General features: G+C 71.8%; 98 protein-coding genes and 2 pseudogenes. 54 read left to right on the top strand and 46 right to left on the bottom strand.

The window, feature by feature from the left end; all coding sequences use genetic code 11:
• Positions 1–144 precede the first annotated feature (144 nt).
• Positions 145–831 carry a polysaccharide deacetylase family protein gene (locus tag ABZW30_RS02340; RefSeq protein ID WP_355669145.1) on the top strand — a complete coding sequence of 229 codons (687 nt, stop codon included), beginning with the start codon at positions 145–147 and terminating at the stop codon, positions 829–831.
• Positions 832–895: 64 nt separating this feature from the next.
• On the opposite strand, the gene ABZW30_RS02335 is transcribed toward ABZW30_RS02340, so the two are convergent.
• Positions 896–1,279 carry a barstar family protein gene (locus tag ABZW30_RS02335; RefSeq protein ID WP_355669144.1) on the bottom strand — a complete coding sequence of 128 codons (384 nt, stop codon included), beginning with the start codon at positions 1,277–1,279 and terminating at the stop codon, positions 896–898.
• A gap of 61 nt (positions 1,280–1,340) precedes the next feature.
• Positions 1,341–1,994: a 4'-phosphopantetheinyl transferase superfamily protein gene (locus ABZW30_RS02330; protein ID WP_355669143.1), complete on the bottom strand. Its 654-nt coding sequence runs from the start codon at positions 1,992–1,994 to the stop codon at positions 1,341–1,343.
• 415 nt (positions 1,995–2,409) lie between these two features.
• On the opposite strand from ABZW30_RS02330, the gene ABZW30_RS02325 reads away from it, so the two are divergent.
• A complete protein-coding gene (locus ABZW30_RS02325; protein WP_355669142.1) occupies positions 2,410–2,895 on the top strand; it encodes a cysteine/serine endopeptidase inhibitor in 486 nt (161 codons plus the stop codon).
• A 102-nt stretch (positions 2,896–2,997) separates the two neighbouring features.
• Here ABZW30_RS02325 and ABZW30_RS02320 read toward each other — a convergent pair whose 3' ends face one another.
• Positions 2,998–3,903, bottom strand: a complete 906-nt coding sequence (locus tag ABZW30_RS02320) for a LysR substrate-binding domain-containing protein (protein WP_355669141.1) — start codon at positions 3,901–3,903, stop codon at positions 2,998–3,000.
• Positions 3,904–4,050: 147 nt separating this feature from the next.
• On the opposite strand from ABZW30_RS02320, the gene ABZW30_RS02315 reads away from it, so the two are divergent.
• The 7 genes from ABZW30_RS02315 to ABZW30_RS02285 all read left to right on the top strand — a co-directional run bounded on the left by ABZW30_RS02315 (position 4,051) and on the right by ABZW30_RS02285 (position 10,332).
• Positions 4,051–5,013 carry an FAD-dependent oxidoreductase gene (locus tag ABZW30_RS02315; RefSeq protein ID WP_355669140.1) on the top strand — a complete coding sequence of 321 codons (963 nt, stop codon included), beginning with the start codon at positions 4,051–4,053 and terminating at the stop codon, positions 5,011–5,013.
• Between the two features lie 197 nt (positions 5,014–5,210).
• A complete protein-coding gene (locus ABZW30_RS02310) occupies positions 5,211–6,698 on the top strand; it encodes a hypothetical protein (protein ID WP_355669139.1) in 1,488 nt (495 codons plus the stop codon).
• Positions 6,699–6,816: 118 nt separating this feature from the next.
• Positions 6,817–7,314, top strand: a complete 498-nt coding sequence (locus ABZW30_RS02305) for a flavoprotein (protein ID WP_355669138.1) — start codon at positions 6,817–6,819, stop codon at positions 7,312–7,314.
• 224 nt (positions 7,315–7,538) lie between these two features.
• Positions 7,539–8,501, top strand: a complete 963-nt coding sequence (locus tag ABZW30_RS02300; RefSeq protein ID WP_355669137.1) for a DUF6528 family protein — start codon at positions 7,539–7,541, stop codon at positions 8,499–8,501.
• A gap of 265 nt (positions 8,502–8,766) precedes the next feature.
• Positions 8,767–9,087 carry a hypothetical protein gene (locus ABZW30_RS02295; protein ID WP_355669136.1) on the top strand — a complete coding sequence of 107 codons (321 nt, stop codon included), beginning with the start codon at positions 8,767–8,769 and terminating at the stop codon, positions 9,085–9,087.
• Positions 9,084–9,635, top strand: coding sequence for a thioesterase family protein (locus ABZW30_RS02290; protein WP_355669135.1), 552 nt, complete (start codon positions 9,084–9,086; stop codon positions 9,633–9,635). The genes ABZW30_RS02295 and ABZW30_RS02290 overlap by 4 nt, the downstream gene beginning before the upstream one ends.
• A 301-nt stretch (positions 9,636–9,936) precedes the next feature.
• Entirely contained in the window at positions 9,937–10,332 is a 396-nt protein-coding gene (locus tag ABZW30_RS02285) for a DUF2267 domain-containing protein (protein ID WP_355669134.1), read from the top strand.
• Between the two features lie 198 nt (positions 10,333–10,530).
• On the opposite strand, the gene ABZW30_RS02280 is transcribed toward ABZW30_RS02285, so the two are convergent.
• The 6 genes from ABZW30_RS02280 to ABZW30_RS02255 form a co-directional block, all read right to left on the bottom strand.
• Positions 10,531–11,463 carry an ROK family protein gene (locus tag ABZW30_RS02280; RefSeq protein ID WP_355669133.1) on the bottom strand — a complete coding sequence of 311 codons (933 nt, stop codon included), beginning with the start codon at positions 11,461–11,463 and terminating at the stop codon, positions 10,531–10,533.
• Positions 11,464–11,535: 72 nt separating this feature from the next.
• Positions 11,536–14,577 carry a glycoside hydrolase family 38 C-terminal domain-containing protein gene (locus tag ABZW30_RS02275; RefSeq protein ID WP_355669132.1) on the bottom strand — a complete coding sequence of 1,014 codons (3,042 nt, stop codon included), beginning with the start codon at positions 14,575–14,577 and terminating at the stop codon, positions 11,536–11,538.
• A 131-nt stretch (positions 14,578–14,708) separates the two neighbouring features.
• Entirely contained in the window at positions 14,709–15,965 is a 1,257-nt protein-coding gene (locus tag ABZW30_RS02270; RefSeq protein WP_355669131.1) for a glycosyl hydrolase, read from the bottom strand.
• Between the two features lie 55 nt (positions 15,966–16,020).
• The gene (locus tag ABZW30_RS02265; protein ID WP_355669130.1) at positions 16,021–16,893 is read right to left on the bottom strand and encodes a carbohydrate ABC transporter permease; all 873 of its coding nucleotides are present in this window, start codon (positions 16,891–16,893) and stop codon (positions 16,021–16,023) included.
• A 4-nt stretch (positions 16,894–16,897) separates the two neighbouring features.
• Positions 16,898–17,806: a sugar ABC transporter permease gene (locus ABZW30_RS02260; RefSeq protein ID WP_355669129.1), complete on the bottom strand. Its 909-nt coding sequence runs from the start codon at positions 17,804–17,806 to the stop codon at positions 16,898–16,900.
• Positions 17,807–18,211: 405 nt separating this feature from the next.
• Entirely contained in the window at positions 18,212–19,501 is a 1,290-nt protein-coding gene (locus tag ABZW30_RS02255) for a sugar ABC transporter substrate-binding protein (protein WP_355669128.1), read from the bottom strand.
• Positions 19,502–19,632: 131 nt separating this feature from the next.
• Between ABZW30_RS02255 and ABZW30_RS02250 the strand changes: the two genes are divergently transcribed.
• From ABZW30_RS02250 to ABZW30_RS02230, 5 genes are all read left to right on the top strand, one after another.
• A complete protein-coding gene (locus ABZW30_RS02250; RefSeq protein ID WP_355669127.1) occupies positions 19,633–20,700 on the top strand; it encodes a LacI family DNA-binding transcriptional regulator in 1,068 nt (355 codons plus the stop codon).
• A gap of 156 nt (positions 20,701–20,856) precedes the next feature.
• On the top strand, positions 20,857–23,310 hold the full coding sequence (locus ABZW30_RS02245) for a discoidin domain-containing protein (protein WP_355669126.1): 2,454 nt from the start codon (positions 20,857–20,859) through the stop codon (positions 23,308–23,310).
• A gap of 72 nt (positions 23,311–23,382) precedes the next feature.
• Positions 23,383–27,615: an NEW3 domain-containing protein gene (locus tag ABZW30_RS02240; RefSeq protein WP_355669125.1), complete on the top strand. Its 4,233-nt coding sequence runs from the start codon at positions 23,383–23,385 to the stop codon at positions 27,613–27,615.
• On the top strand, positions 27,612–28,307 hold the full coding sequence (locus ABZW30_RS02235) for a hypothetical protein (RefSeq protein ID WP_355669124.1): 696 nt from the start codon (positions 27,612–27,614) through the stop codon (positions 28,305–28,307). Before ABZW30_RS02240 ends, ABZW30_RS02235 begins: the two co-directional genes overlap by 4 nt.
• A gap of 224 nt (positions 28,308–28,531) precedes the next feature.
• Positions 28,532–29,056 (top strand): ricin-type beta-trefoil lectin domain protein, encoded by a 525-nt coding sequence (locus ABZW30_RS02230; protein ID WP_355669123.1) that lies wholly within the window; start codon positions 28,532–28,534, stop codon positions 29,054–29,056.
• 176 nt (positions 29,057–29,232) lie between these two features.
• Here the strand turns inward: ABZW30_RS02230 and ABZW30_RS02225 are convergent, their stop codons facing one another.
• Both ABZW30_RS02225 and ABZW30_RS02220 read right to left on the bottom strand, forming a co-directional pair.
• Positions 29,233–29,784, bottom strand: coding sequence for a hypothetical protein (locus ABZW30_RS02225; protein WP_355669122.1), 552 nt, complete (start codon positions 29,782–29,784; stop codon positions 29,233–29,235).
• Between the two features lie 11 nt (positions 29,785–29,795).
• Positions 29,796–29,975, bottom strand: a pseudogene (locus ABZW30_RS02220) (IS5/IS1182 family transposase); the annotation flags it as partial.
• A 101-nt stretch (positions 29,976–30,076) separates the two neighbouring features.
• Between ABZW30_RS02220 and ABZW30_RS02215 the strand changes: the two are divergent.
• Positions 30,077–30,520, top strand: a complete 444-nt coding sequence (locus tag ABZW30_RS02215) for a DUF3592 domain-containing protein (protein ID WP_355669373.1) — start codon at positions 30,077–30,079, stop codon at positions 30,518–30,520.
• A 217-nt stretch (positions 30,521–30,737) separates the two neighbouring features.
• Here ABZW30_RS02215 and ABZW30_RS02210 read toward each other — a convergent pair whose 3' ends face one another.
• Entirely contained in the window at positions 30,738–31,643 is a 906-nt protein-coding gene (locus tag ABZW30_RS02210) for a S41 family peptidase (protein ID WP_355669121.1), read from the bottom strand.
• A gap of 57 nt (positions 31,644–31,700) precedes the next feature.
• Here ABZW30_RS02210 and ABZW30_RS02205 point away from each other — a divergent pair, with 57 nt between their 5' ends.
• The gene (locus ABZW30_RS02205) at positions 31,701–32,243 is read left to right on the top strand and encodes a winged helix-turn-helix domain-containing protein (protein WP_355669120.1); all 543 of its coding nucleotides are present in this window, start codon (positions 31,701–31,703) and stop codon (positions 32,241–32,243) included.
• A 68-nt stretch (positions 32,244–32,311) separates the two neighbouring features.
• On the top strand, positions 32,312–33,085 hold the full coding sequence (locus tag ABZW30_RS02200) for a class I SAM-dependent methyltransferase (protein WP_355669119.1): 774 nt from the start codon (positions 32,312–32,314) through the stop codon (positions 33,083–33,085).
• A gap of 108 nt (positions 33,086–33,193) precedes the next feature.
• On the opposite strand, the gene ABZW30_RS02195 is transcribed toward ABZW30_RS02200, so the two are convergent.
• The 3 genes from ABZW30_RS02195 to ABZW30_RS02185 all read right to left on the bottom strand — a co-directional run bounded on the left by ABZW30_RS02195 (position 33,194) and on the right by ABZW30_RS02185 (position 34,526).
• Positions 33,194–33,397: a DUF397 domain-containing protein gene (locus ABZW30_RS02195; protein WP_355669118.1), complete on the bottom strand. Its 204-nt coding sequence runs from the start codon at positions 33,395–33,397 to the stop codon at positions 33,194–33,196.
• A 66-nt stretch (positions 33,398–33,463) separates the two neighbouring features.
• Positions 33,464–33,667: a DUF397 domain-containing protein gene (locus tag ABZW30_RS02190; RefSeq protein WP_355669117.1), complete on the bottom strand. Its 204-nt coding sequence runs from the start codon at positions 33,665–33,667 to the stop codon at positions 33,464–33,466.
• On the bottom strand, positions 33,660–34,526 hold the full coding sequence (locus ABZW30_RS02185) for a helix-turn-helix transcriptional regulator (protein WP_355669116.1): 867 nt from the start codon (positions 34,524–34,526) through the stop codon (positions 33,660–33,662). The genes ABZW30_RS02190 and ABZW30_RS02185 overlap by 8 nt, the downstream gene beginning before the upstream one ends.
• A 290-nt stretch (positions 34,527–34,816) precedes the next feature.
• On the opposite strand from ABZW30_RS02185, the gene ABZW30_RS02180 reads away from it, so the two are divergent.
• From ABZW30_RS02180 to ABZW30_RS02145, 8 genes are all read left to right on the top strand, one after another.
• The gene (locus ABZW30_RS02180) at positions 34,817–35,179 is read left to right on the top strand and encodes an ATP-binding protein (protein WP_355669115.1); all 363 of its coding nucleotides are present in this window, start codon (positions 34,817–34,819) and stop codon (positions 35,177–35,179) included.
• Positions 35,176–35,427, top strand: coding sequence for a hypothetical protein (locus ABZW30_RS02175; RefSeq protein WP_355669114.1), 252 nt, complete (start codon positions 35,176–35,178; stop codon positions 35,425–35,427). Before ABZW30_RS02180 ends, ABZW30_RS02175 begins: the two co-directional genes overlap by 4 nt.
• Positions 35,424–35,597 carry a hypothetical protein gene (locus ABZW30_RS02170; protein ID WP_355669113.1) on the top strand — a complete coding sequence of 58 codons (174 nt, stop codon included), beginning with the start codon at positions 35,424–35,426 and terminating at the stop codon, positions 35,595–35,597. The genes ABZW30_RS02175 and ABZW30_RS02170 overlap by 4 nt, the downstream gene beginning before the upstream one ends.
• A gap of 180 nt (positions 35,598–35,777) precedes the next feature.
• A complete protein-coding gene (locus ABZW30_RS02165) occupies positions 35,778–36,431 on the top strand; it encodes a LysE family translocator (RefSeq protein WP_355669112.1) in 654 nt (217 codons plus the stop codon).
• Between the two features lie 233 nt (positions 36,432–36,664).
• A complete protein-coding gene (locus tag ABZW30_RS02160; RefSeq protein WP_355669111.1) occupies positions 36,665–37,411 on the top strand; it encodes an aminoglycoside phosphotransferase family protein in 747 nt (248 codons plus the stop codon).
• Positions 37,412–37,592: 181 nt separating this feature from the next.
• Positions 37,593–38,207, top strand: a complete 615-nt coding sequence (locus ABZW30_RS02155; protein ID WP_355669110.1) for a hypothetical protein — start codon at positions 37,593–37,595, stop codon at positions 38,205–38,207.
• Positions 38,208–38,877: 670 nt separating this feature from the next.
• Positions 38,878–39,042, top strand: coding sequence for a hypothetical protein (locus ABZW30_RS02150; protein WP_355669109.1), 165 nt, complete (start codon positions 38,878–38,880; stop codon positions 39,040–39,042).
• Positions 39,043–39,345: 303 nt separating this feature from the next.
• Complete coding sequence (locus ABZW30_RS02145) at positions 39,346–40,032, top strand: hypothetical protein (RefSeq protein ID WP_355669108.1); 687 nt, start codon at positions 39,346–39,348, stop codon at positions 40,030–40,032.
• A gap of 66 nt (positions 40,033–40,098) precedes the next feature.
• Here ABZW30_RS02145 and ABZW30_RS02140 read toward each other — a convergent pair whose 3' ends face one another.
• From ABZW30_RS02140 to ABZW30_RS02125, 4 genes are all read right to left on the bottom strand, one after another.
• Positions 40,099–41,403: a S53 family peptidase gene (locus ABZW30_RS02140; RefSeq protein WP_355669107.1), complete on the bottom strand. Its 1,305-nt coding sequence runs from the start codon at positions 41,401–41,403 to the stop codon at positions 40,099–40,101.
• Between the two features lie 254 nt (positions 41,404–41,657).
• Complete coding sequence (locus ABZW30_RS02135; RefSeq protein ID WP_355669106.1) at positions 41,658–42,560, bottom strand: hypothetical protein; 903 nt, start codon at positions 42,558–42,560, stop codon at positions 41,658–41,660.
• 7 nt (positions 42,561–42,567) lie between these two features.
• Positions 42,568–42,936, bottom strand: coding sequence for a peptidase inhibitor family I36 protein (locus ABZW30_RS02130; RefSeq protein ID WP_355669105.1), 369 nt, complete (start codon positions 42,934–42,936; stop codon positions 42,568–42,570).
• A 249-nt stretch (positions 42,937–43,185) separates the two neighbouring features.
• Positions 43,186–44,424, bottom strand: coding sequence for a cytochrome P450 (locus ABZW30_RS02125; RefSeq protein ID WP_355669104.1), 1,239 nt, complete (start codon positions 44,422–44,424; stop codon positions 43,186–43,188).
• A 112-nt stretch (positions 44,425–44,536) separates the two neighbouring features.
• Here ABZW30_RS02125 and ABZW30_RS02120 point away from each other — a divergent pair, with 112 nt between their 5' ends.
• From ABZW30_RS02120 to ABZW30_RS02105, 4 genes are all read left to right on the top strand, one after another.
• Positions 44,537–44,818 (top strand): hypothetical protein, encoded by a 282-nt coding sequence (locus ABZW30_RS02120; protein WP_355669103.1) that lies wholly within the window; start codon positions 44,537–44,539, stop codon positions 44,816–44,818.
• 717 nt (positions 44,819–45,535) lie between these two features.
• On the top strand, positions 45,536–54,796 hold the full coding sequence (locus ABZW30_RS02115; RefSeq protein ID WP_355669102.1) for an amino acid adenylation domain-containing protein: 9,261 nt from the start codon (positions 45,536–45,538) through the stop codon (positions 54,794–54,796).
• Positions 54,783–56,477 carry an NAD(P)/FAD-dependent oxidoreductase gene (locus ABZW30_RS02110; protein ID WP_355669101.1) on the top strand — a complete coding sequence of 565 codons (1,695 nt, stop codon included), beginning with the start codon at positions 54,783–54,785 and terminating at the stop codon, positions 56,475–56,477. Before ABZW30_RS02115 ends, ABZW30_RS02110 begins: the two co-directional genes overlap by 14 nt.
• Entirely contained in the window at positions 56,474–58,168 is a 1,695-nt protein-coding gene (locus ABZW30_RS02105; RefSeq protein ID WP_355669100.1) for an NAD(P)/FAD-dependent oxidoreductase, read from the top strand. The genes ABZW30_RS02110 and ABZW30_RS02105 overlap by 4 nt, the downstream gene beginning before the upstream one ends.
• Here the strand turns inward: ABZW30_RS02105 and ABZW30_RS02100 are convergent.
• A complete protein-coding gene (locus tag ABZW30_RS02100) occupies positions 58,158–59,435 on the bottom strand; it encodes an RNA-guided endonuclease TnpB family protein (protein WP_355669099.1) in 1,278 nt (425 codons plus the stop codon). The genes ABZW30_RS02105 and ABZW30_RS02100 overlap by 11 nt on opposite strands.
• Positions 59,436–59,623: 188 nt before the next feature.
• On the opposite strand from ABZW30_RS02100, the gene ABZW30_RS02095 reads away from it, so the two are divergent.
• Together ABZW30_RS02095 and ABZW30_RS02090 are read left to right on the top strand one after the other, a co-directional pair.
• Positions 59,624–60,679, top strand: a complete 1,056-nt coding sequence (locus ABZW30_RS02095; protein WP_355669372.1) for an NADP-dependent oxidoreductase — start codon at positions 59,624–59,626, stop codon at positions 60,677–60,679.
• 203 nt (positions 60,680–60,882) lie between these two features.
• Positions 60,883–61,044, top strand: a complete 162-nt coding sequence (locus ABZW30_RS02090) for a hypothetical protein (protein WP_355669098.1) — start codon at positions 60,883–60,885, stop codon at positions 61,042–61,044.
• A gap of 85 nt (positions 61,045–61,129) precedes the next feature.
• Here the strand turns inward: ABZW30_RS02090 and ABZW30_RS02085 are convergent, their stop codons facing one another.
• On the bottom strand, positions 61,130–61,654 hold the full coding sequence (locus tag ABZW30_RS02085) for a helix-turn-helix domain-containing protein (protein ID WP_355669097.1): 525 nt from the start codon (positions 61,652–61,654) through the stop codon (positions 61,130–61,132).
• Between the two features lie 96 nt (positions 61,655–61,750).
• On the opposite strand from ABZW30_RS02085, the gene ABZW30_RS02080 reads away from it, so the two are divergent.
• Positions 61,751–62,545 (top strand): class I SAM-dependent methyltransferase, encoded by a 795-nt coding sequence (locus tag ABZW30_RS02080; RefSeq protein WP_355669096.1) that lies wholly within the window; start codon positions 61,751–61,753, stop codon positions 62,543–62,545.
• Here ABZW30_RS02080 and ABZW30_RS02075 read toward each other — a convergent pair.
• Positions 62,535–63,752 carry a pyridoxal-phosphate dependent enzyme gene (locus tag ABZW30_RS02075; protein ID WP_355669095.1) on the bottom strand — a complete coding sequence of 406 codons (1,218 nt, stop codon included), beginning with the start codon at positions 63,750–63,752 and terminating at the stop codon, positions 62,535–62,537. The genes ABZW30_RS02080 and ABZW30_RS02075 overlap by 11 nt on opposite strands.
• Before the next feature lie 104 nt (positions 63,753–63,856).
• On the opposite strand from ABZW30_RS02075, the gene ABZW30_RS02070 reads away from it, so the two are divergent.
• The gene (locus ABZW30_RS02070; protein WP_355669094.1) at positions 63,857–64,159 is read left to right on the top strand and encodes a hypothetical protein; all 303 of its coding nucleotides are present in this window, start codon (positions 63,857–63,859) and stop codon (positions 64,157–64,159) included.
• A gap of 48 nt (positions 64,160–64,207) precedes the next feature.
• Here ABZW30_RS02070 and ABZW30_RS02065 read toward each other — a convergent pair whose 3' ends face one another.
• Positions 64,208–67,015, bottom strand: a complete 2,808-nt coding sequence (locus tag ABZW30_RS02065; protein WP_355669093.1) for a penicillin acylase family protein — start codon at positions 67,013–67,015, stop codon at positions 64,208–64,210.
• Positions 67,016–67,222: 207 nt separating this feature from the next.
• Between ABZW30_RS02065 and ABZW30_RS02060 the strand changes: the two genes are divergently transcribed.
• Complete coding sequence (locus ABZW30_RS02060; RefSeq protein ID WP_355669092.1) at positions 67,223–68,449, top strand: SUKH-4 family immunity protein; 1,227 nt, start codon at positions 67,223–67,225, stop codon at positions 68,447–68,449.
• A gap of 50 nt (positions 68,450–68,499) precedes the next feature.
• Positions 68,500–69,222 (top strand): DUF6159 family protein, encoded by a 723-nt coding sequence (locus ABZW30_RS02055; RefSeq protein WP_355669091.1) that lies wholly within the window; start codon positions 68,500–68,502, stop codon positions 69,220–69,222.
• Positions 69,223–69,424: 202 nt separating this feature from the next.
• On the opposite strand, the gene ABZW30_RS02050 is transcribed toward ABZW30_RS02055, so the two are convergent.
• A complete protein-coding gene (locus ABZW30_RS02050) occupies positions 69,425–70,021 on the bottom strand; it encodes a DUF1349 domain-containing protein (protein WP_355669090.1) in 597 nt (198 codons plus the stop codon).
• Between the two features lie 152 nt (positions 70,022–70,173).
• A complete protein-coding gene (locus ABZW30_RS02045; RefSeq protein WP_355669089.1) occupies positions 70,174–71,094 on the bottom strand; it encodes a LysR family transcriptional regulator in 921 nt (306 codons plus the stop codon).
• A 72-nt stretch (positions 71,095–71,166) separates the two neighbouring features.
• On the opposite strand from ABZW30_RS02045, the gene ABZW30_RS02040 reads away from it, so the two are divergent.
• The gene (locus tag ABZW30_RS02040; RefSeq protein ID WP_355669088.1) at positions 71,167–71,553 is read left to right on the top strand and encodes a RidA family protein; all 387 of its coding nucleotides are present in this window, start codon (positions 71,167–71,169) and stop codon (positions 71,551–71,553) included.
• Between the two features lie 103 nt (positions 71,554–71,656).
• Here ABZW30_RS02040 and ABZW30_RS02035 read toward each other — a convergent pair whose 3' ends face one another.
• Both ABZW30_RS02035 and ABZW30_RS02030 read right to left on the bottom strand, forming a co-directional pair.
• Positions 71,657–72,019, bottom strand: a complete 363-nt coding sequence (locus tag ABZW30_RS02035) for a DUF4180 domain-containing protein (RefSeq protein WP_355669087.1) — start codon at positions 72,017–72,019, stop codon at positions 71,657–71,659.
• Positions 72,020–72,129: 110 nt separating this feature from the next.
• Positions 72,130–72,810 (bottom strand): macro domain-containing protein, encoded by a 681-nt coding sequence (locus ABZW30_RS02030; protein ID WP_355669086.1) that lies wholly within the window; start codon positions 72,808–72,810, stop codon positions 72,130–72,132.
• Positions 72,811–73,005: 195 nt separating this feature from the next.
• Between ABZW30_RS02030 and ABZW30_RS02025 the strand changes: the two genes are divergently transcribed.
• Both ABZW30_RS02025 and ABZW30_RS02020 read left to right on the top strand, forming a co-directional pair.
• Entirely contained in the window at positions 73,006–74,631 is a 1,626-nt protein-coding gene (locus tag ABZW30_RS02025; RefSeq protein WP_355669085.1) for an ADP-ribosyltransferase domain-containing protein, read from the top strand.
• Positions 74,632–74,745: 114 nt separating this feature from the next.
• Positions 74,746–76,833: an AAA family ATPase gene (locus tag ABZW30_RS02020; protein WP_355669084.1), complete on the top strand. Its 2,088-nt coding sequence runs from the start codon at positions 74,746–74,748 to the stop codon at positions 76,831–76,833.
• A gap of 113 nt (positions 76,834–76,946) precedes the next feature.
• Here the strand turns inward: ABZW30_RS02020 and ABZW30_RS02015 are convergent, their stop codons facing one another.
• From ABZW30_RS02015 to ABZW30_RS02000, 4 genes are all read right to left on the bottom strand, one after another.
• Positions 76,947–78,035, bottom strand: coding sequence for a branched-chain amino acid aminotransferase (locus ABZW30_RS02015; RefSeq protein WP_355669083.1), 1,089 nt, complete (start codon positions 78,033–78,035; stop codon positions 76,947–76,949).
• A 193-nt stretch (positions 78,036–78,228) separates the two neighbouring features.
• The gene (locus ABZW30_RS02010; RefSeq protein ID WP_355669082.1) at positions 78,229–79,938 is read right to left on the bottom strand and encodes an urease subunit alpha; all 1,710 of its coding nucleotides are present in this window, start codon (positions 79,936–79,938) and stop codon (positions 78,229–78,231) included.
• A complete protein-coding gene (gene ureA, locus ABZW30_RS02005; RefSeq protein WP_355669081.1) occupies positions 79,935–80,648 on the bottom strand; it encodes an urease subunit gamma in 714 nt (237 codons plus the stop codon). The genes ABZW30_RS02010 and ureA overlap by 4 nt, the downstream gene beginning before the upstream one ends.
• A 38-nt stretch (positions 80,649–80,686) precedes the next feature.
• Entirely contained in the window at positions 80,687–81,877 is a 1,191-nt protein-coding gene (locus ABZW30_RS02000) for an agmatine deiminase family protein (protein WP_355669080.1), read from the bottom strand.
• Between the two features lie 258 nt (positions 81,878–82,135).
• Between ABZW30_RS02000 and tatA the strand changes: the two genes are divergently transcribed.
• Entirely contained in the window at positions 82,136–82,384 is a 249-nt protein-coding gene (gene tatA, locus ABZW30_RS01995; protein WP_355669079.1) for a Sec-independent protein translocase subunit TatA, read from the top strand.
• 100 nt (positions 82,385–82,484) lie between these two features.
• On the opposite strand, the gene ABZW30_RS01990 is transcribed toward tatA, so the two are convergent.
• The gene (locus ABZW30_RS01990; RefSeq protein WP_355669078.1) at positions 82,485–84,239 is read right to left on the bottom strand and encodes a protein kinase; all 1,755 of its coding nucleotides are present in this window, start codon (positions 84,237–84,239) and stop codon (positions 82,485–82,487) included.
• 341 nt (positions 84,240–84,580) lie between these two features.
• On the opposite strand from ABZW30_RS01990, the gene ABZW30_RS01985 reads away from it, so the two are divergent.
• A complete protein-coding gene (locus tag ABZW30_RS01985; protein WP_355669077.1) occupies positions 84,581–85,504 on the top strand; it encodes a DUF4436 family protein in 924 nt (307 codons plus the stop codon).
• Positions 85,505–85,553: 49 nt separating this feature from the next.
• On the opposite strand, the gene ABZW30_RS01980 is transcribed toward ABZW30_RS01985, so the two are convergent.
• Positions 85,554–86,159, bottom strand: coding sequence for a TetR/AcrR family transcriptional regulator (locus ABZW30_RS01980; protein WP_355669076.1), 606 nt, complete (start codon positions 86,157–86,159; stop codon positions 85,554–85,556).
• 186 nt (positions 86,160–86,345) lie between these two features.
• On the opposite strand from ABZW30_RS01980, the gene ABZW30_RS01975 reads away from it, so the two are divergent.
• On the top strand, positions 86,346–87,521 hold the full coding sequence (locus ABZW30_RS01975) for an agmatine deiminase family protein (protein WP_355669075.1): 1,176 nt from the start codon (positions 86,346–86,348) through the stop codon (positions 87,519–87,521).
• 224 nt (positions 87,522–87,745) lie between these two features.
• Here ABZW30_RS01975 and ABZW30_RS01970 read toward each other — a convergent pair whose 3' ends face one another.
• The 4 genes from ABZW30_RS01970 to ABZW30_RS01955 all read right to left on the bottom strand — a co-directional run bounded on the left by ABZW30_RS01970 (position 87,746) and on the right by ABZW30_RS01955 (position 91,516).
• Positions 87,746–88,909: an agmatine deiminase family protein gene (locus ABZW30_RS01970; protein ID WP_355669074.1), complete on the bottom strand. Its 1,164-nt coding sequence runs from the start codon at positions 88,907–88,909 to the stop codon at positions 87,746–87,748.
• A 47-nt stretch (positions 88,910–88,956) separates the two neighbouring features.
• Positions 88,957–89,994, bottom strand: coding sequence for an agmatine deiminase family protein (locus ABZW30_RS01965; RefSeq protein WP_355669073.1), 1,038 nt, complete (start codon positions 89,992–89,994; stop codon positions 88,957–88,959).
• 270 nt (positions 89,995–90,264) lie between these two features.
• A complete protein-coding gene (locus tag ABZW30_RS01960; protein ID WP_355669072.1) occupies positions 90,265–90,843 on the bottom strand; it encodes a TetR/AcrR family transcriptional regulator in 579 nt (192 codons plus the stop codon).
• A gap of 55 nt (positions 90,844–90,898) precedes the next feature.
• Entirely contained in the window at positions 90,899–91,516 is a 618-nt protein-coding gene (locus ABZW30_RS01955) for a TetR/AcrR family transcriptional regulator (RefSeq protein WP_355669071.1), read from the bottom strand.
• Positions 91,517–91,779: 263 nt separating this feature from the next.
• Between ABZW30_RS01955 and ABZW30_RS01950 the strand changes: the two genes are divergently transcribed.
• The 8 genes from ABZW30_RS01950 (at position 91,780) to ABZW30_RS01915 (ending at position 101,074) form a co-directional block, all read left to right on the top strand.
• Entirely contained in the window at positions 91,780–92,949 is a 1,170-nt protein-coding gene (locus ABZW30_RS01950; protein ID WP_355669070.1) for an agmatine deiminase family protein, read from the top strand.
• Between the two features lie 130 nt (positions 92,950–93,079).
• A complete protein-coding gene (locus tag ABZW30_RS01945) occupies positions 93,080–94,084 on the top strand; it encodes an agmatine deiminase family protein (RefSeq protein WP_355669069.1) in 1,005 nt (334 codons plus the stop codon).
• A 406-nt stretch (positions 94,085–94,490) separates the two neighbouring features.
• Positions 94,491–96,146, top strand: a complete 1,656-nt coding sequence (locus ABZW30_RS01940) for an ABC transporter substrate-binding protein (RefSeq protein WP_355669068.1) — start codon at positions 94,491–94,493, stop codon at positions 96,144–96,146.
• The gene (locus tag ABZW30_RS01935) at positions 96,143–97,102 is read left to right on the top strand and encodes an ABC transporter permease (protein ID WP_355669067.1); all 960 of its coding nucleotides are present in this window, start codon (positions 96,143–96,145) and stop codon (positions 97,100–97,102) included. The genes ABZW30_RS01940 and ABZW30_RS01935 overlap by 4 nt, the downstream gene beginning before the upstream one ends.
• Positions 97,099–97,953, top strand: a complete 855-nt coding sequence (locus ABZW30_RS01930; protein ID WP_355669066.1) for an ABC transporter permease — start codon at positions 97,099–97,101, stop codon at positions 97,951–97,953. Before ABZW30_RS01935 ends, ABZW30_RS01930 begins: the two co-directional genes overlap by 4 nt.
• Positions 97,950–98,906, top strand: a complete 957-nt coding sequence (locus ABZW30_RS01925) for an ABC transporter ATP-binding protein (protein ID WP_355669065.1) — start codon at positions 97,950–97,952, stop codon at positions 98,904–98,906. Before ABZW30_RS01930 ends, ABZW30_RS01925 begins: the two co-directional genes overlap by 4 nt.
• Positions 98,899–99,696 (top strand): ABC transporter ATP-binding protein, encoded by a 798-nt coding sequence (locus tag ABZW30_RS01920; RefSeq protein WP_355669064.1) that lies wholly within the window; start codon positions 98,899–98,901, stop codon positions 99,694–99,696. Before ABZW30_RS01925 ends, ABZW30_RS01920 begins: the two co-directional genes overlap by 8 nt.
• Positions 99,697–99,907: 211 nt before the next feature.
• Positions 99,908–101,074 (top strand): agmatine deiminase family protein, encoded by a 1,167-nt coding sequence (locus ABZW30_RS01915; protein WP_355669063.1) that lies wholly within the window; start codon positions 99,908–99,910, stop codon positions 101,072–101,074.
• A gap of 52 nt (positions 101,075–101,126) precedes the next feature.
• On the opposite strand, the gene ABZW30_RS01910 is transcribed toward ABZW30_RS01915, so the two are convergent.
• Entirely contained in the window at positions 101,127–101,705 is a 579-nt protein-coding gene (locus ABZW30_RS01910; RefSeq protein ID WP_355669062.1) for a TetR/AcrR family transcriptional regulator, read from the bottom strand.
• Between the two features lie 68 nt (positions 101,706–101,773).
• Between ABZW30_RS01910 and ABZW30_RS01905 the strand changes: the two genes are divergently transcribed.
• Positions 101,774–101,896 (top strand): hypothetical protein, encoded by a 123-nt coding sequence (locus tag ABZW30_RS01905; protein ID WP_355669061.1) that lies wholly within the window; start codon positions 101,774–101,776, stop codon positions 101,894–101,896.
• Between the two features lie 24 nt (positions 101,897–101,920).
• Here ABZW30_RS01905 and ABZW30_RS01900 read toward each other — a convergent pair whose 3' ends face one another.
• From ABZW30_RS01900 to ABZW30_RS01880, 5 genes are all read right to left on the bottom strand, one after another.
• Positions 101,921–103,234, bottom strand: coding sequence for an MFS transporter (locus tag ABZW30_RS01900; RefSeq protein ID WP_355669371.1), 1,314 nt, complete (start codon positions 103,232–103,234; stop codon positions 101,921–101,923).
• A gap of 74 nt (positions 103,235–103,308) precedes the next feature.
• The gene (locus tag ABZW30_RS01895) at positions 103,309–104,139 is read right to left on the bottom strand and encodes a glycerophosphodiester phosphodiesterase (RefSeq protein WP_355669060.1); all 831 of its coding nucleotides are present in this window, start codon (positions 104,137–104,139) and stop codon (positions 103,309–103,311) included.
• A gap of 164 nt (positions 104,140–104,303) precedes the next feature.
• Positions 104,304–105,458, bottom strand: coding sequence for an alkaline phosphatase family protein (locus tag ABZW30_RS01890; protein ID WP_355669059.1), 1,155 nt, complete (start codon positions 105,456–105,458; stop codon positions 104,304–104,306).
• A 179-nt stretch (positions 105,459–105,637) separates the two neighbouring features.
• Positions 105,638–106,498: a menaquinone biosynthesis protein gene (locus ABZW30_RS01885; RefSeq protein WP_355669058.1), complete on the bottom strand. Its 861-nt coding sequence runs from the start codon at positions 106,496–106,498 to the stop codon at positions 105,638–105,640.
• A 427-nt stretch (positions 106,499–106,925) separates the two neighbouring features.
• Positions 106,926–107,840, bottom strand: a complete 915-nt coding sequence (locus tag ABZW30_RS01880) for a YhjD/YihY/BrkB family envelope integrity protein (protein WP_355669057.1) — start codon at positions 107,838–107,840, stop codon at positions 106,926–106,928.
• A gap of 326 nt (positions 107,841–108,166) precedes the next feature.
• Between ABZW30_RS01880 and ABZW30_RS01875 the strand changes: the two genes are divergently transcribed.
• Entirely contained in the window at positions 108,167–109,375 is a 1,209-nt protein-coding gene (locus ABZW30_RS01875) for a PP2C family protein-serine/threonine phosphatase (RefSeq protein WP_355669056.1), read from the top strand.
• A 145-nt stretch (positions 109,376–109,520) separates the two neighbouring features.
• On the opposite strand, the gene ABZW30_RS01870 is transcribed toward ABZW30_RS01875, so the two are convergent.
• Positions 109,521–111,365, bottom strand: coding sequence for an ABC transporter ATP-binding protein (locus ABZW30_RS01870; RefSeq protein WP_355669055.1), 1,845 nt, complete (start codon positions 111,363–111,365; stop codon positions 109,521–109,523).
• 179 nt (positions 111,366–111,544) lie between these two features.
• Complete coding sequence (locus tag ABZW30_RS01865) at positions 111,545–111,787, bottom strand: hypothetical protein (RefSeq protein WP_355669054.1); 243 nt, start codon at positions 111,785–111,787, stop codon at positions 111,545–111,547.
• 417 nt (positions 111,788–112,204) lie between these two features.
• Between ABZW30_RS01865 and ABZW30_RS01860 the strand changes: the two genes are divergently transcribed.
• Positions 112,205–112,825, top strand: coding sequence for a DUF6230 family protein (locus tag ABZW30_RS01860; protein ID WP_355669053.1), 621 nt, complete (start codon positions 112,205–112,207; stop codon positions 112,823–112,825).
• A gap of 107 nt (positions 112,826–112,932) precedes the next feature.
• Entirely contained in the window at positions 112,933–113,412 is a 480-nt protein-coding gene (locus tag ABZW30_RS01855; protein WP_355669370.1) for a DUF6114 domain-containing protein, read from the top strand.
• A 137-nt stretch (positions 113,413–113,549) separates the two neighbouring features.
• On the opposite strand, the gene ABZW30_RS01850 is transcribed toward ABZW30_RS01855, so the two are convergent.
• Positions 113,550–113,924, bottom strand: a complete 375-nt coding sequence (locus ABZW30_RS01850; RefSeq protein ID WP_355669052.1) for a transglycosylase SLT domain-containing protein — start codon at positions 113,922–113,924, stop codon at positions 113,550–113,552.
• 828 nt (positions 113,925–114,752) lie between these two features.
• Here ABZW30_RS01850 and ABZW30_RS01845 point away from each other — a divergent pair.
• A pseudogene (locus ABZW30_RS01845) lies at positions 114,753–115,343 on the top strand (histidine kinase); the annotation flags it as partial.

Below are 115,343 nucleotides of genomic sequence, written 5' to 3'. Positions count from 1 at the left end.
GCCACGCCCTCGGCCACGCCGTCGGCCACGCCGTCTGCCGGGCCGTCCGCGACTGCGTCCGCCACGTCGCCCGCCACGTCGCCCGCCACGTCGCCCGCCGCGTCCGCCGCTCCTGCGGCGGCCCGGGAGCCGACCCGGGCCGAGGTGGTTCAACGCTACGGCGACACGGCCCCGAGCGGCTGGGGCCTGGAGGTCGCCGGGGTGATGACCTCACTGCCCGAGGGCGAGGCGGCCATGGCGCTGACCTTCGACGCCTGCGGCGGCCCCGGCGGGAACGGATACGACGCCGACCTGATCAGATTCCTGCGCGATCGCGGCGTCCCGGCCACGCTCTTCCTGAACGCCCGATGGATCGACGCCAACCCGGACGTGTTCGAGCAGCTCGCCGCCGATCCGCTGTTCGAGATCGGCAACCACGGCACCGGGCACCGCCCGCTCTCGGTCACCGGCCGGTCCGCCTACGGGATCGCCGGCACGGGTGACGTCGGCGAGGTGTACGACGAGGTCGTGGGAAACGCCCACAAGCTGGCCGGGCTGCTCGGGCACCCGCCCCGGTTCTTCCGATCCGGCACCGCGCACTACGACGACGTCGCCACCCGGGTGGTCGCCGACCTGGGCGAACGCGTCGCGGGCTTCACCGTGAACGGGGACGGTGGTGCCACGCTCAGCGCCGCCGAGGTGCGGCGGGAGGTGGCGTCGGCCCCGCTCGGGGCGATCGTCATCGGCCACATGAACCGCCCGGGCGGCGGCACCGCCGCCGGGGTGGCGGCGGCGGTGCCGGGGCTGCTCGGGTCCGGGCGGCGGTTCGTCCGGCTGTCCGACGTGATGTGAGGCTGTCGGCTGTGCGGTGAGCCGGACTCGGTACGAGCCCGGCGAGGTGTGTGGGCCCGGCGGCTTACGCCAGGCGGAGGCCGTCCGGGTGCTCCTCCTCGATGATCCGCACCAGCCAGTCGAAGACCGTCGGCCCCTTGCCCTCCCGGGCGGCGGCCAGCTCGGCGCCGACCTGCTCGCGGTTGGCGGGGTGGCACCGGGTGAGCCGCAGCTCCAGCCGGCGCACCGTCTCCGGGTAGCCGAGGTTGTGGCGGGAGACCTCGTGGTCGCGCCACTCGATGACGTAGTCGCCGTCCTCGGGCGTGCCGTAGCCGCCGCGCAGGCAGTCGGCGAAGGCGTCGAGGTTGCGGCCGAAGTAGCCGTCCACGCCCATTTCCCGGCCGACCGCGTCCCAGAAGTCGTCCAGGTTGCCGATCCTGCTGCCGTCGATCACATAAGTCACCGTCACGGGGTCGAGGATATGCCCGGGAGGCGAACGGACCGGCGATGCGCGGACCGGCGATGCACGGTTACGGTTCGACGGCGATCGCGGTGGCGAGCAGCCCGTCGCGGACCGCCCAGCGGCCGTCGAAGCCCTCGATCCGGCGGCCACCGACCATCGGGCCGGGGACCAGCAGCCGGGCGGAGAAGGTGCCGTCGGGGGAGAGGTCGAGCTCGGCCTCGTGGAAGTCCAGCCACAGCTCGGTCAGCGGGAACCAGGCCTTGTAGACCGACTCCTTGGCGCTGAACAGGATCCGGTCCCACGGGGTGCCCGGGTGCTCGGCGGCGAGCTTCGCCAGCCGCTGCTGCTCGACCGGCAGGGCGACAACGTTGAGCACGCCCTCCGGGAGCGGCAGCGCGGGCTCGGCGTCGATGCCGACGGAGGCGAGGGCGCCGGCCCGGGCGACGGCGGCGGCGCGGAAGCCGTCGCAGTGGGTGAGGCTGCCGGTCACGCCGTCCGGCCAGCTCGGGGCGCCGCGCAGGCCCGGGACGAGCGGGCGGTACGGGACGCCGAGGCGGGCCAGGGCGGCGCGGGCGCAGTGGCGCACGGTGGTGAACTCGCGGCGGCGCTTGTCGACGGCGTTGGCGACGACCGCCTCCTCGGCCGGCTCCAGCCGGGCCTCCGGCGGATCGTCGTAGGCCACCTCGGTCACCACGACGTCCGGCAGCAGGTCCCCGATCACGCGTTCCCCCCTCGGTCGGCCGCGCGGGCGGGCGCCGCGCGGGACGAGCGTAACCCGGGCGGGCGGCCCTGGTCCGTGATCGTGGCGAACCGAGGCCGCCCGGTATCGGTGACTTGAGGCCGGGGCTACTGGCCGAGCAGCCGGGCGAAGTCCAGCCCGAGGCTGCCGAGCACGGGCAGTGCGCCGAGGTCGGTCACGCATGTTCGCTCCTTCGGCCGCATTGGTGAAGATTCTTGCCTTGTGTTCATGGCAATACCGGGGAGGTCTGGACCATTCCTGAGCGAAGCACATACGTTCCCTTTACCCGGGTGGCCGCTGGGGCGGGCGGGTCGTCGAACTCCACGGTGGAATGGGCGACTTGTGATTGTCATGTCCATGGCTACTCAAGGTCTCGTCGAACCGGAGGGAACGAACCATGCGTGCCATCGGCAAGAGTCTCAGGATCCTCGCGGGCGCCCCGCTCGCCGCCGCAGCTCTCATCGCCCTCACGGCCGGCTCCGCCGGCGCCGCGATACCGATCAACAAGCCCATGGCCGGCAAGGCCACCTACTACGCCGACGCCGGCTACGGCGCCTGTGGCACCCAGATCAACGCGTCCACGCAGATGCTGGTCGCCGTCCCGCACACCTGGTGGACCTCCGCCAACCCCAACAACGACCCGCTCTGCAAGGGCATTTCGGTCAAGGTGACGTACCAGGGCAAGACCATCACCGTCCCGGTGAAGGACCAGTGTCCCTCCTGCGACTCCACCCACATCGACCTCAGCCAGCCCGCCTTCGCCAAGCTGGCCCCGCTCGACAAGGGTGTGATCAACGGCCTCACCTGGCAGTTCGTCAAGGCCGGTCTGAACGGCAAGACTGTCGAGCTGTCCGAGCCGATCACCGGCTCGACCATCCGCTGAGGCCGCTGAGGCCGCTGAGGCTTCCAGGGCTTCTGGCGTCGCTGACGCCGCTGGGGCTTCCGGTGTCGCGGTGCCCGCCCCTGCCTGTGCGCAGGGGCGGGCTCACCGCCGTGTGGTGGCGGCGGCCGCAGGGGTCCGCGGTGCCATGGTGAGCAGCAGTTGGACCGCCGGGGACGCCGTCCGCGGGTTGTGGGCCAGCCCCAGGGTGACGGTGGGAACCGGGCGGGTCAGCCGGCGCAGGCAGACGCCGGGTATCCGGAAGACCCGGGCCCGCCCCTCGGGAATGGGCGCGATGCCGTAGCCGGCCGCCACGGCCAGCAGCAGCTGCTCGTCGTCCGGCTCCTCGCGCACGATCCGGGGCGGCCCGTCGGGCCACAGCTGCCCGGTGATCGACGCGTGCATTCCGGGGCCGTTCTCGCGCGGCCACAGCACCACCGGCTCGTCGCGGATGCGGCTCCGGCTGACCCTGGCGCGGGTGGCGGCGAGCGGGTGGTCGGTCGGCACCGCCAACAGCAGCTCCTCCTCGGCGATGAGGCGGCAGGCCAGTTCGGGGATGTCCAGCGGAGGCCGGACGAAGGCCGCGTCCAGCCGCCCCGCGAGGAGTTCGGCCACGTTGTGGGCCGTCCAGCCGGTCTGCAGGGTGGTGTCCACCCGGGGGTACCGCTCGCGGAACTCGGTCATCAGGGTGTCGCAGACACCGCCGCGCGCGGAGCGGGTGTACGCCACCCGGAGGCTGCCCTGCCGACCCTCGACCACGGCCTCGATCCGCCGGTCGGCCTCGGCCACCTGGCGCAGCACCTGCCGGGCCTCCTCGGAGACCGCGCTGCCGATCGGGGTCAGCGTGCACCCCTTGCTGGTGCGCTCGACCAGTCGCACGCCCAGATTCCGTTCCAGCGCCATGATCTGTTGGCTCAGCGCCGGCTGGGCCACGCGCAGCCGGCGGGCCGCCCGGGTGAAGTTCAACTCCTCGGCCAGTACCGAGAAGTAGCGCATTCGGTGAAGGTCCACCGGCCGATGATAGGGGCGCCGACGGGCGATAAGGCCGGCTTATCGCCACCCGACAGAACTGGTCTTGGACGCCCCCCGGTCCGTCCCGCTTTCCTGGTTCCAGCCGCCGCGGTCGGCGTACGGCGGCACCTCGGGAGGAGTGGATCGGTGGACGTCGTCGTGATCGGCAGCGGGGTCATCGGGCTCACCACAGCGCTGCGTCTGCAGGAGAAGGGGCTGGAGGTCGTCGTGGTGACGGCGGACGGACTGCTGTCGACGACCTCGGCCGTGGCGGCGGCGGTCTGGTACCCGGTCGGTGTGGCGGCGGACGACCGGGTCGCGGGCTGGTCCGCGGCGACCTACGCCGAACTCGCCCGCCAGGCCGACGACGGCGCACCCGGCGTCGTCATGCGCGACACCTGGATGCCGGCGCACCGGCGGCAGCCAGAGGCCCTGCCCTGGTGGGCGGCCGCCGTCCCGGACCTGCGTCGCCTGGAGCCGGCCGAACTCGCCCCGGCGTACGCGGACGGCTGGCGGTTCACCGCCCCGACGGTGGAGATGCCGCTCTACCTGCCCTGGCTGCTCGGCCGCCTCCTGGACAACGGTGGTGACGTCGTCCACCGGCGCCTCGACACCCTCCACCAGGCTCGCGCCTGGGCGCCCGTCGTGGTCAACGCCAGCGGACTCGGCGCGCGGCAACTGTGCGACGACCGGGAGGTGCGGCCGGTGCGCGGACAGCTTGTCCTGGTGCGTAATCCCGGGCTGCGGGCCTCGCTGCGGATCCAGGACGACCCGGCCGGGTACACCTACGTCCATCCCCGGAGCAGGGACGTCGTGCTGGGCGGCACCTTCGAGGAGGAGGACTGGGGGCTCGGGTCCGACCCGTTGACGGCCGAGGCGATCCTCGCGCGGTGCGCGGTGCACGTCCCCGAACTGCGCGAGGCCGAGATCATCGGCCATCCGGTGGGACTGCGGCCCGATCGCCGGGGCGGGGTGCGGCTGGAGGCCGAGACGGCCGGTGCGGGCGGCGTCGCGGTCGTGCACAACTACGGCCACGGCGGCGCGGGGGTGACGCTCAGCTGGGGGTGTGCGGACGCTGCCGCGGATCTGGCCGCGGCGGCGGTGGGCTGAGGCGGGTACGGGTGCTGCCGCCGGATCGCCCGAGAGCGCCGACTGCCGGACGGATCTGACGAATCGTCACACATCCACCGGCCCTCGGTGGTTAGACTCGCGGACCGCCGCCCCGCCCGGCCGGTCGGCCCATTCCCGCTCCCTGCTCCCTGCTCCCCGCTCCCCGCTCCCCTGCTCTCTGCTCCCACGGAGGAGTCTTGGCTTCGATCACCCTCGACGCGGAGCGTCGCGTCCGCGCCGACGCCGTACGCGTTCGGGTCGCGGCGGTGGAGACGCTCCGCTCGCTCGGCTTCCAGGTCACCGCGGAGATGGCCACCGTCGTGGAGGCCCAGCGCGGATCGGCCGTCCGCTCCGCGATGCTGCTGCCCGACCAGGTCCCGCTCACGGCGCGCCTGCGGTTCACGGCCGATCCCGACGGCCTCGCCCGGGGCACGGCGCTGTCGCTGCACCTGACGGACCGTTCCCTCTCGATCGTCGCGCTGGGTGTGCAGGCCCCCTACGTGTCGGCGTTCCAGGCCGCGCTGGCCGCCCTCGACCGGGCGCTGGGCGGCCTCGACCCGGACGCGGCGGCGGCCGGCTTCCCCGCGCCCCGGTGGTGGGCCCGTGCGCCCCAGGCGGAGACGTTGGCCCGGCACCACGAGACCGGCCGGCGCCTGGTCGGGGGCATGGCGGCGAGCATCAACGAGCGGCTCTCCGGTGGGCCGCAGTCCACCGGGCCGTCCCTGTGGGGCGGGGTCGCGGGCGTCGTCTTCCGGTCCCCGGCCGGCTTCGTCGCGATGGACGCCGTCGCCGCCTGGAGCCTGCTGGCGATTCCGGTGATGATGGGCAGTCGGCCGGGCGGTGTCCCGGACCGACTCGGCGTCCAGGTGGCGCGGTTGGCGGCGGAGATGGAAGGCCGGCTCACCGCCGGCGGCCCGGGCGTGGTCGAGGTGCCGGTGGCGGAGGAGCACCGGGCGGCCTTCGAGTTCCTCCACCGGCAGTTCGGGATCCGCTCGCGGCTGCCCGTGCGAACGCTGTGCACCTGCCGGGACTGTCGGCAGACCAAGGTGGTGAACCTGGAGCTCCAGCGGCTGCGGGAGCGGAAGAAGCGCCTGGAGATGCTCTCCTCGGTGCTGCGCGCGGCACGGAGCAAGGAGGGCGTGCCCAACCCCTTCCTGGTCTTCGGGGCGCTCTTCCAACGGACCAGGATCGTCCCGGACTTCGTCTGCGCGCGCTGTGAGAGCACGGAGGCCGATGAACAGCCGGTGACGTTCTGTCCGGCCTGCGGCGCCATGTGCACCGAGTCCGTGCTGACGACGTGTGCCGGGTGCGGGTACGACTTCGGGGGGCTGGTGGCGGATCTCGTCCTCTGGGACACCACGCCGCCGGCGCCGCTGCCGGCACCCCCGCCACCGGCCGTACCCCCGGCTCCCGTGGTTCCCCCGCCCCCGGCCGTGGCGCCGCCACCGGTGCCACCCGCCCTGCCCGCGGTCCCGCCGGTGCCCGCTGCCGCACCCGGGTTCGGTCCGCCGCCCGAAGGCTTCACCGCATTGCCCCCGACCTGCGGTATCTGCGGCGGAAGCTTCCCCGTCCTGTGGTCCGTACAGGTCCTCGACGGGATCGACCCCCGGCCGATGACGGTCTGCGCGACGTCCTCGCGCTGTTCGCCGCCCTCGCTCGTCACACCGGCGCGGATCCGGTTCTGACCTCGGCCGGGGGCCGCCGCCGCAGGGGCGGGCGCATGGAGCCGGTCAGAGGTGGTGTTCGATGGCCTCGAGGATGTCGGGGCGGTGATCTGCCGGTGGTGAGAGGGGAGTTCGGAGTATGTCAGAGGTGAGGAAACCGATGCTGTATGTCGTCGTGTGTGCGGCGGGAGTGGCCGACGGGGTAGGGGAGTTGATCTCGGCGGCGCAGGGGCGGGGGTGGGAGGTCGGCGTGGTGGCGACTCCGCTGGCCATGGGGTTCATGGACACCGCCGCGATCGAGGCGCAGACGGGGTATGTGATCCGCTCGGCCTGGCGGAAGCCGGGGGATGACCGGCCGCTGCCGGACGCGGACGCGATCGTGGTCGCTCCGGCGACCTTCAACACGATCAACAAGTGGGCCGCCGGCATCGCTGACACACTCGCGCTCGGCATCCTCTGTGAGGCGTACGGGCGGGGCACCCTGACGGCTGTGCAGCCGCGCGTCAATGAGGCGCTGGCGAAGCATCCGGCGTACGTGGAGAGCCTGGTCCGGCTCCAGGGGATGGGGGTGCGTTTCGTGGACGACGCTCCCGAGGCGTACACCTGGACGCGGGTGCTCGACCTGCTGGAGAGCTGACAGGGTGGCCGGCCCGGTGTGGGGATCCTGCCACTCCGGAGGGTGGTCCCCGGTGACCTCCCGAGGGTGGCGTCCGGGCGGGTCGGCGACGGCCGGGCGGGCTGCCACCTCGCCGATCGCCAGGGCGGCGGACCTGGTCTCCGGACGAATCCGACGGTCCGTTCGGCGGATGCGTGCGGCTGGGCTGCTGTGCGGTCCGCCGTGAACCGCACACCGTTGAGGGTGTGCTGAGTCGAACCCTCCCCGCCCTGTGCCTCGCCCTGCTGCTCTGCGCGCCGGCAAGCCGCGCGTACGCCACCTCGTCCGACGGGGAGGTGGTCGCCGTGGACCAGGAGTCCCGCCGTGTCCTCGTCCTGGAGACGGCCGAGGAGCTGATGGACTATCAGGGGCCGGACCGCCCGCCCGTCGTGTGGTCCTGGGGGGCCGACCGGGCGCCCGACCTCGGTGACCTCGGCCCCGCGCACAGCTGGACCAACCCGGATGAGGCGAAGAGCCGGATCCTGGAGGACCGCCGCTACCTGCTGACCACCGCCTCCGGCGGGCTCGCCGCGGTCGTCGACACCGCCACCGGCCGCAGCCGCTGGGCGGTGGACCTCGGCGAGGCCGTCAATCCGCACAGCATCGAGCTGCTCCCGGACGGCAACGTCGCGGTCGCCGCGAGCGGCGGCGGCTGGGTGCGGCTGTACGCCGCCTCGCAGGGCCCCCGGGTGACCGCTCACGCGACCTTCCGCCTGCCCGGCGCGCACGGGGTGTACTGGGACGAGCGGACCGGCCTGCTCTGGGCGCTCGGCGACGGCGAGCTGACCGGGCTACGGGTCGGCGGCACCCCGGCCGAGCCCGCGCTGGGCGCCGTCCGGAGCGCCCCGCTGCCCGACCGGGGCGGGCATGACCTCGCGCCCGTGCTGGGCGCGCCAGGCCGGTTCTGGGTGAGCACGCTGAACGGCCTGTGGCAGTTCGACCCGGCCGCCGACGGGTTCACCCCCGTCCGTCTGGCCGATCCCGCCGCCGAGCAGGACGTCAAGAGCATCGGCGACGACCCCGGAACCGGGCGGCTGCTCACGGTGGCCCCTGATCACCGTGGCCCGTGCGACTGGTGCACCTCGGTGATCCGGCTGCACCGCCCGGAGGGGACCTGGACGCTGGGCGGGACGCAGCTGTACAAGGCGCGTTGGTGGGCCACCTGGTAGCAGATCTGTGACGGACAGTAGTCGATCTTGCTCGGCGGGTCGGCGATACCACCCGTTCTGCTTACCGCGTTCGGCTGATGGGGCATATTGTGTACCCCCGCAAACTACTCCGATAGAAGTCAGTTTCCCGTCGCCGTCCGAAAACCATCTGCGGACCCTCGTCGACTGGGATAGCGTCGAAGGCGTCGGGGGGTCGACACCGATCCGGTGTATTCGAACGCTAGTTACCGGGCCGTAATGGCCCGAATCGGTCCTGGAGAAAAGCATGCGGAACCTGCAGAATTCACTTCCGGAAAACCGGTCGGATGTCATCGACGATCTGCAGCTCGCGATGGATTCGCTGTCCGCCTTCCCGGCCCGGAACGCGGCCGGCGGGGCCGATGTCACCGAGCGGCTCGCGGCGGTCGCCGAACTCTGCCGCTCGGTCGACGCGGTGCTCGACAGCCTGGTCGTCCAGGCGGCCGCCGAGGCCGCCGAGGAAGGGTGGACCGCGGCCCGGATGGCGGCCGAACACTCCGGCTACTACGCCAGGTTGCGGCGCGCGCTGCTCCCCGCCGGGGTCTCGGCCGGGCTGACGCAGCAGTGAGCGCGGTGTACGCCCGCGCCCACGTGCTGTCCTGCCCCACCCGGTGGAGCGACGTCGACGAGAACGGGCACATCAACAACGCCCGGCTGGTCGGCTACATCCAGGAGGGGATTTACGACCTGTTCTGCCACCACGCGACCGCCGTCCGGGAATCGCTGTTCCCGTCCGGATTCATTATCGCGCGGCACGAGATCGATTACCTGGAACAGTTGCACCACGGGCCGGAGCCATTGGCGGTGCGACTGACGGTGGAACGGCTCGGCCGGAGTTCCGCGCAGGTCGAGGTGAATGTCTGCCGGGAGCCGCTCACCTTTATGCGGGCCCGGACCGTGGTGGTCGCGCGGGACCGGGAGTCCGGTCGCTCGCGCGAACTCACCCAGAACGAACGCCGTTTTCTGTCGGCGTTTATGGCGGACACGGCGCGTGGCGACGCCCCGACCGTCGGCGTGCAGCCGACCGTGCCGGCCCAGCGGGTGGCGACCCGCTCCGGTGGCGGGGTGGTCCCGTCGCACGGCTCGCGCAGACGGTGTCTGGCCTCGGCGGGCTGACCGCCGCTTGACACCTGTGAGTTCCCGTGCCGGTGACGGCGCGGGCCGACGGCGTGATCCACGACGGCGTCGATCCGTCCGTCCGGCCCCGGCCCTCGGCCGGCGCGTCCGTGCCCGGAAGTCCCCAGCCCGAAATCGGCGGGTATCGGCCCGGACGGACCGCAGTACGCTGATCAACACGGGAGCCGGTACGTCCCCCGGCGGTCACGGGCTGCGATGAGGCGCCGCGCAGGCGGTAGGGGGCTCGGAACGTCGGCCGCCGCCGGTCCGGCCGGATCCCGCCGACCGGAAGGAGGACGCGATGACCATCTCTTGGGAGGACTTCCTCGCCCGCGTCGTGGAGCGCGGCGAGTACCGGGGCCAGGCGGAGGCGGACCATGCCGCCCGGGTCGTGCTCGGCCTGCTCGGCGAGCATCTGGTGGGATCCGAACGGACCGACCTCGCCGACGCGCTGCCCACGACGTACGCCCCGCTGCTGCGCGACGCCCAGCCGGCCACCGCGCCACTGACCGCCGAGCGCTTCGTGGACGCCGTGGTCGGCTGGATCGACGGGGCGACGCCGGCCACCGCCCAGTGGGACATCGGGGCGGTGCTCAGCACCGTGGCCGACCTGGTTCCGGGGGAACTGATCGACCGGGTGATCGAACAACTCCCGGAAGGCTACGACCTGCTCTTCGGCCACCCGCTGCCGGCCTGAGCGCCCCTTCGCGCCGAGGACCTCTTCGCGCCGAGGCCCCCTTCCCGGCCTGCGGGGTGCCGTCGGGCTCGGCGCCGGTGAGCGCCGGGACGGCGGTGACGGAGCCCCGGGCGTAGCGGCGGACCGGGTTGTCGAGCAGGGCGTAGGGCGGCATGGCGCGGGTCTCCGAACGGGGTGGTGCCCGTGGGCGGCGGGCGGTCAGCGGCAGAGCGCCGCCGCACCGATCAGCCCGGCGTCGGTGCCGAGTTCGGCGCGGCGCACGTCCAGGCCGCGGATGTACGAGAGGGCGGCGTAGCGGTCCAGGTGCCGGGCGAGCGGGGTGAACAGCACCTCCCCGGCGGTGGCGACACCGCCCCCGACCACCACCCGGTCGAGGTCGACCAGGGCGGCCGTGGCGGCGATCCCGGCGGCCAGTGCCTGGGCGGCCCGGTCGAAGGAGGCCAGCGCGATCGGGTCGCCCGCCCCGGCGGCGGCGGCGACCGCCCGGGCGGTGCGGTCCTCGCCGTCAGGGCGCCAGCCCTCGGCGAGGGCCCGGCGGGCGATCGCGGTGCCGCTGGCGAGGCCCTCCAGACAGCCGCGCGAGCCGCACGGGCAGAGCTCGCCGTCCAGGTCGACGCTGATGTGGCCGAGGTGCCCGGCGTTGCCGCTGGGGCCCGGCCGGACGGCGCCGTCCAGCACCAGCCCGGCGCCGACGCCGGTCGACACCACCAGGCAGAGCGCGTTGGCGGCGCCCCGGGCCGCGCCCTGCCAGTGCTCGGCGGCGGCCATCGCGACGCCGTCCCCGGCCAGCCGGACGGGCAGCGCACGGGCGGCCACCGCCGGGTGCGCGGCGACCTCGGCGACCAGCGGGAAGCCGCGCCAGCCGGGGATGTTGACCGGGCTGACGGTGCCGCCCGCGAGGTCGACCGGGCCGGCGCTGCCGATCCCGACGGCCGTTACGGCGGCCCACTCGGCCGTACCGGCGAGCTGGTCCAGTACCTGGTGCACGACGGCGAGCACCGCCGGGCCCGGCTCCCGGGCCGGGGTGGGCAGCTGGAGCCGGTGCCGCAGCCGTCCGTCGCCGTCGACCAGCGCGCCGGCGATCTTGGTGCCGCCGATGTCGACAGCGGCGAACAGGGGGGTGAGCGGCACGGTGGGCTCCAGGAGGTGGGAGTCGGCGGCGCCCCGGCCACGCGGGGCCGGGGCGCTCTTACGGTACGTCGGTCAGCCGGCCGCGCTGAGCCGCAGGGTGACCAGTTCGAACGGCCGCAGCGCCAGCCGCACCGCACCGTCCTCCACCGTGACCTCGCCGCGGGTGCCGTCCCAGGGCCGCTCCAGCAGGTCGCAGGGGGCGGCGCCGGCCAGCGGGAAGGAGGTGGTGAGCCCGCCCCGGGCGCGGCCGCCCCCCGCCTCGTAGACCCGGACGATCAGGTCGCCGCTGCGGTCGTCGGCGAGCTTGACGGCGCTGACCACCAGCGCGTCGTTGTCCAGCTCGACCAGCGGCGCGATCTGCTCGGCGCTGCCGGTGACCCGCCGCTCGGGCAGGCCGATCCGGTAGCCCTCGCGGACGGCGTCGGCGACCGCCGCGCCCGGGACCAGGGCGTGCCGGAAACGGTGCAGGCCCTGGTCGGTCTTCGGGTCGGGGAAGCGCGGGGCGCGCAGCAGCGAGAAGCGGACCGTGGTGGTGGTGCCGCCGTCGCCGTCGCGCACGGTGCGGGTGACGTCGTGGCCGTAGGTCGAGGCGGTGACCAGGGCGACGCCCCAGCCGGGCTCGTCCAGGTGGACGAAGCGGTGGTTGCAGGCCTCGAACTTGGCGGCGTCCCAGCTGGTGTTGGTGTGGGTGGGCCGGTAGAGGTGGCCGAACTGGGTCTCGGCGGCGTAGCGCTCGGTGTGGATGTCCAGCGGGAACGCGGCCTTGAGGAACTTCTCGGTCTCGTGCCAGTCGACCTCGGTGTCGATGTCGAGGCGCTGCTCGCCGGCCCGCAGGGTGAGCGTCTGGACGACGGTGGAGGAGCCGAAGGAGCGGGCGATCCGGACCGAGGCCTGATCGGCGGTGGCCGAGGCGGTGAGCGAGTCCACGCCGGTCAGGTCGGTGACGGTGTTGCGGTAGAACTGGTCGACGTCCCAGGCGTCCCACATGTTGGGGAAGTCGGGGTGCAGCTGGAGCAGATTGGCCCGGCGGCCGGGGGCGACGGTCTCCCGGCCGCTCGCCGTCTCGACCACCGAGCCGATCAGGCCGTCGGCGTCCACCACCACCTCCAGCAGGCTGTTGCGCAGGGTGAAGCCGCCCCCGTCCAGCGGGGTCACCGAGCAGGCCGCACCGCCCGGGACGGCGACTGCGGCCCCGCCCGCCGGAACGGCCGAGCGCGCGTGCGGCGCCGCGTTGAACACCAGCTCGCGCCCGCCCGAGGCCGCCCCGGCCAGCGCCTGCTGGGCCGCTCCGATCAGCCCCTCCAGCTCCCGCGCCAGCGCCGCGTAGGTGGCCTCGGCCTCCCGGTGCACCCAGGCGATCGAGGAGCCGGGCAGGATGTCGTGGAACTGGTGCAGCAGGACGGCCTTCCAGATCCGGTCCAGCTGCTCGTACGGGTACTCGGCGCTGGTGCGCAACGCGGCTGTGGCGCACCAGAGTTCGGCCTCGCGCAGCAGGTTCTCGCTGCGCCGGTTGCCCTGCTTGGTCCTCGCCTGGCTGGTCAGGGTGGCCCGGTGCAGCTCCAGGTAGAGTTCGCCGACCCAGACCGGCGGGTTCGGGTACGCGGCCTCGGCCTTGGCGAAGAACTCGGCGGGCTTCTCCCAGCGGACGGTGGCGGAGCCCTCCAAGTCCCTCATCCGGGCGGCCTTGGCGACCATCTCGCGGGTCGTCCCGCCGCCGCCGTCGCCCCAGCCGGTCGGGGCGAGCGAGTGGCGGGCCACCCCCTTGTCCTTGAAGTTCCTTGCCGCGTGGGCGATTTCACTGCCCTTCATGGAGCAGTTGTAGGTGTCCACGGGCGGGAAGTGGGTGAAGATCCGCGTCCCGTCGATGCCCTCCCAGAGGAAGGTGTGGTGCGGGAACGCGTTGACCTGGCTCCACGAGATCTTCTGGGTCAGCAGCCACCTGGAGCCCGCGTTGCGGATGATCTGCGGCAGACCGCCGGTGAAGCCGAAGGTGTCCGGCAGCCAGGCCTCGTGGTTCTCGACCCCGAACTCCTCCAGGAAGAACCGCTTGCCGTGCACGAACTGCCGGGCCATCGCCTCGGAACTCGGCATGTTGGTGTCGGACTCCACCCACATGCCGCCGGCCGGGACGAACCGCCCCTCGGCCACCGCCTTGCGCACCCGCGCGTACACCTCGGGGCGGTGCTCCTTGATCCAGGCGTACTGCTGCGCCTGGGACATGGTGTAGAGGAAGTCCGGCTCGTCCTCCAGCAGGGCGGTCATGTTGGCGGTGGTGCGGGCCACCTTGCGGACGGTCTCGCGCAGTGGCCAGAGCCAGGCCGAGTCGATGTGGGCGTGGCCGATCGCGCTGATCCGGTGCGCGGACGGCACGGCGGGCGCGGCCAGGACCGCCGTCAGCTCCGAACGGGCCCGCGCCGCAGTACCGTTGACGTCCTGCAGGTCGACCGCGTCGAGGCAGCGTTCGACCGCGCGCAGGATCTCCCAGCGGCGGGCGCTCTCCACCGGCAGCTCGGCCATCAGCTCGCCGAGCACCTCCAGGTCCAGCGACAGTTGCCAGACGGTGTCGTCGAAGACCGCCAGGTCCATCCGGGCCAGCCGGTACTGCGGCCGGTCGCCCGCCGTCTCCCTGTCGCCCAACTCGGTGGGCAGGAAGGGGTGGTAGTCCAGGATCACCGGGTTGGCGGCGGCCTCGACGTGCAGCAGCACCTGCTCGCAGCCGGCTGCCGGGGCGGCGATCCGCACCCACTGGTTGCGCGGGTTGAGGCCCTTCACCGGGCTGCCGTCCGGGCGGTAGACCAGGCCCTCGCACTGGAAGCCGGGCATGTTGGCGTCGAAGCCGAGGTCGATCAGCGCCTCGACCGTCCGCCCGGCCCAGGCCCCGGGCACGGTGCCGGCCACGGTCAGCCAACTGGTGCCCCAGGGCGCGCCCCAGGGGTCGCCGACCGCGATCGGGGTGCGTGGCGCGGCCAGGCCCTCGGCGACCGGGACGGGCTCGCCGGGGGCGGTCCAGATGCCGACCTCCAACGGGACGGACTCGGGGTAGACCGCCGGGAGGATGCGCTCCTCCAGGACGCGCTTGAGGCGGGACTCGACCAGGGTGCGGTCATCGTGCATGTCGGCAGGCTCCGTTGCGTGGCGAGGGTCAGCGGTGTCCAGGAGAAGCAGCGGTGTCTCGGGGGTCGGCGGCGTCTCGGGGGTCAGCGGTGTCCAGGGGAGGCGGCGGTGTCCAGGTGGGTCGGCGGTGCTCAGGGAGAACGTACGTCGGAGGGGTGGACCACCTCGGTGATGCCGCGCGCGGCCAGGTGCGCCCGGTCCCCGGCGTGCTCGGCGAGCACGGCGGTCGGGCGGGCGCCCGCCTCGGCGAGGCGCATGAAGGCCTCGTAGACCGGGCCGCCGGGGCCGCAGACCGAGCGGCGGGGGGAGGTCACCTCGTCGCCGGCGGCCACCACCACGGCGGTGCTGCGCGGCTTGGGCGGCTGCCAGGAGCGGCGGGCCTCGGCGGCGGCCTCGGCGAGCCGGGCGCCGGCCGGCTTGACCCGCCGGTCGGTGGTCAACAGCCCGAGGTTGTACTCCAGTTCGGGGAAGTCGGCGAGCGAGCGGTCCACGTCGTGCGAGCACCACCAGGTGACGCCCCACAGGTCCGGGCAATCCAGCACGGCCGCCACGGTGGCGCCGGTGAACCGGGCCGCGTCCTCGGCGGTGACGTGCGGGGCGGGCGCGCCGACCTCCTGCAGCCAGACCGGGCGGGCCGGGTCGTCAGCCCAGGCCTTGGACAGCTCCACCAGGTACGCGGCGTGCTGGGCGGTGGCGGTGGAGCGGGCGCCGTAGCGCTGGGCGGTGCCGTTGAACACCCAGGAGTGCACGGCGGTGGCGGCGCCCAGCCGGGCCGAGTGCCAGGGCGTGAACGGGTGCCCGTCCAGGTACCAGGCGGCGTCGTAGGAGGCGTGCAGGTGCAGCCGTCCGGGCGCGCCCTGCTCGCAGGCGGCGAGCATCCGGCGCAGCCAGGCCTCCGCCTCGGCGGGGGTGACCCGGTCCGGGTCGGGGTGCGGGGCGCCGGAGAACTGGTTGATCTCGTTGCCGAGCGTCATCCCGAGGAAGTTGGGCCGCTCGCGCAGCGCCTCGGCCAGCGTGCGCAGATAGGCTGCCTGGCCGTCGAGGACCTCGGGGTCGGTGAAGATGTTCCGCCGGTGCCAGGTCTGGGTCCAGGACGGCAGGAAGTCGAAGCTGGACAGGTGCCCCTGGAGGCCGTCCACCGCGACGTCCAGACCGCGCTGACCGGCCGCGTCCACCAGTGCGGTGAGCTGCTCGACGGCGCGCGGGCGGATCAGGGTGCGGTTGGGCTGGAACAGCGGCCAGAGCGGGAAGACCCGGACGTGGTCCAGGCCGAGGGCGGCGATGGAGTCGAAGTCGGCGCGCACGGCGTCGAGGTCGAAGTCGAGCCAGTGGTGGAACCAGCCGGCGCTGGGGGTGTAGTTGACGCCGAAGCGCGGAGTGGTGGTCACGGAGGGCTTCCTCAACTCGGTTGGAGCAGATGGACGGTGTCTTCGTCCTGGGGGCTCACCCCTTGACGGCTCCCTCCTCGACGCCCTTGAAGAAGAAGCGCTGGCAGACGGCGAACACCACGACGATCGGCAGGAAGGCGATCATGGTGCCGGCCGCGATCAGCCGGGGGTTGGCGGAGAAGGTGCCGTTCAGGTACTGGAGCCCGACGGTGAGGGTGTACTTCTGCGGGTCGTTGAGCACGATCAGCGGCCAGAGGAAGTCGTCCCAGGCGCCGATGAAGGTGAAGATGACGATCACGCTGATCATGCCGCGCACATTGGGCAGGCCGACGTGCCACAGCCGCTGCCAGACGTTGGCGCCGTCGACCAGCGCGGCCTGGTCGAGCTCGGCCGGTACGGCGGCGAAGGCGGTGCGCATCAGCAGCACGTTGAGCATCGCGATCGCGCCGGGCAGGGCGACGCCGGCCAGGCTGTCGGCGAGGCCCAGGCTGCGCACCAGCACGTACTGGGAGACGATGGTGACCTCGCCGGGCAGGACCAGGGTGGCCAGGAACAGGCCGAGCACCAGCTTGGCGCCGCGGAAGCGCAGCCGGGCGAGCGCGTAGCCGGCGAGGGTGCAGCCGACCACGTTGCCGATGATGCAGACGGCCGCGACGATCACCGAGTTGAGGGCGTACGTCCACACCGGGATGGTGTCGGCGACCTTGCCGTAGTTGCCGAAGGTCGGCTGGTCGGGCAGGAAGCTCGGGGTGCGGGTGTAGACGTCCTCGGCGGGGCCCTTGAGGGAGGTGGACAGCTGCCACAGGAAGGGGCCGATGACCAGCAGCAGGACGAGGATCAGGAGCAGGTAGCGGGCGAGGGTCTGGGCGGGGGACGGGGTGCTGAAACCCCTGGAGCCCCGCGCGGCCTTGGTACGGACGGTGGTCATGGGGTCAGGCCGCCTTCCGGTTCAGCCGCATCAGGAACAGCATCGGGCCGAGGGTGATGACGAACAGCAGCAGGCTGAGCGCGGAGGCGTAGCCCAGGTGGCCGTTGAAGCCGCGGCTGTACATCTGGATCAGCATCACCACCGACATGTCCCGGCCGCCGGGCCCGCCCTGGCCGTTGGAGAGCACGTACAGCTCGGAGAACACGCGCAGCGAACTGACCGAGATCAGGGCCGAGATCAGCACCATGGTCGGCCGCACCCCCGGCAGCGTGACGTGCCAGAATCGGCGCACCGGGCTGGCGCCGTCCACGGCCGCCGCCTCGTGCAGGTCGCGCGGGACGTTGGCGAGGGCGGACAGGTAGATGACCATGTAGTAGCCGAGGCCCTTCCAGACGGTCAGGGCGATCGCGCTGAACAGCAACAGCCAGCGGTCGGTGAGGAAGGAGACCGGGGAGTCGGCCAGCCCGCTCTGCTGGAGCAGGCCGTTGACCAGGCCCCGGTCGTCCAGCACCCAGCCCCAGATCAGCGCCACCACCACGGCGGAGGCGATCACCGGGGTGTAGAACGCGGTGCGGAAGAAGGTGATGCCGGGGATGCGCCGCTGGACCAGCAGGGCGAGCAGCAGCGGTAGGACGGTGAGCAGGGGGAGGCAGACCAGCATGAACACGATGCTGTTGAGCAGGGCGTCGGCGAGCTGGTCGTCGTCGAGCAGGCGGCCGTAGTTCTCCAGGCCGGTGAACTGCCCGCCGCCCAGGGGTTTGGCGTTGGTGAAGGACAGGATCACCGTGTTGACGGCCGGCCAGAGGTTGAAGACGGCCAGCCAGACTATCGCGGGCCCGGCGAGCAGCCAGGGGGTTGCTCGGTGCTTGTGCGTGAGTGCACGGGAATGCTTGTTAGCTCGATCGGGTGACATCCACTCGGCTGTCTGTGTGGTGGCTACATGGTGACGTAGGCTCGCAGCTCGATCTGGGACAACGGATTCGGTGCTGGTGTGCGGGGCCCCTGCCCCACCAGAGTGATGGCTCAGGGCCTCCCCGTCGCCTCCTGCCGAGCCCGTTTGGCCACGTCGTGAGGGAACTGGCCTCCCGGGAAGGACCACGCACAGGATGCGTGTCGCCCAGCGGGGTTGAGTACGCCGGGGACCAGTGCGCTCAAGACCGTTCGGAGCGTGCGGCTCGTCAGGGGGATCCCCGATGCGTCCAAAGGATCGGTGAACCAGCGCCGGTGGGGATTGAAAATGGCCCCTGGCGACGTCGGTGAGGGTTATTCCCGGAGCGGCGGCAGGTGGTGCCTGCCGCCGCTCGGGCCGGGGCACTCATCAGCCCTTGAGCAGCTTGTTGCACTGCTCGACGGCGGAGTCCAGGGCCTGCTTGGAGCTCGCGTCACCGCTGATGGCCAGGGCGATCTGCTGGTTGATGATGGTGCTCATCGCGTCGTCGACCTGGACGGGCTGGATCAGCTTGGCCTTGGCGAGCGAGTTGAAGGCGATCACCTTGGCGTCGCCCGCGTTGGTGCCGTCGCTCTTGCTGAAGAACGGGTCGTTCGCGGAGGCCTTGGTGGACGGGAAGATGCTGGTCAGGTGGGCGAAGGCGGCCTGGTTCTCGGGGCTGGCGACCCAGCGGGCGAGGGCGACCGCGGCGGCCGGGTTCTTGGTGCTCTTGGGAATGGACAGGCCCTGGACGTACAGCGGCGGGGTGGCCAGCGCGGGGGAGGGGACGACCTTCGGGGCGAGCGTCGGGTTGTCGGTGGCGAGGCTGGTGATGTAGTTGGCGCCGGCGGTGGTCCAGGCGGCGGTTCCGGCGTTGAACAGCTTGGAGTTGCCGGCGTAGGTGTTGGTCAGCACGTCCTTGGGGAGCAGGCCCTCCTTGAAGGCGTCCCGGTACTTGTCGAGTAGTGCGGCGGCCTCGGGGGTGTTGAAGGTGAAGGACTTGCCGTCGTCGGCCGTGATCTTCACGCCGGCGTTGTAGAGGTCGCCGAGGCCCGGCTTGCGGCTCATCAGGTAGGTCTGGCCGCCGGACTTCTGCCTCATCACCCGGGCCTGGCCGATGAGTTCGTCCAGGGTGGTGGGAAGCTTCTTCGGGTCCAGACCGTTCTTCGTGAGAAGTTCCGAACTCCAGTAGTTCACATCGGTGTTGAGGTACCACGGGTAGCCGAAGGTGCCGCTCTGGCCGGTGAAGCGGTAGGCGTCGACCCCGCCGGGGACGTACTCGTCGGCGAGCTTCGGGTCGGCCTTGGCGACGTCCAGCAGGACGTCTTTCTTCGCCAGCGGGAAGGCGAAGTCCGGCGGGAGGTTGACCACGTCGGGCAGGGTGCCGGAGGCGGCCTGGCTGAGCACCTTGTCGGAGTAGCCCTCGCCGGGCTGGTCCAGCCACTCGACCTCGACGCCCGGGTACTTCTTCTTGAAGCCGTCGATCACGCCCTGCATGTAGTCGGTGAACTTGGGCTTGAGTGCCCAGGTCTGGAGCGAGACCTTGCCCTTGACCTCACCGGTGGCGGCCGCACTCGCCACGCTGTCGCTGTTCCTGCCGTCTCCGGAGCCGAGCCCGCAGCCGGTGAGGGCCACCGCGGTGAAGGCCGTTGTCGTCAGTGCCGCCCGGATTCTTCGCATGAGGGTCTCCCGGTCCTGGGTGGGTGGGGGATGGTGCGGAATATCAGAATTGGCACAACTAAACCGGTCTAGCTATGGCAGGGACTATGCTCCCGCCTAAACTTGGCTGTCAAGAGAAGGAGTCGGGTTCTGTGGGCAGACCGACGATCGCCGACATCGCCCGCCAGGCCGGTGTCTCCAAGGGCGCGGTGTCCTTCGCGCTCAACGGCCGCCCGGGGGTCAGCGAGGCCACCAGGGCGCGGATCCTGCGGGTCGCCGAGGAGATGAACTGGCGCCCGCACAGTGCCGCGCGCGCCCTCGGCGGGGCGAAGGCGGATGCCGTCGGCCTGGTGATCGCCCGCCCGGCCCGCACCATCGGCGTCGAGCCGTTCTTCAGCCAACTGCTCTCCGGCCTGCAGGCCGTGCTCTCGGCCAGCTCGGTCGCGCTGCACCTGATGGTGGTCGAGGACACCGCCGCCGAGATCGAGGTCTACCGGCGCTGGGCCTCCGAGCACCGGGTGGACGGCTTCATCGTGGTGGACCTACAGGTCAGGGACCCGCGACTGCCGGTGCTGGACGAACTCGGGCTGCCCGCCGTCGTCCTCGGCGGGCCCGGCAAGGGCGGCAGCCAGCTGCGGATCTGGGCCGACGACCGGGAGGCGATGCTCTCCATCGTCGACTACCTGGCCGCCATCGGGCACCGCCGGATCGCCCACCTGGCCGGGCTGCCGCACTTCCAGCACACCCAGCGGCGGATCCGCGCGCTGCGCGACGCCTCGCGCCGGCTCGGGCTGGAGGAAGCGGTGTCGGTGCCGACCGACTTCAGCGACGCCGAGGGCGCGGCGGCCACCCGCACCCTGCTCTCCCGGCCCAAGCGGCCCACCGCGATCGTCTACGACAGCGACGTGATGGCCGTCGCCGGGCTCGGCGTGGCGGGGGAGATGGGCGTCGCGGTGCCCGGCGAGCTGTCCATCGTCTCCTTCGACGACTCGGTGCTCGCCCGGATCGTCCACCCGCCGCTGACCGCGCTCAGCCGCGACACCTTCGCGCTCGGCGAGCAGGTCGCGCGCAGCCTGCTGGAGGCGGTGGACGAGACCGGGCCCGGGCGGGACCTGCAGATGCCCACGCCCCGGCTGACCGTACGGGAGTCCACCTCGCCGCCCTCGCCGGTCCGAGTGGTTGCCGCGCGAGTCGTTGACACGGGTTCTGAACCGGTTTAGCCTCACTGCGCCGAGGGGGTCCGGTCCTGCGCACCGTCCGCTGTCATGTTCGCTGAATTTCCCCCTCTCGATGAGCGCCGCCACGCCCGCATGCACCCGGGCCTGCCGCTGCCGGTGGGCCCGGCCCCACCCACTCCGCTCGATCGGAGCCACCGCATGTCAAGACGTCTCCCCCTGCTGCTCGGCGCCGCGCTCGCGACGGCCGCGCTGGGTGCCACGCCCGCCGCCCCCTCCGCCTGGGCCGAACCGAGACCGGCTCCGGCGCCCGCCGTCACCGCAGGCTCGGGCAGCCAGCCGTACGCCTCCTACTGGTACCCGAGCACCATCCTGAACTGGGACCCGGCCACCGACCCGGACGCCCGGTTCAACCGCTCCCGCGTCCCGCTCCAGCCGCGCACCAGCGACCCGGCCCTGGCGGCCAATCCCAACGCCCGTGCGGGCGAAGGCAAGATCGCCTCGCTGGTCTCCTTCGCCCCCACCTCCAACAACCCCTCCCAGGGCTCCGCCGACCCCAACTACTACGCCTTCGGCTACTGGCAGTACGTCGACAAGCTGGTGTTCTGGGGCGGCTCGGCCGGCGAGGGCCTGATCCTCGCCCCCAACCCGACCGTCATCGACGCCGCCCACCGCAACGGCGTCAAGGTCTACGGCACCGTCTTCTTCCCGCCCGCCGCGTACGGCGGCCAGCTCCAGTGGGTGCGCGACTTCGTCCAGAAGTCCGGCGACCGGTACCCCGTCGCCGACAAGCTGGCCCAGGCCGCCCAGTACTACGGCTTCGACGGCTGGTTCATCAATCAGGAGACCGGCGGCGGCGATTCGGGCCTCGCCACCGAGGTGCGCAACCTGATGCAGTACACCAAGGCGCAGAGCGGCACCGACTTCATGTGGTACGACGCGATGACCACCTCCGGCGCGGTCGACTGGCAGAACGCCCTCACCTCGGCCAACTCGCCGTTCCTGCAGGATGGTCCGAAGCGCACCTCGGACGCGATGTTCCTCAACTTCGGCTGGACGGCGGACGGCCTGGACTCCTCCCGGGCACTGGCCCGGCAACTCGGCCGCAGTGAGTACGAGCTGTACTCCGGCATCGACACCGAGGCCAACGGCTACAACACCTCCGTCGACTGGAACACCCTGTTCCCGGCCGGGCAGCCGCGCACCACCTCGCTCGGCCTCTACCGGCCCGAGTGGACCTGGAAGTCCGCCACCGACCGCGCCGACTTCTACGCCAAGGACGCCCGCTACTGGGTCGGCGCCAACAACGACCCCTCGAACACCGACCTCTCCAGCAGCTGGCCCGGCCTGGCCGGCTACGTCGCCGAGTCCTCGCCGATCACCGCCAAGCCCTTCGTCACCGACTTCAACACCGGCCAGGGCGACTTCTACAACGCGGGCGGCGTCCGGGTCGCCACCGGCGGGTGGAACAACCTCTCGCTCCAGGACGTCCCGCCGACCTACCGCTGGGTGGTCGACTCCAGCGGCAGCAAGCTCAGCCCGTCCATCGACTTCGCCGACGCCTACCAGGGCGGCTCCTCGCTGCGGCTGACCGGCACCCTGGACGCCACCAACACCGTGCGGCTCTACGAGACCAGCCTGCCGGTCGCGGCCGACACCAAGCTGGACCTGGTGGTGAAGACCCCGGCCGCCGGCCCGACCAAGCTCAAGGCTGCCGTCTCCTTCACCGACTCCCCGGGCAGCTTCACCACCGTGGACGTCGGCGGCAACTCCGGTACCGGCTGGGAACGTCACACCCTCGACCTCTCCCCGTACGCGGGCCGCACGATCTCCCAGCTCGCCCTGCAGGTGGACGGCTCCGACCCGGCGTACGACCTTCGGGTCGGCCAAGTCGCCCTCTACGACGGGGCGACGGAGACCCCGGCCGCACCGAGCGGGCTGACCGTGCTCGGCGCGAGCGATGCCACCCCTGGCGCCAGCCAGTCGCTGCGTCTCTCCTGGACGGCCGCGCCCGGCGGCAACGTCCACCACTACGAGGTGTACCGGCGCAATGCGGACGGCAGCCGGAGCTTCCTCGGCGCCACACCCAACGACGCCTACTTCGTCGGGCGGCTCGACCGGGCCGGTGGCGAGGCCACCACCACGCTGGACGTGGAGGCGGTGTCCACCACCTACGGGCGCTCCACCGCCGCGTCCACCACGGTGAGTTGGACCGGCACGCCGTCTACTTCCACCAACCTGGCGCTGAACCGCCCGGCCACCGCCTCCGGCCAGTGCAACGCCAACGAGGGACCGGCCAAGGCCGTCAACGGCAGCGTCAGCGGCGGGAACAGCGACAAATGGTGTTCGCTAACACGTAGCAAATGGCTTGAGGTGGACTTGGGCTCCCCAAGGGAACTGTCGAAGTTCGTGGTCAAGCACGCGGCCGCGGGCGGTGAGAGCGCGTCCTACAACACCCGGGACTTTTCCATCCAGGCCCGCTCCAAGACCACCGACCCGTGGACGACCGTCGCCACCGTGACCGGTAACACCGCCGGAACCACCACCCACCCGGTGACCACCACGGCCCGGTACGTCCGGCTGGTCGTCACCAAGCCGACCCAGACCAGCGATCCGGCCGCCCGTGTCTACGAGTTCGAGGCCTGGGGAGTCTAGGTCTGGGGAGTCTAGGTCTGGGGAGTCCAGTCCCGCCGTCTTCTTCGGATCTCCGGAAAGGAAACCATTCCCGTGCCGGTCACCACCATCACCGCCGTCGAGAATACCGACCTGTTCGTCGGCCCCGAGGACGCCCCGCGCCAGATCCTGCGGGTGACGATCGAGGGCCCGGCCGCCCGGATCGCCGTCAGCGGCCCGGGCGTCCACGGCGAGGCGACCGGCACGGGACTGGTCGAAGTCCCGTTGGAGATCACCGGTGCGGCCGTCGGCTCCCAACTACCGGTCACCGTAACGGCGTCCGCGAGTGAGGCGGCGGGTGTCGTGGAGGTCGCCGAGCCCGGCTGGACGATGTACCTGGTCTCGCACTTCCACTACGACCCGGTCTGGTGGAACACCCAGGCCGCCTACACCTCCCCCTGGGAGCTGCTCTCCGCCGACGCCACCACCCGCCCGCTGTGGGAGCGCAACGGCTTCGCGCTGGTCGACGCGCACCTGGACCTCGCCCTGCGGGACCCGGTCTACACGTTCGTGCTCGCCGAAGTCGACTACCTGAAGCCGTACTTCGACCAGCACCCGGAGCGCCGCGAGACGCTGCGGATACTCCTGGAGCGCGGGCAGGTCGAACTCGTCGGCGGCACCTACAACGAGCCCAACACCAACCTCACCGGCGCCGAGACGACCATCCGCAACATCGTCTACGGCATCGGCTACCAGCGTGACATCCTCGGCGGCGATCCCCAAACCGCCTGGCAGCTCGACGTGTTCGGGCACGACCCGCAGTTCCCCGGCCACCTCGCCGCGGCCGGCCTCACCGGCAGTGCCTGGGCCCGCGGGCCGTTCCACCAGTGGGGCCCGATCCAGAAGAACTTTCGCGAGGGCAAGGACGACGCCCGGGTGATGCAGTTCCCGAGCGAGTTCGAATGGATCGCGCCCGGCGGGGAGGGCGTGCTCACCCACTACATGCCCCACCACTACTCGGCCGGCTGGTGGATGGACTCCTCCCCGGACCTCGCGACCGCCGAGCAGGCCGTGTACGAGCTGTACCGCAAGCTCAAGCCGGTAGGGGCGACGAAGAACCTGCTGCTGCCGGTGGGGACGGACTACACCCCGCCGAACAAGTGGGTGACCGAGATCCACCGCTCCTGGGCCGCCAAGTACCTGTGGCCGCGCTTCGTCTGCGCCACCCCGCGCGACTTCCTGGACGCCGTCCGGGCCGAACTCGCCGCCACCGGGCGCCGGCCCAGCCCGCAGACCCGCGACATGAATCCGGTGTACACCGGCAAGGACGTCTCGTACATCGACACCAAGCAGGCCCAACGGGCGGGCGAGGTCGCGGCGGTGGACGCGGAGAAGCTCGCCACGCTGGCGGTCGTGAACGGGCTCGGGCGCTACCCTGGGGCCACGCTCGACAAGGTGTGGCGCCAACTCGCCTACGGCGCACACCATGACGCGATCACCGGCTCGGAGTCGGACCAGGTGTACCTGGACCTGCTCGGCGGCTGGCGGGAGGCGTACGACCTGGCGTCGGCCGTCCGGGACGCGGCGCTGGACGCGCTGACGGCGCGGATCTCGACGGTGGGCGTCGGGTCGGCGGTGGTGGTGACCAACACGCTGTCCTTCGATCGGACGGACCTGGTCACGGTCGAACTCCCGGACGGCGTACGGTCGGTGCGGGTGCTGGACGAGGCGGGTTCGCCCGTGCCGAGCGACGTCGATCGGGGAACGCTGCGCTTCCTCGCCGAGGACGTCCCCGCACTCGGCTGGCGCACCTGGCGGCTGGTGGCGGGCGCCGCGGAGCAGCCGTGGAACGCCGCGGAGGGCTGCACGATCGCCAACGCCCGGTATCGGGTGACCGCCGATCCGGCGTGCGGTGGCGGGTTCAGCTCGGTGTACGACCTGCTGCACGAGCGGGAGTTGATCCAGAACGGCCGGATCGGTAACGAGCTGCGGGTGTACGAGGAGTACCCGCAGCACCCCGACTTCGGCGAGGGCCCGTGGCACCTGGTTCCGAGCGGGCCGGTGCAGGGTTCGGGGGCGATCGCCGCCGAGGTGCGGCGCGAGACCGGCCCGCTCGGCGAGCGGCTGGTGATCGGCGGGACGGTCGACGGGGTCCGGTACGACCAGACGGTCACGCTGTGGCGCGGGCTCGACCGCGTGGACTGCCGGACCCGGGTCGTGGACTACTCCGGCGCCGACCGGCTGCTGCGGCTGCGCTTCCCGGTGGACGTGCCCGGCGGGCTGCCGGTCAGCGAGGTCGCGGGCGCGGTCATCGGGCGCGGTTTCGCCATGCCCGACGTGGACTCGGCGGAGGCGCCGTGGACGCTGGACAACCCGGCCAACACCTGGTTCGGGCTGGGCGCCACGGCGCGCGTCGACCTCACTGACCCAGCGGGTGCGATCACCGGCTCCCGGGCCCTCGGCGTGGCGGAGGTCGTCGTGCCGACCCTGGACGACGCGGCCGACGCCCGGCCGCTGGTGGTCGCGCTCGCCCGGGTGGGCGTCACCGCCACCACGTCGGGCGCGGACTGGGCGCGGTACGGCTGGCTGGACGTGGACTCCAATCTGCCGGACTTCCGGATCGTGGTCGGCGGGCCGGAAGTGAACGAGGCTGCACGGGAGTTGATCGATCGGGCGGGCGAGGAGTACGCGGCCGTGCTGAAAACGCACGGGGCGGTCTGGATCCCAGCCCTCACCCCGCTCGCCGAGGTCTGGCGACCCGGCGCGGACCTTCGCGACCTGCGGGCGCTCCCGGCACTGGTTGTCTCCGACCTCTCCGCCCTGGTCGACGACCTCGCCGACGCCCGGATCACCGCCGTCTGCCCGGTGCCCGTCGCGGACGAACTCGCCGACCACACCGTGGCCTTGCTCAGCTTCGGCCTGCCCGGCTTCGCCGTGGACACGACGGGCGCGCTGCACCTGTCGCTGATGCGCTCGTGCACCGGCTGGCCGTCCGGGGTGTGGATCGACCCGCCCCGGCGCACCCTGCCGGACGGCGCTTCCTTCCAGCTCCAGCACTGGACCCATGAGTTCAGCTACGCACTGGTAGGCGGGAACGGCGACTGGCGGGACCAGACACTTCCCGCGCGGGGGCAGGAGTTCAACCACCCGCTGTATGCGCGGATCGTTCCTGCCCAGGAGGGCCTGTTGCCGGCCACCCTGTCCTGGCTGCGCGTCGAGCCGCAACGCGAGGTGCTGCTCGGCGCACTCAAGCCGGCCGGGAACCCGATTGCGCACGGCTCGGCGGCCCCGGTGGGGCGTGACCTCACCGTCCGGCTGGTCGAGTCGACCGGCCTCGGGCGGACGGCGCGGCTCGGCGGCGCCCTCGGGCTGGCGGAGGTACGGCCCGCCGACCTGCTGGAACGCCCGCTCGGGGAATCGGCGGACCAGCTCGACCTGACCGGGTCGCAGATCGCCACCCTGCTCGCGGTTGCTGCCGTGACCGGCCCGGCCGACGGCCCCGTGCTCGGCCCGGCCGACGGCCCCGTGCTCGGCCCGGCCGACGGCCCCGTGCTCGGCCCGGTCGCCGAACCCGCCCAGCCGGTCCACGCCCGCTACTGGCTGCACAACCGGGGCCCGGCCCCGCTCGGCTACCTGCCGGTGTCGGTTGGCGCGTCGCCGGGTCTGCTGCGAACGGCGGGGGAGGCGGTGACACTCTCGGTGGCGCTCTCCTCCCAGCTCCGCGACGCCGCCGTCGAGGGCACGGCGGTCGTCCTGCCGCCCGAGGGTTGGACGACGAGCCTCGGCACCCGCCCGTACCGGCTGGAGCCCGACGGTCACCTGCGCTTCCCGGTCACCCTCACCCCGCCGTCGAACGCCGAACCAGGCCTGCACTTCGCCGCCGTCCGGATCGAGCACGACGGGCAGCAGATCGAGGACGTGGTCACGATCGCCGTCGGCGACCTGCCCGACCTGCTGCCCGTCGTGGGGGACACCCCCGAGGACTGGACGGCGGCCCAGGGCACCAAGGCCGTGACCGGCCGCGACACCGGCCTGTCGGTGGACGTCTCCCACGAGACCGTACGCCTGACCGCCGGAGGCCGTGCCGCCCTCACCCTCACGCTCACCAACCGCACACGCGGCGAGGTCCGAGGCGAACTGCAGCTGGTCTCCCCATGGGGCACCTGGGAGACCATCGCCGACCCCGTCCGAGGCTTTACCGTCCCGGCCGGCTCCGCCAGGACCGTCGACTTCGCCATCGCCGCCCCCGAATCCATCGACCCGGGCTCGTACTGGGCCCTCGCCAAGGTGATGTGGTTCGGCCGCTGCCAGTACGCCTCGACCGTCGCCCTGGTGGTGGAAGCATGACTCTCGGTCTGCTCGACGGACACCCTGTCCCACGGACGGCCCTCGACAACCGCCTCGCCGCCCTCCGGAACGGTCCGCGCTCCACCGCGCTTCCCCAGCCCGGCAGTTCGGAGGACCGCCAACTCACCCGCTGGGTTGCTCAGGTGCTCCTCACCGAAGCCCTCTGCGAAGCAGTCGCCGCCGAACGTAACCTGCCCATCGGCCCCGGCGGCCCCGCCCACCTCGACCAGCAAGCCGCCGTGGAACTCGGCTCCATCACGGCGGCCGCCTACGAGGGCAGCGCCGCCGTCCGCGCCGTTTACGACGCCGTGACCGCCGACATCGAGCCCTCACCCGCCGACATCGCCCACTACCGCGCCCTGACCACCCACCCACCGGCCACCCGCTGGCACATCGCGACCCCCGACGGCGGCTTCGAGGCCGACCCCGGCACCCTCCCCACAGCCCTCGCCGAAGCCCTCCGTGAAGCACCACCCGGAGAGTGGGTCACCGTGGGCCCCTGGAACGCCACCCTCCTCGCCACCCTGACCATCCCCCAGAACCACGACCCCACCCCCGCCCTACGCGAAGCCGCCCGCCGAGCCGCGTTCGTTCGCTGGCTCGACCACGAACGCGCCCAGCGCCTCACCCTGGTGGAGGGATTGGAACACCCCGGAGACCCTGCCCAACCGGACAACCACCACCGCCATTGACGCCCTCCTAGACCGGCCGTGCACCGCCACGACGGCATCCAGCACTGCGGGCATCTCGTCGGCACGTGGTGATCGTGAGCCCGTTCCTGGATGAGCGCCTGATGGTACGTCCCAGCCCGGAGGGCCGCTTCGTGTCCTGTTCGTTACCACTCAATGATCCGTACGCGGAGAGATTCCCCTGTGGTCAACATCAACATTTTGTTAATCAATGGGGGAACGCCATTGTGCGTAAGCGCATAGCCAAGATCGCCGCCGTCGCCGCAGTGCCGCTGCTTGCCGCCACCCTCGGCACTGGCACCGCCCATGCCAGCTCCAGTCGGGGAGAAATCAGGTTTTCGAACGGCTACTGCCTCGACGTCTCTGGCGGCAACTTCGTTGACGGTGCCACGGTCCAGCTCTGGGGTTGCAACGGCACCTCCGCTCAGCAGTGGTGGCTGTGGCAGACAGACTCCACCCACTTCCAGGTCCAGGCAGCCCGGAGCAACGACCCCCAGGGCCGCGTGATGTGCCTGAACAACCGGGAAGGAGGCGACGTCACCGGCAACCACATGCGCCTCTACCCCTGCTCCGCGGGCTCCGCAGGCGACACCCAGTTCAACTGGGTCTACAAGGGCAACGGCAAGCAGATGCAGCCGCGCGTCGCCTCCGCCAACTGCGTCGACGCCTGGGGCGGCCTCTACCAGGGCGCCGAGGCCCGCCTGTACGGCTGCACCGACGCCGCCGGAGAGAACATCATCTCCAACCCGTAACCCCACCACGACAGGCGCGGCCATTCACCCTTGGGCCGCCTGATCCCCGGCGCGCCCTACGCGCCCAACGGCCCCGCACTCCCACTACCGGGAGTGCGGGGCCGCGCCATGGCATGAATTGATCCGCGTTCTTGAGTGCAGACCCCTTGCTTCATAAGACCCCCGTTTTCTTTTGGTCAGCTGGTCGTTCGTTGCCCGAGCAGGCGTCCCTGTTCCTGCTTCAGGTCGGCGAACCCGCGCCGCGCGTATGCGGCTATCTCCTCGCTGGGGAAGGCCACTACGGAGAGGTGCTCGTTGTAGCTCCCCTGGTCCCAGCGGGCGGCTGTGATCTCGTAGCCGGACACGTGCGCGCACAGCTGAAGCAGAATGGGTGGCATCTCTGACTCGCTCAGGAGGTCGGCGTGCTTGATGACGAGGTCACGCATGGCCTGGATGTTTGGGAGGAAGACAGTCCTGACCCACAGGCGCCACTCGGCGAGCTCCTCCTCGGACGGTGGTGTCTCATGTACGAAGGGTGATGTGCCGTCAGGACGGGCATTGCGTTCCATGAACGCGCCGAAAATGCGGCTGTTGGCCTCGGTGAGAGCGAACAGCGGTCCGTAGAAGTCGCTGAGCTGCCGATTCAAACGGGCGAGGCGTTCTTGGCGCTGCGACAGACGCAACCCGTTGAGATAGGTGGCTGCATAACCGAGGAACGCCAGCGCGATGGTGACGACCACTGTGATCATGAGAGGCGATGCTAGTCAGCGTCGCGCCCCTTGGTCAGCCTGCGGTAGCAGATCAGGGTCGTCGCGGCCCCGGCGAAGGCGAGGAAGTGCTCGGCTTCGCGGTCGTAGCGGCGGTAGAGGCGTCGGCAGCCGGCGAGCCAGGACACCGTCCTTCCGACGACCCAGCGGTGGCGGCCGTGCCGTTGCGAGGACTGTAGTCCTCGCCGGGCCGGTGCCGGACGGTCACCTGCAAGGGCCGCCAGATTACTCGCGTTGAACTCACCTTGTCGCAGATGGAGCCGATGCCGTTGGCCTGGAGTACCTCGAACCTGAGCACCTCGCGGACAAGCGCCAGGCCGCCCGAAGAACCCAACGGCTGGCCGAGGACGGTGAGGTGGTACGGGGCGTCATCACCGAGCTCACGACTTCCGGGACGAGCTATGGCGGCGGCGTACGGATGAGAGTCACCATCCGCTACACCGCCTCCGACGGGGTCGAGTACACCGAGACGGTCGGCAAGACTTTCCCGCTCGTTGACCTGCCCCGGCGTGGCGCCGGTGTGACCGTCCGTCTTCTCCCGGAGAATCCGCGCGACTTCGAGATCGAGGTGGACCGCGAAGGGGTGCCCGTGGATGGCGAACCCATCGACACGTCGACGCTGGTCGGGGAGCTGGAGCGCCTGGCGGTACTGCGTGACAGCGGGCATCTGAGCAACGAGGAGTTCGCCTGGGCGAAGGCCCGCCTGCTGGGCGGCTGATGACCTCGGAATGGGACCATGCCATTGTTCGCTCGACCGGTACCACTGTGCGTCAGATCGGCAGGTCTCAGCCGGGCCCGTCCGCGGTGCGGATTTTGGATCGGTCCCTCGCTCCGCGGAGCGAGGGACTCGCAGAGATCAGATGGCGAACTTCTCGTGAGGTATGACCGCCGCCCATACGGCGCTGCGCGCAGTGCTGTCGATGAGCTGGACTGGGTCAGCCCGCCAGACGGGTGAGGGCCAGCGCGTGAGCGCGGTCGAGGGAGTCGCCGGCAGCGCAAGGGACGTCCGGCTCCACACCGGTGCCCTCCCAGTTCGTGCTGGAGACGGGGTTGATGGCGCGGCCAACGGGGACGGTGGCTTCCAGGTGCGGGTGCACGGTCCAGCCCCTGCACGGATGTGCGCCGCCGCGGGTGCGCTCGCCGACGACTACGGCGCGGCCGAGCTGCTGGAGGTTGTACGCCAGCTCCTCGGCAGCGGAGAAGGTGCTGTCGCTGGACAGCACATACAACGGCTTGCTGCCACCGAAGCGCGCGCCGGGAACATGCGGCAGACTCCAGGACTGCTCGCTGCGCTCGCCGCCGCGCCAGTACATGGTGTTGAGGTGGGTGCGCTCGTCGAGCAGGTAACTGCAGACGAAGGCGACCGTGTCCGGGTCGCCGCCCCGGTTGGCGCGAAGGTCCACGATCAGCGCCTGGGCGCGGGAAACCAGGGTGAGCGCGGCGCTCAGCGGTTCGGCGGCCCACTCCAGCGGAAACAGCATCGGTGCCAGCTCCATCACGGCGACCCCTCCGTCGAGCAACTGAACCCGGGGTGCACCGCCCAGCGAGGCGTCGAAGTCCCGGCGCATGGAGTCCATGGTGGCCGCCCCCTGCTCCGGGGAGACCGGGTCGGCGTGGTGCTTCAGTCGCAGGTGTCGGTCGCCGTTGACGGACTGCAGGTCCGCGGTGACCAGTCGGGCGAGCTCCTCGGCGCCGTCGACGTCGTAGGCGCCCTCGGTGAGGCGTCGTTGCAGCAGGCCGGCGAGCTGCTCGGCTATCTCGGGGAAGACGTAGTGCTCGGTCAGCAGCCGGGCCGTCTCGTCGATGACAGGGGCAGGCTGAATATCCGTCAGAGTCGTCATGGCAGGGAGTAAAGCACTGCCCTTGCGAAAGCGTCAAAGAGTTTCGACACTTTCGGTATGCGTGATCAGCCTTCCTACCTGCCGCCTTCTGAGGATGTTCTGGAGATCGGTGCGCCTGAGCAGTTCGCGGCGCTCTCTCACCCGTTGCGTCAGCGGTTGCTCTTCGCCCTGGGCCACCGGCCTGCCACCATCAGGCAGCTTGCGGCGCAGCTCGACGCGAAGAAGGGCAACGTGGCCCACCACCTGAAAGTGCTCCGCGATGCCGGGCTGGTTCGCGTCGTCGAGACCCGCCAGGTCCGCGGCGGCACCGAGCAGTACTACCAGCGCACGGCGCGTCACATGGTCGTCGCCGAACCTCAAGCGGCAGGCACCGCCGCGATGCTCGCCGCGGTCGCCCAGGAGCTGGACCTCTCTCCCGCCGAGACCCACCTGAGACTGCGCCACCTGCGTCTCAGCCCCGCGAAGGCAAGGGAACTCGGCGAGGCCCTCGCCAAACTGGTCGACGGGGCCGAGGAAGATGCAGAGGACCAGCCCCTGCACGGTGTGTTGATGGCGCTCTATCAGCAGGCCCTGCCGACCGGCACCACGAGTTCCGCCTAGCGGCACCAGCCTCACGGGACAGCAGGACACTGGGTCCTGCCAAGCGCTGCCTGTCCCGTCGTGCCAGGATGCTCGACATGTCTGCTCGTGCACTGAGCTTCGGCGCGATCGCGGAAGCCTACGAAAGGTTCCGGCCGGGGTACCCCGAAGAACTCTTCGACTTGGTGATGACGTATGCGGGCCGACCGGTTCGGACGGCGCTGGAGATCGGTGCAGGGACAGGCAAAGCAACCCGCCTGTTCGCTGCGCACGGGCTCACGGTCACGGCGACGGATCCCGACGCAGGCATGCTCGCCGAGCTGAACAGGACCGTGCCCGCGAACGTGACGACCGTACGGGCCGCGTTCGAGGACCTGCGGCCAGGTGAAACCTATGGGTTGGTCTATGCGGCGGCAGCCCTGCACTGGACACGCCCGGAGGGCCGGTGGTCAAGAGTGGCCGCGCTACTGGAACCGGAGGGTGTGTTCGCCTCGTTCGGCGGCCCGGTTCAGCTGGCTGACCCGGCTGTCGAGGAGTCTGTGCGTGCGGCACGGGCGCCGTTCCTGGAAAGCGATGAGGTTCCGTCTCCCGACGGGACTGCTCCGGATGAGGAGATGCAGTGGCCGGGTACGGAGCTGCGACGGTCTCAGTTGTTCTATGACGCCCAGCAGTCCGTCATCAAGCGGCGCTTGACGATGAGGTCTCCTGACTATGTCGGCTACCTGTCGACCGTCTCGGCGTATCTCCAGCTGCCGCGATCGAGGCGACAGCAGGCGTTTGACGCGATCACTCGGGTCCTGCCCGAGACGGTCGAGATCGCCGCCGACATCATCGTCCATCTCGCGCGTCGGCGACCCGAGTAGGGGCGACGCTCCTCCTTGGGGACCACGGCGAGTTTCACGCGATGGTCTGCGTCGAGACGATGTGAGTTGGATCGGCCCCTCGCTCGGTGGAGCGAGGGGCCGATCGTTTCAGCTGGTGGAGTTGGCGTGGTGGTCGAACTCGCCGGTCTTGGCGGCCTGGAGGAAGTTGGCAAATTTGGCGGTGGTGGTCCGGACGATGACCTCGCCGTCGTCGGACTCGCGTAGCTCGACCAGCTCGTTGCCGGTACGCACCTCGATGCAGTTGTCGTTAGCGGCCGAGTAGCTGGACTTTTGCCAAGCGAAGCTACTCATGGCGCTTTCCTGGTAAGTCGGGTGGGAATCGGGTTCTCCTCCGCTGAGCGATGGGCCATCGTCGTGTCAGGGGGCGGAGTCGGCGTGGTGGTCGAACTTGCCGGCCTTGGCGGCTCGGAGGAACTTAGCGAATCTGGCGGGGGCGGTGCGGACTATGACCTCGCCGTCGTCGGACTCGCGTAGCTCGACCAGCCCGTCGGCGGTGCGCACCTCAACACATTCGTCGTTTGCGCCGGAGTAGCTGGACTTCTGCCACACGGAACTATTCACGCTTGCTTTCCATTTCCTTCTTGATGGATCCGATGAATTCTCGGGTTTCCTCCTCCGAGAGCGCGCGAGACTCGAACCGGGCGAGCAAGGACCGGAACCTCGCCATGTGGGCCGGGGCGTCGAAGATCCGGGATCCGAGGCCCGTGTCTACCTGTGCCGTATCGAGTTCGGGAATCGGTCCTGCGGCGTAGGTGAAGTTCTCGTTGGAGCTTGGCATCGCGCCGACGTCGAACGGGACCACTCGGATCGAAACGGTCGGTTGCTCAGAGTCTTCGATGAGAGCGTCGAACTGTTCGGTGAGGACGGCCGTGCCACTGAACTGCATGCGCAGTGCTGCTTCATGGATGAACGCCGAGTAAGGTGTTGCGCCCGATCGGACAATGCGCTGTCGCTGCATCCGGAACGCTGTCCTGAGGTCGATCTCGTGACGAGGCAGGGGCGGGAAGGTCTGAGCGAAGACGGCAGAGGCGTAGGAGCCGGTCTGGAGTAGACCGGGGATGAAAGCCATCGAGTAGGTGGTGAGCCGTCGAGCCTGGCCTTCGAACTCCGCGACATCAACGAAGTCTGCGGAGAGGGTTCCGCGATACTCCTCCCACCAGCCCGGCCTCTCGCGCTCCGTGATCACGTCCGAGAGAGCGGAGATCAAGGGCTCGTTGACGCACATGCATGTCGCGGCGATCGTGTGCAGGCGTTCCACACTGATGCCGATCCTCCCTGCCTCCATCTGCGTCACCTGTGCCGGGCTCATGCCGACGAGGCGGCCGAGCTCGCTGCCGCCGAAACCGGCCTGCTCGCGCATCCTTCTCAGCTCTGCCCCGAGCCGTCGCTGACGGAGTGTTGGGTTCGCGCGTGGAGCCATGGCTTCCTTCCGGGGCGGGGACCGACCCCAGTCTGCCGCGCGGCTTGCCGGTCGGTCCATCTGGGGCGGCTGTTACCACGATAGAGGGAAGATCTCAGATTGGGGTAAAACTTGATCTCAGACTGGGCTATGGTCCTCAGTAGTAGATCCGACGGATCGTCAGTAACGCTTGTCTTTATGGGCAGTAGGCGCCTGCTGCCTGCGCACCGCAGAGCAGCCGCGCATGGCCTGGCTCACGGCGACGTACCCGCCTTCTCCTCTCTCCACGCCACCGCCTCATGGAGGACTCCATGTGCACCCGTAACACGCCCTCGCTCGCCCTCTCCCGGCAGGCCCTGCGGGAGGTCCTGACCCGCGCGGGCTGGGACCGCGAGACGATCTTCAACGCCGAACTCGCCCTCTGCGAGCTCATCGTCAATGCGTGGCGGCACGGCGAGACCGCCGCGCCCGTCGTCTACTTCTCCCTCCTCACCCGCACCCTCCGGGTCTGCGTATCGGACGAGAACGACGCGCTCCCCGAGCAGCGCACCCCCGCCGACCTCGGAGAGTCCGGCCGTGGCCTCCAGCTCGTGGAGGGCCTCACCAACCGCTGGGGCGTCGACCCCCAGAAGCGGGGCAAGATCGTCTGGTACGAGCTGGACTCCGTCTCGTGAGCCCCCACCGCACGCCCATCGCGCCCACCGACCCCCGGCTGCGCGAGCACACCGAACCGCAGGTCACGGCACTGCTCCGCGAACTCCACGAGTGCGGGCGCGAGTTCGGCCTCCTCTGGGGCTCGGCCACCGTCACCGAGACGACCCTCGACGGCCGCATCCTGGTCGACTTCGGCAACGCGCCCGTGAGCACTCTGCTCAATCTCCTCCACCTCCTCCACGACCTCGAAGGGGGCGAGCGGGGATGAGACCGAGTATCGCCACTTTCCTGATCGGCGCCGCCTTCGCCGTGCTCCTCGCGCTCGCGTTCGCCACCGTCGCCCTGGGCGTGATCACGGCCCTCCGGATGCCCAAGCCCGACAACCGCACCGACCCCGAACGTCAGGACCAGGACCCGACCCGGGGCATACCCGCCTGATCGCGCCGCGCGCGGCCGAGCCGAGTTCTCCAACTCGGCTCGGAGGCAGGGAATCCCCGCCCGCGCTGCCGCACGAGCTCCCGTGGCCGTAGCTCGCCGAGCAGCGGCATCAATCCTGCTGATCCGCAGTGAAGCAGACCGCATTGGACGTGATCGCGGCCGCGACTTCAGGATGGCCGCATGACCGTTTCCTCTGCCATTGCCTCCTTCGCCGTCGTGGCAGGCATGCTGACCATCATGCCGGGACTGGACACCGCTCTGGTGCTGCGCTCCGCCATCACCCTGGGCAGGCGCCGGGCCTTCGCGACGGCGCTGGGGATCCTCTGCGGCGTGCTCGTGTGGGGCGTGGCCGCCGCGGTCGGTGCCTCGGCGGTGCTCACGGCATCCCATCTGCTGTACGACGCGCTGCGCGTGGCCGGTGCCGGGTACCTGGTGTGGCTGGGGATCGGCATGCTCCGCCGGACGCTCAAGGAGCGCGGCCGGCCCGTGTCGGGGGACGCGGCGGGTGGAGCGGGAGCCGCGACCGCGGAGGCGACGTGGGTACGGTCGTGGGCGCGCGGGCTGGGCACCAGCCTGCTGAACCCGAAGAACGGTGTCTTCTACATGGCGATGCTGCCCCAGTTCATCCCCACCGGCGCCCCGCATCTGCTGATGGGGGTCGTCCTGGCGACCGTGCATGATCTGGAGGGGTTGGTCTGGTTCAGCGCGCTGATATTCGGCACCCAGCTCGTCCGCCGGTGGCTGAACCGCGGCTTGGTGCAGCGGGTCATCGACGCGATCACCGGCACGGTACTCGTCGGCTTCGGCATCAAGCTGGCACTCGGGGACAACTGACCACTGAGACCGACCGGCAGGAGCGGCTGACGGCCACCGAGTGGCGACGGGGAGACATCATGGACCTGTACGACGAGTGCCTGGCCTTAGGATTCCCAAGAAAAGTGGTGGGCTTGACCTGGTCAGCGCGCAGTGTCGTGCACGAGGCCGCCGGGTAGCGGGACGCCGTCAGCCGCGCAATCGCACGCGATAAACCCGGCGACGTCGACGGTCACCCGGGGATACTGGTCGCCATGGATGAGGTCAAGGTCGTCGTCGCCCATTCCGAACGCGCGACCCTGCGCGTCGGCGACGTGTTCCTGAAGGTGGACGCCGATCAGGCGCGCATCGACGTCGAGGTCGAGGCGATGGCCCTGGCGCCGGTTCCGACCCCGGAGGTCCTGTGGCGCAAGCCGCCCGTGCTCGCGATCGCCGCGGTCCCGGGGACGGCGCTCGGCCGCCTCGGCGAGCCGTCGACCGCATCGCCGGCGGCGTGGGCCGCGGCGGGTGCCGCCATCCGGAAGCTGCACGACGCGCCGCTGCCGTCCCGGCCCGGCCGGGCCGGCCGGAGCATCGTCGCGCTGGCGGCGGAACTCGACGACGAGTGCGAGTTGCTCGTGACGAACGGTGTCCTGCCCGCGGACCTGGTCACCCGCAACCGCCAGGTCGCCGAGGCCGCGCTCCGGCCGTGGACTCCGGTGTTCACGCACGGCGACCTGCAGATCACTCACGTGTTCGTCGACGGCGACGAGGTCACCGGCATCATCGACTGGTCCGAGGCGGGCCAGGGTGATGCCCTGTTCGACCTCGCCACCTTGACGCTCGGACACGAGGAGCACCTCGGCGACGTCGTCGCCGGCTATGGCGCCGACGTCGACCTCGACGTGATCCGCGCGTGGTGGTCGTTGCGAAGCCTGCTGGTGGTTCGCTGGCTGGTCGAGCACGGCTTCGATCCCTTCGCGCCGGGCTGTGAGGTCGACGTGCTGAGCTCCCGGCTGTGAGGCTGCGCGGGCCCGACTGCTACGAGTGCGTTCTGACGCGTCGAGCAGCCCATCTCCCCAAGTCCTGACCGCGCCGCCCGCGGCCGCGCGGAGTCCCCCTACTCGGCTCGGCGGCCGGACAGTTGATCCTTCCGTGCGAGCTCCGGCAGCGCCGGGTGGGCGTGGCGGTACCGTCGACCGCATGACTGAACTCAGCGACTGGACATACGTGGTGACCGATATAGAGGTCGACGGTCCGTGGGCGGGCCCCAACTCGATGCGGTCTTTCGCGTCTGTTGCCACGACGATGGACGGGCGGACGTTCGGCGAGTTCGAGGCCGTCCTCGAACCGCTCCCCGGTTCGGCACCGAACCCGCGTACCAAGGAATGGTTCGACTCCGAGCCGGGCACGTGGGAGGCCGCGACCGCGAACCCGGAACCCGTCGTCGACGTGATGAGCAGGTATGTGGAGTGGGTCCAATCGCTGCCCGGGCCACGAGCGTTCGCCGCGGCGCCGCTGTCGTTCGACGGCACATGGATCGACTACTACCTGCGTCGGTTCACCCCGTACGGGCTGCACCAGGGGCCGTACGAGCAGGATCCCCTCTTCCACGGACCGGCGCTGTGCCTGCGCTCGTACACGGCGGCACTGACCGGGCAGCCGGCAGCGGACCTTGCGGCGCCGAAGCTGCCCCCGCACTGGCTGGGCGATGTGGAGCACACCCACAAGGCGATCGACGACGCGCGTGGCTTCGCCAACCTGCTGCACTTCCTCACCCGGAACGCCGGGACGCCTGTGATCACGTTCGACGCGTAAGCCACCGTGCTGCGGCTCGGCCCTCAGTGGGTTCGAGGACCGGGCCGTGCAGGGCCCACTGATGGGCATCGTGTTCGGTGAGGACGACCGGTTCGGTCTTCTCCACGGCGACCGCACAGTCGAACTGACGTGTCGTGCCGCGAGGGCGGGCGGGCCACCTTGGTCACGCGTGATCGGTGTCAGGATCAGCCTCGGGCGAACCCCGGAGGGAAGCGGACCGTTTGCCGACGGAAAATCCGAGGCGGACCACCCCGACCCGTGGCCATACTGGCGGCGTCCACCGCCGTCCCGCTTCGAGGGACGGCCGGGACGTGGGACACGGAGACGGGAGAAGTCTTGGCAAGGCCCGCCGCACGCCTAGCGCCGATGACGCTGGCGCTGTCGCTGCTCGCTCTCACGGTCGGCTGCTCGACCACACCGGCCGGCCCGGGGCGGTCGCCCTCGGCCCACACCTCCGTGGCCCACGGGCCGTCCTCCACGCCACCGGCGGCCACGACAAGCTGAAGGACGCCGTATACGGGGGTGGCTGCACAGGCTATCGGCCGGACAAGCTCCTCGGCGGGGATGAAGTGCGGGTCGAACCGGTGCCCTCCGACGTGCTGGAGGCGCCGGCCGTCGGCTTCCGGATCGTTTCGCCCAGGGGCGCGATGACCTCCAAGGGGGACTCACGATGGTTTTCCTCTACGTGGCCGTCGGCGAGAACCGTGTCCTGTTCGTCATGTCCGACGACACCGCACACGCGCCTGCCCTTCGTACCGACCTGGTGACCGCCCAGATCCACCGTGTCGTCACTGCCGCTCCCTCCCCGGCCACGTCGGCCACCGCGTCGGGCTGACGGGCCCGGGTGCGCAGGAGGTCCGCCGTGCCGACGGCCGTCGGCCGGCCGGAGGCGGCGTCCGTCCGGGTGGGGAACTCCGCCGTGCGGAGGCTCATCAGATGGGGGAGCCCGTGCGCCGCAGGCCACGGAAGCGGAGCGGGGATGTTGGGCCAGGCAGCCGATGGGCGCCGGTCCGGGCGCGGTGGCGGGGGGACGGCGGGCGGGTTAGCAAGGGTGCGGGGCCCGGGGTGACAGCCGCACTGAGGCGGTGTCGCGCGAGCCCGGTTCGACAGCCCCCGTGTATGGAAGGAAGTGGGCCACATGGCCGCTGCCCGGAAGTCCCTGACGTCCGCCTCGAACGCCCGGCGCGTTCCCCTGCTGCTCGCCGCGAGCGCCCTGACCCTGCTGGTCGGCGCGGGCCCGGTGTGCGCCGTGGCGCCGGTCGCCCCGTCGGCGGGCCAGGTGACGACGGGGTCGCCGGTGACCGACGACGGGAGGCCGGGGAAGTGCGTCGACGGATGGCTCGACGGAAAGATCAACGGAAAGCCGGTGAAATGTGAGGACGTGGGTGCCGGGGTGTTCTCGTCGAAGGCGCAGACCATCCCGACCGGCACGACCGTCCAGGTCACCTTCAACGGCGTCGACTTCGACACCGACAATATGTTCAACCCCACCAACTCGACGCTCGTGGTCCACACCCCCGGGCGCTACCTGCTCAAGTCGCGGTTCTTCTGGAGTTTCATCCCCACCGCCCTGGGCGCGGGCGGCGAGCGCGAGGTGGCCGTGAACGTCAACGGCAACCCGGTGGCCGTGGACTTCCAGGGCACCGTGGACGGCGCCACCCTGGGCGTCACCCAGGAGGCGTCCACGATCATCGATCTGAAGAAGGGTGACGCCATCTCCCTGTCGGTCTTCCAGAACACCGGCCAGGACGCCGTCTCGGTGCCCTTCGTCGCCAACGGCAAGACGATCACCCCGCAGCTCCAGGCCCAGATGGTCGCCCCGTAGCCGCTCGCGCCGGCGCACCGGACGCCGTGGGGCGTCCGGTGCGCCGGTGTGTCGGTGTTCTGGGGGTCAGCGGCGCAGGCCGCGGACGCCGTGGGGGGTGCCGAGGCCGGTGGGGCCGTCGTAGCCGGGGAGTGCGGTGCAGAGGTAGGAGCCGCCGCAGGTGCCGGTGGAGCCGGTGACGATGTCGTTGAAGGCCCGGGGGCGGGCGTAGGGGTAGGAGGCGGCGAAGTCGTTGGCGCCGGGGGTGCCGGCGACCGCGTACATTCCGGCGATCAGGGGCGCGGAGACGCTGGTGCCGCCTTCCACCTGCCAGCTGGGCCCGGTGTTGGGGTCGGTGGCGTAGACCGCGATGCCGGTGCCGGGGTCGGCGACGGCGGAGATGTCGGCGACGGTGCGGTTGGCGCAGCCGGGGTCGTGCTGCCAGGACGGCTTCGGGTCGAAGCGCGAGCAGCCGGAGCCGGAGCCGGACCAGGCGCTCTCGGACCATCCGCGGCGGAAGAGCGGGACGAGGTGCCGTACCCGGTGCAGGCTGGTGCCGCCCGCGGCGACGACGTACTGGGAGGCCGCGGGGTAGATGAGGTTGGGGTAGCCGCTGTCACCGCTGCCGGCCACGAAGGCGATGCCGCGGTGGTTGAAGAACGAGTCGACGCCGGTCTGGGCGGGGAACTCCGGTGCACCCCAGCTCATGGAGACGAACTTGGAGTTCTGCGTCTCGGCCTGGGCGACCGCCGTGAACAGATTGATGAGGAAGTCGTCGTTGGCCTCGATGAGCAGGATGTGGCAGTCCGGGCAGGTGGCGCTGACGGAGTCGAGGTCGGTGGAGGTCTCCACCACCCAGCCGGGGTCGGTGGTCGGGGGCGGGGTACTGCCGCCGTTCTGGTTGATCTTGCGGAAGCAGCCGTTGGCGGTGGTGCACGGCGGCAGGTGGAACTGGTCGCGGTAGACCGCGAGGTCGCTCTCGGCGGTGCGGTCGTCGAAGGCCACCACGATGGCGACCGTCCGGTCCCCGCCGCCGTTGCGGGGCAGGTCGTAGGCGGACTGGAGGTCACGCGGGCCGAAGCCCGGCGGCTCGGTGCCGTGCGGGAGCTGCCGGAGCCGGGCCAAGTCGGTGCGGACCAGCGCGAGGCAGGGGCCCCGGAGGTCGGCCGGTACGGCGACCGCCTCGCCGGACGGGGCGGTCAGTGTCACGGTCGGCGCGTCCGCTGCAGCGACCGGGGCCGGTGCGCAGGCGCGTTCGGCGGTCACGGCCGCGGGGTCGGTCGGCGTGGCGGCCTGTGCCGGTGCGGCGGCCTGCGCGGGCGCGGCGATGCCGGCCAGGCCGAGCAGGAGGGGGAGGACGAGCAGGAGACGGGTGAGTGGGGTGGGCCGCATGGACTCCTCGTTCCGCAGGCCCGGGCGTGGGCCCCGTGGAGGCGTCCCCCGATCCGGGCCGTGTTGCCGTTCGATGCGCGGTTCCGCGCGGGCGGACCGCTCGATGTGGTCGTCATCGTGGCAGCGGTCGGACCGGAGCGGGCCGACGGCCGACCGTACGACGCCGGAACGCGGCAACGAGATCACCCTGACGGTCCATCGGCCGACGGGGTCGGCCCGCCGAGCGAGGGGCTCGGCGGGCCGGGGGCCTCGCGTCAGGGTGTGCCGGTCGGCCGGTCCGCCCGGGAGAGGGCCTGCTGGCGCAGGCCGCGGAGCTGGTCGAGCAGCGGCCCGTCACCGCCGAGGACGGTCTTCTCGACGTCGCCCTGCACCTGCGTGACGGCGGTCGCGAGCCCGGCCTGCTCCTGGCAACGGGCCGAGGTCTTGGCCAACGACAGTTCGCCGCCGATGAGTTCGTGGGTCTTCGCCGGGTCGCTGCCGTCCTGCTTCACCCGCTGGTCGATCACGGCCACCGGGTCGGCCAGGTGGGTGGCGCTCTGGTGGGCGGCGGACATGCAGTCGCGCCAGCGGCCCTCGGCGGCGGTGTACCGGCCGTCGGCCTGGACGGCGGCGACGACCTTGCCGCTGAGCACCTGGAAGGTGTTGTACAGGCGGAGGTAGTCGGGGCCGTAGAGCGTGGTGTCGGCCTGGATGAGGCAGGAGTCGCTGTTGTAGAAGAACTGCTGGTGGTCGGGCAGGTCGACGGTGACCCGGTGGGCTTCCGTCCCCGACAGTGCGGACTTCCAGGCCTGGTCGGCGGCGTGGTCCTGGTTGGGGTCGGCGGCCTGCTTCAGGTTCAGCGCCGTGTTGATGACGCCGAAGCCGTCGTTGGCGGCCTGGTCGCCGCTGAGCAGTCCGTACGGGTTGGCGTCGACGCGGTGGTCGCCGGTGGCGAGGCCCTGGGGGCGGTACTCGAAGCCGCGGTCGCGCATGCAGGAGGCGACGAGGCCCTCCTCGGCGTTGTGCAGGGCGAGGCGCTGCGGCTCGTCGTAGTGGGTGACGCCGCCGAAGGGGCGTGGCTGGGCCCCGGGCGGGGTGGTGCCGCCGGACGAGGAGCATCCGGCGGCACCGAGGCCCAGGAGGACCGCCGCGAGGGCGAGGGTGATCCTGGTCTTCATCGCTGGATCAGACCGTGCACCAGCGGTTGGAGAGGATCTGCGGCAGGTTGTTGTAGATCGTGGTCCAGCCCGTGCCGCGGTAGAGGATCAAGCCCGGGCCCTGGGCGCTCTTCTGGGAGTAGACGACGACGTTGCAGCTGTTGCCGTTGTTGAACGCCGAGCCGCCGACGCTGTTGTTGAAGTTGGCGTACATGCTCAGGTCGTCGTTGTCCTGGTAGACGGTCTGGACGCTGCCGCTGTAGTTCGAGCTCCAGTACACACAGAGGCCGCCCGCGTTGCAGTTGGACGGCGCGGCCTCGGCGGCGGGGGCGACGACGCCGGCGCCGACGACGACGCCCGCGGCGACGGCGAGCGCGGCAATGGTCTTCTTGAACATTTCTGGCTCCTCGAATCGAGTGAAGGTGCCGTGCCTCGACGGAGTTGATGTTCCGTCGGCATCGCCAGCCTGCGACACGACCGGGGGCGAATGCCATCACCACGGACGGCCTGGGGACGGTGGGACGCCGTCCCACGCCCTGAGCTGCGCCGTCGTCCGGCGTCCCGGACGAACTGTGGGACGGCGCCGAGCTGTTGGGACGCGCAATGATCCCGGCGCGGGGGTGTGACAGCTCGGGGGAGAGTTCGCTCAGCGCAGGACCGCCGGGGTCGGGCCGTTGGGGCGGACGGTGATGCTGTAGGCCTCGCCGTCCGGCCGGGAGCGGAACTCCAACCGCCCCAGCGGAAGCAGCAGTTCCAGTAGTGCCGTGGTCTCCCGCACGGCGAACTGGGTGCCCAGGCAGGCGCGGGCGCCCAGGCCGAAGGGCAGGTAGGCGCCGAGCTGGCCGGGGCGGTCCGCGTCGGGGGCGAACCGGGCGGGGTCGAAGCGCTCCGGGTCGGGCCACAGTGCCGGGTCGCGGTGGGTGAGGTACGGGCAGACCAGGACGTCCGTGCCGGCGGCGATCCGGTGCCCGGCGATCGCGTCGTCCTCGACGGCGTGGCGGGGGAGCAGCCAGGCGGAGGGGTAGAGCCGGAGGGTCTCGCTGACCAGCGCCTGCGGGTCGGCGCCGCGCGCCCCCGGGTTGTCGTCGAGCAGCAGGAACAGCCAGGTGAGCGTGGTGGCGGTGGTCTCGTGGCCGGCCACCAGCAGGGTGACCAGCTCGTCGCGGATCAACCGGTCGGTGTACTCGGGGTGGTGGTCGGCCGCGTCGAGCAGGACGCGGAGCACGCCGGGCTCCTCGACGTCCCGGACCGACCGCGCCGCGTCGATCGCCGCCTGGGCGACGGCGTCGATCCGGGCGAGGTCCTCGGCGACCGCGTCCCGGGCGTCGGCCGCATTGGTCGGCAGGGTCGGCATCGCGGCCACCACCCGTTCCACGGAACGCAGTTCGCCGTCCGTCCGGTCGTCCAGCGGCAGCCCGGTGAGCGCCCGCCAGACGGTGTCCAGGGCGAAGCCGCGCATCTCCTCGCCCACGTCGAAGGTTTCCCCACTGCGCCGGTATCCCTCCCAGCGCTCGGCGGTCCGGCGCGCCGCGGCGGCGATCCGCTGCTCGTAGCGACGCATCCCGGTGCCGGTGAACTGCGACTGCAGCAGCCGCCGTTGGCGCTTCCAGGCGTCGCCGGTGGCGGAGAGCACGCCGTCGCCGACCAGCATCCGGGCCCGGTGCGAGCGCTTGACGTACCGGTCGGGGTGGCGGCCGAGCACGTGCTGGACGGCGGCCGGGTCGGTGACCAGGACGGTCGGGGTCGGGCCGAGCCGGAAGGCGGCGATGCCGCCGATGCCGCGCTGGGCGCGGGCCAACAGGTCGACCAGCTGGGCCTCCTCGGCCCGCCACTGCTCGACGACGTCCGCCGCCAGCTCGGGGACGGGGTGCGCTTCCGTGGTCACGGGGTCTCCCTACGGTGTTGGGCGGCCCGGGAGGGGCTGGGAACATCCGGGCTGACTGTACGCCAGACGGGCGAGGCCGAGTGGCGGCGTGATGACCTCCGGGGAGGAGGGGTTGAGCGTCGCGGTGACCCCGGCCGGGGCGCCCGAGGTGCTCAGGTTGACGGTCTGGGCGGTGCCCGAGGTGACGGCGGTGGAGACCGTCGCGGTGGTGGAGGAGCCGGGCTGGACGAACGTGCCCTGGCTGTCCATCGCCTCGCTGCGGCTGCGGGTGGAGTCCGCCCCGGCCGCCGCCCTGCCCGCGCCGGTCGGGCACGAGCTGCGCGGCCTGCGTGACCGCCTCGCGGCGTACGCGCCCCGGGCCGCCCGCCGGCCGGCGGAGCCGGCGGGGTCGTGAAGCCGGCGGGGTCGTGCTGCCGGCGGGGTCTTGATGAGGAATGCGCCCCCTTCACGCCGGTCTGACGTCAACTTCGTGCGCTAATTTTCCGTCGATCGGGTCATTTGTGGCGTTAACACGTCGAATGACTGCCTCGGCCTGCTGCTCCCGCTAGAGTCTCTGATGTTTGCAGTCGTTAGTCCGCGAAGAACAAGGGGGAGCGTGCTGTCCGTCATCGCACGCCGACTCGCCCATCCGCTTCCGCTCCTAGGGGGGCTGTGTACGGTCGCCGCCACGCGGCACTTCCGCCTCGGGTGGGTCGGTTCGGCCCGCCCCGCGCTGCCGGCCGCGCTCGGGATCCCGCTCGCCCTGCCGATCGGCTCGCCTTCCCGCTGCCTCCAGAATGTCGCTGACAATGGCGTGAATCATTTTCCGGGTGTCTTCGTCGTGTGGTCCGGAGTGCATCTGACCCCGAATCTCGATCTGCTTCTCTGTGCATTCAGTATTCGTGGTCGGAATGCTCATTTCGGCGCAGGGGTATTCCGCTCGCGCCGACATCGACGTCCACCTCGGCCGACTCGGTCGGGGCCCGGTCGCGTTCCCGACCACCGGTGAGCTCGCCGCCACCCCGCCGCACCCCTGACGCCGGATGAAGGCCACCGGGCAGTCCGCCAGACCCCGGCCCGCGAAACCTCCCCCCGTGCCCGCGCCGTCCCGCCACCGACCCCGGATTGGATCATGACCACATCGCCCTTCGCCGTGCCCTGCGACCGGATCGCGATCACCGGGATCGGCTGCCGCCTGCCGGGACACGCCAACGACCACCGGGCCTACTGGCGCAACCTGATCGAGGGTCGGGACTGTCTCACCGACACTCCCGCCGACCGGTACGACGTCGGCACCCTCGGCAGCCGCGACCGGGCCAAGCCGGGGCGGCTGATCGGCGGGCGGGGCGGCTACATCGACGGCTTCGACACCTTCGACCCGGACTTCTTCGGCATCAGCCCGCGCGAGGCCGAGCACATGGACCCGCAGCAGCGCAAGCTCCTGGAGGTCAGCTGGGAGGCACTGGAGGACGGCGGGCTGCGCCCCGGCGAGCTGGCCGGGCGGGACGTCGGCGTCTACATGGGCGCCTTCACCCTGGACTGGAAGATCCTGCAGTTCGCCGACCTCGACTTCGCCACCATCGCCGCGCACACCGCCACCGGCACCATGATGACGATGGTGTCGAACCGGATCTCGCACTGCTTCGACTTCCGCGGCCCCAGCGTCTCGATCGACACCGCCTGCAGTTCCTCGCTGGTCGCGGTCCACCTCGCCTGTCAGAGCCTGCTCCGCGGCGAGACCGAACTCGCCCTGGCCGGTGGCGCGTTGCTGCACATGGCGCCGCAGTACACGATTGCCGAGACCAAGGGCGGCTTCCTCTCCGCGGACGGCCGCTCGCGCGCCTTCGACGCCTCGGCCGACGGCTACGTCCGGGCCGAGGGCGTCGGCGTGGTGGTGCTCAAACGGCTCTCCGACGCGCTGCGCGACGGGGACCCGGTGCACGCCGTCATCCTCGGCAGCGGCGTCAACCAGGACGGCCGCACCAACGGCATCACCGTCCCCAGCGCGGACGCCCAGGCCACCCTGATCGAGCGGGTCTGCGCCGAGGCCGGGGTGCTGCCCGGCAGCCTTCAGTACGTCGAGGCGCACGGCACCTCCACCCCGGTCGGCGACCCGATCGAGGCGGCCGCGCTCGGCCGGGTGCTGGGCATCGGCCGGCGCTCCGGGGACCGCTGCTACGTCGGTTCGGTCAAGACCAACATCGGGCACACCGAGGCCGCCGCCGGCGTCGCCGGGCTGATCAAGACCGTGCTGGCCCTCAAGCACCGTCGCATCCCGCCGCACCTCAACCTGGAGCGGCCCAACCCCGCCATCGACCTGGCCGTGCTGCCCTTCGAGATCCCGACCGCCCCCGTCGACTGGCCCGAGCACCAGGGCCCGGCCCGTGCCGGCGTCAACTCCTTCGGCTTCGGCGGCACCAACGCCCACGTCCTGCTGGAGGAGCCGCCGCTTCCCGCCACCGCCCCGGCCCCAGTCGTCGCCGCGGCGTCCCAGCCGACCCGTACGGTGCTGCCGCTGAGCACCCGGGACGCGGCCGGACTGCCCGAGCTGGCCGGCGCCGTCCGCGCGGAACTCGCCGCCGGGACGGCGCTCACCGACCTCGGCCACACCCTGGCCCACCGCCGTCAGCACCTGCCCGAGCGGCTCGCCGTGGTCTACTCCGGGCAACAGGACCTGGACGAGGCGCTGGCCGCGGCCGAGCGCGGCGAGGCGCACCCGCTGGTGGTCCAGGGACGCGCCCGGGAACGCGGACAGCGGCGGCTGGCCTGGGTGTTCACCGGCATGGGCCCGCAGTGGTGGGGGATGGGCCGGGGCCTGTACGGGAGCGAGCCGGTCTACCGGGAGGCGGTGCGGGCCGTCGACCGGGAGATCCGCGAGCAGGCCGGCTGGTCGCTGCTGGACGAACTGGGGCGCGACGAGGCGGACTCCCGGATGGCCGGGACCTGGCTCGCCCAGCCCGCCAACTTCGCCGTCCAGGTGGGGCTTTCGGCGCTCTGGCGGAGCCACGGTCTGGTACCCGACGCGGTGGTCGGACACAGCACCGGCGAAGTCGCCGCCTTCCACGAGGCCGGGGTGTACGACCTGGCCGACGCCGTCCGGGTGGTGCTCGCCCGCAGCGGGCTTCAGCAGCGCCTGGCCGGGACGGGCTCGATGCTCGCGGTCGGCCTGCCGGAGGCCGAAGCGGAGCGGCGGATCCGCCCGTACCGCACCCGGGTCTCGCTCGGCGCCGTCAACAGTCCCTCCGCGGTGACCCTCGCCGGCGACACCGAGGCGCTGCGCGAACTGGCCGAGGAGCTCGGGCAGCAGGGCGTGTTCGCCCGCTTCCTGGATGTCGAAGTCCCTTACCACAGCGTGCGGATGGACCCGATCCGGGGCGAGCTGATCGCCGCGCTGGACGGGATCAAACCGCGCGAGACGCAGCTGCCGCTCTACCTGACCGCCCGGGAGGGGCTCGCCCAGGGCCCGGAGCTGGACGGCGAGTACTGGTGGCACAACGTCCGCAATCCGGTGCGCTTCCGGGCCGCCGTCGAGCGGATGGCCGAGGACGGGCACCGGCTGTTCCTGGAACTCGGCCCGCACCCGGTGCTCGGGCACGCGATCCGCGAGTGCGCCGAGCGGGCGCACACCCTGCCGTCGATCCGCCGCCAGCAGGACGAGCCCGAGCGCTTCGCCCGGACCCTCGCCGAACTGCACACCCTGGGCGTCGAGTTGAGCTGGGGCGCGCTGCACCCGGCCGGACGCCCGGTACCGCTGCCGACCTATCCGTGGCGGCGCGACCGGTACTGGGTCGAGCCGAAGCCGGTCGAGCACGTCCGGCTCGGTCGGGTCGACCACCCGCTGCTGGGCCGCCGCACCGCCGCGGCGCAGCCCACCTGGACCACCGCCCTGGACCCGGAGCGGCTGCCCTACCTGGACGACCACCGGATCGAGGGCCAGGTGGTCTTCCCGGCCGCCGGGTACCTGGAGATGGCCGCCCAGGCCGTCCGGGCGCTCACCGGCGGCACCGAGGTGGTGCTGGCCGAGGTCGAACTGAGCCGGGCGCTGTTCCTCTCCGAGACCGAGCCGGTCCCCGTCCAGCTCGGCTACGCGCCCGAGGACGCCCGCTTCACCATCGCCTCCACCCCGACCGGCGGCGAGCCCGCCGTGCACGCGAGCGGCCGGGTCCGCACCGGCCAGCGCCGCGCCCACGGGCCCGCACCGGACTTCGACGCGCTGCGCGACCGGGGGCGCCGCTTCGACGGCCCCGACTGCTACCGGCGCCTGGCCGAGCGCGGCTACCACTACGGGCCCGCCTTCCAGGCCATCGCCGAGGTGTGGGCCGGTCCCGCCGAGGCGCTCGCCCTGATCCGCCCCACCCCGCAACTCGGCGCCGGGGCGGCCGATCACCACCTCCACCCGGTGCTGCTGGACGCCTGCTTCCAGACCCTGCTGACCACCCGGCTGCACGCCCCCGAGGGCGGCGGCGTCCGGTTGCCGGTCTCGATCGAGGAGGTCCGGCTCGACCAGGTCGGCGATCGGCCGCTCTGGGCGCACGCCACCGTCACCCGGGACAACGGCGAGGAATTCGTCGGCGACCTCGCCCTCTACACCGAGGACGGCACCCCGCTCGGCCGGATCACCGGCTTCAAGGTCGCCGACGTCGCCCGGGCCTCCGCCTCGGTGGGCCTGGCGACCATCGACGGCTGGCTCACCGAACTCGCCTGGACACGGGCCCCGGCGCCGCTCGACGAGTCGACCGGCGACCTGCTGCTGTTCGCCGACGGCGGCGGTCTCGCCGAGCGGCTGGCCGCCCTGGCGGCCGACCGCGGCGCCCGCTGCCACCTGGTCCGGCCCGGGACCTCCTACGCGTCCGGCGACGGTGAGACGACGGTACGGCCCGACTCCGCCGAGGACCTCCAGCGGCTGTTCGCCGACCTGGACCCGGCGTACCGGACCGTCGTCCACCTGTGGAACCTCGACCTGCCCGCCCTCGACGCCGCCGAGCCCGGGCAGCTCGACCGGCTCGCCACCCGCGGCGCCTACTCGCTGATCACCCTCGCCCAGGCGCTGCCCGCCGCCCGCCCGGACGGCCGGCTGCACATCGTCACCCGGGGCACCCAGGCCGCCGCGCCCGGGGACCGGGTCGAACCGCTCGGCGCCCCCGCCTGGGGCATCGGGCGGGTGCTGTGGCAGCAGGAACTCGTCGCCCAGCGCGGCAGCCTGGTCGACCTCGACCCCTCGCTCGACGCGCGGGACCAGGCCGAGGCACTGCTCGCCGAACTCGCCGCCGGTGGCGAGCAGGAGATCGCCCTGCGGGCCGGCAGCCGGCTCACCGGCCGGCTGCGCCGCGCCGAGGGCCTCACCCGGCCGCTGCCGCCGGTCCTGCGCCCCGACGGCGGCTACCTGGTCACCGGCGCCTTCGGCGCGCTCGGCCGGCTGCTCTGCCGCACCCTGGTCAAGCGCGGCGCCCGGCGCCTCATCCTGGTCGGCCGCACCGCCCTGCCCGAGCGCACCGAGTGGCAGACCGTCGACGCGGCGAGCCCCGCCGGGCAGCGGATCGCCTTCCTGCGCGAACTGGAGGCGCTCGGTGCCGAACCGCTGCTCGCCCCGGTGGACGTCACCGACGAGACCGCCCTCGCGGCCTGGCTCGCCGACTACCGGCAGCGCCAATTCCCGCCTATCCGAGGGGTGTTCCACCTCGCTGGGCAGGTCCGGGACACCCTGCTGGCGCAGATGGACCGGGCGGCCTTCGACGCCGGATACAGCCCCAAGGTGGTCGGCGGCCACCTGCTGCACCGGCTGCTGCGCGCCGAACCGCTCGACCACTTCGTGCTGTTCGCCTCGGTCGCTTCGCTGCTCACCACCGCCGGACAGGCCAACTACGCGGCCGGGAACGCCTTCCTGGACGCCCTGGCCCACCACCGCCGCTGCGACGGCCTTCCGGCGCTCAGCCTGGACTGGGGCCCCTGGGCCACCGGCATGATCGAGGAACTGGGCCTGGTCGCTCACTACCGTGACGCGCGCGGCATGAGCTCGCTGCCGCCGGAGGCCGGAACCGCCGTGCTGGAGCGCGTCCTCGGGCAGGACCGGGCCCAGCTGCTGGTCGCCACCGTGGTCGACTGGCCGACCTTCCTGGCCTGGTACCCGGCCCCGCCGCCGCTGGTCGCCGAACTCGCGGCGAGCGCCGCCGAGCAGGCCCCGGCCGAGACCGGCGGCTTCCTGGACGCCTACCGCGCCGCCGACCAGGGGGCCCGGTGGGCGCTGGTCATCGAGCGGTTCACCGCCGCCGCCGCGGCCGTGCTGCGGATCGGCGCCGAGCGGATCTCCCAGGACACCAAACTCGGCGCGCACGGCCTGGACTCGCTGCTCGCCATGGAGCTGCGGGCCCGGGTGCACGGCGAACTCGGCGTCGCCCTCCCGGTGGTGGCGCTGCTCAGCAACGGCACCGTCGGCGACCTGGCCGACCTGCTCACCGCGGGCCTGGCCGACCAGCTCGCCGCCGAGGGGAGCCCGGACCAGGCCGAGGTCGAGCTGTACACCGACGGGTCCCGCTACCCGCTCACCCACAACCAGCAGGCGCTGTGGTTCCTGCGCCAGCTGCACCCGGACGGCTTCGCGTACAACATCGGCGGCGCGGTCGAGGTGCGCGCCGAACTCGACCCGGAGCTGGTCTTCGCCGCCTTCGCCTTCCTGGTCGCCCGCCACCCCGGGCTGCGCGCCGCCTTCACCGCCGAGGAGGGCCGCCCCGTTCAGCGCATCCGCAGCGAGGTCGTCGTCGACACCGGGCTGTTCGACGTGGAGGGCCGCCCCTGGGAGGAGATCCACGAGCTGATCGTCCGCGAGTACCGACGGCCGTACGACCTGGCCGAGGACCCGCTGGTGCGGCTTCGGCTGTTCCGGCGCGGGCCGGACCGCTGGGTGCTGATGAAGGCCGTCCACCACATCGTCTCGGACGCGATCTCCACCTTCACCTTCATCGAGGAGCTGTTCGAGGTCTACGAGGCGCTGCGCCAAGGCCGCACCCCCGAACTGCCCCCGGTGGCCGCCCGCTACCTGGACTTCCTCAACCACCAGAACCGCTTCCTGGCCGGTCCGCAGGCGCAGCGGATGCTCGACTACTGGCGCGGGCATCTGCCGGCCGAGATGCCGGTGCTGGCGCTGCCCACCGACAAGCCGCGCCCGGCGGTGCAGACCCACAACGGGGCCTCCGAGTTCTTCCAGCTGGACGCCGAACTGACCGGCCGGGTCCACGGGTTGGCCCGCACGCACAACGCCACCCCGTTCATGGTGCTGCTCAGCGCCTACTACCTGCTGCTGCACCGCTGGTCCGGGCAGCCGGACATCGTGGTCGGCAGCCCGGTGACCGGGCGCACCCAGGAGGATTTCGCCTCCGTCTACGGCTACTTCGTCAACCCGCTGCCGTTGCACGTGAGCCTGACCGGGGAACCGACCGTGGCGGACCTGCTCGCCCGGGTGCGGGAGAGCGTTCTCGGCGGGCTGGACAACCAGGAGTACCCGTTCCCGCTGCTGGTCGAGCAGTTGGGGCTGCAGCACGACCCGAGCCGCTCCGCGGTGTTCCAGGCGATGTTCATCCTGCTCACCCACAAGGTCGCGGTGGAGCGCTTCGGCTACCGCCTGGAGTACATCGAACTCCCGGAGGAGGAGGGGCAGTTCGACCTGACCCTGTCCGCCTACGAGGACCGGTCGGACGGCTGCTTCCACTGCGTGTTCAAGTACAACTCCGACCTCTTCGAGCCCACCACCGTGCGGCGGCTGGCCGCGCACTACCGCAACCTGCTGGAGGCCATGACCCGGGCAGCCGAGGACGAGCCGGTCGGCCGGCTGCGGATGCTGGATTCGGCCGAACGCCGGCGCATCCTCACCGAGTTCAGCGGCGCCGAGCGGCGGATCGACCACGGGGTGCCGGTGCCCGAGCTGATCGCCAAGGCCGCCGCCGAGCACCCGGAGGCCGTCGCGGTGGTCGCCCCCGGCCGGGACCCGGTGCGGCGGCTGAGCTACGGCGAACTGGACCGGCGCTCCCAGCGCACCGCCGCACGGCTGCGCGAACTGGGCGTCGCCGAGGGCTCAGTGGTCGCGGTCTGCCTGGACAAGTCACCCGAGCTGATCACCACCCTGCTGGCGATCTGGCGGGCCGGCGCCGCCTACCTGCCGCTCGACCCCGGGCACCCGGCCGACCGGCTGGCCTACCAGGTGGCCGACGCCGGGGCGGCCCTGGTCGTGGTGGACGAGCGGCGCCCGATCGCGGCCGACCTGCCCGCGCCGCTGGTCACCCTGGAGGAGCTGGAACGGCCCGCCACCGCCGACGGGCCGCTGCCCGCCGCCGACCCGGACCGGCCCGCGTACGTGATCCACACCTCCGGCTCCACCGGCCGTCCCAAGGGCGTACGGGTCGACCACCGAAACCTGGCCGCGGTCACGGCCGGCTGGCGCGAGCAGTACCGGCTGGACACCGAGGCCCGGGTGCACCTGCAGATGGCCGGGACCGCCTTCGACGTGTTCTCCGGCGACCTCGCCCGGGCGCTCAGCACCGGCGGCACCCTCGTCCTGGTCGACCGCGAACTGCTCTTCGACACCGCCCGGCTGTATCGGGTGATGCGCGAGGAGGCGGTGGACTGCGGCGAGTTCGTGCCCGCCGTCGCCCGTGCCCTGCTCACCCACTGCGAACGCGAGGGCGCCGGGCTGGACTTCCTGCGGCTGCTGATCGTCGGCTCCGACTCCTGGAAGGCCGCCGAGCACCAGCGGCTGCGCGCCCTGTGCGGACCGGGGACCAGGCTGGTCAACTCCTACGGCCTGACCGAGGCCACCGTCGACTCCAGCTACTACGAGGGCGCCGCCGAGGAGCTGGAACCGGGCCGGATGGTCCCGATCGGCCGGCCCTTCCCGAACAGCGCGCTGTACATCCTCGACCGCTACGGCGAGCCCGTCCCGGCGGGGGTGCCCGGCGAGCTGTGGATCGGCGGCGCGGGCGTCGCCGCCGGCTACCCGAACGACCTGGAGCAGACCGAACGGCGCTTCACCACACTGGAGTTCGACGGCACCCCGCTGCGGCTCTACCGCACCGGCGACCTCGGCCACTGGGACACCGAGGGCACCGCGCACCTGCTCGGCCGGATCGACAACCAGGTCAAGGTCCGCGGCCATCGGATCGAACCCGGTGAGATCGAGGCCCACCTCACCGCCCGGCCCGAAATCGCCCAGGCCTGCGTGGCGGTCCGGCAGGACGCCTCGGGCGAATCCGTCCTGGCCGCCTACCTGGTGCCCGCCGAGGGCGTCGAGCTGGACCGCCGCGAACTGCGCCGCCACCTCGCCGAGCACCTGCCCACCGTGATGATCCCCTCCTACCTCACCGAACTGCCCGCCCTGCCGCTCACCCCCAACGGCAAGGTCGACCTCGCCGCCCTGCCGGAGCCCAAGGCCGACACCGGCGGCGAGCGGCACGAACCACCCGTCACCCTCTACGAGGTCCGGGTCGCCGAGCGCTGGAAGAACCTGCTCGGCCTCGAAGAGGTCGGCCTCCAGCACGACTTCTTCGAACTGGGCGGCAGCTCGATCCGGCTGATCGAGCTGATCCACCACCTGCAGACCGAGTTCAACATCGGCATCCCGGTCGGCCTGCTGTTCAAGGTCACCACCCTGCACGGCATGGCCCGCACCGTCGAACAGATCATCACCGGCGAGGTGGCCGGCGGCGAACCCCACCTGTGGTTCAACCCCGAGGCACCCGAGGACCGTACGGTCTTCTGCTTCCCGCCGGCCGGCGGCCACGGCCTGGTCTACCGGCAGCTCGCCGCGCACCTGCCCGAGCACCGGGTCGCCGCCTTCAACTACCTGACCGGGGACGACAAGACCGCCCGCTACGCCGACCTGGTCGAGGCGCTGCACGAGTCCGGACCGTACGTCCTGCTCGGCTACTCGCTCGGCGGCAACCTCGCCTTCGAGGTGGCCAAGGAACTGGAGCGGCGCGGCCGCACGGTCGGGTCGGTGCTGCTGGTGGACGCCTACCGTTCCCTGGAGGCCTTCGACCTGGGCGAGGAGCACGTGGCCGTCTTCGAGCGGGAACTGCGCGAGCACCTGCACCGCCACACCGGCTCGCGGATCGTCGCCCAGAAGACCCTCGAACAGGCCCGGGACTACCTGGAGTTCTGCAGCCGCACCCCCAACACGGGCACGGTGAACGCCCGACTGGACGTGCTCTGCGAGCGCGAGCGCGAGCGCCTCGCCGTGCACGTGGGCGGCGAGAGCGGTTCCTGGCACGGCGCCTCCGCCACCGGCACGGCGGTTCACGCCGGCCACGGAAGCCACGCCGAGATGCTCGACGGCGGGTTCGCCGCACGCAACGCCGAACTGGTGGGTGCCATCCTGGCCGGAGGCGCCGCCGATGGCCGCGGCTGACCGCGGGCCGGACTGGTCCACCAGGGAGCGGGCCGACGGCGCCCCGCCCCGGGTGATCGTGATCGGGGCCGGCCTGGCCGGCCTCGCCACCGGCTGCTACGCGCAGATGAGCGGGCTGGAGACCCGGATCTTCGAGAAGCACGTGCTGCCCGGCGGCTGTTGCACCGCCTGGTCCCGGCACGGCTACCTGTTCGACTACTGCATCGACTGGCTGATCGGCACCGCCGAGGGCACCGGAGCCCACCAGGTCTGGCGCGAACTCGGCGCCCTGGACGGCAAGTCGGTGACCCACTTCGACACCTTCAACCGGGTCGTCGACGAGCACGGCCGGGCCGTCACCTTCTACGGTGACCCGGACCGGCTGGAGGCCCACCTGCTGGACCTCGCCCCCGGCGACGCCGCGCCGATCCGGGCCTTCTGCAAGGACCTGCGCCGCTTCGCCGAAATCGACCTGCCCTGGGACCTCACCCCGCCGCCGCTGCGCACCACGGCCGAACGGCTGCGCACCCTGCGCACCGTACTGCCCGCCTTCCGACTGGTCTGGCGGACCGCGACCACCCCGATGAGCGGCTTCGCCGAGCGCTTCCAGGACCCGCTGCTGCGGCGGGCCTTCCCCAACATGTTCCTGCAGGAGCCGGCCGGATTCCCGCTGCTGCCGTACCTGTACACCCTGGCCGCCGCGCACACCGGCAACGCGGGCTTCCCGCAGGGCGGTTCGCTCGGACTGGCCCGCTCGGTGGAGGAGCGGTACACCTCGCTCGGCGGGGTGATCGGCTACCGCTGCCGGGTGGAGCGGATCCTGGTCGAGGACGGGCGTGCCGTCGGCATCGAACTGCGGGACGGCTCACGGCACTTCGCCGACCATGTGGTCGCCGCCTGCGACGGCCCGACGGTGCTGGACCGGCTGCTGGAGGGCCGCTACTCCAGCCCGGCCACCGACCGGCTCTACGGTGAACTGCTGGACAAGCCCGGCAACCTCTACCCGGCCGTGGTCTCGGCCTTCGTCGGCGTCGACGGCCCGCTGCCGACCGACGAGCCGCACAGCACCACCTACCTGCTCCCGCCCGAGCAGGGCGCCCGGCTGCCCGGCTCGCTCCAGCACAGCCTGGTGGTGCAGCTGCGCTCCAACTACGCGGACGGCTTCGCGCCGCCCGGCAAGTCGGTGCTCCACTGCACCTACTTCAGCGACTACCGCTCCTGGAAGAACCTGCGGATCCGCGACCGCCGGGCCTACCGGGCCCGCAAGCAGGAAGTCGCCGCGTTCGTCCGGGAGTTCCTGACCCGGACCTACCCAGGGCTCGGCGAGCGGATCGAACTGGTCGACGTCGCCTCGCCGGTGACCACCGAGCGCTTCACCGGCAACACCTACGGCAGCATCCTCGCCTGGCAGGCCTTCTCCGAGGCCGAGGACACCGCCAACCGACTGGTCAACCGGGACCGGATGCGGCTGCCGGGCCTCAGCGGCTTCTCCATGGCCGGGCAGTGGGCCTCGCTCGGCGGCCTGATCCGCGCCGCCACCAGCGGCCGGTACGCCGCCCAGTACCTCTGCCGGGAACTCGGCCGGCCGTTCCGGGCCTGGCCCAGCGACAACCGGGAACCCTGGCACGCGGGAAAGTGGGGCCGCCTGCCGCAACTCGACCGGGCCACCGTGGGCCGGATGACCGTCGGAGGGCCGGAATGACGGGGACGAGCAGCAGTCGGCAGAGCGTGGTCGTCATCGGCGGGGGGCTCGGCGGCCTGTCCACCGGCTGCTACGCGCAGATGAACGGCTACCGCACCCAGGTCCTGGAGATGCACGAGCTGCCCGGCGGCTGCTGCACCGCCTGGGACCGCGGCGAGTTCACCTTCGACTGCTGCGTCAGCTGGCTGCTGGGCAGCGGGCCCGGCAACGAGATGCACCGGATCTGGCTCGAACTCGGCGCGCTGCAGGGCAAGCGGATGCGCAACTTCGACGTCTTCAACGTGGTGCGCACCCGGGACGGGCAGGCGGTCTACTTCTACTCCGACCCGGACCGGCTGGAGGCCCACCTGCTGGACCTCGCCCCGGAGGACGCCCGGCGGATCCGGCAGTTCTGCGCCGGACTGCGCAAGTTCCGGGTGGCGCTGACCCGTTACCCCTTCCTCAAGCCGGTCGGGCTGATGGGCCGGTGGGAGCGCTGGCGGATGCTCGCCTCCTTCCTACCGTACGTCAACGTGATCCGGTGCTCGATCTCGGTGCTGATGACCGACTACTCGGCGCGGTTCCGCAGCCCGCTGCTGCGCGAGGCGTTCAACTTCGTGCTGTACGAGAAGCACCCCAACTTCCCGGTGCTGCCGACGTACTTCCAACTCGCCTCGCACGCCGGTCAGTCGGCCGGTGTGCCGGAGGGCGGCTCGCTCGGCCTGGCCCGCTCGATCGAGCAGCGCTACCGGCGGCTCGGCGGCGAGATCACCTACAACGCCAAGGTGACCGAGATCCTGGTCGAGCGGGACACGGCGGTCGGGGTCAGGCTGAGCGACGGCCGGGAGGTGCGGGCCGACATCGTGGTGGCGGCCTGCGACGGGCGGACCACGATGATGGACCTGCTCAAGGGTCGCTACCTGAACGACACCTACCGCCGGCTGTACACCAAGACGCTCACCGAGCCGGGCATGGTCTTCCCCGGCTACCTGACCGTCTTCCTCGGGCTGCGCCGCCCCTTCCCGGCGGGCGACCCGTGCACCACCTACCTGCTGGAGGAGGAGTTCGCGGCGCGGCTCACCGGCATCCGGCACCCCAGCATCAACATCCAGTTCCGCAGCCGCCACTACCCGGAGCTGTCGCCCGACTCGACCACCGTCGTGTACGCCAGCTACTTCTGCGACATCGCCCCCTGGCGGGAGTTGAGCACCGGCCCGGAGCAGGCGCCCCGGCTGCGGCGCGGCGAGGAGCTGCACACCCTGCCGGTCGGCCGGGGCCGGGAGTACCAGCGGGAGAAGCGCCGGGTGCGCGACGCCGTCATCGAGTTCCTGGACCGGCACCACCCGGGGCTGAGGGACGAGGTGGCCGTCAAGGACGTCTCCACCCCGCTCACCCAGGTCCGCTACACCGGCAACTACGACGGCACCGTGCTCGGTTGGCAGCCCTTCGTGGAGAGCGGGGAGACCCTGGAGGAGGAGATCAAGCGCAACGGGCCGGGGCTGCCGGGCCTGGCCAACTTCTACCTCTCCGGGGTCTGGGCGACCACCGGCGGTCTGATCCGCGCGGCGGCCGCCGGCCGGCACGTCGTCCAGTTCATCTGCCGCGACGACCGCAGGCCGTTCACCGCCGCGGTGGACGACAGCGCGCCGTTGCCCACCCTGATCACCGAACCGGTCGGGCCCGACGACCGGCAGTTTGGAGTCACCTCTTGACATCCTCGCCCGGCTGAAGCCGGGGGATTCCTCCCGCATCTGCGGCACGGACACCCGTGGGTCGCAGGTCGCCGAGGTGGGTTCCCCGTTCGACGGGCCGTGCCTGGTGTGGGATCGCCACGCCGGGTCTGACCGGCCCTCCAGGGGCGTTTAGCCTGTCCGCCTGCCCGGCGGCCAGGATGTTGCGAGCAGCATTGAGGTCACGATCATGCAGGACGCCGCATGCGCCACAGGCCCATTCGCGCACCGCGAGGGGTTTGGGTCCGTCGCGGTGTCCGCACGTCGAGCAGAGCTGGGAGGACGGGAACGCCCGGTGCACGATACCGACGGTGCGCCCGTACCGGGCCGCTTTCTCTTCGAGGAGTCGCCGGAAGGCGGACCATCCGGCGTCGTGGACGGACTTGGCGAGTCGGCCTCGGGCGAGGCCGCGCACGTTCAGGTCCTCCAGGTAGACGGCTTGGTTTTCGCCGATCAACTTGGTGGTCTGCTTGTGCAGCCAGTCCATGCGGGTGTCGGCCACCTTGGCGTGCGCCCTGGCGACCTTGATGCGGGCCCTGGCCCGGTTCTTCGATCCCTTGGCCTTGCGGGACAGCTCCCGCTGCGCGGCCTTGAGCTTCTTCTCCGCCTTGCGCAGGAAGCGCGGGTTGTCGATCACGCTGCCGTCGGAGAGAACGGCGTAGGTGGTCAGGCCCAGGTCGATGCCGATCTCGGCGGGCACCTCGGGCAGGGGATCGGGTTCCAGGTCCACCACGAAGGAGGCGTGGTAGCGGCCTGCCGGGTCGAGCACGATCGTCACCGACGACGGGTCGGAGAGGAGGCTGCGAGACCATTTCACCCGCACGTCGCCGATTTCGGCCAGGTTCAGCTTGCCGTTTCCCCGGATGCGGAACCCGTTGCGGGTGAACCGCAGCGACTGCCGGCTATCCCTCTTCGACTTGAAACGAGGCAGCCCGACCGGACGCCCCGCGCGCTTACCGGACACCGAATCGAAGAAGTGCCGGTACGCGGTGTCCAGGTCCCGGAGGGACTGGATCAGCGGGTCCACGCCCACCGACGCGAGCCACGCCCGCTCGGCGGTCTTCTTCGCCGCCGTGATCACCAGCTTCTGGAGATCGGCGCTCTTCGGGTACGGCAAGCCTCCTTTCCGGGCCTCCTTCCGCGCCGCAAGAGCGTCGTTGTACACCACCCGCGCACACCCGAACGTCCGTGCCAGCACAGCCCGCTGACCCGACGTGGGATAGATGGGGTAGGAGTACCGAAGGTGCACGAGATCAACCTACCGAAGGCCACTGACAACGGCCCCCGTCCAAACCTCCGAAGATCGCTCCGCCGCTACGCGGATCCGGCCCAAGGACCCTCCCCCACCCTCCGGGCGGGGGGACCCCCATCTCCCCTGACCGAAGCCAGGGGCATCCTGGGAGAACAAAGGTGAATCACCCCGTGAGGACCGAGAACGTGCGAATCGAGAAGTGGATCGTCCACGAGCACGTCGACGGCGTGCCGGACGTGGACCGGATGTACCGGAGGGTCGAGGAGGAGGTGGACGTTCGGCTCGCCGACGACGAGATGCTGCTGCGCACCCGGTGGGTGTCGGTGGACCCGTACCTGCAGGGCATCGCGCTGGACACCCCGGTCGGCGACCACATGGGCGCCGACTCGATCATGGAGGTGGTGCAGGCCGGGCCCGCCGCGCGGTTCGCGGTCGGCGACCTGGTCCAGGGCTTTGGCGGCTGGCGCAGCCACGTGATCAGCAACGGCGCACCCGTGCCCTGGCAGACCGGCACCTTCCCGATGGTGTTCCCGGCCTACCGCAGGCTGGACCGCGCGGACTACGACGAGCAGCTGCCGATCACCACCGCGCTCGGCCTCCTGGGCGGGCCCGGGATGACGGCGTGGGGCACGATGGAGAAGTTCCTGGACGTGCGCCCCGGCCTGACTGCGCTGGTCAGCGGGGCCAGCGGCGCCGTCGGCTCGGTGGTCGGCCAGCTCGCCAAGTACCGGGGCGCGCGGGTCATCGGCACCACGGCGACCCCGGCGAAGGCGGACCGGCTGCTGGAGCTGGGCTTCGACGCGGTGCTGCACTACCGGGACGGGGACGACCCGGAGCGGTTGGCGAAGGAGCTGGCCGAGCTGGCCCCGGACGGCATCGACCGCTACTTCGACAGCCTGGGCGGGGCGCTCACCGACGCGGTGTTCGGGATGCTCGCGGTGGACAGCCGGGTGGCGGTCTGCTGGCAGTGGGGGAGTCAGGTGGGCGGCGAGTGGGCGGGGCCCCGGCTGTTGCCGATGATCATGTTCCCGCGCACCGTGATCCGCGGCATCTTCTCGTTGGAGTGGTTCACCGAGGAGAACTGGTCGGCGCTGCGGCGGGACCTCGGGGCGCTGGTCCGCAGCGGGGACCTGAGGTACCAGCAGACCGTCCACCAGGGGTTCGACAGCATTCCGGCGGCGTACCGGAGCCTGTACACCGACCGCTCGGCGAGCCGGGGGAAGGTGCTGGTCGAGGTCTGAGCGGACGGCTCCCGCTGACAGAGTTCCGGGATGACCGTCTTGTTCTCCACCGACGTGGTGGCCGAACTCGCCGGCGTGGACGACCACTTGCTGCTGCTCTCGGACGGCCGCAACATCCTCGACGGCGACGCTGAGGACCTCCTCGCCCAGCACCTGTGGCTGACCGGCCCGCGGGCCGAACGGCCGCCGGTCGGGGGGAGATCGTGCACGAGATCCACACCGCCCGGCAGTCCACCTTCACGGTGCGCGCCCTGCTCGGTGCGGCGACCCCGCTGGAGGCCCCCGGCTGGACCGGCCACCCCGTCACCCTGGAGGACATCGTGCTCGCGTACCTCAAGACCTCGCTCGGGGAGACCGGACGATGAGCGCCCGGACCACCACCCCGCCGCCCTCCGCCGCGACCCGGCCCGCCCCCGCGGCGTAGTCGCGTGGCCTCCGGTGGTCGCGCCGTCAGGGTTCGGTGCGGGTGGGGCAGGAGGCGCGGGAGGCGAGGAGTGGGCCGAGCACCCGGGTGCCGGGGCCGGTGCGGCCGCCGGGGCCGGGGAGTGCGGTGGTGTTGTCGGCGGTGACCGGCTCACCGCAGTGCCCGCAGGCCATCACGGGATCGGTGTCGTGCCCGCAGTCCAGGTGGCGGATCCGGGCCGGCGGGCCGGCCTCGCCCGCGTACCAGCGGTCGCCCCAGGCCATCAGTGCCAGTAGCACGGCGTGCAGTTCGGCGCCCTTCTCGGTGGCCCGGTAGTGCTCGCGCGGCGGGTGCTCCTGGTACCGCTCGCGTTCCAGGACGCCCTCTTCGACCAGCCGGGCCAACCGGGCGGCCAGGACCTTGCGGGAGATGCCCAGGTCGTGGGCCAGATCGTCGAAGCGGTGGATGCCGGTCAACACGTCCCGCATGATCAGCACCGTCCAGGCGTCGCCGAACAGGTCGGTGGCGCGGGCGATGGAACAGGCGACGTCGGCCAACGAAGTGCGGGTCATGCGGCCAGCCTAGACGGGTTCCCTGAGGAAACCCATCCCTGCTAAGTTCCCTCAGGGAACCTGAATCGTTCGAGTGGGTCTTGAGGGAGCTCAGCCATGGGCACAACCCCGCGCATCGAGCTCGACGCACCGTCGCCGGAGGCGATCGACGGGCGGCACATCCGTGCTCTCGCCTTCCAGGCCGTCCGGATGGACTACCTGGCCGAAGTCGCCCCGGGCGGCGGGGGGCGCCCTGCCCTGGTGGTGGGTGGTGGGCGAGGCCTGATCGCCACCGGACTGGCCGGGCTCGGCTATCGGGTCACCGCCGTCGACCCGTCCCCGGTGGCCACCGCGACTGCCCGGGCCAGCCATGGGCGGGACGGGCTCCCGGTCACCGACCTGGTCGCCGATGCCGAAGAACTGCCCTTTGGGGTCAGCGAGTTCGACCTCGTCTACTGCGCCGACACCTTCGAGGTCACGGGCGACCTGAACGGCGTCCTCGGTCAGGTCGCACGGGTCCTCGCCCCCGGAGGCGCCCTGGTCTACGACACCGTCAGTCGCACCGCGCTCTCCCGGCTGGTCTACCTCGGCGCCTTCCAAGCCGTGCCGATGACCCGGATCATGCCGCCCGGTCGCTATGCGGCAGCCCGGCTGCGCACCCCGGCGGAGATCGCGGATGGGCTGGCTCGGCACGGCCTGTGCAACCGGGACATCCGTGAGTTCAAACCGCGCAACCCGCTCAACCTGGTCCGGGCGGTCCGGGCACGCCGAAGCGGCCAGATCAGCGATGAGGAGATCCCGCCGCTGGTCGACTTCGTGCTGTCCCCGGCCGTCCGGCCGTTGGTGACCTACCTGGGGCGCGCGGTGAAGGGGGGCGATCGCAGAGCTCGCCAGTCCGGGGCTAGCCGGTGATGCCCGCGGCGCGCAGGCGGCGTTCGACCTGCGCCCACTCGGGGGTGACCGGGGCGGTCGGATGGGCGCCCATGGCCTTGTCCTTGAAGCCGCTGGAGGTGGACACGCAGACCACCGGGCCGTCGCCCAGGGCCTCCTCGCCGAGGCTGCGCAGTCCGGCCAGGCCGGCTGCCGAGGACAGCTCGGCCCACAGGCCGGCGCGGGCCAGTTCGCGCTGGGCATCGGTGAGTTGGCGGTCGTCGACGGTCAGCGCCCGGCCACCGCTCGCGCGCACCGCGACCACGCCCCGGTAGCCGCTGACCGGGGAGGCGATCGAGTACGCGTCGCTCGGGCCGACTGTCACGTGGGTCGCCGGGACACCTCGGGCGAGCGCCCGGTGCAGCGGCCCGGAGGCCGCGGACTCGCAGGAGAAGATGCGCGGTACCCGGTCGGCCAGCCCGAGGCGGTGCAGCTCGGCGAAGCCCTTCCAGACGCCGAACAGCAGCTCGCCGTACCCGGCCGGCACGAACACCGCGGTCGGCACGCCCACGTCCTGGAAGATCTCGTACGCCACGGTCTTGTAGCCCTCGGGGCCGTATGCGTGACCGGTGTGGGTGGTGGTCAGGTTGCTGACCGGGTGCAGGCCGAAGCGCTCGACCACCTGACGCAGCAGCGGCCAACGAGCCTCCCACGGCACCGGCAGCACCACGGCGCCGTAGGCGTTGAGGAAGGCGTCCACGGCGGGCGGCACATCGGGGCCGGTGAAGACGACGCAGGCCAGTCCGGAGCGGGCGGCGTAGGCGGCCGCCGAGGCGCCGTGGTTGCCGGAGGACGCCGCCGCGATGCCGGGCGCGCCGACACCGACGGCGGCGCTGGTGGTGCAGCGGTTCAACCGGTCCTTGTGGCTCCAGGTGGGGTTGCGGGACTCGTCCTTGAGGTAGACGCCCGGCTGGATCTCCACCAGCGGGGTGGCGCCCTCGCCGAGGCCCGGTGCGAGCAGCGGTGGCAGCAGCGGCGCCCAGCGCTCCAGGCCGGCGCGGGCCTTGACGGGGGCGAACAGGCTTGCCGGGTCGAGCTTGTCGTAGGCGTAGTCGACCTCGACGGGGTAGGAGACGTCCTCCGTGCTGGTCTGCGGGCAGCCCGCGGTGAGCGGTGGCCAGAGCGGGTAGTCGAGGTCGGGGTTGCCGAGTGAGCGCTGACCGGTTGCGAGGGAGTCGTCCGTTGCCATGTAAGTACCCTAGCTCGGTTTTGGGTGCTACATGACGGGTTTGTGATTCCTCGGTGGACGGGCACACTCACCGGGACGCCGGAGACCGGACAGGAGCTGGGGGCGTGATGGACAGCGGCACACGGGCGATGCTCGACGCAGTGGGCGAGGCGCGGCGGCAGTTGCGGGAGAATGCGCTGCCGAAGGCGCGGGACGGGGGGCGGGAGAAGGTTCCGGCGGCGGAGGAGATGGCGCTGTTGGGGGCGCTCGCGGCTCTGGTGGAGAGCGCGGGGGAGTTGGCCTACGCCGTCGCCGATCGGATTTCCCCGGACAATTCTGAAGCGTACGTGCAGGCGTACAGGCGCTTGGACCGCGAGGCCCGCAATCTGCGGGACGAGGAGCGGAAGGCCAAGGGGCGGGCGAAATGACGCCGCCGGCGCCCTGATCACGGGCGCCGGCGGAGGTGGGTCAACTGCTCAGCGGTGGCTGGGGAACTGCACCACCTGCTGGTAGGTCGGCCGGTTCTGCCAGGTCGTCTTGTCGTCCGTCACCCCGCCCAGCGGCCGCTGGATGATGGTGTCGGCGCACCACTGGTCGCCCGCCGAGCAGTCCCCGTCGCCCGGGTAGACCTGGGAGGGGGTCTGGGCGGCGGCCTGCTTGAGGGTGTTCAGCAGTACGCCCCGGCAGGCCGTCAGGTCGCCCCCACCGCAGTACGGACGGGCCAGCGGTCCGGCCACCGGGTCGCCGAGGACGGAGCGCAGATCCTTGTCCAGGTAGCTCCACCAGCCGTACTGGAAGGCCGAACCCTTGTGCGGAATGGACTCGTTGGCGCTCGCCGGGCCGCCGGCCGTGGCGCCGGTCTGCCCGCCGGAGGGCGACTCGTTGATCTGCAGTGCGCCGGTCAGCGCGGTGAACAGCTGGTCGCCGAGCCCGGGCCGCATGACACCGTCGGCGACCAGTGGCCACCAGGCGTCCATCACCCGGATCGCGGCCGCGTCCGCGTAGTTGTGGCTTCCCGGTGACGTCTCCTTCCGTTGCCCGCCGTCGGCGAGCCAGGCCTCCAGCTGCTGCAGCGCGGTGAGGGTGGCCGGGTCGGTGACCGGACCGCTGCGCAGGACCCGGATCAGGTCGGGCAGGACGTCCTCGGCCCTCAGGTCGGCGAGGGCGGCGCTCTCCATGGCCTGGGTGAGCGAGACCCGGCCGGCCTTGCCGCCGTTGGCGAGCAGGGCCTTGACCCGGTCGTCGAGCAGGTTCCCGCGGTGCACCGAGCCGTTGCCGAAGCCGGCGGCGGTGTAGCCGTCGGCCTGCTTGTTGTTCCAGGAGATGTAGTAGTCCTGGTTGACGGACTGCGGGTGCTCGGCCGGCGGGGTGTACCGGGCGGTGTTGGTGGCCGGGTCGAAGTCGGCCCACTCGTAGGCGGGTTGGGCGAGCACCGGCAGGCCGGCATCGACGCCGGGGGCGCGTACCGGGTTGCTGCCGGAGTTGTAGTACGCGATGTCGCGGGAGTCGGCGTAGAACCAGTTGAAGGTGTAGTTGATGTCCTGCGCCGCCTGCTGGAAGCTCGGTGCGTCGTGCACCGCGCCGGGGTCGTTCAACTCCTGGAAGCCGATGATGGAATCGGCCTCGTGCCGGTAGGTGGAGCGCAGCGAGGTGAACGCGACGGGTGCGCCGCCGACGGTGCCCCGGGCGGTCACCAGGCCGTAGTCGGAGCGGTACATCACCAGGGTGTAGGAGCCGGCCGGGGTGGAGTCGGCGGTGGTCGGGCTCCACGCGTTCTTGCGTTCCAGCCGGTCGAAGGGCAGGCACTGGCCGTGCCAGAGGTAGGAGTTGGCGGCGGTGGTGACCGGCGAGCCGTCGGTGGTGCAGAGCGGGACGGCGTAGGTGTCGGTGATGTCCTGCCCGGCCGAGGTGGCGCTCCAGGCGTAGTCCTGGCCGCGGCCGAGCTGCACGTAGAAGCTCAGGCCGGCGAAGGCCGCGCCGCGCGCGCTGATCCCGGGGCCCTGGATCTCCTCCAGCATCAGCAACTGTGGGGCGAAGTAGCCGGTTTGCGGGCCGAACACGGCGACCGGATGGCCGTCGTCGGTGTGCGCGCCGGAGACCAGCAGGGCGTTGGACATGCCGTGCTTGGCGGTGAGCAGGTTGCCGGGGAGGACGCCGTTCGCGGCGGTCGTCGCCGCCCCCGCCGAGCCGGTGGCGTCGTAGATCATCCGCTCGGGTACCACCGAGCCGGGGTCGGGCAGCGCCTGGCCCTGCGGCTGGTCGGGCACGGTGGCGTACGGGAAGCTCTGCCCGTCGTGCAGGGTCTGCACCGCCTCCGGGTCGTCGGCCTCGCGCAGCGACTTCCAGACCGCGTCCCCGGCGTCCTTGCCGTAGCGGGCCTCGGCGGCCGACTTGACCTGGGCGGAGGCGAGTTCGTTGCCGCCGCCCGCGCCGAACAGCGCACCGACCACGGAGGCCAGGGCGACCAGGTCGGTCAGCTTGAACGGCTCGATCGAACCGGCGTTGGTGATCGGGTCGACGTGCCCGGTGAGGTCGTACTCGCCGGGGAAGGTACGGCCGTTGTACGCCTGCGTGACGTACTGGTTGACCCCGTCGAGGTAGGCGTTGGCGTCGGCGAGCGCCTGGGCGGCCCGGCCGCCGCGGGAGGCGAGGGCGTCGATCTGCTGCTGCAACTCGGCCTCGGTGTACGGCGCGGCCTGCCAGAAGCTCTGCTCCAGCTGGCGGTTGGCGGCCGCGCCGCCCGCGAAACCGGACAGCTGGCCGCGGCCGACGTGCCGGAACAGGTCCATCACCCAGAGCCGGTCCTGCGCGGCGGCGTAGCCGGCGCCGAACTCGGTGCCGTAGCGGGTGGTGCCGGTGATGTGCGGGACGCCGGTGGCCTTGTCGCGCACGATGGTGACGTCCGGGCGCGGGGCGGTGGTGCTGGCCACCTGGTCGGCCGGGACGCCGAAGGAGGCGTCGTTGAAGAAGCTCCGCAGCCCGGCCTCGGTGAGCCCGGGATAGCCGGAGGCCAGGGCCGCGTAGGGGCCGAGCTGGTCGTCGGTGTGCGCGGGGCGGCTGCCGAACATCCGGTTGAGCAGGATCTCGGCGAGGGTGGCGTTGCCGTTCTCACCGGGCGGGAGGACGTCGGTGCAGCGGCCGCCGCAGTAGTCGGTGGCGGCGGCTGTGGTGGTGTTGGTGGGGACCGCGGTGGCGGTGGTGGGGGTGGTGAGGGCTGCGGTGACGAGCAGGGCCGACGCGAGGGCGGCGGCCGGGAAGCGGAGGCGGTGGGGGCGTGGGCGCAAGGCGAGCTCCTCCGTCGAAGCCACGGGGAGTCGACGGTAGGGCTGCTACTGGACGGTTGGCTAGTGGCGTGCATGCCATTTCGTGCTTCCCGCGGCGGAGTTGACGGTCCGCAGGGGCACGGGTCGGCCGACTGTCGGTGTCGTCGGCTATGGTCGCTCGCGTCGGTGAAAGATCGTCCGTCAATCGGCGGGGGAGGAGGGCGAGCAGTGGTGGAGGCAGCCGTGGAGGTCGCGGGGCTCAAGGAGTTGCCGGACGGGCTGACCCACGGGCCCAGCCGGGAACTGCTCGCCGCCGGGGAACTGTGCTGGTCCTACGCGCACCTGGACCTGCTGAACTCGGGCGCAGATCCGCTTGAGCCCGCGTCGACTTGGTGGGAGGGGTGCGCCGTCCAGGAGGCCGAGGGCCTGTACGTGCTGGGCGAGGCGCGCTACGAGACCTGGTCGGTCCACGGGCCGGTCGCGGTGCTGCTGGACGGCGCCGGCGGCGAGGTGTACCTGGCCCGCCCGGACGACGACGGTGTGCTCCAGCGGGACTTGCTGGCCAGCGGCCCGGACACCCTGATCGCCCTGGTGACGGCGATCGAGGCCGTCACCTCGGCCGCGGCCGGCGAGTACGACCTCGACGAGGGGGACACGGAGCCGCCGCGCCGACCGGCCACGGTCACGGAGGTCGTGCGGGTCGTCCGGGAGGAGTTGCGCGAGGCCGATCCGGAGCTGTTCCGGCGGACGGACGGTCAGCCCGCCCACTGGGAGACGGCGCTGCGGATCCGGGCCCTCGGTTGGGGTGCCAAGACGGGCGAGGACGGTGCGCTGGCGTACGAGCTCGATCCGTCGCTGGTCGAGGACCTCGCGACGATCGAGGGCGAGGGCACGGTCCGCCGCTTCGCCGAGGACGAGCTGCCCGAGCAGCTCACCCACGGCCCGACGCGGCGCCTGCTCACCGAGGTCGGACTGCCCGTCTCCGGCCGGTGCCTGCTCGACGTCGATGCCGAGGGCCCGCTGGGCACGCTGGCGGAGGACTACCCGGAGAACTACGAGCCGGACGAGGACGGCGACATGTCCACCCGCCCGCACCAGGGGGAGTTCCTGGTGGTCGGCGGGTGGATGTACGACTTCGTGATCGCCCTCGACGGCGCCACCGGGCAGGTCGAACTGCCCGACTGGTGGGACGACGGCGATCCGGCGGCGTACCTGCACCGCGATCTGTCCGCGCTGCTCTACGTGCTCTGGACCTTCGAGCACCTGCGCGCGCAGCGGCGCGAGGCGGAGCGTCCGCAGACGGCGGGGTCGTGGTCGGTGTTCGACCCGTGCGAACTGCTGGACGGCGCGGCGGAGGAGGCCCTGCGAGCCCTGGACACGGAGGCCTTCGCGAGCGATCGCCACTTCTGGCCGATACGGGTGGATGACGGGCACATGGGTGGCTTGCTGGAGTAGTGGTCGCTCGGAGCGATGATGGACAACGCTTGGGAGGGCGGGGTGGGGCATTGAGCGGGAACGTGTCGGGCCGGGGGCCGGCGGGGGTGGTCTGGCGGCGGAAGAAGCTGCTGCTCCTGCCGGCTCTCACCGTGGCGGTGGTGGGCGGGGTGGCCGGGTTGCTGGTCTGGGCGGAGGTCCAGCTCGGGGGGAGCCTGGTCCTCGGGGCGGCAGGGCTGGTGGTGCTGTCCTTCCTCGCCGTGTTCGGTAACGCGGCGCTGCTCATCGCTTCGTGCGACGCTCTGTGGGGGCGGCCGGTGGGGGTGAGGTCCAGCTACGGGCGAGCGGCCGGGCGGGTGCGGGCGATTGGCGGGTGGGCACCGATCGGTGCGGCGCAGTTGCTCGGGGCGCTGTTGCTGGTCGGTATGGCCTGGTCGTTGGGGAGCTACCTGGTGGTGCCGGCGATGGTGCTCGACGGGGTAGGGGTCCGCGAGGCGATGCGGCGGTCGCGGGAGACGTACCGGCGTGACCGTGCGGAGTTCATGCGGGGGGCGACCGGGATGACGGCGCCGTTCCTGCTGACGTTCCTGCCGTCCGTGGTGGTGTTCTTCGTCGGGCTCACGGCGACCGACCGAGGGCTCGGGGCGGTGTTGATGGGCTGCGCGGCGCTGTGCCTGGGAGCCGGTGTGACGGTGACGGCGAGTCTGTTCGGGATGTTCCGGGCGCGGCTGTACCTGGAGTCGAAGGGGACGGTGGTAGCGGCGGAGCCGCTCTGTCGGCGGCGAGCGCCGTGATCGCCCGCGGGGTTGGCACTACGAGCTGGGCGACTGGCTGTGGACCGATTCCGGCGGGGGCTGGTACTACCGCTGGACCGGGTTGCTCGTCTCCGCGCCGGTGGGGTTTCTCATGCACACCGACGGACGGGTCGGCGTGGAGGACGGCGGCGAGTCGTCAGCCGATCAGCTCGGTTGACGACCCGCAGGCCCCGCTGGGCCGTCAGTCCGGCAGGTGCAGAGCCGTGTCGGCCGGGCCCTGGGTGAGGCAGGTGAAGCGAACCTGGAGGCCGTCGCGCTCGGGGGAGCAGCAGAACGGGCCGGCGGTTGCGGGCGCGTCGGGGGCGAGGGGTGCGAGGCGGACCAGGCGCCAGGGGTCGTCCTCGCAGCGGGCGCGGATGGTGACGGCGTCGCCAGTGCGGCTGGCGCGGACGGTGACGGGGCGGCCGTGCCAGTCGGGGACGGGGGAGAGGGACCAGTCGGAGAGGCCGTGGGTGACGACCGCGCCGAGGTGGGGGACGTCGTCGCTCATCTCGACTCCGGCCTTGATCCACGTCCGGGGGTCGACCCGGATCAGCAGGCCGGCCTGGTCGTAGAGGGCGGCGAAGTCGGCGATGAAGGTGACCTCGATGGCACTGTCCGGCGGGAAGCCGGTGAGCAGCGCGTGGCCGTCGTCGCGGACGAAGCCGTAGCCGGTGGTGCGCCAGAAGTCGCTGCGGCCACGGGCGGTGACCAGGAGATCGGTGCCGTCGGTGTGGGTCTGCTCGGGCGGGTTGAGCCAGCTGCCCTCGTGCCAGGGGATGTCGCGGGGCGGGTGCATCGGGCCGTCCTTCCGCCGATTGCTGCAAGTTTCGGAAAGAACATCCAAGCACTTGCCCCGCGGCCGGGGGAGGGGTGGGTCAGGGCGTGAGCACCAGCCGGATCGGGGTGCCCTCCTTGTGCTCCAAGGCCTCGACCGGCCGGATGTGGCGGTTACCCGGTGGTGGGGTGGTCGTGATGGGACCGGCTGACGGCCGCCAACAGGTGGGCCACCAGGGGGTTTCGGTCGTGCTGGCGCCAGGCGACGGCCACCCGGGTGCGGGCGGTGCCGGGCCCGATCCGGCGGAAGGCGACGCCCTTGAGCCGGATGCGGCGGATGCTCGCCGGGGCGAGCGTGACGCCGAGGCCGGCCTCCACCAGTGCGCACACGGTCTGCCACTCCACCGCGTGCTGCCCGATCCGCGGGGTGAAGCCCGCCGCGGTGCACAGGCCGGTGATCCGGTCGTACAGCTGCGGACCGGCCGCGCGGGGGAGCAGGACGAACGGAGAGTCAGCCAACTGGGCGACCCGGACGGTCCGTTGGGAGGCAAGCGGATGCCCGGACGGGAGCACGGCGACGATGGGCTCGCTGAGGACGGTGCGGAAGCGGAGCTCGGTGTCGGTGTCCGGCGGTTCGCGCAGCAGACCGAGGTCGATGCTCCGGTCGTGCAGGGCGGCGAGCTGCGGTGCCGTGGTCATCTCGCGGATGTCCAGGTGCACGCCCGGGTACCGCTCCCGGAAGGTGTGCAGCAGGCCGGGCAGGACGGTGAGCGCGAGCGAGGCGGAGAAGCCGATCCGCAGCCGTCCCGTCTCGCCGCTGCCGACGGCGCGGGCGGCGGCCAGGCCGTCCGCGAGTTCGGTCAGCACCCGCTGCGCGGCGGGCAGCAGTTCCCGGCCGGCCGCCGTCAGCGTGATGCCGCCGGGTTCGCGGTGGAACAGCGGATGCCCGACCTTCTCCTCCAGGCGGCGGATCTGCTGGCTCAGCGGGGGCTGGGCGATGCCCAACCGGGCGGCCGCGTGGCCGAAGTGGAGTTCCTCGGCGAGGACGGTGAAGGCGTACAGCTGAGGGAGGGGGAGTTCGGGGCGCTGCTCCATACGCCCAGGGATATCACGTCATGCTGACCGGCGTATTGGACGTATCAGTGCAGGCCACCTAGCGTTCCGCGCATGACAGAGCGACGTGCGGTCCTCAGCGGCTCGACCTTCGAGGAGCAGATCGGTTACGCCCGCGCCGTGGTGGACGGCGACTGGGTGCATGTGTCCGGCACGACCGGGTTCGACTACGCCACCATGACGATCTCCGAGGACGTGGTGGAGCAGGCCGAGCAGTGCCTGCGCAACATCGGGGAGGCGTTGGCCGAGGCGGGGTGCGGCTTCGCCGATGTGGTGCGGGTTCGCTACCTGCTGCCGGAGCGCGCCGACTTCGAGCCCTGCTGGCCGGTGCTGTGCCGCTGCTTCGGGGACGTCCGGCCGGCCGCCACGATGATGGTGTGCGGTCTGGCGGACTCTCGGATGAGGATCGAGATCGAGGTGTACGCGCGGCGGCCCGCCTGACAGTAGGCCACCGCTCTCGGCGACGGGCCCGGCGGGTTTCGGCGACGGGCCCGGATCGACGGTCGGCGTCGGAGCCGGGCCCGAATCCGATGGGGCGTCAGGCTCAAACCGCGAGGCGGGCGGTGAGGGCCTCGGTGTCGGGGAGGAACCAGATGTGGCCGGCCGCGTTGGACTCGTGGACCAGCGAGCGCAGTGCCGAACTGACCTCCAGATGGCGGGAGATGTCGCCGATGACGGCCAGCCGGACGTGGTAGTTGACGAACTTCTGCATGACCTCGCCGGCGAAACCGGTGCTCAGGACGAAGAACTCGTCGTCCAGCCGGTCGGCGGGGACGGCGACGATCTCGGCGCCGACGTAGGTCGCGCCGATGAGATCCAGTGCATCCTGCACGGTGGTGATCGCGGGCCCGGCGGGGTCGCACACGAGCACCTTCACCCCGCTCAGTTCCTGCACTGTGTCTGCCATGGCGGTCTCCTGCCGATCGGGCGTGATGATCCGGGTGTGATCATCCGTGTACGAGCCTCAATCTAGGGGAGGAGGCCCGGCGCCCGGAACCGATTTACCGCCCGCTGCGGCTATCGTCGGGCCCGGCTGCGGCCGGTGGGCGGCGCAATGCGCACCCGCTGGGTGGCGGGCGCCTTCTCGATGTCGTCCAGCTGGTCGAGGATGGTGGCGCGCAGGTCCTCGTCGTTCTCGAAGCAGTGGTCGTTGAACAGGGTGTAGCCCGTCCACATCAGGTTGGCGCACACCCGGGCCGGGACCCGCCCGGTCTGGGCGCCCATGCCGACCAGCGCCACCGAGCGGATGCTGCCCGGCGCCAGCAGGTTCTGCCGGTGCACGGCCTGGAAGGCGGCGGCACAGGCGAGCGCCACGTTCAGCGTCTCGCTCACGTTCTGCGAGGAGGCGTGCATCGTGGGCGCCGAGATCAGGAACTTCGGGTTGACCGCCCCGGAGGGCACGCAGACCGCGCTGCCCACCGGCAGCGTGCCCGCGTACTTACTGCGTATCGCCCGCTGCACCTTCAGCTGGATGCCCGCCCCCAGGTACCGCTTGACGGCCGCGTCCGTCCCGCCGTCCATCCGGCCGCGGGAGTTGGTCGGGCTGACCCAGGCGTCGACCTCCTCGGTGAGGATCGAGCCGTGCCGGATCTCGATGCCGGGGGTGTCGGCGAAGGCCGCCCGCCACGACTCGACCACCATCGCGTTGAGGTCCGTCAGCACCACCCTGAGCGGGGACTGCGCGCGGTCCGTCGTCATGCTGCAACTCCTGTCGTTCGTCGAGCTGTTTCCCGCTGTCGATCAGGACGTTAGCGCGCACCACCGACACTCCGTCCGTCGCCGGCCGGCCGCCAGGGATTGTCGGTCCCGGCTGCTAGGAATGTGCTGTCCGCCGGGAAACTGACGGACAGTCACCCGTCATCTCCCGTGATCCGATCCAGCCGGAGTACCACCATGAGCGCTGCCGACACCCCCACTCCCGCCACCCAGTCCGACCCGAACGACCCGCTGGCCCTCGCGGAACTCTTCCAGGGCGGCGGCGAGCCGTGGCTCCCGCTGCTGAAGCCGGTCATCGAGGCGCAGCCCGACGCCGCCTCGTTCATCGGCCCGGGCCGCAGTCCTGAGGTCGTGCCCGTCCGCGAGCTGACCTTCCAGGCGCTCAAGCCGCACGCCCCGCACAAGTGGAAGGTCGTGGTCTTCGGTCAGAACCCGTACCCGCGGCCGGAGAGTGCCACCGGCATCGCCATGTTCGACAACACCTTCCACGACTGGAAGGACAGCCAGTTCGGCCGGGTGGTCAGCATCCGCTGCATCATCAAGGCCGCGGCGATGTGGAAGTACGGCATTCCCAAGAAGACGCCGATCGCCGACATACGGGCGCTGCTGAAGAGGGAGGAGACCGTCCAGCCGCCGGAGTGGTTCCAGGCGATGCTGACCCAGGGCGTGCTGCTGCTGAACGCGGCGCTCACCGCCAGCGCCGACGGCGGGATGGGCCCGGACCGGCACACCGGGTTCTGGCGGCCGGTGGCCGAGCGGATCATCGAGGAGATCCTCCGGGCCAAGCAGCAGGCCGACGAGGAGGACCGGGGCGTCGTCTTCGCCTGGTGGGGCGCGCACGCGCGCAGCCTGAAGAACGTCGTGCTGCGGCTGCAGAAGAAGTACCCCGAGGTCGAGGTCCGCCACATCGACCACGCCAACCCGGCCGCCCAGGGCGACATCTTCTGCGACGGGGACCACTTCACCACCGTGAACGCCGCGCTCGCCTCGCTCGGCGCGGAGGAGATCGACTGGCTCCCCAGCGCGGGCTGGGACGCCGACGCGGCGCAGCACGGCGGTGCCGACGGCGGCGTCGCCGAGCGGATGGGCGCGTTCATCGCCTCCACCATGGAGCTGCACCAGCTGTATCTGGACCGACTCGCCGGCGTCAGGGACGAGGGCCTCGAACTCCCGGCGATCAGCGGGGTGTTCGACACGCCGATGATGGACTTCCGCGACGCCGTGGCTCCGGTGGCCGAGCTGCTCCGGGGCCTGGACCGGCACGTCGCGCTGTCGCACGACTTCGGCAAGCGGCGCGCGGACGAGGGGGCGACCGGTCTGTCCGCCGACGCGATCGCCGCGCTCTACCTCTACACCTGCGAGTCCGCGTTCTACCGGGAGATCAACGCGGTGCTGCGTTCGCCGGACCGCGGCCGGCTGGTGCCGTACCTGCCGTACCTGCGGCTGCTGTTCGCGGCGGTCTCGCAGCTGCCGGCGCGCACCGAGCCGCTCTGGCGCGGGGTCTCGCTCGACCTGCGCAAGCAGTACCCGCTCGGCCGGACGGTGACGTGGTGGGGCGTGTCCTCCTGTACCTCCAAGCTCGGGGTGGCCCAGTCCTTCCTGGGCAGCCGGGGCAAGCGGACGCTGTTCGAGGTGCGCCCGCTGCGCGCGGCGGGCATCCAGCGGTTCTCGGCGTTCACGGGGGAGGAGGAGTTCATCCTGCTGCCGGGTACCCAGCTGGAGGTCACGGACGTGCGGACCGAGCGCGGCGGGCTGTGCACCGTGACACTGACCGAGCTCGCGGAGGAGCCGCTGGTGTCCTGAGCCGATGTCCTGAGCCGAGCGCGGCCCACCGCTATCTAACCAAGTGAAGATCTTGACTCAGTTAAGTTATGATGGCTCCTCCGAACAGCAGCCGAGCCGACCACGGGGGAAGCGATGACGTCCGAAACCATGGGCCTCGACGGAGAGCTGGCGGGTGAGCGGGCCTACGTCGAGGTCTGCCGGGCGGCGATGGCCTGGCAGGTGGCGGACGCCGGCCACCAGGTCGTCGCCGGAGAGGACGTCTCGGGCGACGGCGCGAGCGCCGAGGCACTCGGCCGCTACCTACGGACCCGCGCCAAGCGGATGCGGGAGCTGCCGGACAGCCCGTCCTTCTTCGGCCGCCTCGACTTCGACGACGCGCCCGGGACCGGGGACCACCGCGGGCAGCGTTACTACGTGGGCCGCCAGCGCATCTCCGAGGACCCGACCGTGCCGCCACTGGTGGTCGACTGGCGGGCCCCGGTCTCCCGGGCGTTCTACCGGGCGAGCGCCCACGAGCCGCTGGGGCTCGCGCGCCGCCGCCGGTTCGGCTGGGCGCCGGGGAGCCCGGGCGCGCCGGAGGACCTGACCGGCCTGGAGGACGAGCACCTCGACCGCGCCGAGGACGAGCACCTCGACCGTGCCGAGGAAGGCGGGCCCAGCGGCATCCTGGCCGCCGAGATCGAGCGCCCCCGCACCGGGCCGATGCGCGACATCGTCGCGACCATCCGGCCCGAGCAGGACGAACTGGTCCGCGGCGAGCTCGGTGAGTCCGTCTGCGTCCAGGGCGCCCCCGGCAGCGGCAAGACCGCCGTGGGCCTGCACCGTGCCGCCTACCTGCTGTACAGCTTCCCGCAGCGGATCCAGCGCAGCGGCCTGCTGGTCATCGGCCCCAACCGGACCTTCCTGCGCTACATCGCCGAGGTGCTCCCCGCACTCGGCGAGCTGGACGTCTCCCAGCGCACAGTGGAGGACCTGGTCGCCGCCGGCCGCACGGTCTCCACGGTGGACGGCGAACGGGCCGCCGCGATCAAGCAGGACGCGCGGATGGCCGAGGTGTTGCGCCAGGCGCTGTACGGCCGGATCCGGGCCGCCGGCTCCGAACCACTGGTCGTCCCGGACGGCTCCTACCGCTGGCGGGTGCCCGCGGAGAGGCTCGACCGGGCGGTCGCCGAGATCCGCGAACAGGCGCCGCCGTACGCCGTCGGCCGGGAGAACGTCCGCACCCGGGTGATGGAGCTGATCCGGGACCAGGCCGAGCGGCGCTCCGGCGTCCAGAACGCCGCCTGGCAGCGGAAGGTCGGCCGCTGCAGGCCGGTCGCGGCCTTCCTGGAGACCGCCTGGCCCGCGCTGCGCCCGGAGGCCGTGGTGGCCGCCCTGCTCGGCGACCCCGTCGTGCTGGCCGAGGCGGCCGACGGACTGCTCTCGCCCGAGGAGCAGGCGGCGATCCTGTGGCGGAAGCCGCCGCGCTCGGACCGGAGCGTCAAGTGGTCCGAGCACGACCTCGTCCTCCTCGACGAGGTGGCCGGCCTGATCGAGCGCCCGGCGAGCTTCGGTCACGTGGTGGTGGACGAGGCCCAGGACCTCTCCCCGATGCAGTGCCGGGCGATCGCCCGCCGCAGCACCTTCGGCTCCCTCACCGTCCTCGGCGACCTCGCCCAGGCCACTGCCTCCTGGTCGGCCCGCAGTTGGACCGAGCAGCTGGGCCACCTCGGCAAACCACAGGCCACCCTGGTGCCGCTGACCACCGGCTTCCGGGTCCCGGCCGCCGTGATGGCGCTCGCCAACCGGCTGCTCGGCGCGCTCGACGTCGACGTGCCGCCGGCGGTGTCGCTACGCCGGGACGGCGAAGTGGCGATCCGGGCGGTGGACGACCTGGGCGAGGCGGTGGCGGTCGCGGCGCGCGCCGCGCTGGAACGGGAAGGCTCCATCGCGGTGATCGCCGCCGACGACGCGACGGCGCGGGTCGCCGCCGCGCTGGGAACCGCCGGGATCCCGAGCGCCTGCGCCGAGGAGGTCGGCGGCACGGCCCGGGTGACGGTGCTTCCGGCCTCGCTGGCCAAGGGACTCGAGTACGACCACGTGATCGTCCTGGAACCGGCCGCCATCGCCGAGGCCGAGCCGCGCGGACTGCACCGGCTCTACGTGGTGCTGACCCGGGCGGTGTCCCGGCTGGACATCCTGCACTCCCGTCCGCTTCCGGCGCAGCTGACCGCGGGGTGAACCGGTGCCCCCGCCGGCCCGGACCCGGTCGTCACCTCCGAACCGCCTCCGAACCGCCTCCGAACCGCCGGCGGATCCGGCGGAGGCGACGACCGGGTGAGGCGGGCGGCGGATCAGAGCACCCGGCGCAGCCAGCCGTGCCCGTCCTCCGCGCGCCCGTACTGGATGTCGAGGAGGTGTTCGCGGATGGCGAGGGTCTGCTTTCCGGGAGCGCCGGTGCCGATGGTGAACTCGTAGCCCTGGCCCTTGAACGCCGTGATCGGGGTGATCACGGCGGCGGTGCCGGTGGCGAAGACCTCGGTGACCGTGCCGTCGACGGCGCCGGAGCGCAACTCCGTGAGGGTGACGGCGCGTTCCACCGGGGTGAGGGCGAGCTCGGCCGCCAGGGCGAGGACCGAGTCGCGGGTCACGCCGTCCAGGATGGTGCCGAGCCCGGGGGTGACCAGCTCGCCGTCGGAGGTGACCAGGCAGAGGTTCATCGTGCCGGACTCCTCCAGGTCGCCTTCGCCGCCGGTGTCGTCCAGGAACAGCACCTGGTCGCAGCCGTGCTGCCTGGCCTCTGTCTGGGCGGCCAGGCTGGAGGCGTAGTTGCCGCCGCACTTGGCCGCGCCGGTGCCGCCCCGGCCCGCGCGGGTGTACTCGCCGCTGACCCACAGGGTGATGCCGGTGACGCCGGAGGGGAAGTACGGCCCGGCCGGGCAGGCGATGACCGAGTAGGTGACGTGGTCGGCCGGCCGGACACCGAGGAAGGCCTCCGAGGCGAACATGAACGGCCGCAGGTAGAGGCTGCCCTCGCCGTCGGCGCCCGGCACCCAGGCCTCGTCCGCGCGCACCAACTCCTCCACGCTGGTGAGGAAGTCCTGCTCGGACAGCTCGGGCAGGGCCAGCCGTCGTGCGGAGCGCGCGAAGCGGCGGGCGTTGAACTCCGGGCGGAACAGCCAGACGCTGCCGTCGGCGTGCCGGTAGGCCTTCAGCCCCTCGAAGATCTCCTGCGCGTAGTGCAGCACGGCCGCGCTCGGGTGCAGAGCGAACGGCACCAGTGGCCCGACCTTGCGGTCGTGCCAGCCCTCGGCGGACGTCCAGGTGGCGGTGGCCATGTGGTCGGTGAAGTGCTTCCCGAAACCCGGCGCGGCGAGGACGTCGCGTCGTTCCGCCTCGGGGACGGGCTCGGTGGTCCGGAACAGCGGGAATGCACCACTCATCGTCAACTCCTCGGCATCGAGGCAGGATCTGCCGCGGGAAACCCGGCAGGCGGGCCGGGGCCCGGCACCGCACCCGGCATGCTAACGGTCGTTCGCAGAGGCGGACCCGGACGGTCCGGCCGGCGGGACCGTGACACCCGGCCCTGCGGCACCCGGCCTCGCAGGGCCCGGCCCCGCAGCACCCGGCCCCGCGTCAGAGGAAGTAGAGGCGACTCAGTGCGACCTCCTGGGCCGGCTCGGAGCGCAGCGGTGTGCCGTCGAGGGTCACCAGGCCGCTCCGGGAGTCGACCAGGACGCTGCCCAGGCGGCTGTTGCGGACCATGTCGCGCGGTCCGATGCCGCGGGTGCCCCGCACGGCGACGCGGCGACGGCGTGTCGTCATGCTGTCGTGCGGGCGGTCCCGGCTGCCGGATTCGGCGGCGGCCCGGCTGGTGAAGGCGACCGAGAGGTCGGCGGGGGTCGCGCCGTGGGCGCCGAACAGCGGTCCCAGGACCAGGGGTTGGCAGGTCTCGGTGGCGGCGTTGGGATCGCCGGTGACGCCGTACGCGGGGAAGCCGGCCTTGAGGACGAGCTGTGGCTTGGCGCCGAAGGAGGCGGGCCGCCACAGCACGATGTCGGCGAGTTTGCCGACCTGGATCGAGCCGACCTCGTGGGAAAGGCCGTGCGCGATGGCCGGGTTGATGGTCAGCTTGGCGATGTAGCGCAGCACGCGCTGGTTGTCGTCGTCCGGCCCGTCGCCCTCCAGCGGCCCGAGTTCGGTCTTCATCTTGCCGGCCATGGCGAAGGTGCGGCGCACCGTCTCGCCGGCCCGGCCCATGCCCTGGGCGTCGGAGGAGGTGATGCCGATGGCGCCCACGTCGTGGAGGACGTCCTCGGCGCCCATGGTGCCGGCCCGGATGCGGTCGCGGGCCATCGCGGCGTCGCCGGGCAGGTCGGTCTTGAGGCCGTGGACGGAGACGATCATGCCGTAGTGCTCGGCGACCGCGTCCCGGCCGAAGGGGAGGGTGGGGTTGGTGGAGGAGCCGATGACGTTCGGCACGCCCGCCATCTTCAGCACGTTGGGGACGTGTCCGCCGCCGCAGCCCTCGATGTGGAAGGCGTGGATGGTCCGGCCGTCGAGGACGCGCAGGGTGTCCTCGACCGACAGGCACTCGTTCAACCCGTCGGTGTGCAAAGCCACTTGGACGTCGTGTGCCTCGGCGACCGACAGCGCCGTGTCCAGCGCCCGGGTGTGCGCGCCCATGTCCTCGTGCACCTTGAACCCGCAGGCCCCGCCCTCGGCCAGCGCCTCCACCAGCGGAGCCGGGTGCGAGGACGAACCGCGGCCCAGGAAGCCGATGTTGACGGGCCAGGCGTCGAAGGCGTTGAACGCGTGGCGCAGCGCCCAGGGCGAGTTGACGCCCACGCCCCAGGCGGGGCCGATCTCCTGGCCGATGATGGTGGTGACACCGGAGGCGAGCGAGGCCTCCATGATCCGCGGCGACATCAGGTGGACATGGGTGTCGATGGCGCCCGCCGTGGCGATCAGACCCTCGCCGGAGACGATCGTCGTCCCGGTGCCGACCACCACCTCCACGCCGTCCAGGGTGTCCGGGTTGCCGGCCCGTCCGATGGAGGCGATCCGCCCCTCCCGGATGCCGATCGAGGTCTTGCGGATCCCCTGGACCGCGTCGATCACCAGCACGTTGCTGATCACCACGTCGCAGGTGTCGCGGACGGCGGCGGCCTTCAGGTGCAGCCCGTCCCGGGCGGTCTTGCCGAAGCCCACCAGGAACTCGTCCCCCGGCCGCTGGGAGTCCGACTCGACCCGGACGACCAGCCCGCTGTCGCCGAGCCGTACCCGGTCCCCGGCGCGCGGGCCGTGCACGGCCGCGTAATCGGACGCCTCGATGCTGCTGCTCACCGCTCGTTCTCCGCTCCGTCGTCGTCACCGTTCACCCCGAGGTAGCCCTGTTCGGCGGCCCGCCGCAGCGCCTCCCGCCGGGCCCGGGGCGAGTCCAGCGGACTGTCCACCAGCCCGGCGAAGCCGATCGCGACCCGCTCACCGCCGATCGGCACCAGCCCGACCTCGACGACGGCGCCCGGGTCGAAACGCACCGAGGAGCCGGCCGGGACGGCCAGGTGCGTCCCGTAGGCGGCGGCGCGGTCGAAGGCCAGGCGCGGGTTGACCTCGAAGAAGTGGAAGTGCGAGGTGACCGAGATCGGCACCTCGGCGGTGTTGCGCACCGCCAGCGTGCGGACCGGCCGCGGTTCGGGGTCGGGGGCGTCGCCGGGGAGGACGGCGCCGGGAGCCGCCTCGCCGAGACCGCCGCCGCCGAACGGGTCGGCGATCACGGCGAGTCGGGTGCCGTCCTGGAACACGGCCTCGACCTGGATCTCGGTGACCAGGTCCGGCACACCGGGCAGTACGTCGTCGGGGGAGAGGGCGGCGCGTCCGCGCGCCACGGCCTCGGTCAGCCGCAGGCCGTCGCGGGCGGCCTCGCAGACGGTGTCCGAGATCAGCGCGGTGGCCTCGGGGATGTTGAGCCGTAGGCCGCGGGCGCGGCGGGCGCGGGCGAGTTCGGCGGCGGTGAAGATCAGCAGCCGGTCGCGTTCGGTGGGGGTCAGCTGCACGGGGGTGGGTTCTCCCTCGGGGTGCGGGGTGGTCGGTGTCAGCCGGCGGGCTGGTCGTGGGTGGAGCAGTGGATGCCACCGCCGCCGGAGGCGATGGTGTCGATCTGCAGCGGGACGATCTCGCGGCCCGGGAAGTGGTCCCTGAACACTTCCTGGGCGTGGTCGTCGGCCCGGGGGTCGCCGAACAGCGGCAGGTAGACGCCCTTGTTGCCGATGTAGAAGTTCATGTACGAGGAGACGAAGGAGTCGCTGCGGCCGGTGATCCTGTCCGGGTCCGGCTGGCTGATCTCGACGACCGTCAGCTTCTTGCCGGTGGCGTCGGTCGCCTCCGCCAGCACGGTCCGGGCCTGGTCGGCCGAGCGGGACCAGACATCGGCGGGGGTGCCGGGGAAGGCGCGGTCCAGGAAGACCACGCCGGGCCCCGCGAACCGGGCCAGGCAGTCGACGTGGGCGTCGGTGATGTCCTTGCCCTTGACGCCGGCCAGCCAGATGACCTTGGTGACGCCCAGGGCCTGCTTGAGTTCCGCCTCGACCTGGTCGCGGTTGCGCCCGGGGTTGCGGTTGTCGTTGACGACGGAGCTCTCGGTGACCAGCAGGGTGCCCAGGCCGTCGGCCTCGAAGGAGCCGCCCTCGGCGGTGATCGGGGTCTCGACCCGCTCGATCCCGTACTTGTCCAGCACCGCCCGGGCGATCCGGGCGTCATTGGTGTGCTCCTGCTTGCCGCCCCAGCCGCTGAAGTTGAAGTCGACGCCCTTGACCGTGCCGCCCTCCTCGACGAACACCGGCACGGTGTCGCGGGCCCACAGGTCGTCCACCGGGACGGACAACAGCTCGACGTCCTTGCCGCAGGCGTTGCGGGCCGAGGCCTCCTGGCCGGGGCGGACGAGCAGGACCAGCGGTTCGCGCTCGCCGATGGCCCGGGCCACCTCGGCGATGTCCTTCCGGACGGGCCCGAGCTGCTCGCCCCAGACGTTCTCGGAGGCCGGCCAGGCCATGAACGTCCGCTCGTGCTTCTCCCACTCGCCGCCCAGCCTGCGTCCGCGCGTGGGGGCGGGCGTCGAGGGGGCGGACGTGGCGGGGGCGGACGGCTGCTCGGCCGCGCCGGTGGACGGGGCAGCCGGGTCGGCAGGGTCCGCACCGGAGGCGCAGGCGGTCGCGCCGAGGGCGAGTACACCGGCACCGGCGAGGGAGCGCAGCACCGTGCGGCGGGCGAGGGGCGACTGGGACACGGTGAACTCCCGTGGGGCTGAGGGTGGATCGGTCGCGGCGCGGCGGACGGGCTCCGAGGGAGTGGTCCGCGCTGGCGCCGGTCGTCGGCGGATGCGGGTGCGCTCGGCGGCACTGTCGGCGGCGCCGGAACTGAACTGTCGCATTGACTGAAAAATCAGTCAAGCTCTACGGTGAAGCCACCCAAACCATCCCGAGACGACCCGGGCCGCCGAGCGGGCGGCTCGGGTCACGACCAAGAAAGGCCGGGTGAGGCAGCGATGCTGCGCAATGGTCTGGAGCCCTGGCACCTGCTGGTGGTGCTGGCTGTCGTGGTGCTGCTCTTCGGCTCCAAGAAGCTGCCCGACATGGCGCGGGGGCTGGGGAAGTCGATGCGCATCCTCAAGGCCGAGACGGCGGCCATGCGGGAGGAGGACCCGGCGGCCGGGACGACCCCGACGCCGCCCGCCGGGACGGCCCCCACTCCGTCCGCCGGAGCGCCGACCGATCCGGCCCGACGGTCGTCCTGACCGGTCCGGCCACCGTCCCCGTCGCGCACGAGAGCCGCCGCCCGCCCACCGCCCGGTGGGGGCGGCGGCTCTCGGCCGTCTCCGGGGTGGTGCGCGCGGCTCAGCCGTTGCGGCGGTAGCGGTCCAGGGACACCTTGACCGGCCCGTCCGAGCCCGCCGTCGACAGCACCCGGACGACGGCGAGGTCCCGGCCGTCCGCCGACCGGACGCAGAAGGCGCCGCGCGGCTCGACGGCGCTGAACGGCACCTGGGCGGCGGGGCGGCTGCTCAGCCCCTGGAGGCACTCGGCGACGCCGAGACCGGCGTCGCGGCCGATGTAGGAGTCGGCGGTCTCCGGGAGCAGGAACCCGTTGTCGTTGCGGCTGACGTACCAGGTCGCGCTGTCGGCCGGGACCACCGTGCCCGTGGCGAGGTCGAACTCGTAGCCGGCGTCCGTCGAGGTCAGCTCGACCGCGCGGGAGACCGCGGCGTAGTCCGCGGCGGGCCCCGGCGCTGCGGGGACGGTCGGCGCGGCGGAGGCCGACCGGGTGGGCGTCGGCGAGGCGGTGGGCGACACCGGCGCGCCGGGGGCCGGAGTCCCGGGCTCGGAGGAGCCGGACACCGGGGCCTCGGCGGGCGCGGCCTCCACCGGGTCCGGGTCGTCGAGCAGCAACACCGCCGCTGCGGCGCCGACGGCCAGGGCGACGGCGGCGGTCACCGCCGTGCGGCCGAGGGCGCGCTTGCGGCCGCCCTTCCCGTGCCCGCCCGGGCCCGGTGCGGGGGCGTGCCCGGCCGCGGCCGTACCCGAGGCCCCACGCGCCTCCGGCAGGGCGGTCACGACCGCGGTGGGTGTCGGCGCGGGTGCGAGGACGGTCGGTGCCGGTGCGGCCGCCGGAACGAGTAGCGTCCCGGCCGAGTCCGAGCCGGGCCGGGCGGCCTCGGCGGGTACCTGCGGCAGGTCGGCGTGTCGGGTGATCTGGCTGGTCAGCGGGTGCGGCAGCCAGTCCTCGCCGAACCTGAGGTGCCCGCCCACCGCCGGGTGGTTCCGGGCCGCGGCGATCACCTCGGCGGTGGTCGGGCGGTCCTCGGGCTGCTTCGTGAGGCACCACCGCAGCAGGTCCCGCAGGCTCTCCGGGACGCGGTCGAGGTCGGGCTCCTCGTGGACGGTCCGGTAGAGCGCGGCCGGGTCGGGGCCGTCGCCGAAGGGCGGGGTGCCGCCCGCGACGTGGACGGCGAGCGCGCCGAGGGCGTACACGTCGGTGGCCGGGGTCGCTGTCCGGCCCATGGCCTGCTCGGGGGCCATGTAGGCGGGCGAGCCGATCCGCAGGCCGGTGCCGGTGAGCGGGCTGGCGTCGGCCGCGCGGGCGATGCCGAAGTCGATCACCCGGGGGCCGTCGGAGGCGATCAGCACGTTGCCGGGCTTGAGGTCGCGGTGGACCACCCCGCTGGCGTGGATCGCCTGGAGCGCCTCGGCGATCCCGGCCATCAGCAGCAGGACGGTGCGTTCCGGGAGCGGGCCGAACCGCTGGACCACCTGCTGCAGGGACGGGCCCGGCACATAGGTGGTGGCCAGCCACGGCGTGGCGTCGTCCGGGCCCGCGTCGATCACCTGTGCCGTGAACAGCCCGTGGATGCGCCGGGCGCTGGCCACCTCCTGGGCGAAGCGGGCCCGGAACTCGGGATCCTCGGACAGCTCGGGCCGCACCACCTTCAGTGCCACCGGTCGGCCGCCCGGGGTGTACGCGAGGTAGACCCGGCCCATGCCGCCGGCGCCGAGCCGCGCGTACAGCAGGTGGCCGCCGACCTCGCGCGGGTCGTCTGCGGCCAGCTCCTGGAAGACCGGCTGGTGGGCGAAGGGGGATCGGTCTGCGGACATGCGGGCGGCCTCTCTCGGCGGACAAGGAGGGTGTGGTGACCGGAACGGCGTCCACGGGCGGCCGCGACGCCGTGCGGCGCGGATGGCATCGCGAAGTTTAGAGGTTCCTTCAGGGGAAGGTGCGGCGGGCCCGGTGGGGGGGCCGATCGGGGCCTGGTGGGGGTGGCGTTCCGGGCGTCGGACGCGGGGGCGGAAGGGGCGGGCCTGGGCGTTTCGGTCGATTGACTGAATTTTCAGTTCGATGGAGGATGTGGGGCACCCCCAGATGAAACACCGGCGCGCGGGAGTCGAGGCGGCAGCGATCCCGCCCACCCGACGCGCGCGCTCCAGGAAGGACGACCGTGCAGGTCACCACCGACGACACCAGCGCGCCCCCCGCGGTGCCGCCCCGCCACCCCCGCCGCCGCTGGCGGTTCGCCGTCGTCCTGGCGATGGTCATCGCCCTGTGCGGAAGCGGCATCGGGCTCTACCTCAACGAACGCAACACCCGTGAGCAGACCCGCGAGCTGGCGATCCCGTCCGCGCCGGACTGGATCGAACTCGACGTCACGGCGCAGGACGTGGACGCAGCGGCCCAGCAGTTGACGCTCTACGTCACGCCGGTCCCGCACGGCCGGTTCGCCGCCGGACCGGACTCCCAGACCGTCGGCCGCCCCGTCGAGATCACCGTCACCGGCACCCCCAAGGTCACCCTGCGGGCAGCCGAGGGTGAGGCCGCGGCGTCGCAGCTCGTCCAGGTGGGGATGTACGACGGCACCAAGACCGACTATCCCTTCGACCGCTACCGCATGGAGGCCGGCTTCACCGCCACGAGCGGGGGCTCGGCCGTACCGGTCGGCATCGTCTTCACCGACACCGACCCGTTCTTCGTCCTGCGCCCGCAGGCCACGGGCGCGAGCACCGGCGCCGTGACCCTGGACGCGAAGATCACCCGTTCCCGCAGCACCTTCATCCTCTCCTGGTTCATGATCGCCGCGATGTGGGCCCTCGCCCTGGCCGTCCTCGGCGCCGCCGAGGTGCTCTACCGCAAGCGCGAGGGCCTGGTCTGGCCCTCCCTGGGCTGGATGGCGGCGAGCCTGTTCGCCCTGATCGGCATGCGCAACGCCGCCCCCGGCGCGCCACCGATCGGATCGCTGATGGACTACGTGGCGTTCTTCTGGGCCGAGGGGATCATCGCCGCCAGCCTGGCCTGCACCGCCTGGTTCGGCATCCGTACCGAGCACCGGCTGCGCCGGGAGAAGGAGGCCGACGCCGACGGGGCGTGATCGGACCCGTCCGGCCCGGGCGCACGGCGGACGCGCGCGTCCGGGCCGGTCACCCGGCGGCCGACAGCGAGGCCATCAGCGTCCGCAGCACGAGCCCGGCGTCCACCGTCCCGTCGAGCGATCCGATGGCGGCCAGCCCGTCCACGGCGGCGGCGAAGGCCTCGCCGAGCGGGCGGGGGTCGGAGCCGTCGCCGCGCTCGTCCGCGAGCGTCCGGAACAGGCGCACGAAGCAGGACCGCCACCGCCCGTACTCCGCCTCCAGACTGGCCCGGACCCGCTCGTCGTTGAGCGCGAGCCAGTGCAACGCCGCGTGCAGGCGCGCCAGATCGGGGTTCTCGGGCCGGGTGAGCAGAGCCAGCACCCGGTCCGCCCGCTCGGCGTAGCCGCCCGGGCCGTCCACCGCCTCCTCCAGCGGGGCGATCCACTCCGGCCGGATGTCGGCCACCACGGCGACGATCAGTTCGGTGCGGTCGGCGAAGTGGTAGTGGCACATCCCGTGCGAAACCCCGGACAGTGCGGCCACGTTGCGGGTGGTGAACCGCCCGGCGTCGCCGCCCGCGAGCAGCGTCCGGGCCGCCGAGATCAACCTGGCCCGGGTCTGCTCGCCTTTGGCGGAGGCCCGCGCCCGGCCGGTGCCGCCCGGTGCGGAGGACACTTCCCGGTCTGTTCCTGTCGCCCGTGTCGCCATGGCCGCCACTGTAACGACCGGGGGGTGCGGGGGAGGGGCGGGCCGGAAATCGATCCGGGCGGATGTCTGCGCGAAATATTGACCGAGCGCTTGGCCAGTTCTACCTTCTGGTCAACTCCACGGCATCTGACCGGAATTGACATGGAGGCAGGAGTGGACGATCGCGATCACCACAGACCCGACCCGGCGCCCCGCGGGCGCCTCGACAGGCGCGGATTCCTGACGGCCGCCGGACTGACCGTCGCCGGTGCCACGCTGAGCGCGGCGACCGCCGGCCGGGCGGAGGCCGACCCGCGCCGCACCGCCACGGCGTCCGCCGCGGGCCACGCCGTCCCGCTGGACAGCGTCCCGCACACCCGGACGTGGATGGCCTGGCCGGACAACAGCACCATCTGGAAGGGCAAGCTCAGCGGTGCCCAGTCGAACATCGCCCTGATCGCCAGGACCGTCGCCAAGTACGAGCCGGTGACGATGTGCGCGAACCCGGCCAGCGTCGTCAAGGCACAGTCGATGTGCGGCTCACGCGTCACCGTCATCGGCTCCATCCCGGTGGACGACTGCTGGATGCGCGACACCGGCCCGGTCTTCCGCACCAACGGGGCCGGCGGCCTCGACGCGATCGGCCTCAACTTCAACGGCTGGGGCAACAAGCAGAACCCGCACGGAAACGACGCCCTGGTGGCCCGGCGCGTCGCCGCCTATCTCGGCATCCCGTTCACGGCCGCCGGGCTCGTCACCGAAGGCGGCGCCGTCGAGACCGATGCCGCCGGCACCCTGATGGCGACCAGCAGCAGCATCGTCAACTCCAACCGCAACCCCGGGATGTCCCAGGCCCAGGTCGAGACCGCGCTGTGCGCCGCCTACGGGGCCTCCACGGTGATCTGGTTCCCCGGGATCCAGGGCCAGGACATCACCGACGACCACGTCGACGCCACCTCGCGGTTCCTCGGCGTCGGCGCGGCCGTGGTCCAGATGCCCCTGTCCACCGACACCGACATCTGGTCCAACGACGAACGCCAGCAGTACCGGATCCTGTCGACCTCGACCAGCGCGCTGGGAACCCCGATCACGGTCGGTCAGATCCAGGGCCCCGACTACAACCTGATCCGCTCGACCAACCCCGACTTCGTCGGCTCCTACGCCAACTACTACCTCTGCAACAACGCGGTGATCTCCGCCCAGTTCGGCGACACCGCGGCCGACGCCGCCGCGAAGGCGGCGCTCGCGCGGCTCTTCCCCGGCCGGACCGTCGAGCAGCTCAACATCGACTACATCGGCGCGGGCGGCGGCGGGATCCACTGCGTCACCCAGCAACAGCCCGTGGCGTGAGTCACCGGAAAAGCACGAGCGGTGAGGCCGGTCCGGGAATCGGACCGGCCTCACCGCCGGGAGTCGTCGCCGTGGTGAGTACGAGGGTCAGGACGAGGCCGCCGCCGGGATCGTCCCGGACGGAGGGGCTGCCGTCGCAGGCCGCGGTCAGCCGTCCGGCCGCGGCCGCACCGCTTCGTTACGGTCGCCCCGCACGGTCAGCCCGGTCAGCCGGATCAACCAGGTCAGCCGACAGCGGGGATGTCGTGGGTGGCGCAGTGGATGCCGCCCCCGCCGGCAGCGATGGCGTCGATCTTCACCGGGACGATCTCCCGGCCGGGGAAGTACTGCCTCAGGATCTGCTGGGCACGGTCGTCGGCCCGGCTGTCGCCGAACTTGGGCAGGTAGACACCCTTCGAGCCGACGTAGAAGTTCATGTAGGAGGAGACGAAGGCGTCACCGCGGCCGGTGATCTTGTCCGGGTCGGGCTGCTGGAGCTCGATCACCTGCAGCTTCTTGCCCGTCGCGTCGGTGGCGTTCTTGAGGACGCCGCGGGCCTGGTCGGCCGAGCGGGACCAGACGTCCGCCGGACCGCCCGGGAAGGCCTGGTCGAGCAGGACGACGCCGGGGGCGGCGAACCGGGTCAGGCAGTCGACGTGGGCGTCGGTGATGTCCTTGCCCTTGACGCCCGCCAGCCAGATCACCTTGGTGACGCCGAGGACCTTCTTGAGCTCCGCCTCGACCTGGTCACGGCTCATCCCCGGGTTGCGGTTGTCGTTGACGACGGAGCTCTCGGTGACCAGCAGGGTGCCCTGGCCGTCGGTCTCGAAGGAGCCGCCCTCGGCGACCAGCCGGGTCTCGACGCGCTCGACGCCGTACTTGGCCAGGACGGTCCGGGCGATCTTGGAGTCGTTGGCGTGCTGCTGCTTGTCGCCCCAGCCGTTGAAGTTGAAGTCGACTCCCTTGACCTTGCCGCCCTCCTCGACGAACACCGGCAGGGTGTCCCGGGCCCACAGGTCGTCGACGGCGACGGGTACGACCTCGACGGCGGAGCCACAGGCCTTCTGCGCGGCGTCCTTCTGCTCGGGCCGGGCCATCAGGACGACCGGTTCGCGGGCGGCGATGGCCTGGGCGAGGCCCGCGATGTCCCGGCGGACGTCGGGGAGCTGGTCGCCCCAGACGTTCTCCGAGGCCGGCCAGGACATCACCGTGCGCAGGTGCTTCTCCCACTCGGCGCCGAAGCGGCGGGCGCCGGGGGTGCCGCCGGGCTGCTGGGGCGGCACCGCGTCGCCGAGGTCGTCGAGGCCGTTGGGGTCGCAGGCGGTGAGGCCGAGAGTGAGGGCGCCGACACCGACGCCGACACCGGCGAGGGAGCGCATCAGGGTGCGACGGGACAGGGCGTTGGTCATATGGGCTCTCCGGGCAGGGTTCGAGGGTGGGCCGGGGATGACGCGGTTTACGGCAGCGGCTCGTGCATGGTCGAGCAGTGGATGCCGCCGCCTCCGGCCATCAGCCGGTCGACGTCGAGCTGGACGACTTGGCGGCCGGGGAAGGCCGCGGCGAGCGTGTCCCGCGCGGCGGCGTCCTTGTACGGGTCGCCGAACTGGGCGGTGATGACGCCCCCGTTGACGAGGTGGAAGTTGAGGTAGGAGTCGACGAACTTGGAGCTGCGGGAGCGGACGGTGTCCGGGCCGTGCACGACGATGACCTGCAGGCGGCGGCCGCGGGCGTCGGTGGCGGCGGACAGGATGGCGAACTGCTCGCGGGCGTCACGCGCCCAGGCGTCGTTCCGGTCGGCCGGCGGCAGCTGGACCATCACCACACCGGGCCGGATGAACCGGGAGGTGACGTCGACGTGGTCGTCGGTGATGTCCTGGCCCTTGATCCCGGGCAGCCAGATCATCTTGTCCGCGCCGTAGGCGTCCAGGACGGCGTCCTCGATCTCGTCCCGGCTCAGGCCGCGGTTGCGGTTCTTGTTGACCAGGCTGCTCTCGGTGGCCATCACGGTGCCGTCGCCGTCGGTCTCGATCGCGCCGCCCTCGCCGACGAAGTCCGCGTAGGTGTGGCGCAGGCCCCGGCGGGTGGCGATGAGCTCGGCGACCCGGGCGTCGTCGTGGTGGACCTGCTTGTTGCCCCAGCCGTTGAAGTTGAGGACCACGGCGTCCATGCCGCCGTACCCGTCCCGGCGGAAGACCGGGGCGATGTCGCGCATCCACAGGTCGTCGGTGGGGATCGCGGTGATCACCTCCACGGTGGGACCGCACCGCGAGCGGGCCTTGTCCGCGGTGTAGTCGTCGGGGGCGCACATGATCACCGGCTCGAACTCGGCGATGGTGCGGGCGATCAGGGCGATGTCCTCCTGGACGCCGCCCAGGCGCAGCCCCCACACACCCCGACGGGAGGGCCAGGACATCCAGGTCCGCGTGTGCGGGACGTCGTCCGCCGGCACCCAGGGACCCGACTCGGTGGAGTGGTCGTCGTGGTAGTAGCTCACGGGGGTCTCCTGATCGTGCGAGGGTGCGCAGGTGCGTCCGCGCCACGGCCCGGTCGGCCGGGGCCGCTCCTCCTGGCGCGGGCCTGTCACCGTCTCCACTCTCCGCGCTGTGGCGCGTCGGGGTACAGCGGGACGGACGGGACGGGCAGCGCCTGCTGTCACGAGCAGCGTCGCACTGACTGAAAAGTCAGTCAAGTTGGGGCATGTGCCGTTACTCCCGTCGCAGGGGCCGTCACGGAGTGCGGTGCCCGTCTCCGTCGCCTTGTCGCGTCAGGGGTCGAGTCGGGAGATCTCGGTGTCGATGGCGTCGGTCATGAGGGCGCGGGCGTGGGTGACGGGCAGGCTCCCGCTGAGGCAGCGGGTGCTGAGGCCTTCCAGCAGCGCGGTCAGCCGTTCGGCGGCGCCGGCCAGCGCGACCGCCGAGGTCATCGGCTGTACGACGCCGAGTAGTTCGGCGATCTCCTGCACCCAGATCCGGGTGGCGCGTGCGAGGTCCTCGCGCAGGGTCTCGTCGAACACGGCGCTGGCGCGCAGTTCGCCCCAGGCGGTGCTGTTCTCCCGTACTTCGGTGGTGTCCTGGAGCTCCAGCAGCAGCGTCTGCTCCAGCTCCTCGCGCGGGGTCAGCGGCGGTGCGTCCGCCGCGCGCTCGGTCGTGTACCGCTCGGCCCGGTCGTTGATGAACTCCAGCGTCTGCCGGAGGATCCCCGTGCGGTCCTTGAAGTGGTAGTAGATGAGCGCGGTGGACACGCCCGCCTCCGCCGCGAGCTCCTCCACCCGCAGCCCACGCACCCCGCGCCGGGCGATCACCCGCGCGGCTGCTTCCAAGATCGACGTTTTACGGCTGGCCACGATCCACCACCTTACCCGGGCACCCCGGCCGTGCGGCGGTCCCCTGATGGATCTGTCAGCCGTCCGTGATCCGGCCCGGCCCGCCGGGCGGGCCGACTCGACGCTTCCGTTCCAGCTCCGTCTCGACGGCGCCGCGGAGGAGCCGGCGGGCGTGGTCGAGGGGCAGGGAGCCGCTGAGCCAGCGCACGCTGAGGCCCTCGATCAGGGCCGTGAGCCGTTCGGCGGCGGCCGCGTGCGCGGGGGCGGTGCCGGTGGGGTTGGCGCGGGCGAGGAGTTCGGCGATGTCGTGCACCCAGGTGTGGGTGCTCCTCGCCAACTCCTCGCGCAGGTCCGGTTCGAAGACGGCGGTGGCCCGCAACTCGCCCCAGGCGGTGCTGTTCTCGCGCACCTCGGAGGTGTCCTGGAGTTCGCGCAGCAGGACCCGCTCCAGGTCGGTGCGCGGGTCCTCGCTCCGGGGCGAGGGCTCCTGCTCGGCGGTGTAGTGGTCGGCGCGGTCGCTGATGAACTCCAGCGTCCGGCGCAGGGTGCCGGCCCGGTCGGTGAAGTGGTAGTAGATCAGCGCGGTGGACACCCCGGCCTCGGCCGCCAGCTCGCCCATGCGCAGTCCGCGTACGCCGCGCCGAGCGATGACGCGGGTGGCGGCTTCGAGTATCCCTGTCCGACGGTCCGACATGAGTGCTCACTCTACCGGGCTTCGGGGCTCCTCGTTACACAATCCTGACGAAAACTTCAGGATGTCTGCCCGGGGGGTCGGCAGGCCGGGCTCCCTGGTCGGCGCACCGTACTGCCCTGGTGCGGGGCGGCGTGGCGGGGTCGTCCGGAGCGTTCGGGAGGTGACCGGCAGGTAACTGGCCTCCAAGGGCTTGACTGAATTTTCAGTGCGGTGAAGGATGCGGGGCAACCCCCACACCTCCCACCTCTTCCAGGGAGCGTTTCTTGAACACCTCCACCCCCTCAAGGCGAAGCCTGCTCCGCTTCGGTGCGGCGGCCGTGCCGCTGGCCGCCCTCACAGCGGCCTTCCCGTCGATCGCCAGGGCCGACGGCACGCTGACGGGCACCCCCGCCCCGAGGCTGCGGATGCCGGCCGAGAGCGACCGGCACGACCGCACGTTCATGGCCTGGCCGGCCCTGCCGTCGATCTGGGGCAGCAAGCTCTCGGGCGTCCGCGACGACGTCGCCCGGGTCGCCTACGAGATCTCCCGTTACGAGCCGGTCGTCGTGGTCGCGCGCCCCGGCCAGGCCGCGGACGCCCGGTACTGGTGCGGCCCCGGCGGCACCTACGGCATCACCGTCGTCGAGATCCCCAACGACGACCTGTGGATCCGCGACTTCGGTCCGACCTTCACGGTCGCGCCGGGCGCCATCGCCGGCGTCGACACCAACTTCAACGGCTGGGGCAAGACCGGCACCCCCTACTACCAGCCCTTCGCCGAGGACGCCGCGGTCGCGGCGACCCTCCTCGCCGAGTACGGTGTCAGCCGCGTCCGCGCCCCCTTCGTCGGCGAGGGCGGCGCCCTGGAGACGGACGGCCAGGGCACCCTGCTGGCCACCGTCAGCTCGCTGGTCAACCCCAACCGCAACCCGGGCATGACCCAGGACCAGGTCGAACAGGCCCTGAAGAGCACGCTCGGGATGGACAAGGTCATCTGGCTCGCGGGCCTGGCCGGCCAGGACATCACCGACGACCACATCGACTGCCTGGCCCGCTTCACCTCGTTCGGGCGGGTCGTCCTCGACAAGCCCGGCCCCGGCACGGACCAGATCTGGATCGACGTCTACCAGCAGGCCAAGCAGGTCCTGCAGAACGCGACCGACGCCCAGGGCCGCGCCCTGACCGTGGTGGAGCTCCCCGGCCCGGACCGCGCCCTGATCCGGGGGCGCGGCAAGGACTTCCTGTCCAGCTACACCAACTTCTACGTCGCCAACGGGGCCGTGTTCGTGCCCCAGTTCGGCGACGGCTACGCCGACGGCACGGCCTACGCCATCCTGCAGGCCGAGTTCCCGGGCCGCGACATCGTCCAGGTCAACATCGACAACATCGCCTCCGGCGGTGGCGGCATCCACTGCGCCACCCAGGCCCAGCCCGCCGTACCGGCGGCCCTGTGACCCCCCGGCGGCCCGCTCGGTACCCCCACGGAGACGGGCCGCCGGGGCCTGGGGCCTGTCTTCGGGCCCAGGCCCCAACCCCGACCGTGCCGGGCGGCGCCCGACCAGCTTCAACCGGAAGAGGAAACCCGTGACGTTCCGAATGCCCGCCGAGTGGACCGAGCACGAGGGCTGCCTGATGGCCTGGCCCGTACGGCCGGACCTGTGGGGCGACACCCTGGACGAGGTGAAGCGCGAGTACGCGGCGGTCGCCCGCGCCATCGCGGAGTTCGAGCCGGTCACCATGGTGGCGCCGCCCGGCCACGCCGACGAGGCGCGCTCCATCTGTGGCGAGGACATCGCCGTCGTGGCGCTCCCGCTGGACGACTCCTGGTTCCGCGACAGCGCGCCGATCTTCGTCCTGGACGAGAACGGCCGGCGCGCCGGCGTCGACTTCCGTTTCAACGCCTGGGGCCGCAAGCACCACCCCTGGGACGCCGACGACCGGATCAGCGCCCTGCTGCTGGACCACCTCGGCGTCCCCGCGGTCCGCTCCGAGATGATCCTCGAAGGCGGGGCGATCACCGTGGACGGCGAGGGCACGCTCATCACCACCGAGCAGTGCCTGCTCCACCCCAACCGCAACCCGGACATGAGCCGGGAGGGGATCGAGGACGAGCTCAAGGCCCGCCTCGGCGTCACCAAGGTGATCTGGCTGCCGTACGGCGGCGCGCTCGACACCGAGACCGACGGACACGTGGACGGTGTCTGCGCCTTCGTCGCCCCCGGTAAGGTCGTCGTGCAGCTGCCCGCCGACCCCGGGCACCCGGACTACGTGCGGATGCGGGCCAACCGCGCCGTCCTGGAGCACTCCACCGACGCCCAGGGCCGGCCCTTCGAGATCGTCGAGGTCCCGCAGGCGGCGTTCGTCGAGGTCGACGGCAGCCGCATCGAGGTCGGCTACCTGAACTTCTACCTGGCCAACGGCGGTGTCGTCGTCCCGGTCGCCGACCACCCCGAGGACGAGGGCGCGCTGGCCGTGCTCGCCGCCGCGTACCCCGACCGCAAGGTGGTCGGCGTGCGCGCCCGAGTGATCGCCTACGGCGGCGGCGGCGTCCACTGCATCACCCAGCAGATCCCGGCCGTCCGCGCCTGAACCAGGCCCGTGCCCGGGCCCGACCCCGGGCACGAACCCTCGTCAGTGAACGGAAGACAACCCTCTTGACATCCTCCTCCGGCTGAAACTGGAGGATTCCAACCCTCACGGGTCGGGCTTTCTGCTTCACGGCCGGTTGCCGACCCGGGGCTACCGGCAAAGGGACGGTGTGCCGCCCATCGGTCTTACATCAGCTCCACAGACCTGACTTCCCGCCAGCCCGGCGGTAGGCCGATCCGGGACTTGGTTCCCGCCCCGAATTGGCGTGATCAACCTATCGCACACGGTGACCCGGGCAGCGGGGACAGCGGTCCGCCTTGACGGCGAAACGCTGACTCCTGCCCCGCTACGCGGGAAGTCCGTTTCCTCCTCCGGCCGAAGCCGGGGGTATCCACGGAGGTATCAGATGAATCCCGCCGTCCCCGCGAGACGAACCCCACCCCGGCGGCGCCGCGCCCTCGCCACCGCCGCCCTGCTCTCGGCCGCGGCCCTGGTCGCCGCCTGTTCCGGCCCGCCGCACGGCGGCGGCTCCGGCCAGGCGGACCTCCAGCTGTCCGCCGACACCCCGCAGGCCAAGGGCGAGATCGACTCCTTCACCTGGGCCACCTACGCCGAGCCGCCCACCCTGGACTACATCCAGGCGTTCGACTACCCGCAGAACACGATCCTCTCGAACGTCTGCGAGAGCCTGATGCGTTGGACCCCCCGGCTCACGGTGGCGCCCGGCCTGGCGCAGAAGGCCTCCAACCCCGACCCGACCACCTGGGTCTACGACCTGCGCTCCGGGGTGCACTTCCACGACGGCACGGTGATGACCGCCGACGACGTCGTGTACAGCCTCGGCCGGCAGACCAACCCCGACAACGCGGCAGCCTGGAACCAGGTGTTCCAGAACGTCGAGTCCATCACCAAGACCGGTCCGCTGCAGGTCACCGTCAAGCTCAAGCAGCCCGACTCCCAGTTCCCCCAGTACATGGCCACCGCCGCCGGCGTCGTCGCGGCCAAGGCCGGTGTGGAGGTCGCGGGCAAGGATTACGGCACCAGCGGCAGCCTCGACTGCACCGGCCCCTTCAAGCTCGGCACCTGGGCCAAGGGCCAGTCGATCGAACTGCAGCGCTTCGACGACTACTGGGGCACCAAGGCCAAGGCCAAGAAGGCCGTGTTCAGCTTCCTCACCGACGCGTCCGCCCGCACCAACGCGATGCTCACCGGTGACGTCGACGGCGGCTACCTGATCCCCACCGAGAGCTACGACCGGCTGAAGAAGAGCGGGCCGGGCACGCTCTACTTCGGGGAGGGCCTCAGCACCGTCAACGTCAACGTCACCAACATGCAGGGCGCGCTCGGCGACCTGCGCGTGCGCCAGGCGTTGTCCCTGGCCCTGGACCGCTCCGGTTTCGTCAAGACCGGCCTCGCCGGCGCCGGCACCGTCACCGGCTCCCTCACCACCAAGGCCGCCTGGGCCTCGGCCTCGGACGACGTCCGCAAGACGGCCTTCGACGGCCTCACCCCCACGGCGCAGGACATCGACAAGGCCAAGGCCCTCGTCAAGGAGGCCGGCGCGAGCGGCAAGACGCTCATCATGGCCACCAGCAGCATCGGCCAGGACGTCTCCCTGCTCGCCACCGCCGTCCAGGCCGCCGGGTCGAAGATCGGGCTCGACATCCAGCTGAAGACGATCGCCCCGAACGCCTTCACCGCGCTGTTCACCGACCCCAAGGCGCGCGAGGGCATCGACATGTTCCCGGAGACGTACTACGACTCCGTCACCGACCCGCTCGACCTGCTCGTCAACTTCAGGACCGGCGCCTACCAGAACTTCGCCAACTACAGCGACAAGGCCTACGACGACCTGGTCGACCAGGCCACCGCCGAGTACGACCCGGCCAAGCGCGGCGCGATCGAGGCCAAGCTCCAGCAGACCGCCTCCCGGCAGCTGCTCTGGATCCCCGTCGCCGAGTGGCCGACCGCCGTCTTCCTCAACAAACGGATCACCGGCGCCCCGACCACCATCTCGTACATGTACTACCCGTGGGCCGCCGACGTGGGGGCCGCACGGTGAGCTTCCTTCGATTCGCCGCCCGGCGGCTGGTCGAGATGGCGGTCACCCTGTTCGGCGCCTCCTTCGTGGTCTTCGGCGCGATGTACCTGGCGCCGGGCAGCCCCGCGGGCTTCCTCCTGTCGGGTCGGTCGGCCTCGCCGGCCGCCCTGCAGGCGATCAACGAGCAGTACCACCTCGACGACCCCTTCCTGGTCCGGTACTTCCGTTGGCTCGGCCAGGTGCTCCAGGGCGACTTCGGGCGCTCCATCACCTACCGCACCGACGTGTCCCAGCTGCTCGCCGACCGGCTGCCCGCGACCCTGCTGCTGGTGGGCACGGCACTGGTGGTCGTGGTCGTCGTCGGCCTGGCACTGGGCCGGCTCGGCGCGGTGCGCGGCGGCAAGACCGACTCCACGATCCTGGTCACCACCACGTTCGCCCTCGGCACGCCCTCCTTCGTCGCCGCCGTCCTGCTGCAGGGCCTGTTCGCGGTGAAGCTGGGCTGGTTCCCGACCAGCGGCGCCGGCGAGGGATTCGGTGACATGCTCTGGCATCTCACCCTGCCCGCGATCGCCCTCGCGCTGTACCTGATCGGCATGCTCTCCCGGGTCACCCGCTCGGCGATGCTGGACGCCCTGGAGGGCGAGCACGTCACCGTGGCCCGCAGCCGGGGCGTCCCGGAACGCGAGGTGATCCGTCGCCACGTGTTCCGCAACTCGCTCGGCACCGTGCTGACCACCGGCGGTCTGATCGTCTCCACCCTGCTGGTCTGCACGATCCTGGTGGAGTCGGCGTTCAGCATCGGCGGCATCGGCCAGCTGCTCGAACTGTCCACCACCACCAAGGACTTCCCGACCGTACAGGCCATCTCCCTGATCATCGTCGCCCTGTTCATGATCGTGAACCTGATCGTCGACCTGCTCCACCCGCTCGTCGACCCCCGGGTCACCCTCGGCTCCAGGAGGTCCGACGCATGAGTGTCGCCCTCACCCGAAGGCCCGGCCTCGGCCGCCTCAAGGCCGCCCGCGCCCCGCTCCACCCGATCTGTCTCGGCTTCGCCGCCCTGGTGGTGCTCGCCGCGCTGCTCGCGCCCTGGCTCTCGCCGTACGACCCGAACGCCGTCGACCTCGGCAACGCCCTCGCCGGGCCCTCGTCCGACCACCTGCTCGGCGTCGACGCGGCCGGGCGTGACACCCTCTCCAGGCTGCTGCTCGGCGCCCGCACCTCGCTGCTCGGCCCGCTCGGTGTGGTCGTCTTCTCCACCGTCGCCGGCATCGCCGTCGGCCTCGCGGCCGGATGGCGGGGCGGCTGGCTCGACTCCGTCCTGTCCCGCAGCACCGAACTGGTTTTCGCCTTCCCCGGCATGCTGCTCGCCATCCTGATCATCTCGGTGTACGGGGAGGGCCTGCTCGCCCCCGTCATCGCCCTCGCGATCGCCTACCTGCCCTACGTCTCCCGCCTCACCCGCTCACTGGTGCTGGCCGAACGGACCAGGCCCTACGTCTGCGCGTACCAGGTCCAGGGGCACTCCGCCCTGCAGATCTGCCTGCGGCACGTCCTGCCCAACATCGCGCCGATCGTCCTCGCCCAGTCCGCCGTCAACTTCGGATACGCCCTCATGGACCTCGCCGGCCTCTCCTTCCTCGGACTCGGCGTCCCCGCCCTCACCCCCGACTGGGGCCGGATGGTCTTCGACGGCCAGACCGCGATCCAGCACGGCTACCCGCTCTCCGCGATCCTGCCGTGCACCCTCATCGTGCTCACCGTCGTCGCCTTCAACGTCGTCGGCGAACGCTGGGCCGACCAGGTCGCCCGGAGGACCACGTGAACGCCCTCGACATCCAGGGCCTCCGGCTCCAGCTGCCCGGCTCCGCCCGACCGGTCCTCGACGGCGTGGACCTCACCGTCGCCCCCGGCGAGACCGTCGCCCTGGTCGGCGAGTCCGGCTCCGGCAAGACCCTCACCTCCCGCACCGCCCTGGGCCTGCTGCCGCCGGGCGCCGTCACCGAGGGCCGGGTCCTGGTCGACGGCCAGGACGTCCTGACCATGGCCCCCGACCGGCTGCGCGCCCTGCGCACCGGCCAGGCCGCGATGATCTTCCAGGACCCCGGGGCCGCCATCAACCCGCTGCGCCGCATCGGCGACTTCCTCACCGAGAGCGTGCGCCTCACCGGCACCGTGAACGCCGCGGACGCCGACCGGCGCGCCGTCGAACTCCTCGACGCCGTGGGCCTCGGGCCGGAGCTGCTGCGCCGCTACCCGGGGCAGCTGTCCGGCGGCATGCTCCAACGCGTGATGATCGCCGCCGCCCTGATGGGCGACCCGATCCTGCTGCTCGCCGACGAGCCCACCACGGCGCTCGACGTCACCAGCCAGGCCGAGGTGGTCGCGCTGCTCGGCCGGCTGCGCGCCCGCTTCGGCACCGGGCTGCTGTTCGTCACCCACGACCTCGGCCTCGCCGCCGCGATCAGCGACCGGGTCTACGTCATGTACGCGGGGCGGATCGCCGAAACCGGTCCCGCCGCGGCGCTCTTCGACCGGCCCCGCCACCCCTACACGGCAGCCCTGCTCGCCTCCACCCCCCGACTGGAAGCACCGTCCGGCCGGCTCGCCGCCATCGACGGCCAACCGCCGGACCTGCGACAGGAGTTGACCGGCTGCGCGTTCGCCGCCCGGTGCCTCCACGCGACCGAGCTGTGCCGGGAAGAGGCCCCCGCCCTGCGGGGGACCCACCCGGCCGCCTGCCACCACCCGCTCGAAGGGAGCCGCACCGATGCCTGAGCCCGTTCTGCAGGTCACCGGGTTGCGTCGGACCTTCGGCGCCGTACGGGCGGTGGACGACGTCTCCTTCACTCTCGGCGCCGGCGGGTCGCTCGGCATCGTCGGTGAGTCCGGCTCCGGCAAGACCACCACCGCGCGCATCATCGTCGGTCTCGAACAGGCTGACGAAGGGCAGGTCACCGTCCAGGCCCGGGCCCGCGCCGGCCGTGCCCGCGGGAGGGCCGAGCGGCTGGCCCGGGCCCGGGAGGTGCAGATGGTCTTCCAGGACCCGTACCTCTCGCTGGACCCGCGCACCAGCGTCGAGGCCGTCCTACGGGAGACCCTGCGCCTGCACTTCCCCGGCACCGACCACGAGGCCCGGATCAGGGAACTCCTCGACCAGGTCGGGCTCGGTACCAGGGCCGCCGACGCATTGCCCCGTCAGCTCTCCGGCGGTCAGCGTCAACGCGTGGCCATCGCCCGGGCGTTGGCCGTCCAGCCGGCCGTCCTGGTGCTGGACGAGGCGGTCGCGGCGCTGGACGTGTCGGTCCAGGCGCAGGTCCTCAACCTGCTCGCCGACATCCGCGAACAGACCGGCATCGGCTACCTGTTCATCACCCACGACCTCGGCGTGGTCCGCTGCGTCACCGACGAGGTCATCGTCATGCGGCACGGGCGGATCGTCGAATCCGGCCCGACCGGCCGGGTCCTCGCCGATCCCGAGCACCCGTACACCCGGCTCCTGCTGGAGTCCGTCCCCCGGCCCGGCTGGGACCCGGACGGGATCGCCGCGGCACGCCGGGCGCTGTAGGGGTCTGTCCCCCGGGTCCCTGCCCGATCCGACGAAACCCAGGAGACAGGCCCCGGACGGCCGCGGCCCGGCAGGCGGTGGGACCTGCCGGGCCGCGACCGGGACCGGGAGGTGATTCACCTCGATGGCGGGTACCCGCGGCGCCGGTTCCGGGCCGCTCCTTCCGTAGCGTGCGGGTCCGTACTCCAGGCACCCACCGGAACGAGGTCCCATGGTTCACCCCCGGCCGTCCCGCCGTACACTCCTGCGCTCCGGAGCCGCGCTCGCCGCGCTGGCGCTGACCGACGGCTGTTCCTCCGACAGCGGCGGGGCGGAACCGCCCGGCCCGAGCGGCACGGCCTCGGGCGCGGCCCCGTCGGCCGGCCCCGCCGCCGCGACGATGCCTGCCGAGTCGCGCCCGCACACCCGCACCTTCATGGCCTGGCCGGCCCTGGAGGAGGTGTGGGGCGACCAACTCCCCGGCGTCCGCCAGGACATCGCCGGGCTGGCCCAGACCATCGCGGGCTTCGAGCCGGTCGTCCTGCTGGCCCGCCCCGACCAGGCCGACCAGGCGCGTCAGGCCTGCGGCTCCACCGTCGAGGTGATCGAGCTGATGGTCGACGACCTGTGGGTCCGGGACACCGGCCCGACCTTCGTCACCGGCCCGAAGGGGCTCGTCGGGATCGACTTCAACTTCAACGGCTGGGGCAACAAGCAGACCCACGCCAATGACAGCCAGGTCGCCCGCAACCTCCTGGACCACTACGGCATCGCCCGCGTCCGGGCCGCGATCACCGGGGAGGGCGGTGGCATCGAGGTGGACGGTGAGGGCACCCTGATGGCCACCGAGAGTTCCTGGGTCAACGACAACCGCAACCCCGGCAGGACCCGAGACCAGATCGAGGAGAGCTTCAAGGAGCTGCTCGGCGTGGAGAAGGTGCTCTGGTTCAAGGGCGTCGCCGGGCAGGACATCACCGACTGCCACATCGACGCCCTCACCCGCTTCGCCGAACCCGGCACCGCCGTGCTGCACCGCCCGGCCGCCGACACCCCGCCGGACATCTGGAGCACCGCCTCCGACCAGGCCCTCCAGGTGCTGAAGTCCGCGACCGACGCCAAGGGCCGGACACTCAAGGTGGTCGAAATCCCCGAGCCCGACTTCGACCTGATCCAGGGTTCGGGCAAGAACTTCCTCGCGACCTACATCAACTACTACGTCTGCAACGGCGGCGTCATCGTTCCGCGCTTCGGTGACCGGGCCGCCGACGACCACGCGGTCGGCATCATCGGGGACCTCCACCCCGGCCGGAAGGTCACCCAGGTCACCATCAACCACATCGCCGCGGGCGGCGGCGGCATCCACTGCGCCACCCAGCAGCAGCCCGCCATCGGGTCGTAGCGACGTTGGGGCGGGCGAACGGGCGGACGACCGTCCGTGCCGCCCTCCCGGTTCAGGCGCCGAGCCGGGCCACCTCGGTGTCGACGGCGTCGGTCATGAGGGTGCGGGCGTGCGCCAGCGGCAGGCTCCCGCTGAGCCAGCGCATGCTCAGCCCCTCCAGCAGCGCGGTCAGCCGTTCGGCGGCGCCGGCCAGCGCGACCGCCGAGGTCATCGGCTGCACGACGCCGAGTAGTTCGGCGATCTCCTGCACCCAGATCCGGGTGGCGCGTGCGAGGTCCTCGCGCAGGGTCTCGTCGAACACGGCGCTGGCGCGCAGTTCGCCCCAGGCGGTGCTGTTCTCCCGTACTTCGGTGGTGTCCTGGAGCTCCAGCAGCAGCGTCTGCTCCAGCTCCTCGCGCGGGGTCAGCGGCGGTGCGTCCGCCGCGCGCTCGGTCGTGTACCGCTCGGCCCGGTCGTTGATGAACTCCAGCGTCTGCCGGAGGATCCCCGTGCGGTCCTTGAAGTGGTAGTAGATGAGCGCGGTGGACACGCCCGCCTCCGCCGCGAGCTCCTCCACCCGCAGCCCACGCACCCCGCGCCGGGCGATCACCCGCGCGGCTGCTTCCAAGATCGACGTTTTACGGCTGGCCACGATCCACCACCTTACCCGGGCACCCCGGCCAAGATCGGCCCGCCCGTCTGAAGAGCCGGTCAGCCCCGGTGCGACCGCCCCGGGGCGAACTCGTCCGGCTGATCGGGGAGGTGCACGCCGCCGGGCTGGTGCTGCCGGCCGCGACGACGCCCGTACCGCCCGCCCGGGCCCGGGCCCCGCTGCTCTGCTGAGCCGTCAGGAGAGCAGCAGGGCCGTCACAGCCGCTCGGGGACGGGGTTGCCCACGGCCTCGATGGCGCGGCGCACAGGAACCTTCACCAGCACCGCGAAGCCGATCACGAAGAACACCAGCAGCGAGATGATCGCCGAGCGGTAGCTGCCGGTGATCTCGTACGCGAGGCCGAAGACCAGCGGGCCCATCCAGCTGGTGCCGCGGTCGCTGACCTTGTACAGGCTGAAGTACTCGGCCTCCCGGCCCGCCGGGATCAGGTGCGAGAACAGCGAACGGGAGAGCGCCTGGCTGCCGCCGAGCACCAGGCCGATCATGCAGGCCAGGACGTAGAACCAGGCCGGCTGGTGGGCGGGCATGAAGTAGCCGAGGGCCAGGGTGATCACCCAGCCGACCAGCGAGCCGAGGATGGTCTTCTTGGCGCCGTACCGCTGGGCGATCCGGCCGAGCAGCAGTGCGCCGCCGATCGCCACGATCTGGACCATCAGCACGGCGGTGACCAGCGAGGTCTGGGTCATGCCGAGCTCCTCGCTGCCGTACAGCGAGGCCTGCGAGACGACGGTCTGGATGCCGTCGTTGTAGCAGAGGAAGGCGGCGAGGTAGAGCAGCGTCAGCGGGTGCTTGCGCATGCCCTTCAGGGTGCGGCCGAGTTCGCGCAGGCTGCCGGCGGCGGGCTGCGCGGCCGCGGCCGCGGCGCGGCTGGGCGCGACGCCGGCCCGGGAGGGCAGCCGCAGCAGCGGGACGACGGTGAACAGCGCCCACCACAGGCCGGCCGAGGCCAGGCAGATCCGCACGGCGGTGCCGGAGGACAGTCCCAGCGCGTCGCAGTTCTGGAACAGCGCCAGGTTGGCGATCAGCAGCAGCCCGCCGCCCGCGTAGCCGTAGGCCCATCCCTTGGAGGAGACCTTGTCGCGCTCGTCGGGGGAGGCCAGGCCCGGCAGGTAGGCGTAGGAGAGCGCGACCGACACCGCGTACGAGATGTTGGCGACCACCAGCAGCGCGCCGCCGAGCAGGTAGCGGTCGCCGTCGAGGAGGAACATCCCCATCGTGGCGAGCGCGCCGACGTACGCGAAGCCGCACATCAGCTCCTTGTGCCGCCCGGTGCGGTCGGCGACCGTGCCGGTCAGCAGCATCACCGCGACCGAGATCAGCACGGAGAAGGAGACCGTGTAGGGGAAGAACGATCCTGCCCGGATCGACAGGCCGAGCGGGTGCACGTCGCCGGACGCGTCGGCGGCCTTCTTGGCCACCTCGGTCAGGTACGGCCCGAGGAACACCGTCAGGACGGTGGCGGAGAAGGCCGCGTTGGCCCAGTCGTTGATGTACCAGCCGAACTGCATCCGGCGCAGCGAGCGGCCGTCGTCGGCGCTCGCCGGGGGGTCCGCGACGTGGTCCTGCAGGTGGTCCGTGCTGCTCATACGGCTCCTATCACCGTGCTGGAGCCGGTGCTGCCGTCCGTCCAGCAGCCGCGCTCGCTGAGGACGTCCCGAAGAACGTCGATGCGATCGGCCATGATGCCATCCACACCGAGGTCCAGGAGAGCCCTGATCCGTGTGGGATCGTCCACAGTCCAGACGTGCACCTGCAGGCCGAGCCGGTGCGCGGTCCGGACGAAGGCCCGGTCGACCACCCGCACGCCCTGGTGCCGCTCCGGCACCTGCGCGCACATCCCGGCGTACGGTGCCCCACGCCCGCGCAAGAGCGCCCCGGGCAGCACCAGCTCGCCGAGCGAGCGCAGCCGCAGCCGCGCCACCTCGCGCGGCCCGAGCGAGGTGGCCAGCCGGGGCCCGGCGGCGGCCCGGACGGCGGCCAGGCGGCTGTCGGAGAAGCCGCCGACGCAGACCCGGTCCCAGGCGTCGGTCCGGCGGATCGCCTCGACCAGTGGCCCGACGGCCGGTGCCGCCTTGACGTCGATGTTGAACCGCGCCCCCGGGAACGCCCCGAGCAGGTCCTCCAGCAGTGGCACCGGCTCGGTCCCGCCGATCCGGGCCCGCCTGACGCTCTCCCAGGGCAGCTCCGCCACCGCCCCGATCCGGTCGGTGACCCGGTCGAGCCGGGAGTCGTGGAAGGCCACCAGCACTCCGTCGGCGGTGGCGTGCACATCCGTTTCGAGGTACCGGTACCCGAGCGCCACGGCCGCCTCGAAGGCGGCGAGCGAGTTCTCGGGATACCCGAGTTCACCACCCCGGTGCGCGAAGGCGAGCGTCCCCGGATGATCGAGGAAGGGGTGGGGGTGGGGGTGCATGTGCTGCTCCGAGCTGCGGGGACAGAAGCGGGCGCCGCCCGTTCCGCCGCCGTCCCGGACCCGCGCGCGTTACAGTATTCCGCACCCTGTCAAGCGGTAACGATCAGTGCCCCACCCTCCCGGGGCTTGGGTTCCAGGGAGGGTGGGGCACTGGTGCGGGGCGCTCAGGGGTGGGTGATGAGCACGTCGTTCGGGCGGCCCAGCGAGCTGCCGTCGCGCAGGATCACCTCGTCGGTGAGCTTCGGCACAGTGACCGGCGAGGGCGGCAGCGGAGCCGCCGGGGGAGTGGGCCGGGGCGCCGGCGGCAGGGTGACCTGGCTGCCGAACGCGGGCGGCTTGGGCATGACGGCGCCGGTGCCCGAGAGGTCGACCAGGTCCGCGAGGCCGCCGTCGTCGTCCACCCGCGGCACGCCCAGCGGCGGCAGGCCGAGCAGCTGGATGGCGGTCTTGGGAAGGCTGACGTGGGAGCACCAGCGCGAGTCGATGCCCGGGCGGACCCGGCCGCCGAACATCAGCAGTGGCACCCGGGGCCCGTAGGCGACCTGGACGCCGTCGGCGGTGTACTCCACGTTCGGGGTGTCGACGTGGTCGTCGAAGCCACCCCAGTCGTCCCAGGTCAGCAGGAACACCGTCTCGTCCCAGGAGCCGGCCTGCACCACCGCGTCGACGGCCTGCCAGACCGCGTCCATGCCGAGCGACACGTCGGCCGTGGGGTGCTCGTCGTAGGGGCCGTCGTGCCACACCATCGACAGGGCCGGCAGCTTCCCGGCGCCCGCGTCGTTGAGGAACTGCTGCGAGGGCTTGGCCGAACGCACGATGTTCGCGGACCCCTTGAGCTGCTGGTAGAACTCCACCGGGTACCCGGTGGCGCCGGTGTAGGCCTTCCAGCTCAGGTTGTTGTCCTGGGCGTGCCCGGGCAGCGAGGGCAGGTCCCAGACCGGCTGACTGTTGTGCGGAGGGTTGCGCAGCGTCGGGGACTGACCGCCGGTGATGAGCAGGTGGTTGGGCGTGGAGTTGGTGCCGAAGCCCGAGCAGTGGTTCTCCAGGAACGCGCCGGAGGCCGCGAGCCAGGCGTAGAACGGCAGATCGGTGGTGGTGTCGAACTGCACGTGCGCGGCGGTGCTGCCCTGCTGGGTGAGCCAGCGGTAGTAGGCGTGCCGGTCGTGCGACGGGTCGGCCACCGGGGGGTTGGGCGTGATCGGCCAGCCGGTGGCGACGTTGGCGCCGTAGGGCGCCATGGAGAGGAAGTAGTTGTCGGTGGTGTGGTTCTCCTGAACCATGATCACCACGTGCTTGATCAGACCTGCCGGGGACGTCATGGGGCACTCTCCGCACAACGGGCTTACGTGGACGCCCCATTGACGCATGCTCATCCGCTGCGGCACCGGCTCGCGGGGCCGTCACTCACTGCAACGGCCCAAGCCGCTCCCCGCAGCGCCGGGCCGGCGGCCTCCGACGGTAGCCTGCCGACTCGGCGAGTGGCACTGCGGCGGACCGGCTATGCGCCCAGCACCTGCACCCGGGTGTCCGTGGGGAAGCCGGCGATCGGGCCGGCCTGCCGGGCGAACTCGGTGATGGCGGCGAACTGGTCCTCCGCCAGCCGGAAGTCGAGGGTCTTGAAGTAGCGCTCCAACGAGGCCGCGTCGAACGGTTCCCAGCGCGCGGCCTGTTCGGCTATCTCGGGGAGGTGCTCCAGGGACAGGTCGCGGGCGGCGAGCAGGGAGCGGTGCACCCGGCGGACCAGTTCGGGGTGGCGGAGCAGGTAGTCGCGGCGGACGGCCCAGACCGCGAAGACGAACGGCAGCCCGGTCCAGTCCTTCCACATCTGCCCGAGGTCGTGGACGTGCAGGCCCAGCCGCTCGGCCTGGTGCAGCGACGCCGTCAGCGCGACGTCCCCGATGACCACGGCCGCGTCCGCCTCCCGCATCATCGCTTCCAGGTCGGGCTGGTGGACCTCGTAGCGCGGCGTGACCCGGTACTGCTCGGCGAGCAGGAGCCTGGCCAGGCACACCGATGTCCTGGATGTGGAGCCGAGTGCCACCCGGGCGCCGTCCAGCCGGTCCAGCGGCAGCCGGGAGACGATCGAGCAGGACATCACCGGGCCGTCGCAGCCCACCGCCAGCCCGGGCAGCACCACCAGCTGGTCGGCGTTGCGCAGGAACTCGACCAGGCTGATCGGCGAGATGTCGAGGTCCCCGCGGACCAGTCCGTCGTTCAACTCGTCGGGGGTCCTTCTGGCGAGTTCGAGGTCCAGCAGGGCACTGGTCCGGGCCAGCCCCCAGTACACGGGCAGTGAGTTGAGGAACCGGATGTGTCCGACCCGGGGACGACGGACGGCGGTGCTCGGTGTTGTCTCCACAATCGGAGAGTAGCCCCGCGCCACCCGGGCGACGCCGAGGGGGCCACGCGAACCAGTGGCCCCCTCGGCTGTCCCGCGACTGCTTCTCACCGGTGATTCTGATGTTCGCTCAGATGGTCGGGGGACGTTCGCGAGGTCGCGGGCGAGGTACCCGGCGGTGTAGGGGCCGGAGGCCTACAAGAGGTCGGCGGGGTGCTCTGGAAGAGAGCATGGCCGCTGCTGCTGCCGTCGTTGCTGTCGCCGTCGCTGCCGCTGTCGTCGCCGGCGGCCTGGGCCTCGGCCGCCCGCCGCGACCAACCTCGCCTGGCGTCGTTCTCGTCGGACCGACCAAGACTGCCCCGACTCGCCGGAATTCAACCTAAATCACCGGTATTGCGCCTAGGCCGACGCCTCGACCCGACCGCGAACGTGAACCCCGGCCGCGGGGTCAGGTCTTCCGTCTGTGCGGCCGTCGTCCTGGCAGACGGCGGGGCCGGTGTCGCGCGGTGGTGTGCCAGCGCGATCGCACGTCCTGGACCAGCTGCTCCCACTCGTGGCGGACCTCGTCGTCCGGGGGGCGCTCACCACGACGGACGCGGCACAGTTCGTCGTGCACCTCTCGTCCCAGCGCCGCGGATCCGACGATGGTGATCATCGCGCCGAACAGGGCCGACAGTGTCGCGAAGACCGCGCCCGCCGAGCCGTAGCGGCTGGCGTCCGAGCTGAACAGACGGGGCAGGTAGACCGTCGCGCCCACCTCGTAGACGGCTGTGAGCGCGGCCGCGACGGCGCCGAACGGTACCAGGGCCGTGGGGCCGATGCGCCTGGCGGACAGGATCCACCCGCTCCAGAGCAGGAACGCCCCGGTCAGTGGCGCCACCAGCAGCGCTGCCCCCAGGCCGTAGCGCCCGCGCCCGAGGACGGCGTGCAGCGAGATGTTGGCCGCCAGGTAAGCCACCAGGCCGAGGATCCACCGCAAGCCGTTCGGGGTGTTGCGCACGCTGAGCGGTTTGAGGTCCCAGGTCTGCTCGAACATCCGCTGCACTGCCCGGCTGAGACTCAGCAGCGAGATCAGCAGGAAGAGGGCGCTCAGGGAGTCGACGCCCGTGTCCGCGCCGGCGGACGGCGACAGGACGTCCTGGACGGCCTGGGCTCCGCCACCGGTGAGCCCGTAGCGTTCGACGATGTGGTCGGCTACATCGTGCAGTCCGAGGTGAGAGAGGAACGCGCCGCAGAGAATCGCCAGCGGGACCATGGCCGCCAGCGCAGCGGACGCCAGGGCCATGGCCCGGTCGAAACCGGCTACCCGCTGGAACCGCCTGACGACGCGCAGCACGAACGCCGGACGCAGCCAGAACGTCATCGCCGCGAGGGCGATCTCACGCTTGTGCCGAACCGTCCTGTCCTTCCACGCTCGCGACGACGACCATGTGAGCCTAGCCGGGCGGGTTCCCGTCCGCCCGGCTCCGACGGCGCCCCGGCATGTCGCGCCCGTCCGGGCCCCGGACGCCGATCGTGGGGGCCCGGTCCGGTCCGGTCGCGCGGCTCCGGCGCGCGTGGGCGGACAGCCCGGCGTCGTCCTCCACCCGGTGGTTCCCGATCACGTCGGCGCCCGCACCCGGCGCGATCGTGCCTGACGTGAGAGTGGCCGGGATCGGTGTGAGACTGGGCACGGAAGGGGTGATCTCCGTGTCGGACCCACCGCACGCGTCCGCCGGTCCCGACACCGCCGTCGACGAGAATCGGCTGGAAGCGTTGATCATCGAGGCGCAGACGGCCTTGCCGGTCGAACTGCCCGCCCTGGCGAACCGTTGCGCCGCGGCCCTCGGCCTGGACACCGCGCTGATCTACCTCGTCGACCTGCAACAACGGCTGCTCGTCCCACTCGACGAGGCCATGGAGCCGCTGCCGGTGGACCGCTCGCCGGCCGGCTGGGCGTACCGCAGGGTCTCCCCGCAGGTGGCAGCCGACGACGGCGGCGTGATCGTCTGGATGCCGCTGGTCGACGGTGCGGAGCGGCTGGGCGTGCTGGCGGTGCGGACCGCGGCGCTCGACGGGGTGCGGATGCGCCGCAGCCGGATGCTGGCCCATCTGTTCGCCATGCTGATCACCTCCAAGCGCACCTACAGCGACTGGCTCGCCTCCCTCGCCCGCACCGCGACCATGGGGTTGCCCGCCGAGATGCTGCGCGCCTTCCTGCCGCCCAACACCGTCGGCAGCCGCCGGTGCGTCTCGACCGCGGTCCTGGAACCGGCGTACGACGTCGCCGGTGACGCCTTCGACCACTCGGTGATCAAGAACGTGCTGCACACCATGATCCTCGACTCCATGGGGCACGATCTGACCGCCGGCCTGACCACGTCCGTCGCCATGGCGGCGGCGCGCAACGCCCGCCGCGCCGGCGGCGCCCCGGCCGACGTCGTCGGCTCCGTCGACCAAGCGCTCGCCCGGTGGCTGCCCGACCATTTCTGCACCGGCGTGCTGTGCCGGCTCGACGCGGAGACCGGGGTGCTGCACTGGGTCAACTGCGGTCACCCACCGCCGCTGCTGATCCGCGCCGAGCGGGTGCTCCACGGAGCGCTGGACAGCCCCCCGCAGCCGCCGATCGGTCTGGTCGGCCACCTCGCCCCGGAAGCCCGGCAGGTCCACGAGACGACACTGGAACCGGGCGACCGCGTCCTGCTCTACACCGACGGCGTCGTGGAGGCACGCGACACGGAGGGTGAGGAGTTCGGCCTCGACCAGTTCACCGACTTCATCATCCGCTCCTCGGCCGCCGGCCAGCGCCCGGCCGAGGTGCTGCGGCTGCTCATCCACGCCATCCTCGACCACCAGCGCAACCGCCTGCGGGACGATGCGACCATCCTGCTCTTCGAATGGCGCCCGCAGCGCCCGTGACGTGCTGCCGCACCGATCCGCTTCTGTTCACCGCCCTCGGACGCCACCTGCCGCCGTCACTCCTGGCCGCCGGCGCACCGGCCGCGAGCCGTTCGGCCCGCCCCGTCGGTGCGTGGCGCCGCCGTCGACGCGGCGGGCCAGGGGCTCAGGGGACGATCTTCACCGACGCGGCCCGTGGGTGGTGGAGCCGGTGGAGGCCGGCATAGGCGGGGCTGCGGGCGAGGAGTTCCTCATGGGTGCCGTGGGCGGCGAGCAGGCCTTGTTCGAGCAGGACGATCTGGTCGGCGTCGCGGACGGTGAGCAGGTTGTGCGAGATGATGATCGTCGTGCGGCCGGCCATCAGCACACGCAGCGGGCCCATGATCCGCCGGGCCGACTCGGCGTCCAGGCCGGTGGTGGGTTCGTCCAGGACGAGGACGGGTGCGTCCCGGATCATCGCACGGGCGATGGCCAGACGCTGGCGCTGGCCGCCGGAGAGAAGTCGTCCGCGCTGGCCGACCACGGTGTCGTAGCCGTCGGGCAGCAGGCTGACGAACCCGTGGGCGTCCGCCGCCCTGGCGGCCGCCACGACCTCGGCCTCGGTCGCCTCCGGGCGCCCGTACGCGATGTTCTCCCGGACGGTGCCGTGGAAGACCAGGGTCTCCTGCAGGACCACGGCGACGTTCTCGCGCAGCTCGGTGAGCGACAGCTCGCGCAGATCGACACCGTCGAGCCGGACCGAGCCGGCGGTCGGGTCGTAGAAGCGGAGCAGCAGCTTGGCGACGGTGGACTTCCCCGCGCCGCTGGCACCGACCAGGGCCAGCGTCTTCCCCGGCGTCACCTCGAAGGACACCCCGGACAGCGCGGGCGTTGCCGCCTCCGGGTAGCTGAAGGTCACGTCGTCGAACTCGATCCCGCCACGGGCTCGGCCGATCGCCCGCGGGGTCGCGGGGGCGGCGACCTGCGGTCGCTGGTCGAGCAGTTCGATGATCCGCTCGGCGGCGGCGGAAGCGCTGTAGAAGGCGTTGCCGAGCCCGGACATGCTCCGGATCGGACTGTAGAGCTGGCTCAGCAGTGCGAGAAAGACCATCAGGCCGCCGAGGGTGAGCCGGCCACGGACCAGCTCCCAGGTCCCGAGGCCCATCACCGCCAGGCCGCCGAGCAGCTCGATGAACTCGACCGTCGGTCCGTAGAGCGCCCCGATCCGGGTCGAGGCCATCGCGGCGTGGTACCGGCCGACGCTCTCGCGCTGAAACCTGGAGTGCTCCCAGTCCTGGCGGTTGTACGCCTGGACGAGCGCGATGTTGCCGAGCGACTCCTCGGTGACCGCGCTGATCGAACCGCCGCGCCGGCGGCGTTCGCGCGAGGCCGCCTGGATCAGTTTGGCGAAGCGGCGGGCGGTGAGGAAGAACAGCGGCGCGGCGACCAGTGCGGTCAGCGTCAGGTCCCAGCTCAGCGCCAGCAGGAGGCCGACGAAGACGCCCAGCCGTGCCATCTGGCCGATCGCCGTGACGATCCCGGAGAGCAGGAAGGTCTCGACCGCGTCGACGTCGCCGGTCACCCGGGACAGCACGTCGCCGAGTTGTCGCCGCTCGAAGAAGCCCAGTGACAGGCCCTGGACGTGCCGGAACACGTCCGATCGCAGGATGAGTAGGAAGCGCTCGCTGACCCAGGTGGAGGTTACCTGGCCGGCGAAGCCCAGCGTTCCGGAGAGCAGGGTCAGCCCGGCGTAGGCGAGGGCGACCGGCAGGAACAGACTCAGCCTGTGCGGGATGAGCATGTCGTCGATCACGATCTTGAACAGCCAGATCTCCGCCGCCTCGATCACCGGGCCCACCGCGACCAGGACCAGCAGCACCACCAGCCAGCGGCGGCCGCCCTTGGTGTAGGGCCAGAAGCGCCGGAAGACCTCCCGGAGCGGGACCGGCGGTGCGGCGGCGACCAGGGCGTCGGAGCTCTCGACGACGAGCAGCCCTCGCAGAACCTCTCGAAGGGTCCGTTTTCGCGTCATCTCACGGTCTTCCCGCTTGCCGCCCGGCACCGGTCACCCCGCGGAACCCCGCTCCGAGCCTGCGAACCCTCTGAGTGGCGCGGGCCGGACGGACCGGGTCGGGCGATCAACAGGCCGGGCACGAAACATGCCCGGCCTGGTCTCGCAACGGATCGGAAAGCGTTCAGCCACTGCGGACGTCAGCGACCGCAGCCGCCGCCGCCCCAGTTGCCCCAGTCGCCACGGCCGCCACGGCCGAAGTCGCCGCGTCCGAAGTCGCCGCGGCCGAAGTCGTCGCCGCGCCCGAAGTCGCCGCCGCCGCGTCCGAAGTCGCCGCCGCCGCGACCGAAGTCGCCACCGCCGCCGCCGCCGCGACCGAAGTCGCCACCGCCGCCGCCGCTGTTAAACCTGCCGAGGTTACGGAGGTTTCCGACGAGTCCCATGATCAAACCTTCCTACGATTCCCCCTCAAACCATCGTCAGTCCGAGCCGATGGGATCGGCAAGCGCAATCCGGGGAAAATTGAAGATTTAAAAATTTGTCAGAATATCGCTACTGATGGCCATGCCGGTGATATTTTCAGCAAAATAATGCTAAAGTTTTGGTCGAACTCAAGTCAAGGGGTCGAGTGCGGCGGGCGGCCGTCACGATCGTCCGTGACCGATGGGCCGCTGGAGTGATGTGCGGCGACATGGTCGTCAACGTGGTCGTGAGTGGTTTGCGGAGCCATTTCCTGCATCGCATGATCGGCTGTGTTCGGTCTTTTCCGGTCTCGGGCAGTCGGTGTGGTGTCCCGTGCGCCCCTCCCGGCCGGTCACGCGGGCGCCCGGGAGTCATGGTCCACGTCAGAGAGGGGCGGCATGTCGCAACGCTTCGGCAGGACCCGCTGGAAGCGCTTCGCCGTCATCCTGCTGCCGTGTCTCGCGGCCACCGCGGCCCTCGTGGCCGGGGTGGCCGAGAACGCGCTCGCCGCGTCGTTCCTCATCTCCGGGGAGGAGTTCAAGCTCTCCGCCGACGAGCTCGACGGTGAAGGCTTCAGCCTGTACGGCACGGTGGACCTCACCCGTGAGCACGACCCGGTGCCGGTCATGGTGACGGGGTTCGAGTCCGCCACGATCCGCGGGCTCTGCCAGTCCGCCGTTTTCCCGATCCCGGTGCTGGGCCCCTTCACGCTGCGGCTCACCGGTGGCGAGCGAGCGGCCACCGCGAAGGGGTTCTTCATCGACGCGAAGCACTTGGCGGCCGACCAGTCGAGCGCCCATCGCCTCGACATCGGCGTCGCCGCCGGAGCGCTCACCAAAGGCGAAATCAGCCGGGGCGATCGGGACTCGCGCTTCTTCAACCCCAACAGCCCGGCACAGCAGGCAAGTTCGATCAATCTGACCGGCGTGCGGGTGACTGCGGTCGCGGTGGCGGCCGGCAGCTTCGGTGTTCCCGGGCTGGGCGTGTCGCTGGTGCGCGGCCGGGACGAGTGCTTCTGACCCGCCGGCCCGATACCCCGATGACCCGTCTCAATCCCACTGATCGCACAGGGAGTCGCCACGTGTGGAGCAGAACCGCGGCCCCGTGGTCCCGGCCGCGCGAGGCGATCGCCACAGCCCGGCGGGAGTTCCGGGTCTGGCGCGGCACCCGCCCCTTCTGGGCCGGCCTGCTGACGTTCGGGGGCGGCCTGCCGATCCTCTACTTCCCCTTCCCCTACACCCGCCTCAGCCTGGGCGGTCTCGGCCTGGCGCTCTCCACCACCGCGGGTGCGGGCTCACTCCTCATCGGGAGCCTGCTGATCACGCTGGGTGTCACGCTCTGGCTCCAGCAGCAGGTGAGGATCTTCGCCGGGGTCGCTGCGATCCTGCTCTCACTGCTCTCCGTGCCGGTCGCCAACTTCGGCGGCTTCTTCCTGGGCCTGCTGCCCGGGCTCATCGGCGGCTCGCTGGCCTGCGCCTGGGCTCCACCCTCCACGCACCCCGAGATCCGTGGTCGTCGCGGCGTCGATGGTCACGCGCCCGGCGCGGACGGTGATGGCGTCGGGCGCGACGACGGTGGCCTGGCGGAGCCGGGGATTTCGGGGTGATCGCGAGAGGGCCCGTGCCACGCGGATCGCGCGGGCACGGGCCCTGTCGGGTCATCCCAGTGGTCCCTGTCCGGCCCCCGGGGTGAGGGGGAGGGAGGTCAAGGTCGCGGGTGTGGTGCTGGGGCCGATCGGTCGGCCTAGTACCAGTGGTGGGTCTGCCAGAAGGCCCAGGCGGCGTTCGGGCTGCCGTAGCGGGTGTTCATGTAGTCCAGCGCCCACTTGATCTGGGTGCGCGGGTTGGTCTTCCAGTCCGCGCCGGCGGAGGCCATCTTGGAGGCCGGCAGCGCCTGGCCCAGGCCGTACGAGCCGGAGCTCGGGTTGGTCGCCGTCACGCTCCAGCCGGACTCGTGGGAGATGATCTGGCTGAACGAGGCCAGCTGGTCCGCCGGCACCATCTGGGCGGCGATGGCCTGCGGGGAGGCGTCCGCGGCCGAGGCCACGGCGGGGACCACGGCGGCACCCAGGGCGGTCAGACCGGCGGCGCCGGCGAAAATCGCGGCAGAGGTACGCATACGCATCGTGAAACTGGGCATGTAGACCTAGACCTCAATCGGGTTGGGCCGAGTCGCGCCCCGTCCTGGACCGTGGCCGGACAGGGGCCGAACAGTCGCGGGGTGTGACTTGGCAGTGAGCCGTTCACCGGCGGGACAGGAGCCGGTGTGGCTGGATGCAGCAATTGTTGCCAGGTGGGATCGGTCATCGACAAGACCCCCTTGTTACGATCCGCTGTCGTATTCAGGGGCCGGCCGGCGCTGATCCGCAGGGCGGGTCGTGCAGTCGGGTGCCGTGCTGAGCTGGGCAGATGCCGCGGTCGGGGGTAGCGGGCGGCGCCGGGAGCAGCCACTATCGCGCGTCGTCGACCTTTTCGGGTGTGAGCGGGATCACGGTTTATGTCAGGTTTTGCCCGATTTGCCCGTCGCTGACCGAGTCGCCGCCCGTGCTCTGAGTGCAGGCGATCTTCCTGGGCCGAGACCCGCATCACACGCGGATGCGCGCCCCACGCGCCGTCGGCGCGATCCGAGTCCGCGAGATCGCCGGACCGGCGGCGCGGGGTGACCACCGGGCGGTCGCTTTCGGCGCGGCCCTGCGTTCACTTGGACAGGCCTCCGGGGACAGGCCTCCGGCTCCGGGGCGTCGGCCTGCCCGCGGTGTGTTCGGCCGTCCGGCGGCTTCGCGCATGCACATGTGCGGGCGGGGTGGCAGCGTGGAAGGGGTCATGATCCGGATGCGCGGGGACGGCCTGGATGCACGGAGTGGACAGCCATGCCCATGGGGGTGCGGAACCGGGCGGACCGGGGGAAGACCGGTCCGCGTGGGGTCGGCTGCGTTCGCGGTCGCGGGTGCGCAGTGTCGCCGGGCAGGTGTTCCTGTGGATGCTGGTCGTGGTGGTGCTGCTGGTCGCCGCGGCGCTGACGGCGTTCATCCTCCAGGCCCGCAGGTACGCCACGAGTGATGCCGAGCACCGCACCCGCGCCGCGGCCGTCACCTTGGCGCAGGTCCCCACGGTGGTCGACGCTCTGGGCAGTGCCGACCCGACCGCGGTGCTGCAGCCGCTGGCCCTGGACATCACGAAGAAGGGCGGCTTCGACTACGTCGCGATCGCCAGCCCCGAGGGGATCCGCTACGCCCAGACCGCCCAGCCCGAGCTGATCGGACAGCGCCTCATCGGCCCGTACCAGCTGGCCCTCAAGGGGCCGATCACCATCAGCTTCACCGCGCCCATCGGACGGGTCGTGGAAAGCAGCGCGCCGGTCACCAGACCGGACGGTTCGGTCGCCGGCCTGGTCCAGGTCGGCTACACCGTCTCGCACGCGGGCAGTGCGGTGAGCCGACAGCTGCCGGTCCTGCTCGGTGGCGCGGTGGCCGCGCTGGCCGTGGGCACGGGCGGGGCGGTGCTGGTGCGGCGGCGGCTGCGCCGCCAGACGCACGGC

Source organism: Kitasatospora sp. NPDC004669, from assembly GCF_040609455.1.
GTDB lineage: Bacteria > Actinomycetota > Actinomycetes > Streptomycetales > Streptomycetaceae > Kitasatospora.
The sequence above is the reverse complement of the archived record's forward strand: the minus strand, read 5'-3'. Positions and strand labels throughout refer to the sequence as shown.

Bases quoted from the DNA above. Each gene is read 5' to 3' on its own strand.
- ABZW30_RS02015 (WP_355669083.1), bottom strand. From the start codon at position 78,035: ATGAGTGGTGCATTCCCGCTGTTCCGGACCACCGAGCCCGTCCCCGAG.
- ABZW30_RS02075 (WP_355669095.1), bottom strand. From the start codon at position 63,752: ATGGCAACGGACGACTCCCTCGCAACCGGTCAGCGCTCACTCGGCAAC.
- ABZW30_RS02050 (WP_355669090.1), bottom strand. From the start codon at position 70,021: ATGCACCCGCCCCGCGACATCCCCTGGCACGAGGGCAGCTGGCTCAAC.
- ABZW30_RS02115 (WP_355669102.1), top strand. From the start codon at position 45,536: ATGACCACATCGCCCTTCGCCGTGCCCTGCGACCGGATCGCGATCACC.
- ABZW30_RS02180 (WP_355669115.1), top strand. From the start codon at position 34,817: ATGTGCACCCGTAACACGCCCTCGCTCGCCCTCTCCCGGCAGGCCCTG.
- ABZW30_RS01880 (WP_355669057.1), bottom strand. From the start codon at position 107,840: ATGACGTTCTGGCTGCGTCCGGCGTTCGTGCTGCGCGTCGTCAGGCGG.
- ABZW30_RS02145 (WP_355669108.1), top strand. From the start codon at position 39,346: ATGGCCGCTGCCCGGAAGTCCCTGACGTCCGCCTCGAACGCCCGGCGC.
- ABZW30_RS02265 (WP_355669130.1), bottom strand. From the start codon at position 16,893: ATGACCACCGTCCGTACCAAGGCCGCGCGGGGCTCCAGGGGTTTCAGC.
- ABZW30_RS02235 (WP_355669124.1), top strand. From the start codon at position 27,612: ATGACTCTCGGTCTGCTCGACGGACACCCTGTCCCACGGACGGCCCTC.
- ABZW30_RS02200 (WP_355669119.1), top strand. From the start codon at position 32,312: ATGCTCGACATGTCTGCTCGTGCACTGAGCTTCGGCGCGATCGCGGAA.
- ABZW30_RS02225 (WP_355669122.1), bottom strand. From the start codon at position 29,784: ATGATCACAGTGGTCGTCACCATCGCGCTGGCGTTCCTCGGTTATGCA.
- ABZW30_RS01890 (WP_355669059.1), bottom strand. From the start codon at position 105,458: ATGACGTCCCCGGCAGGTCTGATCAAGCACGTGGTGATCATGGTTCAG.
- ABZW30_RS02255 (WP_355669128.1), bottom strand. From the start codon at position 19,501: ATGCGAAGAATCCGGGCGGCACTGACGACAACGGCCTTCACCGCGGTG.
- ABZW30_RS02110 (WP_355669101.1), top strand. From the start codon at position 54,783: ATGGCCGCGGCTGACCGCGGGCCGGACTGGTCCACCAGGGAGCGGGCC.
- ABZW30_RS02030 (WP_355669086.1), bottom strand. From the start codon at position 72,810: ATGACGACGGACCGCGCGCAGTCCCCGCTCAGGGTGGTGCTGACGGAC.
- ABZW30_RS01920 (WP_355669064.1), top strand. From the start codon at position 98,899: ATGCCTGAGCCCGTTCTGCAGGTCACCGGGTTGCGTCGGACCTTCGGC.
- ABZW30_RS02130 (WP_355669105.1), bottom strand. From the start codon at position 42,936: ATGTTCAAGAAGACCATTGCCGCGCTCGCCGTCGCCGCGGGCGTCGTC.
- ABZW30_RS01915 (WP_355669063.1), top strand. From the start codon at position 99,908: ATGGTTCACCCCCGGCCGTCCCGCCGTACACTCCTGCGCTCCGGAGCC.
- tatA (WP_355669079.1), top strand. From the start codon at position 82,136: ATGCTGCGCAATGGTCTGGAGCCCTGGCACCTGCTGGTGGTGCTGGCT.
- ABZW30_RS02080 (WP_355669096.1), top strand. From the start codon at position 61,751: ATGGGCACAACCCCGCGCATCGAGCTCGACGCACCGTCGCCGGAGGCG.
- ABZW30_RS02040 (WP_355669088.1), top strand. From the start codon at position 71,167: ATGACAGAGCGACGTGCGGTCCTCAGCGGCTCGACCTTCGAGGAGCAG.
- ABZW30_RS01865 (WP_355669054.1), bottom strand. From the start codon at position 111,787: ATGGGACTCGTCGGAAACCTCCGTAACCTCGGCAGGTTTAACAGCGGC.
- ABZW30_RS01955 (WP_355669071.1), bottom strand. From the start codon at position 91,516: ATGTCGGACCGTCGGACAGGGATACTCGAAGCCGCCACCCGCGTCATC.
- ABZW30_RS01860 (WP_355669053.1), top strand. From the start codon at position 112,205: ATGTCGCAACGCTTCGGCAGGACCCGCTGGAAGCGCTTCGCCGTCATC.
- ABZW30_RS02210 (WP_355669121.1), bottom strand. From the start codon at position 31,643: ATGACGACTCTGACGGATATTCAGCCTGCCCCTGTCATCGACGAGACG.
- ABZW30_RS02165 (WP_355669112.1), top strand. From the start codon at position 35,778: ATGACCGTTTCCTCTGCCATTGCCTCCTTCGCCGTCGTGGCAGGCATG.
- ABZW30_RS01930 (WP_355669066.1), top strand. From the start codon at position 97,099: ATGAGTGTCGCCCTCACCCGAAGGCCCGGCCTCGGCCGCCTCAAGGCC.
- ABZW30_RS01940 (WP_355669068.1), top strand. From the start codon at position 94,491: ATGAATCCCGCCGTCCCCGCGAGACGAACCCCACCCCGGCGGCGCCGC.
- ABZW30_RS02205 (WP_355669120.1), top strand. From the start codon at position 31,701: ATGCGTGATCAGCCTTCCTACCTGCCGCCTTCTGAGGATGTTCTGGAG.
- ABZW30_RS02285 (WP_355669134.1), top strand. From the start codon at position 9,937: ATGACCATCTCTTGGGAGGACTTCCTCGCCCGCGTCGTGGAGCGCGGC.
- ABZW30_RS01900 (WP_355669371.1), bottom strand. From the start codon at position 103,234: ATGCAGTTCGGCTGGTACATCAACGACTGGGCCAACGCGGCCTTCTCC.
- ABZW30_RS02185 (WP_355669116.1), bottom strand. From the start codon at position 34,526: ATGGCTCCACGCGCGAACCCAACACTCCGTCAGCGACGGCTCGGGGCA.
- ABZW30_RS02155 (WP_355669110.1), top strand. From the start codon at position 37,593: ATGACTGAACTCAGCGACTGGACATACGTGGTGACCGATATAGAGGTC.
- ABZW30_RS02020 (WP_355669084.1), top strand. From the start codon at position 74,746: ATGACGTCCGAAACCATGGGCCTCGACGGAGAGCTGGCGGGTGAGCGG.
- ABZW30_RS01895 (WP_355669060.1), bottom strand. From the start codon at position 104,139: ATGCACCCCCACCCCCACCCCTTCCTCGATCATCCGGGGACGCTCGCC.
- ABZW30_RS02170 (WP_355669113.1), top strand. From the start codon at position 35,424: ATGAGACCGAGTATCGCCACTTTCCTGATCGGCGCCGCCTTCGCCGTG.
- ABZW30_RS02260 (WP_355669129.1), bottom strand. From the start codon at position 17,806: ATGTCACCCGATCGAGCTAACAAGCATTCCCGTGCACTCACGCACAAG.
- ABZW30_RS02295 (WP_355669136.1), top strand. From the start codon at position 8,767: ATGCGGAACCTGCAGAATTCACTTCCGGAAAACCGGTCGGATGTCATC.
- ABZW30_RS02325 (WP_355669142.1), top strand. From the start codon at position 2,410: ATGCGTGCCATCGGCAAGAGTCTCAGGATCCTCGCGGGCGCCCCGCTC.
- ABZW30_RS02195 (WP_355669118.1), bottom strand. From the start codon at position 33,397: ATGAGTAGCTTCGCTTGGCAAAAGTCCAGCTACTCGGCCGCTAACGAC.
- ABZW30_RS02160 (WP_355669111.1), top strand. From the start codon at position 36,665: ATGGATGAGGTCAAGGTCGTCGTCGCCCATTCCGAACGCGCGACCCTG.
- ABZW30_RS02045 (WP_355669089.1), bottom strand. From the start codon at position 71,094: ATGGAGCAGCGCCCCGAACTCCCCCTCCCTCAGCTGTACGCCTTCACC.
- ABZW30_RS02025 (WP_355669085.1), top strand. From the start codon at position 73,006: ATGAGCGCTGCCGACACCCCCACTCCCGCCACCCAGTCCGACCCGAAC.
- ABZW30_RS02140 (WP_355669107.1), bottom strand. From the start codon at position 41,403: ATGCGGCCCACCCCACTCACCCGTCTCCTGCTCGTCCTCCCCCTCCTG.
- ABZW30_RS02245 (WP_355669126.1), top strand. From the start codon at position 20,857: ATGTCAAGACGTCTCCCCCTGCTGCTCGGCGCCGCGCTCGCGACGGCC.
- ABZW30_RS01870 (WP_355669055.1), bottom strand. From the start codon at position 111,365: ATGACGCGAAAACGGACCCTTCGAGAGGTTCTGCGAGGGCTGCTCGTC.
- ABZW30_RS01850 (WP_355669052.1), bottom strand. From the start codon at position 113,924: ATGCGTACCTCTGCCGCGATTTTCGCCGGCGCCGCCGGTCTGACCGCC.
- ABZW30_RS02135 (WP_355669106.1), bottom strand. From the start codon at position 42,560: ATGAAGACCAGGATCACCCTCGCCCTCGCGGCGGTCCTCCTGGGCCTC.
- ABZW30_RS02275 (WP_355669132.1), bottom strand. From the start codon at position 14,577: ATGCACGATGACCGCACCCTGGTCGAGTCCCGCCTCAAGCGCGTCCTG.
- ABZW30_RS02035 (WP_355669087.1), bottom strand. From the start codon at position 72,019: ATGGCAGACACAGTGCAGGAACTGAGCGGGGTGAAGGTGCTCGTGTGC.
- ABZW30_RS02305 (WP_355669138.1), top strand. From the start codon at position 6,817: ATGTCAGAGGTGAGGAAACCGATGCTGTATGTCGTCGTGTGTGCGGCG.
- ABZW30_RS02085 (WP_355669097.1), bottom strand. From the start codon at position 61,654: ATGACCCGCACTTCGTTGGCCGACGTCGCCTGTTCCATCGCCCGCGCC.
- ABZW30_RS02105 (WP_355669100.1), top strand. From the start codon at position 56,474: ATGACGGGGACGAGCAGCAGTCGGCAGAGCGTGGTCGTCATCGGCGGG.
- ABZW30_RS01970 (WP_355669074.1), bottom strand. From the start codon at position 88,909: ATGACCAACGCCCTGTCCCGTCGCACCCTGATGCGCTCCCTCGCCGGT.
- ABZW30_RS02150 (WP_355669109.1), top strand. From the start codon at position 38,878: ATGGTTTTCCTCTACGTGGCCGTCGGCGAGAACCGTGTCCTGTTCGTC.
- ABZW30_RS01990 (WP_355669078.1), bottom strand. From the start codon at position 84,239: ATGTCCGCAGACCGATCCCCCTTCGCCCACCAGCCGGTCTTCCAGGAG.